The sequence below is a fragment of the Enterobacter sp. PL_is511 genome (assembly GCF_055816065.1).
Genome location: NZ_JBVPGP010000024.1, coordinates 1,475,773 through 1,587,592, shown reverse-complemented (window position 1 = coordinate 1,587,592; position 111,820 = coordinate 1,475,773). Strand labels below are relative to the sequence as shown.

The 111,820-nt window shown below is 54.3% G+C and carries 114 protein-coding genes and 1 pseudogene (2 of these 115 running past the window's edge); 51 read left to right on the top strand and 64 right to left on the bottom strand.

Annotation, left to right across the window (positions count from 1 at the left end; all coding sequences use genetic code 11):
- The 4 genes from AC0TN7_RS23190 to AC0TN7_RS23175 form a co-directional block, all read right to left on the bottom strand.
- Positions 1 to 132, bottom strand: partial view of a LysR family transcriptional regulator gene (locus AC0TN7_RS23190; protein WP_473702499.1) — the start only. The gene continues 780 nt to the left of window position 1, outside the view; 132 of the gene's 912 nt are visible here — the first part of the coding sequence; its start codon is at positions 130 to 132; its stop codon lies off the left edge, out of view.
- A gap of 4 nt (positions 133 to 136) precedes the next feature.
- The gene (locus tag AC0TN7_RS23185) at positions 137 to 1,123 is read right to left on the bottom strand and encodes an MBL fold metallo-hydrolase (RefSeq protein WP_417927420.1); all 987 of its coding nucleotides are present in this window, start codon (positions 1,121 to 1,123) and stop codon (positions 137 to 139) included.
- Between the two features lie 142 nt (positions 1,124 to 1,265).
- Positions 1,266 to 2,015: a 5'-nucleotidase, lipoprotein e(P4) family gene (locus AC0TN7_RS23180; RefSeq protein ID WP_473702532.1), complete on the bottom strand. Its 750-nt coding sequence runs from the start codon at positions 2,013 to 2,015 to the stop codon at positions 1,266 to 1,268.
- Between the two features lie 86 nt (positions 2,016 to 2,101).
- The gene (locus tag AC0TN7_RS23175; RefSeq protein ID WP_061715103.1) at positions 2,102 to 2,629 is read right to left on the bottom strand and encodes a GNAT family N-acetyltransferase; all 528 of its coding nucleotides are present in this window, start codon (positions 2,627 to 2,629) and stop codon (positions 2,102 to 2,104) included.
- Between the two features lie 132 nt (positions 2,630 to 2,761).
- On the opposite strand from AC0TN7_RS23175, the gene treZ reads away from it, so the two are divergent.
- From treZ to glgX, 3 genes are read left to right on the top strand one after another with little or no spacing between them, the layout of a single operon-like run.
- A complete protein-coding gene (gene treZ / locus AC0TN7_RS23170; RefSeq protein WP_473702498.1) occupies positions 2,762 to 4,549 on the top strand; it encodes a malto-oligosyltrehalose trehalohydrolase in 1,788 nt (595 codons plus the stop codon).
- Positions 4,546 to 7,014, top strand: coding sequence for a malto-oligosyltrehalose synthase (treY, locus tag AC0TN7_RS23165; protein WP_473702497.1), 2,469 nt, complete (start codon positions 4,546 to 4,548; stop codon positions 7,012 to 7,014). Before treZ ends, treY begins: the two co-directional genes overlap by 4 nt.
- 15 nt (positions 7,015 to 7,029) lie before the next feature.
- A complete protein-coding gene (gene glgX / locus AC0TN7_RS23160) occupies positions 7,030 to 9,105 on the top strand; it encodes a glycogen debranching protein GlgX (RefSeq protein ID WP_473702496.1) in 2,076 nt (691 codons plus the stop codon).
- Here the strand turns inward: glgX and AC0TN7_RS23155 are convergent, their stop codons facing one another.
- Positions 9,106 to 9,651 carry a winged helix DNA-binding protein gene (locus AC0TN7_RS23155; protein WP_417927415.1) on the bottom strand — a complete coding sequence of 182 codons (546 nt, stop codon included), beginning with the start codon at positions 9,649 to 9,651 and terminating at the stop codon, positions 9,106 to 9,108.
- A 200-nt stretch (positions 9,652 to 9,851) separates the two neighbouring features.
- On the opposite strand from AC0TN7_RS23155, the gene AC0TN7_RS23150 reads away from it, so the two are divergent.
- The 5 genes from AC0TN7_RS23150 (at position 9,852) to AC0TN7_RS23130 (ending at position 13,602) form a co-directional block, all read left to right on the top strand.
- Entirely contained in the window at positions 9,852 to 10,574 is a 723-nt protein-coding gene (locus AC0TN7_RS23150; protein ID WP_008501655.1) for a DUF969 domain-containing protein, read from the top strand.
- On the top strand, positions 10,571 to 11,557 hold the full coding sequence (locus AC0TN7_RS23145; RefSeq protein WP_063621664.1) for a DUF979 domain-containing protein: 987 nt from the start codon (positions 10,571 to 10,573) through the stop codon (positions 11,555 to 11,557). Before AC0TN7_RS23150 ends, AC0TN7_RS23145 begins: the two co-directional genes overlap by 4 nt.
- A gap of 9 nt (positions 11,558 to 11,566) precedes the next feature.
- On the top strand, positions 11,567 to 12,562 hold the full coding sequence (locus AC0TN7_RS23140) for a DUF2891 domain-containing protein (protein WP_473702495.1): 996 nt from the start codon (positions 11,567 to 11,569) through the stop codon (positions 12,560 to 12,562).
- A gap of 235 nt (positions 12,563 to 12,797) precedes the next feature.
- Entirely contained in the window at positions 12,798 to 13,190 is a 393-nt protein-coding gene (locus tag AC0TN7_RS23135) for a polymorphic toxin type 44 domain-containing protein (RefSeq protein WP_333041857.1), read from the top strand.
- Positions 13,168 to 13,602 (top strand): hypothetical protein, encoded by a 435-nt coding sequence (locus tag AC0TN7_RS23130; RefSeq protein WP_048958227.1) that lies wholly within the window; start codon positions 13,168 to 13,170, stop codon positions 13,600 to 13,602. The genes AC0TN7_RS23135 and AC0TN7_RS23130 overlap by 23 nt, the downstream gene beginning before the upstream one ends.
- 49 nt (positions 13,603 to 13,651) lie before the next feature.
- Here AC0TN7_RS23130 and AC0TN7_RS23125 read toward each other — a convergent pair whose 3' ends face one another.
- On the bottom strand, positions 13,652 to 15,067 hold the full coding sequence (locus AC0TN7_RS23125; protein WP_473702494.1) for an MFS transporter: 1,416 nt from the start codon (positions 15,065 to 15,067) through the stop codon (positions 13,652 to 13,654).
- Positions 15,068 to 15,184: 117 nt separating this feature from the next.
- Between AC0TN7_RS23125 and AC0TN7_RS23120 the strand changes: the two genes are divergently transcribed.
- On the top strand, positions 15,185 to 16,090 hold the full coding sequence (locus tag AC0TN7_RS23120) for a LysR family transcriptional regulator (protein WP_473702493.1): 906 nt from the start codon (positions 15,185 to 15,187) through the stop codon (positions 16,088 to 16,090).
- A gap of 3 nt (positions 16,091 to 16,093) precedes the next feature.
- Here AC0TN7_RS23120 and AC0TN7_RS23115 read toward each other — a convergent pair whose 3' ends face one another.
- Together AC0TN7_RS23115 and AC0TN7_RS23110 are read right to left on the bottom strand one after the other, a co-directional pair.
- A complete protein-coding gene (locus tag AC0TN7_RS23115; protein ID WP_267216453.1) occupies positions 16,094 to 17,548 on the bottom strand; it encodes a Cu(+)/Ag(+) sensor histidine kinase in 1,455 nt (484 codons plus the stop codon).
- A complete protein-coding gene (locus AC0TN7_RS23110; protein WP_473702492.1) occupies positions 17,538 to 18,221 on the bottom strand; it encodes a copper/silver response regulator transcription factor in 684 nt (227 codons plus the stop codon). Before AC0TN7_RS23110 ends, AC0TN7_RS23115 begins: the two co-directional genes overlap by 11 nt.
- 162 nt (positions 18,222 to 18,383) lie before the next feature.
- On the opposite strand from AC0TN7_RS23110, the gene AC0TN7_RS23105 reads away from it, so the two are divergent.
- From AC0TN7_RS23105 to silA, 4 genes are read left to right on the top strand one after another with little or no spacing between them, the layout of a single operon-like run.
- A complete protein-coding gene (locus tag AC0TN7_RS23105; protein ID WP_267216454.1) occupies positions 18,384 to 19,769 on the top strand; it encodes an efflux transporter outer membrane subunit in 1,386 nt (461 codons plus the stop codon).
- Between the two features lie 24 nt (positions 19,770 to 19,793).
- On the top strand, positions 19,794 to 20,135 hold the full coding sequence (cusF, locus tag AC0TN7_RS23100) for a cation efflux system protein CusF (RefSeq protein WP_473702491.1): 342 nt from the start codon (positions 19,794 to 19,796) through the stop codon (positions 20,133 to 20,135).
- Between the two features lie 11 nt (positions 20,136 to 20,146).
- Complete coding sequence (locus AC0TN7_RS23095; protein ID WP_473702490.1) at positions 20,147 to 21,397, top strand: efflux RND transporter periplasmic adaptor subunit; 1,251 nt, start codon at positions 20,147 to 20,149, stop codon at positions 21,395 to 21,397.
- Between the two features lie 10 nt (positions 21,398 to 21,407).
- Positions 21,408 to 24,548: a Cu(+)/Ag(+) efflux RND transporter permease subunit SilA gene (silA, locus tag AC0TN7_RS23090; protein ID WP_473702489.1), complete on the top strand. Its 3,141-nt coding sequence runs from the start codon at positions 21,408 to 21,410 to the stop codon at positions 24,546 to 24,548.
- 42 nt (positions 24,549 to 24,590) lie between these two features.
- Here the strand turns inward: silA and AC0TN7_RS23085 are convergent, their stop codons facing one another.
- On the bottom strand, positions 24,591 to 25,064 hold the full coding sequence (locus tag AC0TN7_RS23085) for a hypothetical protein (RefSeq protein ID WP_420278284.1): 474 nt from the start codon (positions 25,062 to 25,064) through the stop codon (positions 24,591 to 24,593).
- Between the two features lie 289 nt (positions 25,065 to 25,353).
- Here AC0TN7_RS23085 and AC0TN7_RS23080 point away from each other — a divergent pair, with 289 nt between their 5' ends.
- From AC0TN7_RS23080 to AC0TN7_RS23055, 6 genes and pseudogenes are all read left to right on the top strand, one after another.
- Positions 25,354 to 25,680, top strand: coding sequence for a Silver-binding protein (locus AC0TN7_RS23080; RefSeq protein WP_463726710.1), 327 nt, complete (start codon positions 25,354 to 25,356; stop codon positions 25,678 to 25,680).
- Between the two features lie 17 nt (positions 25,681 to 25,697).
- Positions 25,698 to 25,775: pseudogene (locus AC0TN7_RS23075) on the top strand (recombinase family protein); the annotation flags it as partial.
- A gap of 559 nt (positions 25,776 to 26,334) precedes the next feature.
- Entirely contained in the window at positions 26,335 to 26,604 is a 270-nt protein-coding gene (locus AC0TN7_RS23070; protein ID WP_417927405.1) for a hypothetical protein, read from the top strand.
- A 245-nt stretch (positions 26,605 to 26,849) separates the two neighbouring features.
- Positions 26,850 to 27,992 (top strand): HBL/NHE enterotoxin family protein, encoded by a 1,143-nt coding sequence (locus tag AC0TN7_RS23065; RefSeq protein ID WP_417927404.1) that lies wholly within the window; start codon positions 26,850 to 26,852, stop codon positions 27,990 to 27,992.
- 103 nt (positions 27,993 to 28,095) lie between these two features.
- Positions 28,096 to 28,983 (top strand): HBL/NHE enterotoxin family protein, encoded by an 888-nt coding sequence (locus AC0TN7_RS23060; protein WP_463726709.1) that lies wholly within the window; start codon positions 28,096 to 28,098, stop codon positions 28,981 to 28,983.
- Between the two features lie 35 nt (positions 28,984 to 29,018).
- On the top strand, positions 29,019 to 30,110 hold the full coding sequence (locus AC0TN7_RS23055) for an HBL/NHE enterotoxin family protein (protein ID WP_024908517.1): 1,092 nt from the start codon (positions 29,019 to 29,021) through the stop codon (positions 30,108 to 30,110).
- Between the two features lie 355 nt (positions 30,111 to 30,465).
- On the opposite strand, the gene AC0TN7_RS23050 is transcribed toward AC0TN7_RS23055, so the two are convergent.
- The 10 genes from AC0TN7_RS23050 to AC0TN7_RS23005 all read right to left on the bottom strand — a co-directional run bounded on the left by AC0TN7_RS23050 (position 30,466) and on the right by AC0TN7_RS23005 (position 37,992).
- A complete protein-coding gene (locus tag AC0TN7_RS23050) occupies positions 30,466 to 31,269 on the bottom strand; it encodes a carboxymuconolactone decarboxylase family protein (RefSeq protein ID WP_024908516.1) in 804 nt (267 codons plus the stop codon).
- Between the two features lie 15 nt (positions 31,270 to 31,284).
- Positions 31,285 to 31,980 carry a putative quinol monooxygenase gene (locus AC0TN7_RS23045; protein ID WP_061715284.1) on the bottom strand — a complete coding sequence of 232 codons (696 nt, stop codon included), beginning with the start codon at positions 31,978 to 31,980 and terminating at the stop codon, positions 31,285 to 31,287.
- A 49-nt stretch (positions 31,981 to 32,029) separates the two neighbouring features.
- Positions 32,030 to 32,626 carry an NAD(P)H-dependent oxidoreductase gene (locus tag AC0TN7_RS23040; protein WP_473702531.1) on the bottom strand — a complete coding sequence of 199 codons (597 nt, stop codon included), beginning with the start codon at positions 32,624 to 32,626 and terminating at the stop codon, positions 32,030 to 32,032.
- A gap of 37 nt (positions 32,627 to 32,663) precedes the next feature.
- Complete coding sequence (locus AC0TN7_RS23035; RefSeq protein ID WP_024908513.1) at positions 32,664 to 33,041, bottom strand: DUF1330 domain-containing protein; 378 nt, start codon at positions 33,039 to 33,041, stop codon at positions 32,664 to 32,666.
- A gap of 30 nt (positions 33,042 to 33,071) precedes the next feature.
- Positions 33,072 to 34,091, bottom strand: coding sequence for an aldo/keto reductase (locus AC0TN7_RS23030; RefSeq protein ID WP_061715120.1), 1,020 nt, complete (start codon positions 34,089 to 34,091; stop codon positions 33,072 to 33,074).
- Positions 34,092 to 34,093: 2 nt separating this feature from the next.
- Entirely contained in the window at positions 34,094 to 34,666 is a 573-nt protein-coding gene (locus AC0TN7_RS23025; RefSeq protein WP_061715121.1) for an NAD(P)H-dependent oxidoreductase, read from the bottom strand.
- A gap of 150 nt (positions 34,667 to 34,816) precedes the next feature.
- Positions 34,817 to 35,851 carry an amidohydrolase family protein gene (locus AC0TN7_RS23020; RefSeq protein ID WP_024908510.1) on the bottom strand — a complete coding sequence of 345 codons (1,035 nt, stop codon included), beginning with the start codon at positions 35,849 to 35,851 and terminating at the stop codon, positions 34,817 to 34,819.
- Positions 35,852 to 35,953: 102 nt separating this feature from the next.
- Complete coding sequence (locus tag AC0TN7_RS23015; protein ID WP_024908509.1) at positions 35,954 to 36,901, bottom strand: aldo/keto reductase; 948 nt, start codon at positions 36,899 to 36,901, stop codon at positions 35,954 to 35,956.
- An 84-nt stretch (positions 36,902 to 36,985) separates the two neighbouring features.
- Positions 36,986 to 37,675, bottom strand: coding sequence for a type 1 glutamine amidotransferase domain-containing protein (locus tag AC0TN7_RS23010; RefSeq protein WP_024908508.1), 690 nt, complete (start codon positions 37,673 to 37,675; stop codon positions 36,986 to 36,988).
- An 11-nt stretch (positions 37,676 to 37,686) separates the two neighbouring features.
- Positions 37,687 to 37,992 (bottom strand): hypothetical protein, encoded by a 306-nt coding sequence (locus tag AC0TN7_RS23005; protein WP_045910563.1) that lies wholly within the window; start codon positions 37,990 to 37,992, stop codon positions 37,687 to 37,689.
- 139 nt (positions 37,993 to 38,131) lie between these two features.
- Between AC0TN7_RS23005 and AC0TN7_RS23000 the strand changes: the two genes are divergently transcribed.
- Entirely contained in the window at positions 38,132 to 39,031 is a 900-nt protein-coding gene (locus tag AC0TN7_RS23000; RefSeq protein ID WP_024908506.1) for a LysR family transcriptional regulator, read from the top strand.
- Positions 39,032 to 39,067: 36 nt separating this feature from the next.
- Here AC0TN7_RS23000 and AC0TN7_RS22995 read toward each other — a convergent pair whose 3' ends face one another.
- Entirely contained in the window at positions 39,068 to 39,976 is a 909-nt protein-coding gene (locus AC0TN7_RS22995; protein WP_050870608.1) for a LysR family transcriptional regulator, read from the bottom strand.
- 212 nt (positions 39,977 to 40,188) lie between these two features.
- Here AC0TN7_RS22995 and AC0TN7_RS22990 point away from each other — a divergent pair, with 212 nt between their 5' ends.
- The 3 genes from AC0TN7_RS22990 to AC0TN7_RS22980 all read left to right on the top strand — a co-directional run bounded on the left by AC0TN7_RS22990 (position 40,189) and on the right by AC0TN7_RS22980 (position 43,413).
- Positions 40,189 to 41,175: an aldo/keto reductase gene (locus AC0TN7_RS22990; protein WP_024908504.1), complete on the top strand. Its 987-nt coding sequence runs from the start codon at positions 40,189 to 40,191 to the stop codon at positions 41,173 to 41,175.
- A gap of 46 nt (positions 41,176 to 41,221) precedes the next feature.
- Complete coding sequence (locus AC0TN7_RS22985) at positions 41,222 to 42,403, top strand: aldo/keto reductase (protein ID WP_024908503.1); 1,182 nt, start codon at positions 41,222 to 41,224, stop codon at positions 42,401 to 42,403.
- 65 nt (positions 42,404 to 42,468) lie between these two features.
- A complete protein-coding gene (locus AC0TN7_RS22980; protein ID WP_024908502.1) occupies positions 42,469 to 43,413 on the top strand; it encodes an SMP-30/gluconolactonase/LRE family protein in 945 nt (314 codons plus the stop codon).
- 51 nt (positions 43,414 to 43,464) lie between these two features.
- On the opposite strand, the gene AC0TN7_RS22975 is transcribed toward AC0TN7_RS22980, so the two are convergent.
- The 7 genes from AC0TN7_RS22975 to AC0TN7_RS22945 all read right to left on the bottom strand — a co-directional run bounded on the left by AC0TN7_RS22975 (position 43,465) and on the right by AC0TN7_RS22945 (position 48,872).
- The gene (locus AC0TN7_RS22975) at positions 43,465 to 44,502 is read right to left on the bottom strand and encodes an aldo/keto reductase (RefSeq protein WP_024908501.1); all 1,038 of its coding nucleotides are present in this window, start codon (positions 44,500 to 44,502) and stop codon (positions 43,465 to 43,467) included.
- 167 nt (positions 44,503 to 44,669) lie between these two features.
- Positions 44,670 to 44,876 (bottom strand): hypothetical protein, encoded by a 207-nt coding sequence (locus tag AC0TN7_RS22970; protein WP_024908500.1) that lies wholly within the window; start codon positions 44,874 to 44,876, stop codon positions 44,670 to 44,672.
- A gap of 21 nt (positions 44,877 to 44,897) precedes the next feature.
- The gene (locus tag AC0TN7_RS22965) at positions 44,898 to 45,857 is read right to left on the bottom strand and encodes a LacI family DNA-binding transcriptional regulator (RefSeq protein ID WP_024908499.1); all 960 of its coding nucleotides are present in this window, start codon (positions 45,855 to 45,857) and stop codon (positions 44,898 to 44,900) included.
- A 77-nt stretch (positions 45,858 to 45,934) separates the two neighbouring features.
- Positions 45,935 to 46,840: an ROK family protein gene (locus AC0TN7_RS22960; RefSeq protein WP_024908498.1), complete on the bottom strand. Its 906-nt coding sequence runs from the start codon at positions 46,838 to 46,840 to the stop codon at positions 45,935 to 45,937.
- Between the two features lie 43 nt (positions 46,841 to 46,883).
- A complete protein-coding gene (locus AC0TN7_RS22955) occupies positions 46,884 to 47,198 on the bottom strand; it encodes a PTS lactose/cellobiose transporter subunit IIA (protein ID WP_024908497.1) in 315 nt (104 codons plus the stop codon).
- Positions 47,199 to 47,223: 25 nt separating this feature from the next.
- A complete protein-coding gene (locus AC0TN7_RS22950; protein WP_024908496.1) occupies positions 47,224 to 48,546 on the bottom strand; it encodes a PTS sugar transporter subunit IIC in 1,323 nt (440 codons plus the stop codon).
- A gap of 14 nt (positions 48,547 to 48,560) precedes the next feature.
- A complete protein-coding gene (locus tag AC0TN7_RS22945) occupies positions 48,561 to 48,872 on the bottom strand; it encodes a PTS sugar transporter subunit IIB (RefSeq protein ID WP_015366647.1) in 312 nt (103 codons plus the stop codon).
- 169 nt (positions 48,873 to 49,041) lie between these two features.
- Between AC0TN7_RS22945 and AC0TN7_RS22940 the strand changes: the two genes are divergently transcribed.
- The 5 genes from AC0TN7_RS22940 to manA all read left to right on the top strand — a co-directional run bounded on the left by AC0TN7_RS22940 (position 49,042) and on the right by manA (position 56,699).
- Entirely contained in the window at positions 49,042 to 50,313 is a 1,272-nt protein-coding gene (locus AC0TN7_RS22940; protein WP_024908495.1) for a PTS sugar transporter subunit IIC, read from the top strand.
- A gap of 208 nt (positions 50,314 to 50,521) precedes the next feature.
- Positions 50,522 to 51,859 carry a maltoporin gene (locus AC0TN7_RS22935; protein ID WP_024908494.1) on the top strand — a complete coding sequence of 446 codons (1,338 nt, stop codon included), beginning with the start codon at positions 50,522 to 50,524 and terminating at the stop codon, positions 51,857 to 51,859.
- An 11-nt stretch (positions 51,860 to 51,870) separates the two neighbouring features.
- Positions 51,871 to 54,066, top strand: a complete 2,196-nt coding sequence (locus AC0TN7_RS22930; protein WP_024908493.1) for a CBM35 domain-containing protein — start codon at positions 51,871 to 51,873, stop codon at positions 54,064 to 54,066.
- 48 nt (positions 54,067 to 54,114) lie between these two features.
- The gene (locus tag AC0TN7_RS22925) at positions 54,115 to 55,533 is read left to right on the top strand and encodes a glycoside hydrolase family 1 protein (RefSeq protein WP_473702488.1); all 1,419 of its coding nucleotides are present in this window, start codon (positions 54,115 to 54,117) and stop codon (positions 55,531 to 55,533) included.
- The gene (gene manA / locus AC0TN7_RS22920; protein WP_228483847.1) at positions 55,533 to 56,699 is read left to right on the top strand and encodes a mannose-6-phosphate isomerase, class I; all 1,167 of its coding nucleotides are present in this window, start codon (positions 55,533 to 55,535) and stop codon (positions 56,697 to 56,699) included. The genes AC0TN7_RS22925 and manA overlap by 1 nt, the downstream gene beginning before the upstream one ends.
- A 296-nt stretch (positions 56,700 to 56,995) precedes the next feature.
- On the opposite strand, the gene AC0TN7_RS22915 is transcribed toward manA, so the two are convergent.
- Together AC0TN7_RS22915 and AC0TN7_RS22910 are read right to left on the bottom strand one after the other, a co-directional pair.
- Positions 56,996 to 57,349 carry a hypothetical protein gene (locus tag AC0TN7_RS22915; protein ID WP_473702487.1) on the bottom strand — a complete coding sequence of 118 codons (354 nt, stop codon included), beginning with the start codon at positions 57,347 to 57,349 and terminating at the stop codon, positions 56,996 to 56,998.
- Positions 57,350 to 58,372: 1,023 nt separating this feature from the next.
- Positions 58,373 to 59,284 (bottom strand): LysR family transcriptional regulator, encoded by a 912-nt coding sequence (locus tag AC0TN7_RS22910; RefSeq protein WP_048991626.1) that lies wholly within the window; start codon positions 59,282 to 59,284, stop codon positions 58,373 to 58,375.
- A gap of 94 nt (positions 59,285 to 59,378) precedes the next feature.
- On the opposite strand from AC0TN7_RS22910, the gene AC0TN7_RS22905 reads away from it, so the two are divergent.
- From AC0TN7_RS22905 to AC0TN7_RS22890, 4 genes are all read left to right on the top strand, one after another.
- Positions 59,379 to 60,341: an NAD-dependent epimerase/dehydratase family protein gene (locus AC0TN7_RS22905; protein ID WP_248164575.1), complete on the top strand. Its 963-nt coding sequence runs from the start codon at positions 59,379 to 59,381 to the stop codon at positions 60,339 to 60,341.
- 74 nt (positions 60,342 to 60,415) lie between these two features.
- Positions 60,416 to 60,859, top strand: coding sequence for a PACE efflux transporter (locus AC0TN7_RS22900; RefSeq protein ID WP_024908486.1), 444 nt, complete (start codon positions 60,416 to 60,418; stop codon positions 60,857 to 60,859).
- 94 nt (positions 60,860 to 60,953) lie between these two features.
- Positions 60,954 to 61,325, top strand: a complete 372-nt coding sequence (locus AC0TN7_RS22895; RefSeq protein WP_024908485.1) for a VOC family protein — start codon at positions 60,954 to 60,956, stop codon at positions 61,323 to 61,325.
- A 137-nt stretch (positions 61,326 to 61,462) separates the two neighbouring features.
- The gene (locus AC0TN7_RS22890) at positions 61,463 to 61,825 is read left to right on the top strand and encodes a TIR domain-containing protein (RefSeq protein WP_024908484.1); all 363 of its coding nucleotides are present in this window, start codon (positions 61,463 to 61,465) and stop codon (positions 61,823 to 61,825) included.
- A 38-nt stretch (positions 61,826 to 61,863) separates the two neighbouring features.
- Here AC0TN7_RS22890 and AC0TN7_RS22885 read toward each other — a convergent pair whose 3' ends face one another.
- Entirely contained in the window at positions 61,864 to 62,637 is a 774-nt protein-coding gene (locus tag AC0TN7_RS22885; protein ID WP_267215202.1) for a DeoR/GlpR family DNA-binding transcription regulator, read from the bottom strand.
- Between the two features lie 86 nt (positions 62,638 to 62,723).
- On the opposite strand from AC0TN7_RS22885, the gene AC0TN7_RS22880 reads away from it, so the two are divergent.
- Complete coding sequence (locus AC0TN7_RS22880) at positions 62,724 to 63,308, top strand: NUDIX hydrolase (RefSeq protein WP_024908482.1); 585 nt, start codon at positions 62,724 to 62,726, stop codon at positions 63,306 to 63,308.
- Positions 63,309 to 63,613: 305 nt separating this feature from the next.
- Positions 63,614 to 64,306, top strand: a complete 693-nt coding sequence (locus AC0TN7_RS22875; protein WP_024908481.1) for a helix-turn-helix transcriptional regulator — start codon at positions 63,614 to 63,616, stop codon at positions 64,304 to 64,306.
- A 14-nt stretch (positions 64,307 to 64,320) separates the two neighbouring features.
- Here the strand turns inward: AC0TN7_RS22875 and AC0TN7_RS22870 are convergent, their stop codons facing one another.
- Entirely contained in the window at positions 64,321 to 64,959 is a 639-nt protein-coding gene (locus AC0TN7_RS22870; RefSeq protein WP_048991632.1) for an acyl-homoserine-lactone synthase, read from the bottom strand.
- A gap of 440 nt (positions 64,960 to 65,399) precedes the next feature.
- Here AC0TN7_RS22870 and tam point away from each other — a divergent pair, with 440 nt between their 5' ends.
- Positions 65,400 to 66,158: a trans-aconitate 2-methyltransferase gene (gene tam / locus AC0TN7_RS22865; RefSeq protein ID WP_267215201.1), complete on the top strand. Its 759-nt coding sequence runs from the start codon at positions 65,400 to 65,402 to the stop codon at positions 66,156 to 66,158.
- A 5-nt stretch (positions 66,159 to 66,163) separates the two neighbouring features.
- On the opposite strand, the gene AC0TN7_RS22860 is transcribed toward tam, so the two are convergent.
- From AC0TN7_RS22860 to AC0TN7_RS22830, 7 genes are all read right to left on the bottom strand, one after another.
- Positions 66,164 to 67,354 carry a cytochrome c biogenesis protein/redoxin gene (locus AC0TN7_RS22860; protein ID WP_473702486.1) on the bottom strand — a complete coding sequence of 397 codons (1,191 nt, stop codon included), beginning with the start codon at positions 67,352 to 67,354 and terminating at the stop codon, positions 66,164 to 66,166.
- 134 nt (positions 67,355 to 67,488) lie between these two features.
- Complete coding sequence (locus AC0TN7_RS22855; protein WP_267216468.1) at positions 67,489 to 68,787, bottom strand: ATP-binding protein; 1,299 nt, start codon at positions 68,785 to 68,787, stop codon at positions 67,489 to 67,491.
- Positions 68,784 to 69,524: a response regulator gene (locus AC0TN7_RS22850; protein WP_032647230.1), complete on the bottom strand. Its 741-nt coding sequence runs from the start codon at positions 69,522 to 69,524 to the stop codon at positions 68,784 to 68,786. The genes AC0TN7_RS22855 and AC0TN7_RS22850 overlap by 4 nt, the downstream gene beginning before the upstream one ends.
- Positions 69,525 to 69,568: 44 nt before the next feature.
- A complete protein-coding gene (locus tag AC0TN7_RS22845; protein ID WP_417927394.1) occupies positions 69,569 to 70,564 on the bottom strand; it encodes an alpha/beta fold hydrolase in 996 nt (331 codons plus the stop codon).
- 145 nt (positions 70,565 to 70,709) lie between these two features.
- On the bottom strand, positions 70,710 to 71,150 hold the full coding sequence (locus AC0TN7_RS22840; protein WP_061715140.1) for a GNAT family N-acetyltransferase: 441 nt from the start codon (positions 71,148 to 71,150) through the stop codon (positions 70,710 to 70,712).
- Between the two features lie 12 nt (positions 71,151 to 71,162).
- Positions 71,163 to 71,633 (bottom strand): N-acetyltransferase family protein, encoded by a 471-nt coding sequence (locus tag AC0TN7_RS22835; RefSeq protein ID WP_463726699.1) that lies wholly within the window; start codon positions 71,631 to 71,633, stop codon positions 71,163 to 71,165.
- An 11-nt stretch (positions 71,634 to 71,644) separates the two neighbouring features.
- Positions 71,645 to 72,232: a hypothetical protein gene (locus tag AC0TN7_RS22830; protein WP_061715142.1), complete on the bottom strand. Its 588-nt coding sequence runs from the start codon at positions 72,230 to 72,232 to the stop codon at positions 71,645 to 71,647.
- A 134-nt stretch (positions 72,233 to 72,366) separates the two neighbouring features.
- Between AC0TN7_RS22830 and AC0TN7_RS22825 the strand changes: the two genes are divergently transcribed.
- Positions 72,367 to 72,915 carry a GNAT family N-acetyltransferase gene (locus tag AC0TN7_RS22825; protein WP_048991639.1) on the top strand — a complete coding sequence of 183 codons (549 nt, stop codon included), beginning with the start codon at positions 72,367 to 72,369 and terminating at the stop codon, positions 72,913 to 72,915.
- Here the strand turns inward: AC0TN7_RS22825 and AC0TN7_RS22820 are convergent.
- From AC0TN7_RS22820 to sad, 9 genes are all read right to left on the bottom strand, one after another.
- Entirely contained in the window at positions 72,903 to 73,817 is a 915-nt protein-coding gene (locus tag AC0TN7_RS22820) for a bestrophin family protein (protein WP_417927393.1), read from the bottom strand. The genes AC0TN7_RS22825 and AC0TN7_RS22820 overlap by 13 nt on opposite strands.
- A 199-nt stretch (positions 73,818 to 74,016) precedes the next feature.
- Positions 74,017 to 75,468 (bottom strand): tagaturonate reductase, encoded by a 1,452-nt coding sequence (locus AC0TN7_RS22815; RefSeq protein ID WP_417927392.1) that lies wholly within the window; start codon positions 75,466 to 75,468, stop codon positions 74,017 to 74,019.
- Positions 75,469 to 75,586: 118 nt separating this feature from the next.
- Positions 75,587 to 76,114: a GNAT family N-acetyltransferase gene (locus AC0TN7_RS22810; protein ID WP_048991642.1), complete on the bottom strand. Its 528-nt coding sequence runs from the start codon at positions 76,112 to 76,114 to the stop codon at positions 75,587 to 75,589.
- A gap of 82 nt (positions 76,115 to 76,196) precedes the next feature.
- Positions 76,197 to 77,162, bottom strand: coding sequence for a sensor domain-containing diguanylate cyclase (locus tag AC0TN7_RS22805; RefSeq protein WP_024908467.1), 966 nt, complete (start codon positions 77,160 to 77,162; stop codon positions 76,197 to 76,199).
- 119 nt (positions 77,163 to 77,281) lie between these two features.
- A complete protein-coding gene (locus tag AC0TN7_RS22800; RefSeq protein WP_417927389.1) occupies positions 77,282 to 78,721 on the bottom strand; it encodes a sensor domain-containing diguanylate cyclase in 1,440 nt (479 codons plus the stop codon).
- Between the two features lie 113 nt (positions 78,722 to 78,834).
- Entirely contained in the window at positions 78,835 to 79,191 is a 357-nt protein-coding gene (locus AC0TN7_RS22795) for a DUF4186 domain-containing protein (protein WP_024908465.1), read from the bottom strand.
- On the bottom strand, positions 79,191 to 80,117 hold the full coding sequence (gene glsB / locus AC0TN7_RS22790) for a glutaminase B (RefSeq protein ID WP_024908464.1): 927 nt from the start codon (positions 80,115 to 80,117) through the stop codon (positions 79,191 to 79,193). The genes AC0TN7_RS22795 and glsB overlap by 1 nt, the downstream gene beginning before the upstream one ends.
- Before the next feature lie 62 nt (positions 80,118 to 80,179).
- Positions 80,180 to 81,769 (bottom strand): methyl-accepting chemotaxis protein, encoded by a 1,590-nt coding sequence (locus tag AC0TN7_RS22785; RefSeq protein WP_463726697.1) that lies wholly within the window; start codon positions 81,767 to 81,769, stop codon positions 80,180 to 80,182.
- A gap of 111 nt (positions 81,770 to 81,880) precedes the next feature.
- Positions 81,881 to 83,269, bottom strand: coding sequence for a succinate-semialdehyde dehydrogenase (gene sad, locus AC0TN7_RS22780; protein ID WP_463726696.1), 1,389 nt, complete (start codon positions 83,267 to 83,269; stop codon positions 81,881 to 81,883).
- A gap of 98 nt (positions 83,270 to 83,367) precedes the next feature.
- Here sad and ptrR point away from each other — a divergent pair, with 98 nt between their 5' ends.
- Positions 83,368 to 84,246: a putrescine utilization regulator PtrR gene (gene ptrR / locus AC0TN7_RS22775; RefSeq protein ID WP_473702485.1), complete on the top strand. Its 879-nt coding sequence runs from the start codon at positions 83,368 to 83,370 to the stop codon at positions 84,244 to 84,246.
- Here ptrR and AC0TN7_RS22770 read toward each other — a convergent pair.
- The 4 genes from AC0TN7_RS22770 to dtnK form a co-directional block, all read right to left on the bottom strand.
- The gene (locus tag AC0TN7_RS22770; protein ID WP_417927386.1) at positions 84,200 to 84,682 is read right to left on the bottom strand and encodes a GNAT family N-acetyltransferase; all 483 of its coding nucleotides are present in this window, start codon (positions 84,680 to 84,682) and stop codon (positions 84,200 to 84,202) included. The two genes, ptrR and AC0TN7_RS22770, sit on opposite strands and share 47 nt — an antisense overlap.
- Before the next feature lie 80 nt (positions 84,683 to 84,762).
- Positions 84,763 to 85,524, bottom strand: a complete 762-nt coding sequence (locus AC0TN7_RS22765; RefSeq protein WP_024908459.1) for a DeoR/GlpR family DNA-binding transcription regulator — start codon at positions 85,522 to 85,524, stop codon at positions 84,763 to 84,765.
- Position 85,525: 1 nt separating this feature from the next.
- Entirely contained in the window at positions 85,526 to 86,512 is a 987-nt protein-coding gene (locus AC0TN7_RS22760; protein ID WP_024908458.1) for a D-threonate 4-phosphate dehydrogenase, read from the bottom strand.
- Positions 86,505 to 87,722: a D-threonate kinase gene (gene dtnK / locus AC0TN7_RS22755; protein WP_024908457.1), complete on the bottom strand. Its 1,218-nt coding sequence runs from the start codon at positions 87,720 to 87,722 to the stop codon at positions 86,505 to 86,507. Before dtnK ends, AC0TN7_RS22760 begins: the two co-directional genes overlap by 8 nt.
- 173 nt (positions 87,723 to 87,895) lie before the next feature.
- On the opposite strand from dtnK, the gene AC0TN7_RS22750 reads away from it, so the two are divergent.
- From AC0TN7_RS22750 to AC0TN7_RS22725, 6 genes are all read left to right on the top strand, one after another.
- The gene (locus tag AC0TN7_RS22750) at positions 87,896 to 89,038 is read left to right on the top strand and encodes an iron-containing alcohol dehydrogenase (protein WP_473702484.1); all 1,143 of its coding nucleotides are present in this window, start codon (positions 87,896 to 87,898) and stop codon (positions 89,036 to 89,038) included.
- Between the two features lie 17 nt (positions 89,039 to 89,055).
- Positions 89,056 to 89,940, top strand: coding sequence for a dihydrodipicolinate synthase family protein (locus AC0TN7_RS22745; RefSeq protein WP_473702483.1), 885 nt, complete (start codon positions 89,056 to 89,058; stop codon positions 89,938 to 89,940).
- A gap of 76 nt (positions 89,941 to 90,016) precedes the next feature.
- The gene (locus AC0TN7_RS22740; RefSeq protein ID WP_024908454.1) at positions 90,017 to 91,429 is read left to right on the top strand and encodes a sodium:solute symporter family protein; all 1,413 of its coding nucleotides are present in this window, start codon (positions 90,017 to 90,019) and stop codon (positions 91,427 to 91,429) included.
- A gap of 1 nt (position 91,430) precedes the next feature.
- Positions 91,431 to 92,594, top strand: coding sequence for a sialidase family protein (locus AC0TN7_RS22735; RefSeq protein WP_024908453.1), 1,164 nt, complete (start codon positions 91,431 to 91,433; stop codon positions 92,592 to 92,594).
- Positions 92,591 to 93,061: a NanQ anomerase/TabA/YiaL family protein gene (locus AC0TN7_RS22730; protein WP_024908452.1), complete on the top strand. Its 471-nt coding sequence runs from the start codon at positions 92,591 to 92,593 to the stop codon at positions 93,059 to 93,061. Before AC0TN7_RS22735 ends, AC0TN7_RS22730 begins: the two co-directional genes overlap by 4 nt.
- Before the next feature lies 1 nt (position 93,062).
- Entirely contained in the window at positions 93,063 to 93,740 is a 678-nt protein-coding gene (locus tag AC0TN7_RS22725) for an SDR family NAD(P)-dependent oxidoreductase (protein WP_023311779.1), read from the top strand.
- Here the strand turns inward: AC0TN7_RS22725 and AC0TN7_RS22720 are convergent.
- A complete protein-coding gene (locus AC0TN7_RS22720) occupies positions 93,737 to 94,528 on the bottom strand; it encodes a PhzF family phenazine biosynthesis protein (protein ID WP_024908451.1) in 792 nt (263 codons plus the stop codon). The genes AC0TN7_RS22725 and AC0TN7_RS22720 overlap by 4 nt on opposite strands.
- 27 nt (positions 94,529 to 94,555) lie before the next feature.
- Positions 94,556 to 95,344 (bottom strand): PhzF family phenazine biosynthesis protein, encoded by a 789-nt coding sequence (locus AC0TN7_RS22715; protein ID WP_024908450.1) that lies wholly within the window; start codon positions 95,342 to 95,344, stop codon positions 94,556 to 94,558.
- Between the two features lie 177 nt (positions 95,345 to 95,521).
- On the opposite strand from AC0TN7_RS22715, the gene AC0TN7_RS22710 reads away from it, so the two are divergent.
- Complete coding sequence (locus AC0TN7_RS22710) at positions 95,522 to 96,718, top strand: sugar transporter (RefSeq protein WP_473702482.1); 1,197 nt, start codon at positions 95,522 to 95,524, stop codon at positions 96,716 to 96,718.
- A gap of 87 nt (positions 96,719 to 96,805) precedes the next feature.
- Here AC0TN7_RS22710 and AC0TN7_RS22705 read toward each other — a convergent pair whose 3' ends face one another.
- Positions 96,806 to 97,471: a MarC family NAAT transporter gene (locus tag AC0TN7_RS22705; protein WP_024908448.1), complete on the bottom strand. Its 666-nt coding sequence runs from the start codon at positions 97,469 to 97,471 to the stop codon at positions 96,806 to 96,808.
- A gap of 255 nt (positions 97,472 to 97,726) precedes the next feature.
- On the opposite strand from AC0TN7_RS22705, the gene marR reads away from it, so the two are divergent.
- Genes marR through marB form a run of 3 tightly spaced genes read left to right on the top strand, consistent with a single transcriptional unit; the run spans position 97,727 to position 98,815 of the window.
- The gene (marR, locus tag AC0TN7_RS22700) at positions 97,727 to 98,161 is read left to right on the top strand and encodes a multiple antibiotic resistance transcriptional regulator MarR (protein ID WP_032647191.1); all 435 of its coding nucleotides are present in this window, start codon (positions 97,727 to 97,729) and stop codon (positions 98,159 to 98,161) included.
- Between the two features lie 21 nt (positions 98,162 to 98,182).
- Complete coding sequence (gene marA, locus AC0TN7_RS22695; RefSeq protein WP_008502237.1) at positions 98,183 to 98,563, top strand: MDR efflux pump AcrAB transcriptional activator MarA; 381 nt, start codon at positions 98,183 to 98,185, stop codon at positions 98,561 to 98,563.
- A gap of 33 nt (positions 98,564 to 98,596) precedes the next feature.
- Positions 98,597 to 98,815, top strand: a complete 219-nt coding sequence (gene marB, locus AC0TN7_RS22690; protein WP_023335698.1) for a multiple antibiotic resistance protein MarB — start codon at positions 98,597 to 98,599, stop codon at positions 98,813 to 98,815.
- 32 nt (positions 98,816 to 98,847) lie between these two features.
- Here marB and eamA read toward each other — a convergent pair whose 3' ends face one another.
- Entirely contained in the window at positions 98,848 to 99,753 is a 906-nt protein-coding gene (gene eamA / locus AC0TN7_RS22685; RefSeq protein ID WP_024908446.1) for an O-acetylserine/cysteine exporter, read from the bottom strand.
- 194 nt (positions 99,754 to 99,947) lie between these two features.
- Here eamA and ydeE point away from each other — a divergent pair, with 194 nt between their 5' ends.
- On the top strand, positions 99,948 to 101,141 hold the full coding sequence (gene ydeE / locus AC0TN7_RS22680; RefSeq protein ID WP_473702481.1) for an efflux MFS transporter YdeE: 1,194 nt from the start codon (positions 99,948 to 99,950) through the stop codon (positions 101,139 to 101,141).
- Between the two features lie 46 nt (positions 101,142 to 101,187).
- Here the strand turns inward: ydeE and zinT are convergent, their stop codons facing one another.
- The 8 genes from zinT to AC0TN7_RS22640 all read right to left on the bottom strand — a co-directional run bounded on the left by zinT (position 101,188) and on the right by AC0TN7_RS22640 (position 109,207).
- Positions 101,188 to 101,829 carry a metal-binding protein ZinT gene (zinT, locus tag AC0TN7_RS22675; RefSeq protein WP_148769204.1) on the bottom strand — a complete coding sequence of 214 codons (642 nt, stop codon included), beginning with the start codon at positions 101,827 to 101,829 and terminating at the stop codon, positions 101,188 to 101,190.
- A 52-nt stretch (positions 101,830 to 101,881) separates the two neighbouring features.
- Positions 101,882 to 102,580, bottom strand: coding sequence for an urea ABC transporter ATP-binding subunit UrtE (gene urtE / locus AC0TN7_RS22670; RefSeq protein WP_024908443.1), 699 nt, complete (start codon positions 102,578 to 102,580; stop codon positions 101,882 to 101,884).
- Positions 102,581 to 102,589: 9 nt separating this feature from the next.
- Positions 102,590 to 103,387 (bottom strand): urea ABC transporter ATP-binding protein UrtD, encoded by a 798-nt coding sequence (gene urtD, locus AC0TN7_RS22665; RefSeq protein ID WP_024908442.1) that lies wholly within the window; start codon positions 103,385 to 103,387, stop codon positions 102,590 to 102,592.
- A complete protein-coding gene (gene urtC / locus AC0TN7_RS22660) occupies positions 103,387 to 104,460 on the bottom strand; it encodes an urea ABC transporter permease subunit UrtC (RefSeq protein WP_064672494.1) in 1,074 nt (357 codons plus the stop codon). Before urtC ends, urtD begins: the two co-directional genes overlap by 1 nt.
- On the bottom strand, positions 104,460 to 106,034 hold the full coding sequence (gene urtB / locus AC0TN7_RS22655; protein WP_024908440.1) for an urea ABC transporter permease subunit UrtB: 1,575 nt from the start codon (positions 106,032 to 106,034) through the stop codon (positions 104,460 to 104,462). The genes urtC and urtB overlap by 1 nt, the downstream gene beginning before the upstream one ends.
- A 24-nt stretch (positions 106,035 to 106,058) precedes the next feature.
- The gene (gene urtA, locus AC0TN7_RS22650) at positions 106,059 to 107,330 is read right to left on the bottom strand and encodes an urea ABC transporter substrate-binding protein (RefSeq protein WP_008502246.1); all 1,272 of its coding nucleotides are present in this window, start codon (positions 107,328 to 107,330) and stop codon (positions 106,059 to 106,061) included.
- 203 nt (positions 107,331 to 107,533) lie between these two features.
- A complete protein-coding gene (locus AC0TN7_RS22645; RefSeq protein WP_157189171.1) occupies positions 107,534 to 108,637 on the bottom strand; it encodes a cobalamin-independent methionine synthase II family protein in 1,104 nt (367 codons plus the stop codon).
- 156 nt (positions 108,638 to 108,793) lie between these two features.
- Positions 108,794 to 109,207, bottom strand: a complete 414-nt coding sequence (locus AC0TN7_RS22640; RefSeq protein ID WP_061715159.1) for a rhodanese-like domain-containing protein — start codon at positions 109,205 to 109,207, stop codon at positions 108,794 to 108,796.
- Between the two features lie 73 nt (positions 109,208 to 109,280).
- Between AC0TN7_RS22640 and ftrA the strand changes: the two genes are divergently transcribed.
- Positions 109,281 to 110,288, top strand: a complete 1,008-nt coding sequence (gene ftrA, locus AC0TN7_RS22635; protein ID WP_248272041.1) for a transcriptional regulator FtrA — start codon at positions 109,281 to 109,283, stop codon at positions 110,286 to 110,288.
- A 33-nt stretch (positions 110,289 to 110,321) separates the two neighbouring features.
- Entirely contained in the window at positions 110,322 to 110,858 is a 537-nt protein-coding gene (locus AC0TN7_RS22630) for a dihydrofolate reductase family protein (RefSeq protein ID WP_208762865.1), read from the top strand.
- A 161-nt stretch (positions 110,859 to 111,019) separates the two neighbouring features.
- On the opposite strand, the gene AC0TN7_RS22625 is transcribed toward AC0TN7_RS22630, so the two are convergent.
- Positions 111,020 to 111,382 carry a hypothetical protein gene (locus AC0TN7_RS22625; protein WP_024908434.1) on the bottom strand — a complete coding sequence of 121 codons (363 nt, stop codon included), beginning with the start codon at positions 111,380 to 111,382 and terminating at the stop codon, positions 111,020 to 111,022.
- Between the two features lie 244 nt (positions 111,383 to 111,626).
- Between AC0TN7_RS22625 and AC0TN7_RS22620 the strand changes: the two genes are divergently transcribed.
- Positions 111,627 to 111,820, top strand: the 5' portion of a protein-coding gene (locus AC0TN7_RS22620; RefSeq protein ID WP_024908433.1) for a DUF2554 family protein. It continues 37 nt past the right edge of the window; the window shows 194 of its 231 coding nt (coding positions 1-194); the start codon lies at positions 111,627 to 111,629; the stop codon falls past the right edge of the window.

Below are 111,820 nucleotides of genomic sequence, written 5' to 3'. Positions count from 1 at the left end.
ACGCGCGAGACGGGCAGACAGCGCGGGCTGGCTGATGCCCAGCCGCGCGGCAGCATGGGTGATGTTCCTGTCCTGAAGCAGGGCGTCCAGCGTCAGGAGCAGGTCTATGTCCATGTCAGATATCCGCGTCATCGCTCTATTTCGCGCCGCTGGCGTCCCGGTTGGTATAGGTGACAGGGACCCAGGCATAGCCGCCGTTCTCGCCTTTCGTTACATAGCCGATGCCCGGGAAAGGCAGGTGCGGGGCGGCAATGAGATCTTTATTTTTCACAAAGTCAGCGAACGCATGCTCGCGAACGCTTGCCGCTTTGTTCTGATCTTCATCGTAGGTGATGGTCACCGCAGGCTGCGGGAACTGGACCGCCGCGGCGTGAATGATGTCGCCGACAAAGGTGATCTTCTCGCCTTTGCTTGTCAGCGTGTAGAAGGCTGAGCCCGGCGTATGGCCGGGATGAACCGTGCCGGTCAGCCCCGGGATAATCTCCGATGTGCCGCTAAACGGCACCACTTTCCCCGCGTCAAGATAGGGCTTTAAGGTCTTCTGCGCGACGTCAAAGTAGTTCTTGCCGTAGCCGGTTTTCTTCTGATTGTCGTCGTTAAAGAAAAAGTCGATATCCGGTTTACCAACAAAAACGCGCGCGTTGCTGAACACCACCTTGCCATCTTTCACCAGGCCACCGGCATGATCGGAGTGGGCGTGGGTTAGCAGGACTTCAGTAATGTCCTCGGGTTTAATCCCCTGCGTGGCGAGGCTCTCAATCAGACGGCCGCCGTTACCGGGGCCAAAGAGCTGGCCCGAGCCGGTATCCACCAGAATTTTATGTCCGGGCATCGCAATCAGGAACGCGTTGATGGAGACCTCAGGCGGGTTGGTCTGGAAATTTTTCGCGAGCAGCGCATCAATGTTTTGCGGCGTTGTCCTGCGCAGCAGTTTGTGCAGATCCTGCGCGACGGTTCCGTCGGTAAACGAGGTGACCAGAATGTCCCCAACCTGAATGCTGTACCCGCCCGCCGGTTGTTTAACGACGTGCTGGGGCGTCTCTGCCGAGGCCTGCAGCGCAGGGTAGAAAAGCAGTGAACTGGAAATCAGCGTGGAAAGAGCAAGTTTTTTCACGGTAAGCATACGAGTCTCCTTTGAAAGCACTCATCTTACTGCTTCGTAAAATTATAAGAACCTGCCCAGAAATGATAGGACCTATAAACGGGATGGATAGTCAACCGAAGGGCCGGTAAGGCGGGGGACGCCTTTTCCGGCCCGTAAGACCTTATTTTTTCAGCGGTGCGTTCCAGCTATCCAGCGTGGCTTTGGACCAGGCGCCATAAGCGGCATTAGGGAGCACAATCCAGTCGTTGCCGAAGTGTTCGGCGCTGGCCTCAACCAGCTCACGCTGCTGCTCGCTCGGCTTTTTGTTTTTAAACTGCACGGCGAAATCCGGCAGGCTGTCGCCGAACAGCATCACGATCTGCTGCTTTTTGAGGATGCTCTGGCGGCGCTCTTCCTTGCTGACCGTATCCAGCAGCACGCTTTCGTCAGACACCTGCGGCAGGCCGAGAGCGTTTAACGTCTTCAGCGTGTCGGCTTTATTTTCCTGCATACGATCCGAAACGTAGTAGATCCGGACCTTGCTCTGATTCACGTGGTCAAGAAACGCTTTCGCCCCTGGGATTAAGCCGGGTTTTCCCTGCTTCTCCCAGTCGCTCCAGGTGTCCCATTGTGTATAGTCGTGACACTGCTCCGCATCGCGCACCAGCAGAGGGGTGTTATCCAGCACCGTTTCGTCGAGGTCCATCACCACGGCGTAATTTTCGGGCGTTTTCAGATCCTTTAACCTCTCGTTGAAACGCTCGGTGGCAAACCGATAGGTTTGCAGCTGAAGGGCCATAATCTCTGCCGATTTCTGCTGATAGCGCAGCGCCATTTCGTACGCTTTCGGTTCACACAGGTCGCGCCCGGCAGCCGTCGCGGTTGCCGCTGCACTCATAACAGGTAATGCCAGCAGTAATGCCTTAGCCATTGAATTCACGCTTTTTTCCTCAACACCCTGGTTAAAATCCCGAAAGCGTAATGAAATTCAATGACAGAAATATGAAGGCTGCGTTGCTAGACCAGCATGTAATACCAGAATAGGGCGACCTCGTCTTTTTCCGGTAAGGCGTTGTAGAGATAACGGTCGTATCCGCCCAGGGTGAATCCGTAATGACGGTAAAACAGACAGGCAGAGACGTTCACGTTTTGTGTTTCAAGCCGTAATCCCGGCGCGTTTACGCTGCGGGCCCAGACGTGGGCGGCGGCCATCAATTTTTGTGCGGCGCCGGTTCTGCGTTTTGTACGCTCAACGGCGATATAATCCACTGAGATAAATTTATTCCAGCCAATTGAAGCGGTAATAAATCCGGCTATTTCACCGTCATCCGTTTCGGCGATAAGAAATATGGCGTCCGGATTAACGCAGTGATTTTCAAGGGTTTGGATGTCGAGCTCGTAGGTTTTAATCCAGGGCTCGGCAACGGCTTCGATATGCAAATCACAATGGATAAAGGGCTCTCGCGCAATGTGGCTAATGGTGAAAGAAAAGTCACAACATTCAAGACGGACGAGGTCCGTATTTAATCCTTTTCGAATCTGCATAATTTTCCCGGTAGTGAGTTATTTCATAAAGAATAGACGAAGCGGTTAAATCCGCTGGGCTAACACACTTTTAATCCTGAACTAAGCTTGTACTTCGTTCCGCGTAAAATGTGGGTCATTCGAGGACAATGAATGGAATTCAGGACATTTCAAAAGCGGTGGGGTGCTGAGTTTATTTCCGATGACGTTGTACGTTTTCGCGTCTGGGCAGAAGGACAGAAAGAACTTACGCTACGTCTGGCCGCCGCCGACGTGCCGATGACGGCAACGGGCGACGGCTGGTTCCAGACAGACGTCCCCGGCGTCACGCACGGTGCAGAATATCAGTTTGTTCTTCAGGACGGCATGGCGGTGCCCGATCCCGCCTCGCGGGCGCAAAAGGGCGACGTTAACGGCCCCTCGGTGGTGATCGATCCCCGACGCTACCAGCCGGTCAATCGCGACTGGGCAGGGCGTCCGTGGGAAGAGACGGTCATTTACGAACTGCACATGGGCACCTTTACCCCGGAGGGCACCTTCCGGGCGGCCATCGACAAGCTGCCGTATCTGGCAGAACTCGGGATTACCCAGCTTGAAGTGATGCCAGTCTCTCAGTTTGGCGGTTCCCGCGGCTGGGGGTACGACGGTGTGCTGCTATATGCCCCACACTCAGCCTACGGTACGCCGGAGGATTTCCACGCGTTTATCGACGCCGCGCACGGGCTGGGGCTTTCGGTGGTGCTGGATATCGTGCTTAACCACTTCGGCCCCGAGGGGAACTATCTGCCTTTGCTGTCGCCCGCGTTTTTCGATGCACAGCGGATGACGCCGTGGGGCAACGGCATCGCCTACGAGCGCGAGCCGGTGAGGCAGTACATGACCGACGCGCCGCTCTACTGGCTGACGGAATACCGTCTTGACGGCCTGCGGTTTGATGCCATAGACCAGATAAAAGACGGCTCCGACACGCATATTCTCGAGGAGATTGCCACCAGGATCCGCGAGGCCATTCCGCACCGTCACGTTCACCTGACCACGGAAGACAGCCGCAACGTGATTTTCCTGCATCCGCGTGATGAACAGGGCAACGCGCCGCTGTTTACCGGCGAGTGGAACGATGACTTCCACAACGCCGCCCACTTATTTGCCACCGGCGAGACGCACGCCTACTACCAGGACTTTGCCTTTGAGCCGGAGAAAAAGTTCGCCCGGGCGCTGGCGGAAGGCTTTGTCTACCAGGGCGAGGTATCACTGCAAACCGGCGAGTCTCGCGGGGTGGAATGCCGCACGCAGCCACCGCAGTTCTTCGTCGATTTTATCCAAAACCACGATCAGACCGGCAATCGCGCCCAGGGCGAGCGGCTTCTCTCCCTCGCGGGTGCCGACAAGACGCGGGTGCTGCTTGCCGCGCTGCTGCTCTCCCCGCATATCCCGCTGCTGTTTATGGGCGAGGAGTTTGGGGAAACGCATCCGTTCCTGTTCTTCACCGACTTTCACGGCGAACTGGCAAAGGCGGTGCGGGAAGGGCGCGCGAAAGAGTTTACCGGTCATGCCGGGCACGATGAAACCGTCCCGGACCCGAACGACGTGAACACGTTTATCCGCTCAAAGCTCGACTGGCATAAAGTCGCCACCGACGAGGGCAAGACGTGGCTGCGCTACACGCGCCACCTGCTGACGCTGCGCCATCGCTATATCGTTCCGCTTCTGCATCCGTGCGGCGCCGTTGAGGGCCATGTGCTCAAGACCGCGCCCGGCATGGTAGCGGTGTGCTGGCGCTTTCCGTCGGGGACGCTCTCTCTGGCGCTGAATATCGGCATTAAGCCCGTCGCGCTGCCCGCTATGGCGGGGGAGACGCGTTTTGCCTCGCCGGAGGTCACTGACGTTTTACCCCCGAACGGTATTGTCGTTCGCTTTGCTAATGGAGAAGCATCGTTATGATCCCTTCCGCCACGTACCGAATTCAGTTCCGTAACGGCATGACGTTCGACCGCGTTGTGGCGCTGGTGCCGTATCTGAAGGACCTCGGCATCAGCCACCTTTACGCATCGCCCGTGTTCACTGCCACGACGGGGTCCACCCACGGCTATGACGTAACCAACCCGAATGAAATCGACCCCGCCATCGGCGGGCGAGACGGGTTTGACCGCATGGCCGCCGCGCTTAAGCAGGCCGGTATGGGGTTGATTCTGGACATAGTCCCCAACCATATGTCCACCTCGCTGGAAAACCTCTGGTGGCGGGACGTGATTGAATATGGCCAGCAGAGCCGCTATTTCCGCTACTTCGATATCGACGGGTCGCGACCGCTAACGCTGCCGTTTCTTGGCGACACCTTTGAGGCGGAGCTGGAGAAGGGAGCTATCACGCTAAAACGTGACCCTGTCACGAAAAAGGCCGCGCTGGTCTACTACGACGCCGAGTATCCGCTCAACCCCGGCACGTACAGCGAGGAGAAGAGCATTGCCGAGCTGCACGACGCGCAAAGCTGGCGGCTGATGTCCTGGCGGGAAGCGCCGAAGCAGCTCTCGTGGCGGCGCTTCTTTGAGATCACCGGGCTGGTCGGCGTTCGGGTTGAAGATGATGCGGTCTTCGACGACACGCACCGGCTGATCCTTGAGCTGGTCCACGCGGGCGTGGTGGACGGCCTGCGCATTGACCATGTCGACGGCCTGGCGGATCCGCTGGGCTATCTGCAGCACCTGCGGCAGGCCACCGGGCCCGACTGCTACATTACGGTCGAAAAGATTCTCGCCAAAGGGGAACAGCTCCCCGCTGACTGGCCGGTATCCGGTACCACCGGCTACGAGTTTATCGCCTCGCTGGCGGAAGTGCTGGTCGACGACGATAGCCTGGGGCGTCTGGAGACCATCCACGACGAGACGCTGGGCATCACGGTCGATCGCCACGCGGAACTGCGCGATGCCAAAGGCCTGATGGCCGATCGTAATTTTGAGGGTGAATTCACCACGCTGCTGAACCTTGCTGAGGATCTGGCACGCCGCAATGAGGTTGCGCTGCCGCGCGAGGAAATCCGCCACGCGCTGCGCGAACTGCTTATTGCGTTTCCGGTCTACCGCACCTATGGCACTCGCGAGGGGTTAACCCAGACGGACGTGGCGCTGCTTAACCGCGTGGTTGCCAGCGTGGAGACGTCGGAAGCGGCGCTCAGCCTGATCGTGCGCATTCTTACCGGCGACCTGCCGGAAGCGTGCTGCGACACCGCCGCGCTGTTCAGGACCCGCTTCCAGCAGCTCACCGGGCCGCTGATGGCGAAATCCGTTGAAGACACGCTGTTCTTTCGCCACAACCTCGAGCTTGCGCTCAATGAAGTCGGTGCCGACCCGACCCCGCGCGCGTTTTCCTTATCCCGCTTCCACCAGGAGATGCGCATTCGTCTGGCCCGTCAGCCCGACGCGCTGCTGGGCACCTCCACGCACGATACCAAGCGCGGGGAAGATTCCCGGGCGCGCCTTTATACCCTGACGGAAGCCCCGGAACGCTGGGGAGAAAATCTGGCCCGCTGGCGGCAGATGAACCAGACCCAGGTGCGTTTTCTCAATGACGGTACCGCGCCAAACGCCGCCGATACGTGGATGATCTACCAGGCGCTGGCGGGCGTCTGGCCCGCCACGCTGTCACCGGACGACGCCGACGGGCTGAAATCACTGGAAGAACGTTTCCTTGGCTTCCTTGAGAAAGCGCTGCGCGAGGCGAAGCAGCGCACCGACTGGATCGACAGCAACGAGAGCTATGAGAGCGTGGTGTTGAGCTATGCACGGCACCTGCTTTCACCGGACAACACCCTGTTCCTGCACGATTTCAGCGAGGCGATGCAGCCCTTTATCCGCGCCGGGCTAATGAACAGCCTCAGCCAGACGGTGATCAAGCTCACGGCGCCCGGCGTGCCGGATATCTATCAGGGCAGCGAGGCGCTTAATTTTAGCCTTGTCGACCCGGATAACCGACGGGAGCCGGACTTTCCGGCCCTGGTGCAGCACCTCAGCGCGGCGGATGCCGGGGTGTTTGACAACCCGATATGCTGGCGTGACGGCAGGGTCAAACAGTTCGTTACCGCCACGCTGCTGCGGCTGCGACCGCACTACGACGCGCTTTTCCGCTATGGCGACTGGCTGCCGCTTAAGGTCACCGGCGATCGTGAGGAGAACCTGATTGTCTATGCGCGCGTTAAGGACGGCGAGGCGCTGATTGTTGCCGTGCCGCGTCTGGTTTTTGACGTCACCGATAATCATCAGCTGTGGGTCAATACCACGGTCGCGTTACCCGACGAACTGGCCGGGAAGCGCTATCGGGATCTGTTCAGCGGCGAAAGCCGCATGCTGCAAGAAACGCTGGATTTAACGTCAGAAAAGGGATGTGTACTGGTTCTGCTTACCTGCGAATAATCGTGGAGAACGAAAATGGCAAAGGATACAACGTTTGAAATTCGGGCCGGTCATGGCCAGCAGTTGGGTGCGAATTATGACGGGAAGGGCGTTAACTTCGCGCTGTTCTCCGCTCACGCTGAGCGGGTGGAACTCTGTCTGTTCGATCCGTCCGGGAAAACCGAAATCGCCCGGCTGACGCTCCCGGAGTATACCCATGAGGTCTGGCACGGCTATGTGCCCGACCTGAAGCCGGGGGCGCTGTATGGCTATCGCGTCTACGGCCCCTACGACCCTGAAAACGGTCATCGCTTCAACCCGCATAAGCTGCTTATCGACCCCTACGCCCGCGAACTGGTGGGTGACATCGACTGGAACGACGCCCATTTCGGCTATGAGCTGGGGCATGACGAGCTGGATTTGAGCTTTGACACGCGGGACAGCGCGCCGTTCACGCCGAAAGGCAGGGTCATCGACCCGAATGCCTTTGACTGGCAGGACAGCAACCGGCCGAACGTGCCCTGGCCGCATACCGTTGTTTATGAGAGCCATGTGAAAGGCTTTACCCAGATGAACCCGGCCATTCCGCCCGAGCTGCGCGGCACGTTTGAAGGGATGGGACACAAAGCCTCGGTCGACTATATCAAAAGCCTGGGCATTACCTCGGTGGAGCTGCTGCCGGTTCACTGGTTCCCGGACGATCAGCATCTTCTTGACCGTGGCCTGAAGAACTTCTGGGGCTATAACACGCTGGGCTTTTTTGCTCCGGCGTCGCGCTACTACGGCCCGGCGGGGATTCAGGGCTTTCGCGATATGGTGCGCGCCTATCATGACGCAGGCATCGAGGTGATTCTGGACGTGGTGTACAACCACACGGCGGAAGGGAACGAGCTTGGCCCGACGCTGTCGTTTAAGGGGATTGATAATTACAGCTATTACCGCACGCTCCCGGACCAGCACCGGTATTACATCAACGACACCGGGACGGGAAATACGGTCAACACCTCGCATCCGCGCGTGCTGCAGATGGTGATGGACTCCCTGCGCTACTGGGCGGAATCGATGCACATTGACGGTTTTCGTTTCGACCTGGGGACGATTCTGGGCCGCGAGCCCGAAGGGTTTGACCCGCGCGGCGGTTTCTTCGATGCCATGACTCAGGATCCGGTCTTATCCCGACTCAAGCTGATTGGTGAACCCTGGGATATCGGTCCCGGCGGCTATCAGGTGGGCGGATTCCCGCCGGGCTGGGGGGAGTGGAACGACAAATACCGCGACACCGTTCGCGAGTACTGGAAGGGGGACAACGTCTCCACGGACTTTGCCGCGCGGCTTCTTGGCTCCGGCGATCTGTACGATTTGCGTGGGCGTCGCCCGTGGGCCAGCGTCAACTTTATCACCGCCCACGACGGCTTTACGCTGAATGACCTGGTGTCGTACAACGAGAAGCATAATGCCGACAACGGCGAGGATAATAACGACGGGCATAACGATAACCGCTCGTACAACTACGGCGAGGAGGGGCCAACCGAAAATTCGGACATCATCGCCACCCGGGAGCGGCAGAAGCGTAATTTCCTGACCACGCTGCTGTTCTCCCACGGCACGCCGATGCTGCTGGCCGGGGACGAGTTTGGCCGCTCGCAAAAGGGCAACAATAACGGCTACTGTCAGGACAGTGAGATCTCATGGATCGACTGGAAAGGGCTGTCAGAAAATGACGCCGCGCTGCGCGAGTTCACCCGGCGGTTGATTGCCCTGCGCGCGCAGCAGCCGCTGCTGCGTCGTGAGAGCTGGCGCGACGGGCTGGAGATCCGCTGGTTCAATGCCGGAGGCGGTCCACAGCAGGCCGAGCAGTGGGATGAAGGCTCGACGCTTGGGGTCTCCATCAGCAGGCCGGATCTGCGGCAGGAGGACGGTATCTGGCACGACGTGCTGATGCTGTTCAACCCGTTTGAAGGCACCGTGCCGTTCCAGATCCCGCAGTTTGGCGAAGGGGGATGGGTGCTGGAGCTGTCTACGGCGGATGATGCTGCCACCGGGACAGCGATCACCGAAACCGTAGAATATGAACTGGCCGGTCGCAGCATTACGCTGTTCCGACGACCTTAATTACAGTGACGCCGCCGCCCGGGCGGCGGTGTCATACAGGGAGGAGATCGTGCGTAACAGCTGCGCGGTCTCGCCAATCGACTTCCCGGCAATGCCGCTCTCCGCGTGGATCGCAATCAGACACGCTTCCCGCACGTCCCGGTATTTCATGCACAGCGCTTTCCCTTCATCCGTGGTAGAGAAAAAAAGCTCTTTACCCGCTTTCTCGCTCGTCACGTAGCCTGCTTTGACCAGCTTTTTCAGGGCATAGGTCACCACGTGGGTATCTTCCACGTTGAGGACGAAGCAGATATCGGCCAGCTTTTTCTTGCGGTCGCGGTGGTTGACGTGATGCAGCAGCGAAACGTCAAAGGCGCCCATATCGGGCTCGCCGGCAGCCGTCATGCAGCGCACCATCCATTTGTTGAACGCGTTGCTGGTCATGATCAGCGCATATTCCAGCTCTGATAACTCCGCGCAGCGCTCGGATACCAGATGTCGGGAAGAGACGATCCGGCCATCGTTGATATCGTCGCGATCGGGTGAAGCACTCTTTTCTGAGGTCATAACGTTCCTTAGCCAGAAATGTAAACTCATCGATAAAATAAGAACATTTTATTGATAATTTGTTTACATGTTTTTGAGGTTCAGATATAGCTTTTTAGCGCAGGTTTTGCGAAGCCTGCCAACAAAACACAACATCGCTCGCCGCAAATTAAAAAAATAGCCGTCGGCGCGCAACGCTCACTTTCGATAGGGTAAACGTTATGGACGGTACTACGCTGTTGCCGCTGATCGGGATACCGATCGTGGTTATTGGTTTTGCACTGCGCTTCAACCCGCTGCTGGTGGTCGTGGTGGCGGGGCTGGCGACGGGTCTGCTGGTCGGCATGGATTTCGGCATGCTGCTGGAGACCTTTGGCGAGAAGTTCGTCAATAGCCGATCGCTGGCCACCTTCATCCTGATCCTGCCGGTGATTGGTCTGCTGGAATATTACGGGCTAAAAGAGCGCGCCCAGGCCTGGGTGGCGAAGATCGCCAGTGCCACCTCAGCGCGTATTCTGATGCTCTATTTTGTCGCGCGGGAAGGCACCGCCGCGCTGGGCCTGATGTCGCTGGGCGGTCACGCGCAGACGGTGCGCCCGCTGCTGGCGCCGATGGCCGAAGGGGCGGCGCTGAACGAATATGGCGAGCTGCCGCAGCACATTCGCGACAAAATCAAAGCCCATGCCGCCGCGTGCGACAACATCGCGGTTTTCTTTGGGGAAGATATCTTTATTGCCTTTGGGGCAGTGCTGCTGATCGACGCGTTCCTGAAAGAGAATGGTATTCAGGGCATTGAACCGCTGCATATCGGCCTCTGGGCCATTCCCACCGCCATTGCGGCATTGATTATTCATATGACGCGCCTGCTGCGCCTCGATGCAAGTATCCGTCGCGACGTGATGGCCTGGCGTGCAGAGCAGGGTACGCAGGAGGCCGCGCAATGATGACGCTTATCACCATCAACCGCGTGTACTACCTGATTGGCTTTGTCGTGATGCTGCTGGTTGTGATGACCCTGCGCGATCGCGCCAATCCGAAGCGCTTTACCACCGCGCTGTTCTGGTTCTTGTTTGGCGGGATCTTCCTGTTTGGCGATCTGATGGTTCAGGAACTCGGCAAATCGCTGGCGTACCGGATTATCGGCGGCGGCGTTATCGCCATCGCGCTGCTGGCGGGGTTTGGCCTCGTCGGGAAAGGGCACTATAAAATGTCCACCGAGGAGGAGCGCGTCGCGTCGTCAAACCGGCTTAAAAACTTGCTGTTCCTGCCCGCACTGATGATCCCAGTGGTGACGGTGCTGGGCACGTTATTCCTGAAGGGCGTTTCGGTCGGCGGCGTGTTTCTGCTCGATCAGAAGCAGCTCACCCTGGCGGCGCTGTGCGTGGCCTGCGTCGCGGCGATCCTCACCGGCTGGTGGCTGACCAAAGGCACACCGCTGCATGCCGTTCGTCAGTCCCGTCGTCTTGTCGATACCATCGGCTGGGCGGTGATCCTGCCGCAGATGCTGGCCATGCTCGGCGGCGTGTTCGTGGTGGCCAACACGGGCGACTCGGTACAAAAGGTGGTGAGCCTGTTTGTGAACCCGGATAGCCGCTTTATGCTGGTGGTGATTTACTGCGTGGGTATGGCGCTGTTTACCATGATTATGGGTAACGCCTTTGCGGCCTTCCCGGTATTAAGTGCCGGTATCGCCTTGCCGTTTTTGATCAACGTGCATCACGGCAACCCTGCGCCGCTGCTGGCGATTGGCATGTATGCAGGCTACTGCGGCACGCTGATGACGCCGATGGCCGCGAACTTCAATATCGTTCCCGCCGCGCTGCTGGAGCTGAAAGACAAATATCAGGTGATCAAGATCCAGATCCCGACCGCGTTAACCCTGCTGGTGGTGAACGTGTTCTTAATGTATTTCCTCGTGTTTCGCTAAGGAGCTGTCATGGAATTAACGCAACATCAGGCCGACGCGTTTGCCCGCATGCCTTTGACCTATTTGCGCCAGGAATACCCGAACCACATCATGCACCTGCTTAATGATGATGGTGACGTTCTGCCGCCTCGTGAACTGCATCCCATTTTCTACGGCTGTTTTGACTGGCACTCGGCGGTGCACGGTTACTGGCTGCTGCTGCGCTGCGTGCGCCTCTATCCAGAATTACCGTGTCGGGACGCGATCGTCGCGCTTTTTGACGAGCACATGACCGAAGAGAACGTGGTGAAGGAGCTGGCCTATTTTACCGCGCCGTTCCGCGCCTCGTTTGAGCGGCCGTATGGCTACGGCTGGCTGCTGGCGCTGGCCCAGGAGCTGAAGCAGTCGTCGCTGCCGCAGGCCGCGGGCTGGTACCAGACGCTGGCGCCGCTCACCCAGGATATTCGCAACCGGCTGGTGGATTACCTCGGTAAGCTCACCTATCCGATCCGCGTCGGGACGCACTACAACACCGCGTTTGCCCTCGCGCTGGCGCTCGATTACGGTCGCGCAGTCGGAGACAAGGCGCTTGAACAGGCGATTGTGGCAGCGGCGGAGCGGTTTTATCTCGCCGACACGCGCTATCCGGCTCATTATGAGCCCGGCGGAGACGAGTATATTTCCGGCGCGCTGACGGAGGCGCTGCTGATGAGCAAGGTGGCTGAAGACTTCCCGGCCTGGTTTGACGCGTTTCTGCCGGAGGTGGGCGCCGTTACGGCACTGATGAACCCGGCGGAAGTGAGCGATCGTACCGACCCGAAAATTGCCCATCTGGACGGGTTAAACCTCAGCCGCGCGTGGTGTATGAAGCACATTGCGAAAGCGCTTCCAGCCAGCCACCCGGCGCAACCGGCATTGCGCGAGGCGGTGACGAAACATCTGGCCGCAAGTGTCGGGCATGTGGTCGGCAGCCACTATAGCGGCGGGCACTGGCTGGCGAGCTTTGCGCTGCTGGCGCTGGAGTAAACAAACGCGCCGTCTTTCTTGCCGGGTGGCGCTGCGCTTACCCGGCCTACATTGTGCAACGCTTGCCTGTAGGCCTAGCCGGGCGCAGCCTACATTTCTTTGATTTTTAATGCGATTAATACCTTAGTCGGATATTTTCCCGTCATTTCTCTGGAAACAGATATCTTTTTTACCATCACAAAAGTGTACGATACGCGGCCACATACCCAATACCCACAGTGGATGGATGGTTAATATGGCTGTTATACCTTTGTTGCCTAAAGAAGGAATCGCACTTGTGTTGGCAAACATGAGGATTGCAAGAGCGCATGGTATGAGTAGAAACATGGCTATCCCTACGACCTATCTTTGGTTTTATCAAAAAGTAAGAAATAAGGGGCCGTGGGATTACAAGCAAGGACACCCGGAGTTAGCAAATTTTGGGAACTTCAATTATGGTTCGGCTGGCTATGCTGCCGGGATACCATCAGAAACGCTATTGATGGGTGCTGGATGGGCGCAGGAAAGAGCTAAAACCTCCAAAAAGAAATGGGGGTACTGGTATCAAAAACCGCCTTATGGGGATGATCCTCACGATCAGTTTTGGATAAGGCAAGGTATAGAATATGCAAAGAAATACGGTTATTAAACGGCTTCATTGCTTACTCACAACGATTCTATTGCTCGTTGTTTGTGGGTTTCTGACATATCAATACTATTTTAACGCACCTTCTCACGATAGTTTTGTCAGCAAACAGAAACTCTCTGATTCCGTCACACTGTACATAACTAAGTATGATGATGGAGGCGCTACGGTGTCGGATGTTTACCGCTTCTATTTAGATAAAGACAACAGCGGGAACATTATGAAAGCCCTTGAAGATCGATCACCATTCCTTGAAGCCAATACAAGTAATGTTACTGCTTCAGCTTATGGGAACACGGTAAATGTAAAAATCACCGGCAAGGTTTATTCATTCACTAATTCTGATCTGTTCTATGCAGATGGTGTAGCGATCATGCCTGTAATTAACCTCATAGCCAATGGAATAAGAGATTAATTAACATATATGCGTAAAAACGAGCAGCGCCTCTCGGCGCTGCAATAGTTTACGCTGATGCCCGAACCGCAGGGCGCAGCCTGCTCAGGCTAAATAAGACCGATCCCGTTGAGGCAATCACCGCAATCCACAGCGCCAGATGCACGGCCCGGTCATCAAGCGTTTGATGATCTGACCCTGTAGTGACAGCCAGCAGCACCCCCACCACGGCGGCGCCGAGACACTGGCCGAATGTCCTCACAATCGACAACACGCCGGAGGCATAGCTGGCATATTCCCGCGCGACGTTAGAGAGCATTTCCCGGTTATTGGGGCTCTGGAAGCAGCCAAATCCAATACCGCATACCAGACTGCGCAGGCAGATATTCCACACGGAAGGATTCTCCGGCAACGTGGCCAGCAGGACCAACCCACCCACAAAAATCACCAGCCCGAGGGTCGAGATCAGTGGCGCGGAGATCGTATCCGCCCAGCGACCCGCGTGCGGCGCGATCAGCACGATGCCAATCGGCCACGGGGTGAACAGCAGCGCCGACACCACCGGGCTGTAGCCATACACGCTCTGAAACAGGAACGGCAGCGCGACAAACGTGATCCCCTGGCTCACAAACGACGCCAGCGAGGTCAGCGCGGCGAGGGTGAAGCGCCCGTTTCTGAACATCACCGGCGGCAGTAGCGGATGTTGTGCATGCCGAATCCGCCAGGTAAAGGCTAAGGCGCCGACCAGCGCGAGAACGCCCCAGCAGACGGCCTCCTGGTTAATGTGTTGCGTCACGTGCTGAAGGCTGTCGGCCAGCATGATCGCTGAACCTAACAGCACGGCGGAGAGCACGGCGCCCGGCGCATCAAAGGGAGTGCGGTCAGCGGCCGATTCCCGCGGCAAGGCCCGCCATGCCAGCAGCAGGGCGATGCTGCCTGGAATAAGGTTAATGGCGAACAGCCACTGCCAGCTCAGGGCGTCCAGTATTGTTCCGCCGAGCACCGGGGCGATCGCCGTGCTGGAGGCGATAAGCAGGGCGTGCAGCCCCAGAATGCGGCCCAGCAACCGGCCCGGAAAAACGGAGCGCAGGATAGCCGGAGCAATACTCAGGGTCGCCGCGCCGCCGATGCCCTGCAGAATTCGCATCCCGGTTAACATTTCCGGCGTTGTTGCCATCGCGCAGCCGAGCGAGGTGAGCGTAAAGGTGGCAAGCCCGCTCAGAAAGACCGGGCGATAGCCCACGCGGGCTGCCAGCGCCGCGAAGATGGCCAACGTCATCGCCGCTGACAGCAGATAACCGTTGGCGAACCAGACCGCAACGTTCGCGGGGACCTGCATCGCTCTTGCCATGGAGGGGAGCGCGATGTTGATCATGGTACCGTCAAAAACGCCCATCAGCGTGGTGGTCATAACGGCGGCCATCACCCTGGCACGTTCATGTCCGGGTAAACCTTCATCGCCGGGCTGGTTTGAAAAGAGCGTCATCGTCGTTACTCCGAATAAGAATCGTGATGACGAAACTATAATCATGCGGTATACAGGGCGGAAGACGCAGCATTTGCACTTAATCATTGCACATGACGCCATATCTGAGGAGCTATCGTGTCCGATCCTGATTTTAACCTTCTGGTTGCGCTCGACGTTTTGCTGGCAGAAGCCAGCGTGGCGGGCGCGGCGCGACGTTTGAGCCTGAGCACCTCCGCCATGAGCCGCACCCTGAGCCGGCTGCGGGAGGTGACCGGCGATCCGATCCTGGTGCGGGCTGGTCGTCACATGGTGCTGACGCCCTGGGCCGAAGCTACCCGGGACCGCGCCAGAAGCGCCGTGCACGAGGCGAGGGCGGTGCTGCAACCCTCCACCGACGCGCTGAAGGTGGAAAGCCTCGAACGGCTGTTCACCATCCGGGCCAACGACGGTTTTGTGGTGGCGTTTGGGCCTCTGCTCATTGCTGCGGTGGCGAGCGTCGCGCCCGGGGTGTGCATCCGCTTCTCACCGAAACCGGAAAAAACGTCGCGCTACTTGCGTGAGGGACTTGTCGATCTGGAGATCGGCGTGCAGGGTAACATGGGGCCTGAAATACGGCTGCAAAGGCTCTTTCAGGATCGGTTTGTTGGCGCGGTGCGTAAGGGGCATCCGCTGTCAGAGCAGCCGGAGGTCAGCCTGAGTGACTATGTTTCCTGGGGCCATGTGGTAGCCTCACCGGACGGATCGCTGCACGGGTTTGTCGATGAGGCGCTGGCGGATCGCGGGATGAAGCGCAAGGTCGCCAGCGTGGTGCCCGGCTTTCCGACGGCGTTATCCGTGGCGCTGGCCTCCGATCTGATTGCCATGGTGCCGGCGTTATACCTGCTCAATCAGGCGATGACCGAGCGCGTGCACGTCTTTGAACTGCCCTTTAAGACCCGGACCATAACGGTTTCACAGATGTGGCATCCGCGCATGGAGAGGGACCCGGCGCACCGGTGGCTCAGGGAAAAGGTCCTTGAGGTGTGCCGTGCTGTTTGCTGACGCTCAGAGCACTTTCCCCGGCACGGTGAGGATGAAGCGCGTCGACACCGCATCCGATTCCACGCGGACTTTTCCCTGATGTGCGGTAACAATGGACTTCACGATAGCAAGCCCAATTCCGCTGCCTTCGCCTTTACGCTGCCTGGACGGATCGACGCGATAAAAACGGTCAAACAGCTTCGGCAGATGCGCCGGCGGGATCGGCGTGCCGGGGTTTTCTGTCACCAGCTCAACGTCGTTATCCTGTTTTCGCAGTGTGACCGTCACCGTTTTGCCCGCTGGCGTATAGCGCAGGGCGTTGGATAACAGATTATTTATGGCCCTTCTGAACATCTGCGGATCGCCTTCTATCAGGCAGGGCATCCCGTTAAACTTCAGCGCGATGTGACGTTCTTCCGCCCAGGCTTCGAAGAAATCAAACACTTTCATGACCTCGGCGCTTAAATCAAACATCACCCGGTCAGGGATGAGCTGATTGTTATCCGCCTGCGCCAGGAAAAGCATGTCGCTGACCATGCGGGTCATCCGGTTGTACTCTTCCAGGCTGGAGTACAACACATCCTCCAGCTCCTTCGGAGTGCGGTTCTGACTCAGCGCGATTTCCGTTTGCGTCACCAGGTTGGTGATGGGGGTTCTGATTTCGTGCGCGATGTCGGCGGAAAAGTTAGCCTGACGGGTAAAGACATCTTCAATCTTTTCGATCATCTGGTTGAAGGAGATGACCAGCTGCTCCAGCTCAACGGGTACGCGGGACGGCTCCAGTCGTGCATCCAGATTTTCAGAGGTGATGTTTTTTATGACGTTGCTGACGTTACGCAGAGGCAAATGTCCCTGGCGCACCGCGATGCGAATGACAAGGATAATCAGCAGGCTGATAACCGCTGCAATCGCCAGGAGATTCTTTTTCAGCGCTTCAAGATAGTGGAGATGAAAATTAATGGAGAGCCCAATCAGCATGACGTAGTCCTGGGTTTTTCCCTGCAGCGTCGCCGTGCCTGAAGAGGCGATAATCCGGTAGGTTTCCATTTTCATGTCGGACCCGGCGTGCATGGGGTTGGCCGGGTCTTCTACCGTCCAGAGAAACACATCCTGTGCGCGACGGTGTTCGCTAAAGTTCGCCGTGTTCATTGCCGGGCGCAAAGCCGCCCCTTGCGCCGAGCTGAACAGGGTATTGCCCTGCGGATCCAGAAGCAGGACGGCCACGTTGCGGTAGCTGGCGATCGACTCTTTAATCTTGCTGATTTTCTTTTGATCGGGATCGGCCGGTGATTGCAGTATGCGGTGCATCGCAGTGCTGATTTGCTGCAGATCGCTGATATCCTGCTCGGCGAAATGCTTTTCAACGGAATGGAGCATAAACCAGGTAAAGGCGAAAAAGGCCAGTATAGTGGAGAGACTGATAAGAAAGGTCAGCCGCAGGGCAAGAGAAAAGGGGCGCCGGGGAAGCTTAACGTGCATCCGGCACCTCCAGCATATAGCCCACGCCGCGCACCGTCTGGATCAGCTTCGGTTCAAAATCGTTATCGATTTTCGCGCGCAGCCGCTTTACCGCCACGTCAATCGCGTTTGTGTCGCTGTCAAAATTCATGTCCCACACCTGGGAGGCAATCAGGGAGCGGGGAAGCACTTCCCCCTGATGGCGCATGAAAAACTCCAGCAGGCTGAACTCTTTGCTGGTTAACAGGATGCGACTTCCGGCCCGGCTGACCTTTCTCGACACGAGGTCAACCGTCAGGTCAGCCACCTGAAGCTGGCTTTCCGCGATCACCGTATTTCCGCGTCTTAACAGCGTCCTTACCCTGGCGAGCAGCTCGGCAAAGGCGAAAGGCTTAATCAGATAATCATCCGCGCCCAGCTCCAGCCCTTTAACCCGATGTTCAATCGTACCGAGAGCCGTAAGTAACAGAATGGGCATCCCTTTGCCGGCAGAGCGGAGCATACGGACAATGTCCCAGCCGTTCACATCGGGCAGCATGATATCCAGAATCAGCAGATCGTATTCAGCGGTCATGGCGAGATGGTAGCCGTTCAGGCCATTATCCGCGTGGTCCACAACAAATCCGGCTTCAGTCAGCCCCTTACACAGGTACTCACCGGTTATCATTTCGTCTTCGACGATCAGTATTTTCATCGTGCTCCCCAGAATGGCTGCTGATGACATTCTATGGCGCCCGCGACCGTTCACAATGACTTACGTTAAAAATGACAACATTGTCATTATCCTGTCACCCGTCAAACAGGATGTGTTCCGTAGAGTAGCCCTAAAAATACTCTGGACTTCATTTGAACCGTTATGTTCCTGATAAAACGACTTAGCATCAGTACGGTATTTATCCTGGCAGGCTGCGTCTCGCTGGCTCCCGACTATCAGCGCCCGGCGTCACCGGTACCTCAGCAATTTTCACTCTCGCGCAACGGCCTGACGCCCGCGGTGGCGGGTTATCAGGACACCGGCTGGCGCACCTTTTTTGCCGACCCGCAGGTAGCGGGGCTGATTACGGAAGCCCTGAATAACAATCGCGATGTAAAAATGGCCGCCCTGAAGGTTGAAGAGGCGCGGGCGCAGTTCAACGTGACGGATGCAGACCGTTATCCTCAGCTGAATGCCTCTTCGGGTATCACGTACAGCGGCGGGCTTAAAAGTGACAAACCCACCACGCAGCAGTACGACGCGGGCCTTGCGCTTAGCTATGAACTCGACTTCTTCGGCAAGCTGAGGAACATGAGCGAGGCTGACCGACAAAACTATTTCGCCAGCGAAGAGGCCCGGCGCGCGGTGCATATCCTGCTCGTCTCTAACGTTTCTCAAAGCTATTTCAACCAGCAGCTGGCGTATAAACAGCTGCGTATTGCGCGGGAAACGCTGACAAATTACCAGCAGTCTTATGCGTTCGTTGAGCAGCAGCTGGTGACGGGCAGTACGAACGTCCTGGCGCTGGAGCAGGCCCGGGGACAGATCGAAAGCACGCAGGCAGATATTGCCAAACGAGAGGGAGAGCTGGCGCAGGCCAATAATGCCCTGCAGCTGGTCCTCGGCACGTATCGCGCGCTCCCGGGCGACAGCGGCATGAATGCCGGCGATGTCGCGCCGGTAAAACTGCCTCCCCATCTTTCCTCAGCGATACTGTTACAGCGCCCGGATATTATGGAGGCGGAGTACCAGCTTAAAGCGGCCGATGCGAATATCGGCGCCGCGCGTGCCGCCTTTTTCCCGTCCATATCACTAACCAGCGGGCTTTCCACAGGTAGTACGGAATTATCCAGCCTGTTCACGTCAGGGAGCGGGATGTGGAATTTTATTCCTAAAATCGAAATTCCCATTTTCAATGCGGGCAGGAATAAGGCCAACCTGAAGCTGGCTGAAATTCGTCAGCAGCAGTCGGTTGTTAATTACGAACAAAAAATTCAGTCCGCCTTCAAACAGGTTGCCGACGCGCTCGCGCTGCGGGACAGCATTAACCAGCAGCTTGCTGCGCAACAGCGGTATCTTGATTCGCTACGCATCACCCTGCAGCGGGCCAGAGGGTTATATTCCAGCGGGGCGGTCAGCTATATCGAAGTGCTTGATGCGGAACGTTCTCTTTTCTCCACGCAGCAAAATATTCTCGACCTTATTTATGCCCGGCAGGTTAATGAAATTAATCTTTTCACCGCGCTTGGCGGCGGTTGGGTCGAATAACTGTACTTAAAGAGGAAACTAAAAATGCGTAATTCACTTAAAGCCGTGGTATTCGGTGTGATCGCCGTGACGTTTTCTGCCGGCCTTCAGGCTGAGGTTCATCAGCACGAGGCGATGAGCGCCGCCCGTGAAGGGGCCGCAGAGCAGGTTATTACCGGGACCGGTATCGTGAAAGACATTGATCTCACCAATAAAAAAGTCACGATTTCTCATGAGGCCATCCCGGCGATTGGCTGGCCCGCGATGACCATGCGTTTCACCTTTATTGAGGCCGATGAGAGCATCAACGCCTTAAAGGTCGGCAGTCACGTTGATTTTTCATTTGTTCAGCAGGGCAATATCTCTTTACTGAAGAGCATTAAATAGCGAGAAACGGCATGGCCTCATTAAAAATAAAATACGCTGCCATGATAGTCAGCAGCCTTATTGCCGGAGGGCTGATATCCGTGACTGCATGGCAGACACTTTATTCATCTGAAAAAACAGCAAATAGCGTTGCGGAAAGAAAGGTCCTTTTCTGGTATGACCCGATGAAGCCTGACGTGAAATTCGACAAGCCCGGTAAATCACCGTTTATGGATATGGATCTGGTCCCGAAATATGCGGACGAAAATGACGATAAAAGCGGTGGCGGTATCCGTATCGATCCGACGCAGGTCCAGAATTTAGGATTAAAAACGCAAAAAGTGACGCGCGGAACGCTGAATTATGCCCAGACGATCCCGGCCAACGTCAGCTATAACGACTATCAGTTTGTCATTGTGCAGGCGCGCGCGGAAGGGTTCGTTGAGAAAGTCTACCCGCTGACGATCGGCGATAAGGTGAAAAAAGGAACGCCGCTGATTGATATTACCATTCCTGACTGGGTCGAAGCGCAGAGCGAGTTCCTGCTGCTCTCCGGCACCGGTGGAACGCCCACGCAGATTAAAGGGGTTCTGGAACGGCTTAGGCTGGCGGGTATGCCGGATGAGGATATTCAGCGGCTGCGTGCGACCCGCACTATCCAGACCCGGTTTACCATCAAGGCACCTATCGACGGGGTGATCACGGCCTTTGACCTGCGTACCGGGATGAATATTTCCAAAGATAAGGTGGTGGCGCAAATTCAGGGAATGGATCCGGTCTGGATCGGCGCGGCAGTACCTGAATCCATCGCTTATCTGCTGAAAGATACCTCGCAGTTTGCTGTTTCCATACCGGCTTATCCGGATAAATCCTTCCCGGTTGAAAAGTGGAGTCTTCTGCCGAGCGTGGATCAAACCACCCGTACGCTGCAGGTGCGCCTGCAGGTCTCCAATAAGGATGAACTGCTGAAACCGGGCATGAATGCGTACCTGAAGCTAAATACCCAAAGCCAGGAAATGCTGCTGATCCCCTCCCAGGCCGTAATCGATACCGGCAAAGAACAGCGCGTTATTACCGTTGATGCGGACGGGAATTTTGTGCCGAAAAGGATCCACGTTCTGCATGAAGCTCAGCAGCAGTCCGGCATTGGTAGCGGACTGGAAGAGGGAGAGTCGGTAGTGGTCAGCGGTCTGTTCCTGATTGACTCGGAGGCAAATATTACCGGCGCGCTGGAGCGCATGCGTCACGCTGAAACGGCTGACGGCGCGCATTCTGGCCATTAAGGAGACGATGATGATTGAATGGATTATCCGGCGGTCAGTCGCCAACCGTTTCCTGGTCATGATGGGGGCGCTCTTCCTCAGCGTTTGGGGGACATGGACCATCATCAACACCCCGGTCGATGCCTTGCCCGATCTGTCTGACGTTCAGGTTATTATCAAAACCAGCTATCCCGGCCAGGCTCCGCAGATTGTTGAAAACCAGGTGACCTATCCACTCACCACCACCATGCTGTCGGTTCCCGGCGCAAAGACCGTGCGCGGTTTTTCGCAGTTTGGTGATTCGTATGTCTATGTCATTTTTGAAGACGGTACCGATTTGTACTGGGCCCGTTCGCGCGTGCTGGAGTATCTGAACCAGGTTCAGGGCAAACTGCCTGCCGGTGTGAGCTCAGAGATAGGCCCTGATGCCACGGGCGTGGGCTGGATATTTGAGTATGCGCTGGTGGATCGCAGCGGAAAACACGATCTCGCCGAGTTACGCTCGTTGCAGGACTGGTTCCTGAAATTTGAACTGAAAACGATCCCGAACGTGGCTGAAGTGGCCTCCGTCGGCGGCGTGGTGAAGCAGTATCAGATCCAGGTCAATCCGTTAAAACTGGCTCAGTACGGCATTAGTCTGCCGGAGGTTAAGCAGGCCCTTGAGTCGTCTAACCAGGAGGCAGGGGGATCGTCAGTTGAAATGGCGGAAGCGGAGTATATGGTCCGGGCCAGCGGCTATCTGCAGACGATGGACGATTTCAATAACATTGTCCTGAAAACCGGCGATAACGGGATACCGATTTACCTTCGTGATGTTGCTCGCGTACAAACAGGGCCGGAAATGCGCCGCGGTATTGCCGAGCTGAACGGGCAGGGTGAAGTGGCGGGCGGCGTGGTGATCCTGCGTTCGGGTAAAAACGCGCGCGAGGTCATTACGGCGGTGAAAGATAAGCTGGAGACGCTGAAGGCCAGCCTGCCGGAAGGTGTTGAGATTGTGACTACCTACGATCGCAGCCAGCTCATCGATCGGGCAATCGACAACCTGAGTTCCAAGCTGCTCGAAGAGTTTATCGTGGTGGCCATCGTCTGCGCCCTGTTCCTGTGGCACGTTCGCTCGGCGCTGGTGGCGATTATCTCTCTGCCGCTTGGCCTGTGTATTGCCTTTATCGTCATGCATTTCCAGGGACTGAACGCCAATATCATGTCGCTGGGAGGCATTGCCATTGCCGTCGGCGCGATGGTGGATGCCGCTATCGTCATGATTGAAAACGCGCACAAACGGCTGGAAGAGTGGGATCACCTGCATCCGGGAGAGCAGATTGATAACGCCACGCGCTGGAAGGTGATCACCAACGCCTCTGTCGAGGTTGGCCCCGCGCTGTTTATCAGCCTGCTGATCATCACCTTGTCCTTCATTCCTATCTTTACCCTTGAGGGTCAGGAAGGGCGGCTGTTTGGTCCGCTGGCCTTCACGAAAACGTACGCCATGGCGGGCGCGGCCGCGCTGGCCATCATTGTTATCCCCATCCTGATGGGATTCTGGATCCGGGGTAAAATCCCCGCAGAGACCAGTAACCCATTGAACAGGCTACTGATTAAAGCCTATCATCCTCTACTGATTCGTGTGCTCCACTGGCCTAAAACAACGCTGCTGGCTGCGGCCTTATCCATCTTCACGGTGATCTGGCCCCTGAGCCAGGTGGGCGGCGAGTTCTTGCCAAAGATAAATGAAGGTGACCTGCTGTATATGCCGTCAACATTGCCGGGCGTCTCTCCGGCTGAAGCTGCCGCGCTGTTACAGACCACGGACAAACTCATCAAAACCGTGCCTGAAGTGGCCTCGGTGTTTGGCAAAACCGGCAAGGCCGAAACGGCAACGGATTCCGCGCCGCTCGAAATGGTGGAAACCACCATTCAGCTCAAGCCTGAGGATCAGTGGCGGCCCGGCATGACGATTGACAAGATCGTTGACGAGCTAGACAAGACCGTTCGTTTGCCTGGCCTGGCGAACCTCTGGGTTCCGCCCATTCGTAACCGGATAGACATGCTTTCGACCGGGATCAAAAGCCCCATCGGTATCAAAGTGTCAGGTACCGTTCTGTCGGATATTGACGCCACGGCGCAGAGCATTGAGGCGGTAGCCAAAACGGTGCCGGGCGTGGTGTCTGCCCTGGCTGAACGTCTGGAGGGCGGGCGCTACATTGATGTCGATATCAACCGGGAAAAAGCCTCCCGCTACGGGATGACGGTGGGTGATGTGCAGCTCTTTGTCTCCTCGGCCATCGGCGGGGCGACGGTGGGTGAAACGGTGGAAGGCGTCGCCCGATACCCGATTAATATTCGCTATCCTCAGGACTACCGAAACAGCCCGAGCGCGTTGAAGCAGATGCCTGTCCTCACGCCGATGAAACAGCAGATCACGCTGGGCGATGTGGCGGATATCAACGTGGTTTCCGGCCCCACGATGCTAAAAACGGAGAATGCCCGACCTGCGAGCTGGATTTATATCGATGCCCGCGGCAGGGATATGGTGTCGGTGGTGAACGACATTAAAACGGCTATCAGTCAGAACGTAAAGCTGAGACCGGGTACCAGCGTCTCATTCTCCGGACAGTTTGAACTGCTCGAACACGCCAACAAGAAACTGAAGCTGATGGTGCCGATGACGGTGATGATCATCTTCATTCTGCTGTATCTGGCGTTCCGTCGCGTGGATGAAGCGTTGCTGATCCTGATGAGCTTGCCGTTCGCCCTGGTCGGCGGGATATGGTTCCTCTACTGGCAGGGTTTTCATATGTCAGTTGCAACCGGCACCGGGTTTATCGCCCTGGCCGGGGTAGCGGCAGAATTTGGGGTGGTCATGCTGATGTATTTGCGTCATGCCATTGAAGCGCACCCGGCGTTATCCCATCGGGAAACGTTCACCGAACAGGGACTAGATGACGCTCTTTATCATGGCGCGGTGCTGCGCGTGCGGCCAAAGGCGATGACCGTCGCGGTGATTATTGCCGGTCTGCTGCCCATTCTGTGGGGTACCGGTGCCGGGTCAGAAGTCATGAGCCGGATAGCGGCGCCCATGATTGGCGGGATGATCACGGCTCCGCTGCTATCGCTGTTTATTATTCCTGCGGCGTATAAGTTAATTTGGTTGCGCAGGCATAAAAAGCCATAAAAAAAACCGCCAGCGATGGCGGGTTTTTTACGGGATGAACGCTTAGCGCGCTGTTTTAGCACGCGTCTGGCTGAGAAGCTTGCGCCAGGCACGATTATGTAGAGTAAACAGCAGCATCTTATAGAAGGCGGTGGAAAGGATACAGCTGCCGCTAAGCAGTAGCATGACGGTACTCACTAGCGCCGCGGTCAGACTGACGCCCGGAGCAGCGCTACCGCTCAGCGCGACCAGCAGATAGGCTGCCGTTAATACCAGGCTTATCACCGCCAGCGTAAGGTGTAACCTCACGGCGCGCATGCTGCCTTTGCCAATCATAAACATCGTCACGCCGTTAAGGCCAGCGAACAGAAGGGCGATCAGGACAACCCAGACGAATACGTGTCCCGCTGGCTGGTCGAGTTCGGCGAGTACGCCATACCCCAGCCACAGCTGAGGAATAGCGAAACTGACAATCACCCCGAGAGTACTGATTGCCGCGGGAATCCCCATGGTGTGTAGGCCTACAGGTTTGCCCATTTCTTCAGCCAACTGAGTCTTTAGCTGTTGCAGCTGTGTCGGGGAGGCATTGCTTATGCTGGTAGCCACCTCGTTACAGTGTTGCAGGCGACGGGATAAATTTCTAATTATTTGAATAATCAACGTTTTGTATCTCTCATTCCTTGAGTGCCGGAATAGGATAGGGAATAAGCTCATAGAGTGACAGAAATGTCACTCGCCAGTCATGCGATAAACAGTAGCCGGTTTTTATAATTCATTATAAAGAAGGCCTCCAACTGTTGGGCGCTTTAACTTCGGAGATACCGTTATGAAAAAGACCCTTTTATCTGTTATTGCCCTCCTGGCGGTTTCTGCATCCAGCTGGGCGGCAGAGACAAACAGCAACAAACAGGCAGCACTGCCCCATGACATGATGCAAAGCAACACATCGGATTCGAGCCAGAGCATGGCGGAAATGCATAAGGAGATGATCAAAACCCGTCCATGCGGTACTAACGAAGCAGCGACGTCGTTTTCCGCGATGAATGAACACGAGAAAGCGGCGATTGCACACGAGACGGCGAATAACGGCCAGTCTTCGGTCAGCCATCAGCAGCAGGCGCAACAACATCGTCGCCAGATGACAGAGAATTAATCCGCTGCGAAGCCTCTCGAGGCCGTAAACCCTCCATCGATCCTGCTGAAGTGTACCGTCTGCATGTGGTCGCGAAAATGGGCGGCACGGCAATTTGAAAACCCGCAGGTAACTTTGCGGGTTTTTTATTTCAGCCGAAAAAAGGCCTACAAATCAAAATTTAAAATATTTATACAATTAAGCTTTGATTAATAAATAAACTAACCATTAACAATTGCTTAATTGTTAATTTAAAACAAAAGCGATTTTTCTTTGCCTTTTTCTGGGGGAGGGGGTGTTTATTCTGATAATAATTAATCACTTGAGGCATTGCTCTGGATTAAGATGAAAAAGCCATCATTGCTACCTTGCTTATGTTATAAAGTAGCACATTACACCATGTAAACCATGGTGCAGTAAAATGAAATTCCGTATTATTAAAGTCAGTTGCGGGAAATGATTGTACCACTAATATTTAAGAACGTTCTGATTGCCAGTTATTGCACTGGTTAAAATATAAAATATATCACAAGCAGCTTCTGCCAGATTGAAGTTGGTGGTTTTTTTCTTTACAAATATGTATGGAAATAAATGGATTCCAGAAACCATTTCAAAATAGATGGGGCGAACTCCGAAAAGCCAAATGAGTAGGATGACTAACATCGAGGCAATATCATGTCGAATCAAGAGACTATTGTTGGTGGCTGGACGGCTTATCATACGTTGACCGAAAAAGATTGGCAGGTATTTAAAGAAGCCATGGCGGGATTTGTTGGTGTAACGTATGAGCCGCAGGCCGTCTCAACGCAGTTAGTGGCCGGGACAAATTATCGCTTCAAGTGCCTTGCTTCAATTCCGCCTGCTTTAGTGGTGTGGGAGTCTATTGTTGAAATCCTCCAGCCTTTGCAGGGGGCTCCGCATATTGTCGGGATCACCCGAATCTGAACTTTCAATCAATACTGTGTCAATGCGTGATTTAGGAAAACATTCCAGGCTTTGACGGTCTTTTCGTAAATAAGTGCTTTTTATTAACTTGGCTTTGCTTTAATCCACTTATTGAAAGAAGTTGTGAGCTTAAAACACGATTTCCTTGGTATGAAATGACCTGATTAGCCACGGTCAATATGTTTTATATTTAACTGAGTTCTAAGAGTTCACTCCGATCTTAGTAACAGAAAGGGTATTTAATAATGCTAAATCATATTCTACAGGCCGGCACTAATCCGTCGATTAACAGTAATAACATGAAAGCGAGTGCTGATGCCTCAACCACGGCAGCTGTGATTATTCAAAACTATGTAGGCACCATTTTAACACAGGCCGATCTCTCTCTGCCTGATATATTACCCGATCTACCGGAACATCAGGCAAAGGCCAGAGACCATGCCACATCCTGGCGTGATGCCATACAGCCGCAAATGATCTCAACCAATACGGATATTGTGAGCTTCTCTAACAATTTTGATTCCTATTATGATCCTTTGGTTAAGCTGGCGGTAAAAATACAGCAAAACCCTTCGGACACAGCATCAATTAATACTTTTAAACTGGGTGTTCAGCAACTTCAGGCGTTGGTCGCTCAAAAACAAACCGCTACGCATACCGTGGTTAATTCAGTGGGGGGGTTCCAGACCACGCTTGCCGAAGATGCCCGCAATTTCGCCAGTGATTTTTCGACGGCAGAGGCGGCATTAGCCGGTAAAGACGGGCAAATTGCCGCACTGGGGAAACAAATCGACGCTATTAATTCCGCCATGAGTAAAGACTTGACTATGATTGCAGCGGGTTCAACCGCCGCAGTGGTAGGGGGATTAATGATTGCCGTGGGGGCACTGGCGGAAATTGCGACCGCAGGCGTCAGTACCGCACTGATTGTCGGTGGATTGGTGGTCGTTGGAGCCGGTGCTGGTGTTGCCATTGCTGGGGGAGTTGACTATGCCAAGCAAACCAGCGCGCTCAGCACGGCCATTACGACCAGAACAAAACTACAACAACAGTATTCTGCCACCAAAAACGTGAATACGATTGTTCAGAATCTTTCAGGCCAGGCATCTGCTGCGGTTCAGGCCGCGGGTTCTTTACTGACAGGTTGGCAGACGCTAGAACAGGACTTTATTGTCTTCCAGTCGGCGCTGACCAGCGCGACCCCCGATTTAGGTTATTTCCTGATCGCGCAACTCAATGCGGCGAAAGCGGACTGGGATGACGTTGGCAATCATGCCCGTAAACTCCTGGATTATGGTTCTTTACCGGTCAGCAACGCATCGGTTACCAGCGGTGGGATCCTGTTACCTAATCCAACGGCGACGTTTGCACGGCTGGCTGCTGCATAGCGTTCATCAATCAGGCCCGTGAGGGTCTGATTGTTTTAACAGAAAACCGGACGCATCGTTTCACGATGATGCCAATAAAAGACCCATGTCTAAGGTTCAGAGTATGCCAGCATTAAAAGTCAGCTTTACTCAGGCATTAGCGGCTCAACAAAATGTGCGTCAACAGATGAAGCAGGTCGCACAACAATTAGAACAGCTTCCGCCCATTAACGAACCGCAGATCTCCGACCTGAATGAAAATATTGTCTCCGTCCACAATCATGCGAATTATTATCTGTCTGACATTGTGGTGAAAATGGATTCGTTGTATTCCGACGTTATCAGGTTTGGAGACGCGCTGGATTCTACGGTTGCTAACATCCGTTCTGAATTAAATGGTCCTGACGGACAGGAGTATCTCGCAAAAGCTCAGGGGCAGATTAAGCAATTACTCTCCGACAGCGCGCCGCTATCCGCCTCTCTGAATAATTTCAATGAAGTTGTTATTTCCTTTAATAATAACATTACGTCGGACTCAAGGAACTTGCTAGCCGATCAGCAAAAGGCGCAACAGTTATTAGCTGCCGATCGGGCAAGATTAGAGGCTCTTAACGCTCAGCTGAATGCGCTGAATGCTGAGCTTGAAAGTAAAAAGAGGATGGAAATTATCATCGGCATTTTTACTCTTGGGATTGGCGCCGCCATTATGGAATTAACAGGCTATGTGCAAAGCACAGAGCGGGCGATTGGCCAGGCGCAACAGGAAACGGAGAGGCTTTATCAGGAAATAGGACAGCTCGGCGCCACCAGTGATGCACTGAACGCATTGACCAAAGGAACCGCTATTTTGTGTGGCCTGACACAATCTCTTCAATATGGTTGGCAAACCGTGACGGCCGAGCTGTCGGAGGTCACCCAACAACAGGTGACTGCGGATTTTCTTATCGTCTCGGTTAATACCGTGCAGGCGAACTGGCAGGAAGTGATGCGCACCGTTGAGCAATTGCAGTAAGGCAAAAACCAATTAACGACTTTGAGGTTTTCATTATGATCATGCAAGCCATTGCAGCTGTGAAAAATGATACTGAATCATCATCAACCAATACCTTAATGACAGGTATTCAGGGCATTGGTGCTTCATCGATTGCTCAACAGACTTATGCGAGCACTGTATTATGTCAACCCAACATTCATTTAGATATTTTACCTGATCTTCCTGCACAGCAGGCTATTGCGCGCGATCAGGCGCAGGAATGGTTGTCCTCGATTAATCCGGCGGCCATTTCTTCTCTGGTGAATGTGCGTAATTTTTCGAATCAGGTGGGGGCTTATGTCGATGCACTTCTTCCGGCGGCACAAAAATATGACATGGGGGATAAAAGCCAGCTTCCTTATATCCAGCAGGGCATCCAGCAGCTGCTTTTTCTTGCTCAGAAAAACGTCACTTCCACGGGGGTGTTTGTCGATAACGTCCAGGTTTATGTGAATGGGATCAACAGCAGTCAGAGCACATTTAAAGAGGCTAAAGAAACCGTGCAGACGCAAATTACCGGTGATAAAGGGGAAATATCGGCACTTCGGCAGAAGCTAAACGATCTGAATAAACAGATGGATGCAGATATTGTGCAGATTTCGGCGGGAGCGGTGAGCGACATTATAGGGATCGGCATGATTGTCATTGCGGCCACAACAATTATCGAAACCGGTGGGGCAACGCAAACGCTTCTGGCTGCAGGTATTACCCTGGTCGCGGGCGGAACGCTGGCGATGACCATAAGCTCTGCCGATATCGTCAAAGCGCAAAAAGAGTACAGCACAACGTTGACCAATCTCGTCGGGCTTGAATTGGAAGTGGCTGTTTTTGACACGGTTTATAACCAGTTGACGGCCAGTGAAAGACTTTCTCAGTCTGCCATTGATGCCGCTAAGCTGCTGGTCAACGGATGGCAGACCGTTGCTGATAGCTACCAGCAAACGCTGGCCGACCTGCAGCAGAGTTCAAAAGGGTATCTGGCACTGAGGCTGAGCGCGATGAAACGCCAGTGGCAACAGCTAGGCGAGCAGGCGGGAAGCGTGATGCAGTTAGGGCCGCTGCCTTTTAATACTGTTCCCGCAAATGAACTGAAGTCGAGTGCATGACAGGCGAAGAGCTGCCCGGCAACCGCCGGGCAGAAAAGCCTTTTAGAACAGGTATAGCGTCAGCACCGTTGGTTGAAGGTGGGTGGTACAAAACAGCATAAGTTAATAATCAACTTAATTTAACTATTCTGGGTTTGAGGAATATACATAATTTACGACAGCACCAGAAACAGTATAACAAACTGTTTTAAATGGATATTAATCAAATGGCGATTCAAACTCACAGTTATGAACTCAGTTTTGGTTCATAACTGTGTTAAACGCTGTCCATAAATCACTCGATGTCACGTCAGTTGGTTCATGAACTGTTCGTTCTAATTTTGTGATGTGCGTCAGGTTTTAGTGTTCAGTAATGTTACCTTTTACTCGATGATCGATTGTTTAGCACCTCTCCCACAACCGGAGCAGCGGTAAATGCGTTTGGCCAGCCAGCATAGAAGGCGGCCTGGGTAACGATCTCACCAGCTTCCTCAACAGAAAGTCCATTATCCATTGCTCTATTGAGGTGATAGCCAATCTGCGCGCTCTGTCCGGATGCGATTAACGCGCTGACCGTAATCAGGCTTCTGTCGCGGGGTTTCAGCGCGGGTCTTTGCCAGAGATCCAGGAACAGTGGATCTGCAGTGAATTTAACCAGGCCCGGAGATATTGGGCCAACATTTTTTTCCACTGTCTCTGAACGCTGCTTTTCTGCTTCCTGATTGAGAGGAAGCAGGTCCGGAGAAGCTTCAGGAAGTGCATCTGCCGTGACGCCACGAGTTTCAAATACTGCTTTGGTCACGCTGACGGCTGACATTGCATTTGGCCAACCTGAGTAGAACGCCAGATGGGTAATGATTTCTGACAATTCCGCTGGCGTAACGCCATTATCAAGGGCAATGTCTATATAGTGCTTAAGGTCGCCAGGCTGGTTTCTGGCAATTAGCATGGAGACGGTCACCATACTACGATCCCTAGGCGAGAGGGCATCGCGTGTCCACAGATCTTCAGTAATAGCTTCTCGACCAAAGCGCGCAAGAGCCGGTGAGACAGAACGAATATCAGCTTCAGAAATCGCTGAAGGTTCAATTTTCATCATAGTTTTACCTCTTGTTTCCTCAGCATTAGCAAAATCAGAAATAACAAGCGACATGGCCGCCGCTGCAATTACGCTTTTCATGTCAATCCTCACTGGTCAACGGTGCGGATCCTGTTTGATTCCGCCTTTGTTACGAAGAAATACCGGTTTTACCGGGATAGCGTCCTTACTGACGCTCATATGCGCCGTTTGCCTGAGATAGTCACGGAAGTGTGGCGTTTGTCGGTGCAGTTGATACGCTTCCTCACTGGCGTAAATCTCATAGAAATACCAGCGGTTCGGAGTCTGTGAGTCTGTAGCGGCATACATAGCTAGCACGCCTTTCTCTACTTTGAGCGACTCAGCCATTTCAGGCAGGACGATGTTTTTAAATTCGGTCTGAAATTCAGGCTTTACCTCGACGATCACCAGATTATTAATGGTTCGCTCATTCGGTATGATGTGTTTGTCCCCCAGAAATTGGGGCTCCAGAGTGATTTTATTTTTCCGATCGATAATGTCAGGTGCCCGGGCAGCGAATGCCTTGTATGGTTCGGCATTCAGATGTTTGCGGTAAGCACTCTCGTTTTCATAGAGTTCGACCATGAATGCCTGACCTGGATTGTCGCTGCGTTGCAGGGCATACATCGCCAGCGTACCTGCTTCATGATCAACCGAAGCGGAAATCGTCTGCCTGGCCACGTCTGCAAAGTCGTTGTCCCGATCGGGCCTGACGCCGAGCTCGAAGATATTCATCACTGGCTTATTCGGCGCGTCCGGTTTTGTTGCAAAGACAGGGCTGCTTATTAGCATGCAAATTAAAAGAATAAGGCTCTTTTTCACGATGATCCTTTTATTGAAATTACTGTTTAAGACGTTCTATAAGTTGGTGTTGGTAAGAAGGTAACCGATCGCTGCTGGCGCTCTCAAAGACGAGGGGAGGAAGCCACGTCATACCTGCGTGCAGGGCGCTTGCCTTCATCGGTAAAAACACATCCGCAAGCGATACCCCGATCTTGCCGTCCGGCCCGTAAGTGGAGCTGCCCCCCGCAGCCGTACTGACAACAAGCATCTCCTTTCCCTGCCACAGACCGGGTCCGACACTTCCCCAGGTTTCATTCAGCCAGGCCTTCATCATCGGCGTAATATTGAACCAGTGTGTCGGGAAGATAAAAACGACACGGCTGTGCTCACGCATCATTTTTCGCTCTGCATCGCCGTTAATCTGACGTGTGTCATAACCATACAAGGTCTCAAGGTTGCGAACCGTCACGCCTTCCAGACTCTCAGCGGCTTCCTGCAACCCTTTTGTCAGAACTGAGCGTTCTGGATAAGGGTGAGAGACGATAGCGAGCGTTTTAATGTCGGTCTTTTCACGACTATGTGCATGCCTGACGGGCATGAGGAAGATAAATGCAAACAAAAACAATGCTGCTGCTCTGCGCTGACGTAACCACATCATAAAACCTCCTTTGTCTTAATAAGGTAGTAAAGCTCTATGGTGTAACAGGAGCCAGTTCCGGCAATCCTTCTACGATATAGGTTCGCGAATTACCGGCACGGTGTCGGATAGGAATGATCTTCTGGTACGCGGCCGAGTTATACCAGTCCTGGGCTTTTTTGAGACTCTCAAACTTAATAACAACCAGTCGGCCCTGTGCTCCGAACCCTTCTTTAATATCGGGTTCACCTCCTCTGACGATGAAGCGTCCACCAAAGGGCCTGAAAGTTGACTCAACCTGAGCGCTGTACGGTTTTATCGCTTCACGGTCGGTCGCCTGAAACTCTGCGATATAATAAGCAGGCGTTGCCGCCAGTGCTGAAGATAGCCCAGAGAGCGCGAACAGAAAGGCTACCGCTGTCTTAAAAGTCATCCTTCCTCCTTTCATGAAAGTGAATAAGGACTACCGCGTCCAGACCTGCTTAACGTCTTTCGTTTGCGGCGTGTTTTGCGCCATGATCCCCGTCAGAACATGCGGCTGGTAGGTTTCTTCCAGAAACCGGATTTCCTCCGGGCTCAGTTGAAGATTTACTGCGTTTACCGCGCCATCGACGTGATCTTTTTTTGTGGCCCCTACGACAGGTGACGCGACTTTTGTCAGCAGCCAGGCGAGTGAGATTTCCGTCATGGACACCTGATGTCGTTCGGCAAGCTCGGCGACGCGCTCGATAATGATCCGATCCTGTTCAGCCGTGCTGTCATATTTTCCGCGGGCATAGGCATCCTCGGTGGCTCGCCGCGTGTGGCCTTCTTTCCGGGCGAGACGGCCGCTGGCGAGCGCGCTATAGGGCGTCATTGCGATATCATCTTCAGCGCACAGACCGAAGAGCTCTCGTTCATCTTCACGCATAATCAGGTTGTAGTGGCTTTGCACAGAGACAAAAGGCGTCAGCCCTTCACGTTCGGCAAGGGCGTTCGCCTTCGCCAGCTGCCAGGCATAGCAGTTTGAAATACCAATAGCGCGCACCTTGCCAGCAGTAACGGCGGCATGCAGCGCTTCAAGCACCTCGATAACGGGCGTGTTGTAATCCCAGATGTGGTAGATGTAGAGGTCTATGTAGTCCATCCCCAGATTCTGCAGGCTCTGGTCAAGCGAGCGGGCTATCGCCTGCTTTGCGCTGATACCTTCGGAAATTTGCGCGGGTGTTCGCGGCAGAAACTTGGTGGCCAGCACGACGTCATCGCGTTTCGCCATCTCCCGTAGCGCCCGGCCAACGTACCGCTCGCTGGAGCCGTTCTGATAGGCGATAGCGGTATCGTAAAAATTGATACCCTTTTCGAGACCGTAGCGGATAATGTCGCGGCTTGCTGTTTCGTCCAGCGTCCAGCTATGCTGGCCCGTTAACGGGTCGCCAAACCCCATACACCCCATGCAGATGCGGGAGACAAGTAAGTCACTTTTACCGAGCCGGGTATACTGCATCGTTATTCTCCCTCTGGATTATTCACGACGGTATTGAGCAGGTCGACAAGCCTTGAAGCGTGCTCCCGGGCAAGCGTTTTTTGCTGCGCGATTTTGTCGGCATCCCGGTCGGCGTAGCTAATACCGCAGGTATAAACCGGCGCCAGCAGCTCAAGATTGCACAGCCTTGCCGTGGTCTCGAACGGAATAAGATACTCTTCAATGGCATGGCCAAAGAAACCGTCAGCGGTATAGAGAGCCTGTGGCGCCCCTGTAGTGAAGGAGAGGATCAGCTTTTTACCGCCCAGTTTCGCCGTTGAGCCATGCGCGAAACCGTGGACAAAGACCTCGTCCAGCCATTGTTTCATTAACCCGGGCAGCCCATACCAGGAAAAAGGAAACTGCCAGACAATCACATCGGCCCTGAGCAGGCTTTCCTGCTCCGCAGCGATATTGAATTTGCCGTCCGGATAGAGCCAGTCCAGACGACGAATTTCAGCATCGGGAAGGGCGGTCGCCACTTCATCAAGGATCGTGGCATTGGCGACGGAATGGGTAAGCTCAGGATGGCCTGAAACAATAAGGATATTTTTCATTTCAATGAGTTAAATATATTTGGTGAATGTTTAACCCAGTATAGAGTGACACCATTATTTTTTTTAGAGCAGTAAAGACTCATTCACTTTTAGACAAAAACTAATAATGGTCGACTGTTCTCATTGTACCGGTCATCACGAACCCGTGAACTACGCCGTGATGCCCAGTAAACGTTCTGCATTGCGAAATGCGATGGCCTCTTTTTCAGCCTTGTTGACGGGCAGACTGTCGATAAAGGTTTTTACACCGTCCAGGGTCTGATAGGGATAATCGACGGAGAACAGGATCCTTTCTGCCCCCATTAACGCGTAGATAAACTGGAAGTGCGGCAGCGACAGCATACCTGACGGGGTAACGTAAACGTGCTCCTGGAAGGTTCTCGTTAGCGTGCGTGACAGACCCGTTGCAGCCAGTGGAAGGCTGTCATCAAGACGCTGCAGCCAGAAGGGCAGCATCTCCCCCCAGTGGCCACTGATTACCTGCAAGTGGGGATATTTATCAAATACGCCCGATAACATCAGCCGTAACAAATGGATCCCGGCTTCGTGATGCCAGCCCCAGCCAAACATAGAGAGCCGGGCGTTGACCTCTGCGCTGAAGCCCGTGAAGTAGGCCTGTTGCACGCTTTTAAACGGTAATCCGGGATGAAGATAGAGTGGCACATTCAGTTTATTAAAGCGGGAAAGCAGGGAGTCATAGTCAGGATTATCGAGAAAGCATGAAGAGGGTCGGCCATTCAGAAGTGCCCCCTTAAACCCCAGTTCTTCAACTGCGCGGACAAGCTCTTTTTCAGCCTCTTCCGGCTGTGCCCAGGGAAGAGTGGCAAATGCCGCGAAGCGATCCGGATGATTTCTTACCGCCCCGGCAAGGCGGTCGTTTGCCGCCGTATTTAATGTTACCGCTTCATCCTTAGGTGCCAGCTGGGGGAATCCGCCCACAGAAAGGATCTGAAGGGTAATTCCAGCCTCATCCATATCCCTGAGGCGGCGGCTTCCCAAATCAGCGCCTTTCGCGTTTATCAGCGCATTCTTTTCTATCTGCGGCCGGCTTCGGTCAGGATTATGACCATCAGCGACGGTTTTCCCCCAGTCGCCAAGGAAAGGCGCCTGCTCAAGCGCAACAGGCATACACGCTCGCCCTAACTCGCTGTCGAGATAATGTTCTTCAAGGCAAATGATTTTCATATTCTCACCCTTCATACAAAGCAGTAAAAGTGATACAGATTAGGATCGCCCGGAACTGTCCATACGTGAATGTGATTCATGACAGTCTGTTCCGGATGGGCTTTACACCATCGGTTTTTCCCAGGCGCCTCGTGTATCCACTCTGGTCTCTGCGGCGAGTTGTTCCAGCAGGATGATTTCCTCATCGCGTAACTGGATGTCTGAGGCGCAGGCGGCGTCCAGCACGTGATGGGCTTTAGTCGCACCAACGAGGGGAAGGGTACCTTTTGCAATAGCCCATGCGATGGCTATCTGTGCAACGCTGGCATTCCTTTCGGCTCCCATTTTTTTCATGGCGGCGGTTAATCTTTCAATCTGCGGCAGTACAGCGTTATAACTTTCGGCCCGGCCACTCCCGGCAGGCATGGGATGATTTGAATCATAACGACCACTGAGCGCGCCTTGCTCCAGGACCATGTAAGCAAAGAACGTGATGTTATTTTTTCGGCAATAATCAAGGATCCCGGCCTCTTCAGAAGCGCGATAGAGCAGGCTGTAGTGATTTTGTACTGCACTGAGAGAATAACCGGAAGCGTTAAGGATTTCGTTGGCGCGTCTGATTTGTGCCAGATTGTGGTTGGAAACACCTACGCGTTTGACCTTACCGCTTTGTAAAAGTGGGATCAGTCCTGGCGTCCATTTCTCAACGTCGAGGGGATTATGGATCCAGTAGATATCAATCGCGTCCACACCCAGACGTCCAAGGCTGGCCTCAAGCATATCGCTGACAGGCTGCGCTGACTGTTCGTTCGCAATCTGCGGTGTGAATTTGGTGGATAAAATCATATCCTCGCGGGGGAACTGACGGACTAATGCTCCCAGTGCGGCCTCGGAACTCCCCATGCCATATACTGCTGCGGTATCCCAGAGATTGAGGCCCTTACTCATGGCCGTGGTGAACACGTCTGCCATCTGAGTATCAGAAAGATGATTGCCGAAGACGGTGTCGCCACCGGCGAAACCTGTGCCCCAGGACCATGTGCCCAGCGCGACGGAAGGTAGTGTTTTCATATTCAGCTCCTGTAAAAAGGCCGGAACATTGCTGACGTAAACCGGCCAAAGAGGGTGAGTAACGGTGAAAAAGAGATGAATGGATTAAGCTGACTGGCGGAGGGCATTTAACAGCGCCACACCGACACCGTGTGCTGAAGCGGGATTCTGCCCCGTGATAAGGCGACCGTCAGTAACCACATTTTCAGACCAGTTCGGGGCTTCATGATGAAGCGCGCCATGCTCGCGAAGTGCAGTCTCAAGCAGGTAGGGAACCACATCTGTGGTGTGAACTTCTTCCTCTTCCTTGTTGGTAAAGGCCGCCACGTTTTTGCCTTTCACCAGGTATTCGCCGCTGCTGAGCTTTGCGTCAACCAGTGCCGCAGGTCCGTGGCAGACGGCTGAGACAATCCCATCACTTTCATATACTTCGCGGATAATACGCTGGGCATCCTGGCTGTCGCGGAAATCCCACATGGTTCCATGGCCGCCCGCAAAGAAAACGGCGCTGTAATCGGTACCGTTCAGCTCGGATAACGCTGGTGTTGTTGCCAGGCGCTGCTGAAAATCGGTTTCGTTCCAGTACCAGGCGTTGACAGGATCACTGAGGTCAAATCCATCCACCGGCGGCTGTCCCCCGCGAATGCTGGCTATCATCGTTTTTAGTCCGGCATCTTCCAGTACTTTCAGCGGATGCGTCAGCTCGGCCAGGAAAAAACCGGTTGGTACACCGGATGCGCCTTTAATCGGATGACTGGAAACGACACACAGCACGGGTTTATCTGCAGGTTTCATATCGGGCCTCACTATTTATTTTTAAATTCAGCGGCAAAGAGATTTTCCCAGTTAATAAAGGAGCCAAGCGGAATGCACTCAAAGCTTAATAAGCCAGCTTTTGCCAGCGGGAATTCGGCCATTACGTTCATCGCTTCATCGACAGAGTCACATTCAAGAAAAATAGCGACGCCAGGTCTGTCCTGACGGAAGTAGATGTCGCGGATGAAGCCGGATTTATACAATCCCCAGGCGTGTAGCGCTTCAGCGTTAAGGTGTGGAGCATATTTTTCCAGCGATGCTCCAGGTGCGGGGATATCCAGACATAAAATTCGCATCATAGTCTCCTGAACTCAGGTCGTTGTAGAAAGAGATAAAAGTATAAGAGGCGAATTTCACGAAGATTAGAGGAGCATTGACTTAAGCATCTTTAGACTGTACTTAATAATCAGGCGGAGATTGCTTTAGGAACACATTATGAATAACGCCCTGTATAACCAGATACGCATCTTTCAGAGCATTGCACGTGAGGGCAATATTTCGGCAGCCGCAAGAAAACTGGAAATTACGCCTCCCTCCGTCAGCAATGCGCTTAAGCTGCTGGAAGATCATATTGGCCATCCGCTTTTTGTGCGTACGACCCGCCGTATTGAGCTGACGGAAACCGGGCAGCTGTTGCTGGAACAGACCGCTGCGGCGGTGGAGTCGCTGGAACATTCGCTTGAAAGCATTCGCGACCAGAATCAGGAGCCCTCTGGTATCGTGCGAATCACGCTCTCGCGTTTTGCCTATCTGTTAATTCTTAAGCCTGCAATGGCGAAATTCTGTCAGCAATATCCGGGTATACAGCTTGAAATTTCGGTTTACGACGGTACCGTGAATGTTATCGAAGAGCGTTTTGATCTTGGGATCCGTTTTGGCGATATCCTCGAAGGTGGGGTGGTGGCGCGGCCGTTAATGAAACCCTTTCGTGAAGGGTTATATGCATCCTCAGCTTATATCAGCGAGCATGGAATGCCCGAGGTGCCGGCTGACCTCAGTCAACACAAGCTCATTGGCTACCGTTTTATTACTAACAACCGCATCCTTCCGTTGATTCTGAACGATCGCGGAGAGCAGTTGACGGTTGAGATGCCGGGGCAGTTAATCAGCAACGATATTGACGTTATGGCAGACGGGATCCGTAACGGCCTGGGAATCGGACGTTTGTTTGAACCCATCTTGCAGTTACAGCCGGACAGGGAGCGCTTTATACCCGTGATGGAGAGCCACTGGAAAACCTACCCGCCAGTGTATCTCTATTACCCCAAAAACGCGGGCAAAACGAAAAGAGTGAAGGCCCTGATTGATTTTCTGATATCCGCTACGGGACGATAAAGACGATAACGCCTCGTTCAGTATGGAGGCGCTATTTCACAACCCCAGCGGCCTGGCCTCCTGTATGAACTCAATCAGAAGGCGAAGCCCGGTCGGCAATTGCCGGCGGCTTGAATAATAGATATGAAAACCTTCCTCCAGCGGGGACCATTCCGTAAGCACCAGGCGGAGCCGTCCATCTTTCACATAGGGGGCAACAAGAGGCTCCGGAAAATACATCAGGCCGGCTCCACCTAAGACGGCCACAAGGCCCGTTTCAGCCTGATTGACCGTCACAGAGCCTGGCACAGTGATTTGGTACGTTTCGCCGTCTCGCTCAAGTTCCCAGCGATAAATCCGATCGTCGCCGAGACGATTGCTTATACAGCGATGGTGCAATAAATCATCCGGATGTTCAGGCGTTCCGTAGCGTTCCAGGTAACCGGGGGATGCCGCGATAACCCAGCGAATATCGGCAGATAAACGTCGGGCAACCATGTCTTCCGGAACGGTGCCACCATAGCGGATACCTGCATCGAAGCCCGCATCAGTGACGTCAACCATACGGTTGCTGGCCACAATATCGATTTCAATATCGGGGTAGCGATCCATAAACGCGGGCATGACCGGCGCAAGCAAAAGATTGGCCGCTTCAACGGCAGCATTGATGCGGATACGTCCGGTAGGGGTATTACGATACCGGTTAAGCGATTCAAGCGCGCCTCCTATCTTGTCGAAAGGCTGAAGGACAGACTGAACCAGTTCTTCACCTGCAGCCGTAGGGGTAACGCTCTTGGTCGTGCGATTAAGGAGGCGAACCCCGAGCCGGGTTTCCAGTCCCTTCAGGGCATGACTAAGCGCTGATGCACTGACACCTAATTCAATCGCCGCACGGCTGAAACTGCGATGACGTGCAATAGCCATGAAATAAATGAGATCGGCGACATCAGCTCTGCTTATTTGCATACAGAATCGTTTTCCTTGTGCGTTAAGGCCCGAATGCGTTGATACGGAAATGATATACACCATAGACCGATTAGCGCTAATCCGTTGCTGAATTTATTTCACAAGTCCATCCACTCATCGCCTCTCACTGAACACGTTGTGCTTCGTTATTCTTGAAAATTATGCGCTCTGGCCGTCGGTCAGGGCGGAACATTCACCTAACGGAGCCGTGTATGAACTATACGCATCTTGGCCGCACCGGCCTGAAAGTCAGCCGCCTTTGTCTCGGAACCATGAATTTTGGTGACGTCACCGACGAGAAAACCAGCGCCCGCATTCTGGATGAAGCGCTTGAGGCGGGTATCAATTTCATTGATACAGCAGACGTGTATGGCACCGAGCAATCACCCGATATCCAGCAAGGGTCGGGGCTGTCTGAAGAGATTATTGGTCGCTGGCTCCAGCAGGGTGGCCGCCGTAACCGTATCGTTCTGGCGACGAAAGCCTATCAGCCTATGGGACCGGGTCCGAACGATCGCCGTCTTTCTGCTTACCATATTCGCAAGGCCTGCGAGGATAGTTTGCGACGGCTTAAGACCGACCATATTGACGTCTATCAGATGCATCACATCGATCGTTATACACCATGGGAAGAGGTCTGGCAGGCCATGGAGCTCCTTGTTCAGCAGGGAAAAGTGCTTTATATCGGTAGCAGCAATTTCGCAGGCTGGGACATTGCGACTGCGCAGTCAGTGGCCACGGCCCGTCATTCCCTGGGCCTGGTTGCTGAGCAAAGTCTCTACAATCTGACTGCCCGAACTGTTGAGCTGGAGGTCATTCCCGCATGCCGTCATTTTGGCCTGGGACTGATTCCCTGGAGCCCGCTTGCCGGAGGGTTGCTTGGCGGCGTACTGAAAAAGATGGCAAGCGGGCGCCGTGCGAGGCCCGCGTTTGCCCGTTTAATCGAACAGTATCGTCCGCAGCTGGAAGCCTACGAAGGATTATGTGAGGACCTCGGCGAAACCCCTTCCGATGTGGCGCTTGCGTGGCTCCTGCAGAATCCTGTCGTTACTGCTCCACTTATCGGGCCTCGTACGGCGGAACAACTCCGGGAGGCGCTTCACGCAACGACAATCACGCTATCAGACGACACCATGAGCTGTCTCGACGAAATCTGGCCCGGACCCGGGGGAGAAGCGCCCCAGGCTTATGCCTGGTAATGACCAAATTAATGAATCCTTTCTACGCTATAGGGAGTTCCAGTTTATGAGCAAGATGATGCATGACCAGCATTCTGCTTCCGTACCCGCTTCCCGGGAACGTCGCAATTTTCTGATCGCCGGCGCCGGTCTGGCGTTGGCCGCTACTACCCTTGGCAGGAGCGGAGCAGTGATGGCGAACCCGGCTGGTCAGGACACGTCGAGCGCCTCTTCGGATGCTGTTCCCGTCCAGAAGGAGACCTTAACCACACGTAAACTCGGCTCGCTGGAGGTTTCAAGCATGGGACTCGGGTGTCTGCCTATGGTGGGGTATTACGGCGGTGGTCCGCGCGATCGTAAAGCCATGGTTTCGCTCATCCGGGCCGCCTTCGAACAAGGCATCACGTTCTTTGATACTGCCGAGGTGTATGGCCCCCATCTCAGTGAAGAATTTGTCGGGGAAGCACTGGCCCCTGTTCGCGATCGTGTGGTGATTGCCACTAAGTTCGGTTTCGGCGTGGAGGAGGGGAAGCCAACCTCCCTTAACAGCCATCCTGACCATATCCGCCGCGCCGTAGAGGGCTCGCTGAAGCGTCTGAAAACGGACCACATCGATCTGCTTTATCAGCATCGCCCCGATCCGAATGTGCCGATTGAGGATGTGGCGGAAACCGTGAAGGCGTTGATCCAGGAGGGTAAAGTGAAACACTGGGGATTGTCGGAAGCGAGTGCCAGGACAATCCGCCGCGCACATGCGGTACTCCCTGTGACTGCAGTACAGAGTGAGTATGCCATGTGGTGGCGTGAACCGGAGACGCGGATATTTCCAACGCTCGAAGAGCTGGGTATCGGCTTTGTACCATACTGCCCGACCGCCCGGAGTTTCCTTGCCGGGGCAGTCAATCCAAGCCAGCGGTTCGACAGCACAGATCGGCGGCATAACCTGCCACGCTTCCAGCCCGATGCCCTGGCCAAAAACATGGTACTGCTTGAATTTGCGCAATCGTGGGCCCGCCGCAAAAACACCACTCCGGTTCAGTTCGCGCTGGCCTGGGTGATGGCTCAGCGGCCATGGATAGTCCCCATCCCGGGTACGACGCAATATCCGCACCTGATAGAAAATAGCGGTGCACCGCAAGTCCGGTTGACGGACAGAGAGCTACGCGAAATCGATGCGGCGCTTGCCAAAATCCCATTGCAGGGCGGTCGCGCCGATCCGTTTACCGAAAGTCAGTTTGATAAAAATTAATACCTGCTGTTACAGGGAGACTGCAGGTAAAGTCTCCCTCAGTGCTATTGCCGGGGATAAACCACATGAATGGACTAAATCATAACGCGCTTACGCGCAGTGCCGTCCCCATACCGCCCTGCGAGCGTTCTCTTCAGACCGTGGAGGCCCAGCCGTACTTCAGCGTTTCAGAGGCGTCTCTCGTGCTCGAAGGGGCGGTGTTCGATCGGAACAATAACCTGCTGTTTGTTGATGCGGCGACGGGGCGCGTGTTTAAGCTCACCCCGGAGCGGCAGCTTTCCATTGTCCTTAAGGATAATACACTCGGTGCTTCCGGCCTGGCTGTACACAAAGATGGACGGATCTTTATCGCGTCGGTGGGCGATATGCAGCGAGGTTCAGTCCGGGCTATCGAACCCGACGGCACCGGTGAGCAGATGGTTGTTGCTCCTGATGCTGGATTTCTTGTCAACGACCTGGTCTTTGATAATCAGGGCGGATTTTATTTTACTGACAGCCGGGGAAATTCAGCCGATCCACAGGGTGGGGTGTTCTACGTTAGTCCCAACGTCGGGTCAATTCATACCATCCTGCCTGGACTCGCGGTCGGGAACGGCATAGCGATTGACTCCGCCGGCTCTCAGATATGGGCCACAGAACACGCTAAAAACAGGCTTCATCGCGTAAGATTGTCAGACGCCACCACGATTGCCCCCTTTGGTTCGGTTGTTACCTATCAGTTCACCGGGCCGGCTCCAGATGGGGCCCGTGTCGACAGCGAAGGCAATGTATATGTGGCCATCTCAGGCCAGGGGCGCGTCATGGTCTTCAACCGCAACGGACTGCCGATTGGGCAAATTGTGCTGCCTGACCGCGCCAAAGGTCGTAACCTTAAATCGACAAGCCTGGCTATCCGACCCGGACATCACGAGTTGTTCATTGTCACCAACAGCGGGGCCGAACCTGGTGGAGCGATGATTTTTCGATCGGGCGCATTCGCGCCGGCACCGCTTCCCTTTTCACATCAATGACCGGGCATGAGTGGCCTGGGGGACCCGGCAACGCCGGGCCAGGGTAGGGCATTAACAGTCCTGTATTGCTGAAGGCGGCGTGAGTGAAGGTGGCGTATCCGGAAGTGGGGGAATGATCCCGTCGACGGGATGCGGCAGATAGTGTGCCTCGAGTTCCATGATTTCGGCATCGCTAAGTGAAAAGTCCAGTGCGCTGATAGCCGTGGAAAGATGTTCTGGTTTCGTCGCGCCGATGATCGGGGCTGTGATGACCGTTTTTGATAGCAACCAGGCAATTGCAACATGGGCTCTTGGCACATGGTGCTTTTCAGCAATGCTGGCAACAACATCAATAACGGGCTTATCCAGAAGGGCTGCGTTCTCATACATTTTTAACGCAAAGGCATCGTTTTGCGTTCGTCGGGACGTGACACTCCAGTCGCGCGTGAGCCTGCCGCGTGCCATCGGACTCCAGGGGATCACACCCACGCCCTGGTCTTCACACAGGGGCAGCATCTCGCGCTCTTCTTCCCGGTAAAGCAGGTTGTATTGCGGTTGCATCGTAATAAATCGGGTCCAGCCGTTACGCTCTGCCGTATGCTGCATTTTTGCAAAGCGCCAGGCTTCCATAGATGATGCGCCGATGTAACGTACTTTTCCTGATTTAACGAGGTCATGCAGAGCCTCCATGGTCTCTTCAACAGGCGTGGAGTGGTCAAAGCGGTGAATCTGAAAGAGATCCACGTAATCCATGCCTAAGCGCATCAGGCTATCGTCAATAGACTGAAAAATGGCTTTGCGGGAAAGAAACCCGGTATTGGGTGAGTTGCGCCACGGAAAGAAGGTCTTTGTCGCCACAACAATCTCATCGCGTCTGGCCATTTCTCTCAGCGCTTTTCCAGTGATCTCTTCAGAACTTCCGCCCGAGTAGATATTCGCGGTATCAAAAAAATTAATGCCCGCTTCAAGCGCCTGACGAATGAGCGGGCGTGACGCCTTTTCATCTAGGGACCAGGGTTGAGGCAAACGTTCAGGTTCGCCATAGCTCATACAACCGAGACAAAGACGGGAGACTTGCAAACCGCTACGACCCAGATTCACATACTTCATTCTGTGTTCCTTCTTTTATTGCCAGCAATTCTGTATGTGACAGGGTATTGCACTGACATGAAGGGAACCAGCATGCGCCATCGAATGGTGTTATGAGTTTTTTTCACAGATGGGCGTAATCGTCAGTAGATTTTACATACAAGGACAGCGCCCACACACTGACATCATTAATTATTATTGGGTGAGGTTTTCAGGCACGGCTGACCAACAGGAATAACAATTTTTTCACGGTGTTCCCCGCGTTCATAAACACAGATTGTACCTTCATCTGTATTGACCTGTTCCTTGAGCGGGAGCTCTGGTTCCTGCGCAAAAATGCGAAAAGATGCGACCAAAATCAATGCCAGAGAACACAAAAGCTGGACTGCATTCATATCTTCACTCCTGAAAAATATTTAACTCATTTCCAGCACCGACTGGCGAGGCGTAAGCTTACCAATTATCGGTGGCAGTTCCGTTTCGCGAAGCGGACGACCCTCAACGATGCTTTTAATGCGCTGTACGCACTGGTGCAGGAGGGGTTCCATTGGCCAGGAAATGCAGGTCAGTTGCGGGTATAACTGCGTGGCCAACGGTGAATCCTCAAGACTGAGGAGGGATACCTCCTGAGGCACGGCAATATTAAATTCTCGGAACAGGCGCATGGCCTCTGCAGCATAAGCATCACGCTTAACTACGATGGAAGAGAACTTGCTCAGACTATTAATAAGCGTCAACAGCGCGCGTTCGACATTCTCATTGGCTGTTAATACCAACTGGCGATTAAACGGAAATGAGTAGTTCTGCAACACGTTGCGATAACCTTCAACAATTCGCTTGCTTGCGTCATCCGTCTCGTTATCGATAACCAGCGCGATGTTGCGATGGCCTTTACCTATCATGTAGCGGCAGGCGCTCTCCGTAGCAAATGCGAAATCGTAGCCCTGACTTTTCGCATCCACCACGGGTCGGTCGAAAGAAATCACATTATCGCCACTGCCCGGTACAACTGGTCCGAACACCACAACGGCGGCGCATTGCCGTTGTAAATCATCTACCGAAGCTGCATGTTCGACGTCATTATCCACATACTCGACGATCAGCGTTTTGTTCAGCACTTTCATTGCGCGCGCAAGCGCGGGAAGAATTCGCGCGCCACTGCTTTCATCACGTGAGGAAAGCACCACACCGATATGGCTTGATGACTGACTCGCCAGGTTTTGCGCGGCAAAGCTGGGGCGGTAGTTGAGTTCTTCAACGGCCCGTAATACCGCCTCACGGCTCTCTTCGCGAACACCTCGGGTTCCCGTCAGCACGCGGGAAACAGTTGCTCTGGAAACATTTGCTAATCGAGATACATCATCAATCGTAGGCATGGCGTTTTCTGCGTGGTGAGTTTTTATCATCTTAACATAACCCTCCCGAAGAATCGTCCCGTCGCCGGTCATGACACTCATGCTTCGTTCGCGCTCAGCCGGGGAAGCCAGGCTGCGCCACGTACGCCACTGGCGTCGCCAAAGCGCGCCGGAACAATGCGCGTATGGCAGGTTTCAGAAAAGAGATAAGGAAGAATCGCGACAGGCAGGTCATCATAGATTCTGCTGACATTCGACAATCCTCCTCCTAACACAATGACCTGGGGATCCAGAATATTGATGACTGACGCCAGGCTACGGGCAAATGCATCAATAAAATGCCGCCAGTGTTCGCGTGCCTTCGGTTCTCCCTGTTCTGCAGAGCAGATAATTTCCTGAGAGGTCAGGTTTCCCGGGAAACGACGGGCAAAACCGGTACCGGAAATAAAGGATTCAATACAGTTGTGCTTGCCGCAGTAGCAGGGCTGAGCGGGGCCGTCAATAGCTGGTGCGTACCCCGGAAGCGGGTTGTGCCCCCATTCGCCGGCAATGGCGTTTGGACCTTGTAACAAATGCCGGCGCACGGCGATCCCGCCGCCACACCCCGTACCGATAATCACACCAAATACGGTGTCAGCCTTTGCACCAGCGCCATCTACCGCTTCAGAGAGAGTAAAACAATCAGCGTCATTGGCAATCCACACTGGCTGCTGGATACGTGAGGCAAGATCGGCTTTGAGATCGTGGCCATTAAGAACCAGGCAATTGCAATTTTTGATGAGCCCCGTTTGCGGGTCAATTGCGCCAGGCAGACCGACCCCTACGGTGAAGGGTTCCGGGCTAGCCGCGCGGGCATCATCAATAAGGCTCACCAGATGCAGCATAAATTCAGCGTAACTTTCTTTCTGAGTCGGCTGGCGCTTACGCCAGAGATAATCGCCTTGAGCTGAAAGCAATACAGCTTCCATTTTTGTGCCACCGATATCCAGTCCAAGATAATGCATACAATCCTCTGTCATAAGAGAGGCCGCGGCCTCTCTGCTGTCGTTATGCCTGGTGCGGGCGTGTACGGTAAATGTGAATAAGTTCGGTTACCAGCTCCTTGGCCAGAATGGAGGTCATCAGGTGGTCCTGCGCATGCACCATCACCAGCGTCATTTTGGTTTTCCCTTCGCCTTCATCAGCTTCAATGAGCTGGGTTTGAACAAGGTGCGCTTCGCGGGCAAAATGAGTCGCCTCTTTCATTAGTTGATCTGCGGCTTCAAAATCACCTTGCTTTGCGCAGCCGAGGGCTTCATAACAAAGGCTGCGCGACTGACCCGCGTTAATGATGATGCCCATAACTTGTTCTTCTAATTCCATGTTTTTTTTCCTCTATGTTCTACTTTCAGGCGGATTGAGCCGCATCTTCTGCATGTTCAACCGCGTTTTCATGCTCTTGTTCCAGAAGCTGTTTTTCGTAGGCCTTCAGGAAGGGGAAGTACATGACGGCAGATGTCACCATGCATATCAGGCACAGGATCACAGGGCTGAAGCTCCAGTTGGCTGCCCATGATGCGCCAATGGGTGCAGGTGTTGTCCATGGCGTCATCGATACCACACGGCTGACTAAATCGAGATCCAGTGCAAACCATGCAAAGGTGGCATTGACCATCGGGACCAGCACAAACGGCAGGAAAAACAGAGGATTCATAATGATGGGCGCACCAAACAGAATGGGTTCGTTAATGTTAAACACCCCTGGTACCACGCCCATTCGCCCAATAGTCCGCAAATGGATGGCTTTGCTGCGCAGCAAAAGGAAGGCCAGCGGCAGCGTCGAGCCAACACCACCAATTAGCAGGTAATGGTCCCAGAAACCCTGAACGTAAATATGCGGGATAGCTTCACCCGCGGCGATTGCCGCCTGGTTTACGGACAGGTTTGCCATCCAGAAAGGGTTCATAATACCGGTGACGATCAGCGCACCATGGATACCTGCAAACCAGAGCACCTGGCACACAAGCACCGAGAGGAGCACTGCGGGGAGCGTATCTGACGCGGCAACCAGCGGTTTCACCAGCGACATAATCGCTTCGGGAATGATCATCCCCAGTTGCGCTTCAATAAACAGGTTCAGCGGATGCAGCGTGATGACGATTGCCAGTACCGGGATGAGGATCTCAAACGAGCGCGCTACGCCGGTTGGGACCTCCGGCGGCAGGCGGATGGTAATATTATGTCGCTTCAGGAAGGCGTAAAGTTCCGTGGAGTAAATAGCCACCAGAATGGCTGTAAAGATCCCCTGACCGGAGAAGTAGGCCGTTGAAATCTGCCCGTCCTTCAATGGCGCAGCGACAAGCAAAAAGGCCATTAATGAAAGCATCCCGGCGGTAAGTGCGTCGAGATCGTGGTGTTTGGCCAGACTTGCGGCAATCCCGACGGAAATAAAGATTGTCATAATTCCCATGCTGAAGTTAAAGGGCAGCATGAGGGCTTCACGATGCTCAAGCGAGAATTGCAGCCATGCCCGGGCGAAGCCCCAGGACGTGTCGGGCGAGAAGGGGGGGAAGATAAACACCAGCATAAAAGAACCCACGATCATGAACGGCAGAGCGGTAATGAAGCCGTCGCGAATGGAGGTGACATATTTTTGCTGGCCGACGGCGCCCGCCATCGGAGTAATTTTCTTTTCGATAATCTGAATTAGTTTTGCGTACAGAGAGCTCATAGGTTTTCCCTTCGTTATTTGTTATCTATCAGGGAGAGGGCGAAATCGAGAACGGCACCCCCTTTTTGCATGCCGTAATCCATCATGTTGATTGGCTCAACGCGGATCCCGTATTTATCGGCTTGTTTCTGAAGATCGCTTTGCATGTACTTCACCTGTGGTCCAAGCAATACCACCTGGTAGTGACCAACCTGCTCGGCAAATTCGGCAACGCCATACGCTTTGATTTCTGCTTCCAGGCCACGCTTGTGCGCTTCATCGACCATTTTTTTCACCAGCAGGCTGGTAGACATTCCGGCAGAACAACACAACATGATTTTTTTCATAACGTCTCCTTTGAATTTATGGCTGGAATATAGTCACCACGGAACAAAACGGAAAGCGCTTTCCGTTTATGGATAAGGTAATTGTGACCACGATCACTTGAGAGCACCTTTCACTTTGTATGAATGTGCGCGATCATCCCTGCTATTCACGAACTACTAAGGTCGAGTTATGAACATTCATTTGATGAATGTTGCTGTGGATTTGATAGAGCAACGCCTCACACCAGTAGCGAATATAATCACTAAGAATCAACACATTACAGCGATGCGGGACGGTTTTACTCTTGCGATGCCTTTTGTCATCGTGGGAAGTCTGATGGTGCCAATGCTGTTTCCACCGTTCGCCATTTCAAGCGCCTCGAGATTGGGATCTTTTTATCTGCTGCTGCGTCCGATGCTGTTACCAACCTTTGAACTGACGCTCGGCCTGGTGGCGCTGATTGTTGCATTCGGTGCAAGTGCCAGCCTTGCCAAGCAATATCAATTACCGGAACGGCTGTGCGGGCTCACCGGATGTCTCGCCTTTCTGCTGTTTATCGGCTTTCGGGATAATGGTGCGACGAATGTGTTTCTGGGAGGGATGGGGCTCTTTACTGCCCTCATTTCAAGCGCATATTCGATTGAAATAATAAGGCTTTTTTATAAGAGAGGATGGTGTATTCGTTTGCCGGAGGAGGTGCCGGTGATGACACGAAATGGCTTCCAGCTGCTGATGCCGCTGCTGGTGATTATGCTCTCCATCAGCGTGATGAATGCCGTGATGCTGCACACGACCGGACAAATTTTGCCGCAACTGATTGGGGAAGCATTACGTCCACTTATCGTGGCGTCGGATACTCTTACGGCGGTGCTTATCTCCTTGTTTCTGTGTAATCTTTTATGGTTTGTTGGTATACACGGTGCCCTGATCATAACGGGTATCATGAACCCGTTCTGGCTCACCTATCTGTTTGAAAATCAGCGAGCCCTGGCTGCTGGGGAGGCTGTGCTACCCCATATTTATCTCCAGGGGTTCTGGGATTTTTATCTGTTGATTGGCGGTATCGGCTCAACGTTGCCACTGGTGTTTATGGCAATGCGAAGCCGCTCAAGGCAGTTGAAGAGTGTGGGAAAGATTGGTCTTTTGCCTTCTCTGTTCAACATTAATGAGCCAATATTGTTTGGCTTCCCCGTCATCATGAACCCGGTTTTTTTACTGCCCTTTGTTTTTGTTCCGTTGATAAATGCCTGTATAGCCTGGTATTTGACGCAAATGGGTATCCTCGACAGGGCCGTTGCAATGCTGCCATGGTCAATGCCCTCACCGCTGGGTGCAGCATGGTCGGCCAACGGTAGCTGGAAGAATATGTGTATGTGCCTGTTTGCCTTTTTCAACGCATGGATGCTTTATCGTCCATTCTTTAAGGTTCACGAACGCCAGCTGATGCAGCTGGAAAAATAACGCTCCTCTTTCTGTTTCTGCCCATTTCTCGTGGGCAGAAGCTTAATTCGTGACCTTAATCACAAAAATATTCTCAAATATCTCAAATTTGTGATTCAATCCGGCAAAGACGGAAAGCGCTTTCCGTTAATGGATGTACATTTCCATTTTTGATCCTTACATTTCCCCTGCACGTTTAACCGTGAAAATAAAAATTCAAAGGGAACCTATGCAAACGTTAATTAAATCAATACCTCTGTCCTTGATTACCCTCACTGTCATCAGCGGCTATGCCAGCGCCGATGAGAAATATGATTTTGCACTCCACGGCTATTTGCGCTCAGGGATCCTCGCCAACAGTGACGGAAACCGGGTGGATTCAGTGGGACTGATGCCCGACGGGAAATGGCGTCTGGGGAACGAAGAAGATACCAAGATTGAGCTTATCCCGACGGTCACGCTGAAATCAGACACAGGCGCAGTCGCCCGTGTTCAGGCCAACCTGACGCATCAAACAAAATGTACCGCAGACTGGAACTGTACCGACGATGACGGTAAAGAAACCCAGTTCCGTGAAGGTTTTGCTGAGTTATCAAATCTCGATTTTGCGCCGGATATGACTTTCTGGGCGGGTAAACGTTACAGCAGCTCCAATCTTTCCAGCCACCAGTTCGACTGGGAGTATATTCAGTACAACGGAACGGGGGGCGGGTTTGATAACCTGGATTTAGGCTTTGCGCGCTTTGACGCCGGCGTTTATGCGTTTTCAACAACGGATGAAGCCAAAGCCTATCCCGTGGCTCTGGGGGATCAGGGATACCCTGACGATTACTCGCTTAACCTCTGGTTTAAAAAAATCGGCGGCACCGGGCTGGATGTTGAGCTTATTGGCCACCATATGAACCGCAACGAAAACCATCCCACTTCTGCTGAAAAAGGTTATGGCGTGACGGCGCTGTATAACGTCGACAGTTTTTATGGGCTGACAGGTGGCTATTCCCGCATTGTTTTCCAGTACGGCAAAGGGCTCGCTGCCGCTGACTCGCTGGGTAAAAACGGCTGGGGTTGGGCAAACTTAGATGACACCCAGTCCTGGCGCGTGATTTTGGATGGTATGGCCAGCCTGGGCGAAGTAGAAGTTTCGACCTTTGCGTTTTATCAGAAAGACAAAAACTACCGTTGGTGGACCAGCGATGATGACGGCTGGGGACGCTCCATGTGGGTCGCGGGTATCCGGCCGTATCATCAGATAACGAAGAATTTCGCCATGCAATATGAAGTGGGTTACGAATATCTGGATGATAAAAACTACATGGGGGTAAACGGCAAAGGGAAGGGTGGCCTGACCAAAGTGACCATTGCGCCGACGCTCACCTTTGATTCCGGATTCTGGAGTCGTCCACAGCTGCGCTTCTTTGCCACGTACGCAAAATGGGATAAAGGCGTCTCGGATGCGATGGACAGAAATTACGACTGGAGCACCGGTACCCTTAGCCCGGGGGGATACTCTCGCAGCGGGGATACCGATACGCTGAATTTTGGTGTACAGGCTGAAGTCTGGTTCTGAGGAGATAAGAGATGGCTTTCCCGATTCGAAAACTTCTGATCGTCTCCTTACTGTCCGCGCTGGGAAGCGCGGGTGCGCTGGCGGCGGAACAATCCCATTTTGAACATTTTATTACTCGTGATGGTGCTGCGTTAAAAGACGGCGATCGGCTCTTTCGCTTTGCCGGGATCCACGCTCCGGAGCTGCATCGTATAGAGGATGACGCAAGAGGGACCTGCAAAGCGGATCCGCGCGGGTGGGGGCAATATTTCAAATGGCCTACTGCTGAAGAGCAAGAAAACTGGATTAAAGCCCTGGTACAAACGGGTGCTAAAGCACAGCGCGTGTATGTGCTATCCGTTCAGCAGGAAAACGACGCGGCCTGCGGACGTGAAACGCATATCCTGTCACCGGAAACGCCTGACGGCATGCCGCGGTTGAATGAAGCGGCAATGAAAGTTTATGACAACATGATTGCTGAAGCGGATAAGCAGGGGCTTCGCCTGATTCTACCGTTTATCGATCACTGGTGGTGGTGGGGTGGGAGAGAACAGCTTGCCGCATTTTATCATGAAAAACCTGAGGATTTTTATCGGACGGACAGTAAAACCTTCCAGGCTTATCTGGACGTGATTCGTCAGGTAATAACCCGGACTAACACCATTACGGGACGCCACTACTACGATGAAAAGGCGATTATGGCGTGGGAAACGGGTAATGAACTGGAGGACACTAACGCCGATTTTCTTCATCAGACATCAGCCTGGATCCGTAAATGGGCACCCCATCAGCTTATCGTCGATGGGACTTATAAAAAGGTGAATGATTTTGCGCTCAGCGATCCGAACGTCGACATCATCAGCAATCACTATTACACCAATGCCAATAACAATCATCCCGAGCAGGTGCGTAAAGATCTTGCGGCGATAGGCGGCAAAAAAGTGTATCTGGTCGGCGAATTCGGTCTGCTCGATCAAAAAGACCTGAACGCTATCATGCAGTCCATTGTCCATTCCGAGGTCAATGGTGCTCAGGCTGCAGGTGGCTTTATCTGGGGTTTTCGCGGTCATCGGCATGATGGCGGTTTTTACTGGCACAAAGAGTATACCGGGCACTATAGCTACCATCTGCCTGGCTTCCCGGATGAGGGGAAAGCGAACCAGGAGATGGAGGTTGTCAATCTGGTACGAACCGCCGCGGCACAAATGGCTGGTCTGAGCAAGGCGCCAGCTCTGCCGGTACCGGAAGCACCGAGGTTGCGCGAGAGCGATTCCCCCTTTGCCATTAACTGGATGGGGTCACCCGTTGGGCGTTATTACGACGTAGAAAGAGCGGCACAGCCACAGGGGCCATGGACACGCGTAGGAAAGGACATCTCCGACGGCAAAAATGAATGGAACCCGTCAAAAATGAGTCTTTTCCGCGATGACTATCGCAGCCTGACGCTCGGCCAGACTTACTACTATCGGGTAATCGCTAAGAATGAAAGTGGTCAGTCAGCACCTTCAAACGTAATTCGCCTGAAGCATATGCAGAAAAACCTTCCACCGGTTATCACTCTGCAGGACATGCTTTCCACCACTGTCGATAAAGGCGTTCAACTCAATGCGGCCTGGCAGGATGACAATCTGCCTGACACGAAAGTCAGCGTAGCGTGGAGTCATAACGGTAAGAATAACGTGCACTTCTGTGACAGCAGCAAAGAGGAAACCCGAGTCTGGTTCTCTGCGCCGGGTGACTATGCATTGACCTTTACTGTTGATGACGGGTTGCTGGAAAGCAGCAAAACGATAAATGTCAGCGTGAAGCCCGCTGTGAGGCCTGTACCGGCAGATTATTGCCGCTTTGGCAGCGGGACTCTTGATGTTAGCAAGGGAACACTTACCTCAACTAAAAGTGAAAAAGAGACCTTAGCCATCGGAGAAGACGGTTTTCTCGGTCCTTTCGCTCATGACGGAGACAGCGTGAGCTGGCAGGTTAACGCTCCCTGGGACGGTAAATTCGCCCTACATGTGAAATTTAACGGCAAATGGGGAAGCAAGAAAAACTCGGTCATCGTGAACGATGGGACGCCAGTCAGCATTGAGTTTCCGCAAACGGATGAGAAGGGCCAGACCATAGTCGTTCCTGTTTCGCTCAGAGAGGGGGCAAATACCATCAGTTTTGGAAAGTTCGCCGGCGACTGGGGATATATGTTCATCCAATCAATTGAAGTTACTGCAGAGTAGTTATTTGGCTGCCCTTCTGGGGCAGCTTTTTATCATTCAGGAGGCATTATGAATCGGTATCAATTTCCGGAAGATTTTTTTTGGGGCGCAGCGGCGTCGGGTCCTCAGACGGAAGGCATAGCGCATAAGCCGCACCGTTCTATCTGGGATAGCTGGTATGCAGAACAGCCCAACCGCTTTTTCCAGCAGATTGGTCCGCAGAAAGTATGTGAAACCTACAGCAAATATAAAGAGGACGTTGCGCTGATGAAGCAAACGGGATTTAACTCGTTTCGTACATCCATTCAGTGGTCACGGTTGATTGATGATTATGAAACTGGCGCCCCAAACGCAGAAGCCGTCCGGTTTTACAACAACTACTTAGATGAGATGATCGCCAGCGGCATTGAGCCAATGATTAATCTTTATCATTTCGATATGCCGGAGATTTTGCAAAAGCAGTATGGCGGTTTTGAATCACCCCATGTGACGGATCTTTTCGCACGGTTTGCCCGCACGGCATTTGAGCTATTTGGTCATAAGGTCAAATACTGGATCACCTTTAATGAGCCGATAGTACCTGTTGAAGGCGGCTATCTTTATGATTTCCATTATCCTTGTAAAAAAGATGGCAAGCTGGCGGCGCAGGTTGCATTTAACATTATGCTGGCGCATGCAAAAGCGGTGCACATATACCGAGAACTTGACCTGCCTGGCGAAATTGGCGTGGTGCTTAACCTGACCCCCTCGTACACCCGAAACAACAGCGACGAGGATAAAAAAGCAGCGTGGTATGCCGACCTGTTCTTTAATCGCAGTTTCCTTGATCCGCTGGTGAAGCATGAATTCCCGAAGGAATTATGTGAAGTACTCGCAGCCCATGATTGCTTGCCAGAAATAAAGAAAGCTGATGTCGATCTGATAACGCGTTCGAGGGTAGATTTCCTGGGGGTTAACTACTATGTTCCGCGTCGGGTTAAAGCGCGCGAATGCCCCTATGAGCTTGATTACTTCACGCCAGAGTATTACTTCGAGAACTACAGCGATCCCGAAGGGCGCTTCAATCCGTATCGCGATAATAACGAGATTTACCCCGAAGCGATTTACGATATTGCCTGCAACATCCGCGATAATTACGACAATATGAAATGGTATCTGGCTGAAATCGGTATCGCCATGGATATCCAGTCAGAAGGTCCGGTGCTGGCTGATGGGTTTATTGATGACACTTTCCGCATCGAATTAATGGAAGAACACCTCCAACAGCTCCATCGCGCCATCAGCGAGGGGGCGAACTGCTTTGGCGTACACCAGTGGACATTTATTGATAACTGGTCTTGGATAAATAGCTTTAAACGTCGTTACGGTTTCTGGCGACTGGATCTGGAAACCGGAGAGCGACAGATAAAGCGCAACGCTATTTGGTTCGCTCAACTTGCTGCCTCTAACGGATTTACGCCCGGGGCATTTATAAAGGGCAACAAATAATGGCCTCGTTCTATCGCATGAGAAATGGCGTAAAAAATTATGCCTGGGGCAGCCGGACGGCTCTGAATACGCTGTTTGGCGTGCCGAATCCGGATGAGCAGCCTCAGGCTGAAATCTGGATGGGGGCGCATCCGGCAGGGTGTTCTGAAATTGAAGTTGGCGCGAACACGGTTTCATTACAGGACGCGATCGCAAAATCCCCCGGCACCGTTTTAGGGGAACGGACGATGGAAAAATTTTCAGGACTTCCGTTCTTACTGAAGATACTGTCTGCAGAAAGCGCGCTTTCGCTCCAGGTCCATCCCGATAAACGCCAGGCGGTAGAGGGCTACGCCAGGCAGGGAAATCGAGCTGGGGAAGATTATAACGACGCAAATCATAAACCCGAGTTGGTCTATGCAATCACGCCTTTTATGGCGATGAACGGTTTTCGTCCCTATCAGGAGATTGTGAATCATTTTCTGCGTCTCAGCTCGCCTGAACTCATGCCTGCGCTGATTGATTTTCGCCATAACCTTAATAATGAGGGGCTTAAAAACTTTTTTGTCGGCCTGATGCAGCTTGCACCACAGGAGAAACACACTGTTCTGCGGCAGTTGGATGAGAGCCTTCAGGCTGGGGCCTTTGTCCATTTACAGGAATTCCTCATCCGCTTGCAGCGGGACTATCCGGGGGATATCGGCGTCCTCGCACCGTTGTTTTTACACTGCATAACGCTTGAGCCTGGCGAAGCGATGTTTTTGCGGGCCGGTACCCTGCACGCCTACGTTTACGGAACCGCCGTAGAAGTGATGGCGTGCTCTGATAACGTTTTGCGCGCAGGATTAACACCGAAAAAAATAAATTTATCTGAATTAGTTAACTGTACGGCTTTTAGTGAGACTCATGAACATAACTTAAAGCTTGTTCCTGATATTGCTGGAAATGAAAGCCATTATCATGTTCCCGTAGAGGATTTCCGTTTCTCTGTAATAGAAAACTGCCAGCAACACAGAATTGAAGTCTTTAGCGCGCAAATTTTACTAGTGCTTGAAGGCTACACTACGTTGCGCGATACATACGGTGAAGAGATGACGTTCTGCGTCGGTCAGTCGGTATTTATACCGGCTCAGACAGAAGCTTATTTTTTGACACAAAGCGGACAGTGCTGCCTGGTTCAGTGCTGACTAGTTCATGTTTAACAGCATGATTTTATATTAGAAGAGGAAAATAGTCCGCACGGCATAGACTGAGCGGGCTATTTATTTTATTCCTGACCCTTGCGACTTTGTAACCGGCACAACTTTCCCAGTCATAGTTTTCATTTATTTTTACATCTTTAAGCAACTGCGCGTCATTGAATTCTAGAGCTTGAAGGCGGGTTTCAGAGAACATTACTTCGCTGAAGTTATGTTCCAGCCTTGCACGGCAAGAGCAGCATCAATGTAGTTGCGACTAAAGGTCAACGCCACGATGGCATGCTTTAAGCATGCTTTTGCTTATAAAATGTTCGAATTGCATCGTAAGTTAATGGAGTTAACCTACCTGAGCCTTTAATAAAAACAAATTCATGGTCATCAATTTTTTTCTCTTCAAATAATGGGGACCGATATTGCTCCATATAAATGGTAAACATAATGAAGTCATCTTCGGTCAGTTCGATTTGTCGCTGTGAATGCTCAGTCTTGAGTGAAGGTTGTTGTTTCCTTGGATCAACTACATCATCTGGTAGATTTTGTACAATCAGGATGAAACGAATGTTACCTCGTGAGTCTGGAAGGGTTGACCCCACGCAATCCTTCAACAACAATTGAACTTCACCAACAACGTAAGCCATAGTTAAACATTAACCGGTGGATAAGGTAGTTACGGTATTGTTGAAATCCTGAATCGAATGGATTTTGGGGATTAACCACAGCCGTGAATAATTCGCCGGTCTCGATATCTGAAAATTCAGGAGTGGAGGGGATTAACATGTTCGTTAGTTCGACACTTTGCTGACTGGTGATACTTTTGTATCGGTGTGCGGGTTCGTTCCTGGATACTTCAACTCTGTTGAAGACCTTAATTCTGTCAGCGAGATCTCTGTGGTTCGCCTGGTTAATCTGGTGAGCTTCAACAGGTGACATATCCTGGTATGCCAGATTCATATATCGATAGTTGAGATACTTAAGGAATCGGCCAACGTTTCTGACGTGGTTACCATAGGTGGACTTGTTGGTTCTGGAGAGTGCAGAATGTAAAAACCCGGTAGAGATTATGTCGGTCTGTCACTCAGGTGCTGCTTCCCGAGCAGGTAAGTAAAGAAGCCATCAAGCTCCCTGATAAAACAGGAGATATTGTAGACAGACCGATAGAAATCGTAGTCAAATGTTCGTTTGTGCTTCTTAAAGTAATAGACGTAAAAGAAGCGCAGCGAACACAGAATGTTTTCTTGAGTCCCCAGATGTTTCTTGCTCAGTTCATTCATTCCATAAATTGTGGCGAACATGACCGGTAGGGTAGTCACATCATCAACTATGAGATGAGTTCTCTGGTTGTTCCTCGATAAATGTAAGATGGAATATGCCATGAACTTAGCGGATGCCCCGTAATTTTTGCGTTATGAAGTCATCGTAAGTCCACAACTAAACTTTGGCAACTGACTGATTCATCGGTAAGTTCCTGAAAGAGAGGAACTCATGAACCTAAGAACAAACCCACCATATTTAACATAATATACATTATGCGCACCTATATGGAATCAGGGAAAATCTGGCATTTTGCGGACATCGTTGGCCTGGCTTCTGAAAGCGTCTTCGCCGGCTATCTCACAGCGCGTCCAGCGCATGCCGGCTTAACGGTACTGTTCTTCCCAGGTTTACTTACCGTTTTTCCTGTTGATATAAGCCTGTAAACCCTCTGCAAGAAAATCAAACACCGTTTTACAGGCCTGGCTGTGGCGTAAATCTTCATGCATCACCAGCCAGGTGTCGAGATGAAATGCAAAGAAATCAGGCATTATCCTCTGTAACGGCGGAGAAAAATCGGCCAGATGCACCTGGCACATACCGATACCTGCTCCGGCACGTATGAGGTTTAATTGTGCAATATCGCTGTCGGTTCGCACGGTAAACAGCTCGCGGTTTAGCTGTGGGTACTGTTTAAGTGCTTGTAAAATAAAGGGCGTCATATTATCGAAACCCACAAGCGTATGGGTGAATAACGCATCAATACTTTCCGGTGCTCCATGTCGTGACACATAGGCTGGCGCGGCATGCAGACCTATTTCAATCCTGCCCATCCGACGAGCAATCAGTTGCTCCTGCACCGGTGTGGTCATTCGCACAGCAATATCCGCTTCCCGGTTCAGTAAATCCTGAACGCGATTAGACAGAACCAGTTCAACGGTTATTTGCGGGTATGCCTCCTTTATTTGTGCAATCACTGGAGGCAGAACCTCAGTGCCGATGATTTCACTGGCGGCAACGCGCACCACGCCTCGTAATCCGGCTGCGCCGGAGCTGAAGCTGGCAGCCGACCGCTCAATCATCATGGCCGTATTTTCCATCGCTTGTGCATGGCCCTTCAGCTCGACGGCTGCGTCCGTGGCCTGCAATCCTGTCTGTGAACGTGTAAATAAAACAAGGCCGAGGGCCGATTCCAGTGCTGCAATATGACGTCCGGCGGTTGGCTGGGTAATGGCAAGCCTGCGTGCGGCCCCTGACAGAGACCCTTCCCTCATCACGGCCAAAAATGTGCGATACCATTCCCACGGGATATTTAGCTTCATACAAAAATGCATACCTGCTGGCTTATATTATGCAATTACATTTAGCCCGTGCGGTCATTAAGATGTCAAGCAGATATCCAATAAGGGTCAGACGATGAAAAGCATAAATAAGGTACTAATACTGGGCGCAACGGGTGGGATCGGTGGCGAAATAGCCCGTAAATTGATCCGGGACGAATGGGATGTGCGTGCATTGCGCCGCTGCACTCCGCAAAATGCCGATCGCAACAATAGCATTTCGTGGATAAGCGGAGATGCACTGAATGCTGAACAGGTTGAGGCGGCGGCGTCAGAATGCAGCGTGATTGTCCATGCCGTTAACCCGCCGGGTTATCGAAACTGGGAACAGCTCGTTTTGCCCATGCTGCATAACACCATCAGCGCAGCGGAGAAAAACGGCGCATTAATCGTTCTGCCGGGCACGATTTATAACTACGGTCCGGATGCTTTTCCCCTCTTACGCGAGGATTCCCCTCAGAATCCGGTTACCCGAAAAGGCGCCATACGCGTGCAAATGGAGCAGCAACTCGCAGCCTATGCACAGCGTGGCGGAAAGGTGCTGATTTTGCGGGCTGGAGACTTTTTTGGTCCCCATGCTGGCAACAACTGGTTTTCACAGGGACTGGTCAAACCGGGGCATCCACCGCGGGTCATTAAAAACCCCGGCAAAACCGGCGCAGGCCACCAGTGGGCTTATCTGCCGGATGTCGCCGAAACGCTCGCAGCACTGTTGGCGCGTCGGGATGAGCTCGAACCGTTTGCCAGTTTCCATATGCGCGGGCATTGGGATCCTGATGGGACAGCGATGACCGCCGCCATAAAGCACGTCGCGGAGCGTGCCGGTATTACGGCGAAGGTGAAGTCGTTTCCCTGGTGGCTTATCTCTGCGATGAGTCCCTTTAACGCTACGCTGCATGAAATGCGGGAGATGCGCTATCTTTGGGAGCAGACAATAGAGATGGATAATTCAAAACTGATTGCCTTTTTAGGTCACGAACCGCAGACCCCTCTTAATGAGGCCGTACATTCCACATTAGTTGGTTTGGGCTGTATTTAACATAACCTGCTGTTTAGAAAGAGTTGAAAGATGTCTGATATACTTAAGCTTTTGAAAAACGCAGCCCTAATCAAATGGAAATTGAATTAAATAAAAGTGTTAAAGAGAGAATCTTCCATGCTGTCATTTTTGAGGTGACGGCCAACGTTATTATCGCCCTGTCACTTGCCTGGCTGATGAATGTGTCTGTACTTCAGTCAGGCACGTTGTCCGTCATATCCGCACTTACCGCAACGGTCTGGAATTTTATTTTTAATAAGCTCTTTGATTCCCTGCAGAAAAAATACCAGTTTGAAAGAACATTTCTCATTCGTGCGATCCATGCGGTAGGTTTTGAAGCGGGACTCATCATAACCTTAATGCCTGTCGCGATGATTATGCTGAATCTTACAATGACTGAGGCATTTTTTGTTGAGATTGGTCTTGTACTGTTTTTCCTGCCATACACGATGCTGTTTAACTGGCTTTACGACTATCTGCGCTGGACGTTTGTTGGACGTAAACGGTCTGTTATGTAGCGAGATATCAGTCACATTGACACGCCTTTGATCATCTTCGACTCCACTCACCTCCTATACTCTTCATTTCTCTATCTCTTTTCAGGAGTCGATAATGTTTGATCATGTGAAATTCGGCGTCAGCGATTATGAAAAAAGTAAAACCTTCTTCCTCGAGGCGCTTCGCCCGCTTGGTGTAGAACTCATCGATGAAGGCACGCCGGAGTATGGTGTAGAAATGAGTTCCGGCGATGTTTCACTTTGCCTTTTCCATACAAATGACAAACCCGCGCCTCTGCATCTGGCGTTTGTGGCCAATACGCGTCAGCAGGTTGATGATTTTTACCATGCTGCACTGCGCGCCGGCGGACGTGATAACGGCGGGCCGGGGTTGAGGTCATACGGTGAAAATTACTATGCCGCGTTTGTCATCTCGCCTGATGGTCATAATATCGAGGCGGTGTGCCATGCGCCGCAAAGTCTGTAGCGTCAGATGTCATTAAATATCTGTCATGCGTCTATTTGCACGCTTATGCACGAAAGTGCTTCATTAAGCCACATTAATCCCGTAAGGTATGGGCTGTAATCGTGCAACTTCATGCAATAACACTGACAGAGGTATTTATGACACAACAGTTGATTCTAATTGCCGGCCCCTACCGCAGCGGAACCGACGGCGTTCAGGCGCGCATTGATGAGAATCTGGCGCGTCTCGAAAGCGCAGCATTAGCCGTTTACCAGCGTGGTCACATTCCGATCATAGGTGAATGGCTTGCTTTGCCGTTGGCAAAGGCCGCGGGCTCGAAAACCGTTGGTGATGAAATCAGCGAAGCGATGCTCTACCCCGTTGCTCACCGGCTCATAGCTAAATGCGATGCAATTTATCGTATCGCCGGTGCATCTAAAGGTGCCGATATGGACATTGAGGTCGCCAGAAAATACGGCCTCAGGGTTTATACCGCGCTTGAGGACATTCCTGAGGCTTAAGGAAAACCGACAGCCAGGCTATGCTCTCAGGCTGGCTGTCAGACAGTATCACGATCTGAGGTTAACACGACGGATACCCCCTTTTCTGATACTGCGCGGATCCAGTCCTTAGCGGTATTGTCTTCCACGACGATGGTATTCACCGATGACACATCACCAATCACAAACGAAGACGCTGTGTTGATCTTTTCCGGAGAAGCCAGAACAACAGTCTCCGCGGCTCTGCCGGAAAATGCACGTTTGATGCACGCCTCTTCGAAATCACCGGTCGTTAATCCAGCTTCAGGATGGATCCCGGTCACGCCCATAAAGAACAGGTCTGCATGAATATTTTCGATGCCTTCGATGGCCGCAGCGCCGACCGCAACGATAGAGTGTTTATACAAGCGACCGCCGATCAGAATCACCTCAATGGACGGATGATCGACAAGCCCCAGGGCAATGCTCGGGCTGTGCGTCACCACAGTGATACGAAGCTCGGGAGGGAGAAACGTAATCAGCTCCGACGTTGTCGTACCACCATCGACGATCACCACCTGGCCTGATGAAATCAGCTGCGCGCCTTTGCGGGCCACTCTTTTTTTCGCATCCATTTTCACGGATTGCCGTTCAGCAAACGGAGCAATTGCGGAAGATGACGGCAGCGCGCCACCGTGAACCCGCTGCAAGCGCCCTTCTGCCGCCAGCTCGCGCAGATCGCGCCGGATGGTGTCTTCAGAGACGTCAAAGAGAATGCTGAGCGCTTTTGACTGGACCTGACCTTCGGCGCCGAGCTTTTCGAGGATCAATTGTTTTCGTTGACTGGTGAGCATCATGAATTCCTGAAATTGCATGTTTTATCTTGTAAATGCACGATAATGCTGTTTATGATAATTACTCTACGTAAGGAGGAACAAACGTGCAATCGAAACGTGCAGATGTGCGCATCATTAACAGTGAAACACTGTCAGATAACTGGTACGTCCTTAAAAAATATACCTTCGACCTGCAGCGACGTGATGGCGAATGGCAGCGGCAGCAGCGGGAAGTCTATGACCGTGGCAACGGCGCGACGATTTTGCTCTACAACCGTGATAAAAAGACGGTGATCCTGACTCGCCAGTTCCGCTTCCCCGTCTTTATCAACGGCCATGAGGACAATCTCATTGAAGCCGCTGCAGGGTTGCTGGACAACATGGATCCCGAGAGCCGCATCAAAGCAGAAGCGGAAGAAGAGACCGGATTTCACGTTTCACGCGTGCAGAAAATTTTCGAAGCCTATATGAGCCCGGGCTCCGTTACGGAAAAGCTCTATTTTTACCTTGCCGAGTACCAGCCGAGAGACAGAACCGGCGCTGGCGGTGGGATCAAGGCGGAAGGAGAAGATATCGACGTGCTGGAAATGACGCTTGAAGAGGCATTACGCGGCATTGAGACGGGAAAAATCGTCGACGGGAAAACCATCATGCTGCTTTATCATGTGGCCCTTAAAGGTATTCTTTAACCTACTGGTTTGAATCCTGATTTGAAGGCGCATGAGTTGGTGCGCTTGTCCGTTACGCGGATGGAATGCGGGAAACCTCCTAAATTTTGCAGCCTACTATATTTAGTGAACGATTTCGAAATTCGATAAAATCATAAACATTTCCCTGAGTCATCTGCATTTACCATTCAAAAATGCCAAACGTTCACAAGGCTGCCTGCAGAGGTAGCCTGTCTTATCTGTTGATTGGATTAAAATGCGACTCGCTACAGATAACGAAGCATATTATACTTGCTCCTCCACTCGAACAGGAGGCAGCAACTCACGTGAAGGATACATATTACAACGACATAACGATCAATACGCTAATTCAGAGTGAGCTGGACGCGTTTTTTGAGGACTTCAAAGGGATCGTCTTTGCCTACGCTATTATGAACAAGAAAGATCCTTCACAGATGAGGATACTCAATAACAGTCCTGAGTGGTTTAATATCTACCTTGAAAGAAAATATCAGTTCATTGACCCTGTCATTATTCGGGCTTTGCGCTGTGTTGAAGACTTTTTCTGGGAAAGCGATGTCGTCCTGTCGGATGGTTATAACCTGACACGCATTTTCGACGAAAGCGTTCAGTATGATATATACCAGGGGCAGACTTTTCCTCTACATGACTATCTGAATAATCTTGTTGTCTTATCCGTCATCAGTCCTAAGCATTCTGGTATTGACATAGAAAAATATCGGCCGCAATTTCTACGCTTCCTTGTTCAGTTACATCAGAAGACACTCAATCTGTATAGTCAGCATCAGCAGAAAAAGAATGTGTTCTTGTCGCCACGTGAGCGACAAATCCTCAAATGGGTCAGCGCCGGAAAAACCTATGCAGAAATTTCTGTTATTTTATCTATTGCTGAACGCACCGTTAAATTCCATATGGGCAATATAATGAAAAAACTCGGTGTGAATAATGCCAGACATGCAATAAAGCTTGGAACAGAACTCCGGTTACTGGACGACTGACCCTCAGACACTGGTTATAGATAGCGTAAATGCCCGAGCATTTCGCGAAGCCAGTGGCTGGATTTGTCTTTACTAATAATATCTTCAATAACGCGGGTGCTGGCAGGCATATAAATATAGTAAATAACCTCCCCTTTTTCAGAAACACCGCGCTGAATAACTTCAACTTTCCAGTTCGCATGGCGAAATATGGCATACATACCGCGACTGGCTACTGCGTACATTCCGTGGTATTTATTCTTTATGCAATAAATATTCATTGCAAGAAACAATGCTTTACTGGCGGGCACGCCCTGCAAACTTGCAGAGTCTCGTGTTTCTTTATCTAAAAATAAACGACTCACTTCACAGCAGGGAACATCGGCTGGAAAAACAATGGGATTATCGAAATAATTATGAAAGATTTCGCTTATCATTGTCGGCTGCGTTGAGTTAATAAATCGCGCGCCGCATAACAGCTGTCCATCATACATACCCAGTAAGTATGTCGTGTTATGGGAATCAAATTGATCCTTTTCCATCCCTTCGACGCATTCCACTTTCCAGTCGAGTCGGTCCCGAAAGGTTTTTCTTCTGAGTCGGTAGAGTTCGTGCGCTAGTGCTGGAGGTAAATCATCGTAGTCGTGTAAAAAAAATTCAATGACAGAAATCATGCTCTTGTTCCTGATAATAACACCTGAAACTATCATCACCTGTCTTTTAGGACAGCTTTCATTGTGCCGCATATTCCCTATACTTAAAAAGTACCTGACCACGAAGTTCTCGCAAAACTAAGCGGTCAGGAGGTCAAAGACCTACGAAACACCAGGGATATACCCATCGATGATTATCTAATATTTAAAGTTTCGGGTACAGAGCATAAGAAGCACTTTGCCGATAAAATAATAAAAAACAATAATCATAAAGTAATTACAATAAAAACATTGCCCCTTAATCTTTTAAGGGGTAATATTTCCGATTGCTTATTTTTCCCACCTTCCCCTTCATTTTACAGAATCTGCTGACTTCATCTGCCCAAAACCATCGTCGGTACCGCTTTACAGGCATCTGCCTGTGCTATTCTTGCTGAATCATGTAAGACGGAGAATTGATGATGGCCGACTGGAACCCTTCTCTTTACCTGCAATTTGGCGCAGAAAGAACGCGTCCAGCAGCCGAGTTGCTCGCCAGAATTCCTCTTGATGAAGCCGCTACTATCGCCGATCTGGGCTGCGGTCCAGGTAACAGCACGGCGCTGTTAAAGCATCGCTGGCCTTCTGCTCACATCACCGGCGTCGATAACTCCCCTGCCATGCTCGGGGAAGCACGCGCTGCCTTACCTGACTGCCACTTTGTTGAGGCCGATATCCGTCAGTACAACCCTGGCCAGCCGCTGAGCCTGATTTATGCTAACGCGTCGCTGCAATGGGTTCCGGACCATTACGATCTCCTGCCTCATCTTGTCTCCCTGCTTAAGTTAAATGGCGTGCTGGCGATCCAGATGCCCGATAACTGGCTGGAACCCACCCATGTGGCGATGCGTGAAGTGGCGCTGGAGCAAGACTACCCGGACCGTGGCCGCGAACCTCTGCCGGGTATACATGCTTATTACGATATTCTGTCGGAGGCTGGCTGTGACGTGGATATCTGGCGAACGACCTATTATCACAAAATGAGCTCTCATCAGGCCATTATTGACTGGGTAAGCGCCACCGGCCTGCGCCCCTGGCTCCAGGAACTGAACGAGAGCGAGCAGAAACGTTTCCTGAAACGCTACCATGAACTGCTGGAAGAGCAGTATCCGCTCCAGGAAAACGGGCAGATACTACTGGCTTTTCCTCGGTTGTTTATCGTGGCTCAACGCCAGCCCTGATCCGATTATAGGCGGGCTTCTTTGAGCAACTGCTGGATAACCTTTTCCTGCTGCGCATAATCACCCTCGCCAAAGGCGGTATAGCGCAGCTGCCCTTTGGCATCAAAGTAGTAATGCGCTGGCCAGTACTGGTTGCCGAACGCATTCCAGATTTGATAGTTGTTATCCGTCACAACCCGATACGGCAACTGCCATTTCGTTACTGCCTTTTGTACCGACGAAAGCGGTTTTTCCCAGGGGTATTCTGGGGTGTGAACCCCAATCACCACCAGGCCCTGCGACTGATACTTCGTGGCCCAGTCTCGCACATGCGGGAGCGTGTGCTGGCAGTTAACGCAATCCCACGTCCAGAAATCAATCAGAACAACCTTCCCTCGTAATGCTTCAGACGTGACAGGGTCACCGTTAATCCACCCTGTTCCCCCGCTTAACGAAGGCAGCTGGCTGCTGGGCTCAGCGATCGCCACCGGCTGGAGCTTCACCGGCGCGGTTGTGGGTTTTGCCAGATTTAAGAGCGCGGTCTCAAGACGGTCTGCGACGCCGTTAGCCCCTTTCAGCAGCGAGGTCATCCCCGTCGCGTTCAGGACGACTGCCGCTAACATTGCAACTCCTGCCCCCTGACGGAGCTTCGCCATCAGCGCAGACTTTGCCCTTAACGGTGTCATCAGCGTGCGGCTGCCGATAACGAGCAGGCCCAGCATCAGCGCGCATCCGCTGCCATAGGCAGCGAGCAGTGCGCCCGTGGCGATGGCCGAGTGGCCCGCGATATTAATGCTGAAAATAGCGCCCAGGATGGGGCCCGCGCAGGGAGACCAGAGTAGCCCGACCGCAAGCCCGGCCAGAAAAGCCGATGCCATTCCGCGCGTTTGCCCGCTTCGGGTGTTGAGAACATTTCCCGCGCTGACGGCCGGTCCCGCGATACGCTGGGCGAAAGACGGAAAAATTAAGGCCAGCGCGGCTATGGCCAGAATGACGAGCGCGATCCAACGCCCAACAATGGTTGCCGCTGTTATCCACTCGCTGGCGACGGTGATGACCATCGCAACCAGGGTGAACATCACGACCATCCCGGCGAGCAGGGCCAGAATATGTCGTCGTTGCCCCTGGAAACCGGCGAACAGGAGTGGAATAACCGGGAGCGTACATGGGCTGAGCAGGCTTATCAGCCCGCCCAGAAAAGCGATTACCAGAAACATAATGACCTCACATTACACGTCCTGCGACACTGCAGTGAGGCTATTTCATCGTGCGGATATGTTCAGGATATGTGTAAAAACGCTGGTTTTGTCTGGCTCTGTATCCCCACGCCGGGAGATACAGAGCGGTACAATTAACGGCGCGGTAGCGTAATGGAGACGTCCAGTCCGCCACCGGCGCGGTTCGCCAGCCTGAGTTTTCCTTCCAGCTGTGCGGTCAGCTGCGCGGCAATCGCCAGGCCGAGTCCTGTCCCGCCGGTATCGCGATTACGCGAGGTTTCAACCCGATAAAACGGCTGCAGAACCGCCTCCAGCTCGGCTTCGGGTATTCCCGGTCCGTTGTCCACAATATGAATCACCACCTCTTCGGCAGACGAATCATCAATGGCAATGACAGCACAGTCACCGAACTTCAGGGCATTATCCAACAGGTTAGACATCACTCTACGAAGCGCCTGCGGACGCGTGACGATCGGCAAACGGACTTCGTTTGCCTGAAACTGCACGTTTTTACCAATGTCCTGATAATCGCTGGCGATGCTGTTGACCCAGGCGTTCAATTCCAGCTTCAGCGACGTCTCTTCCAGTGATTCTGATGACCGGGCATACGCAATGCCCTCCCGCACCAGACGCGACATGTTATCAAGGTCGTTTAAGAGCTTGTCCCGCAGTTCAGGCTGCTCCGTCATTTCTACACGAAGCTTCATGCGGGTAATGGGCGTCTGGAGATCGTGAGAAATAGAGGCCAGGATCTGTGCGCGCTCCCTGAGATAAGACTGAATGCGCGCCTGCATGGCGTTGAAGGCATGGGCTGCGCGCTGCAGCTCCAGCGGCCCTTTCTCCGTCATTGGCGTGCTGGCCGCCGGATCAAGTGAATCCACCGCGCGGGTAAATTGTGAAAAAGGCCGAACCACCTGCCGCACGGCGATCCAGGAGCAGGCCGCCAGGAGCAGCAGCTGTAGGATGAGCACAACGGGTAACCAGCTGGCGACGGGCGGCATGCGCGGGATGAGGTCAATGGTCAGCGGCGAGCCGTCACGTAACGTGAGATGCGCCTGGATATGTGAAATGGCGCCGGGAACGGCGGTGAAGCTGAGAGGATATTGTGCCGCGAGCGTCGCTTTTAAGGTTCGGATAGCATCCTGCGAACGCTTATCCGTCGGCGCTGCGCCGGGTTCCCCTGTGCCCAGAATATAGCGATAGTTACCGCGTTCAAGCCGCGGCAGCCAGGCGGCGCGTTCGCTGGCCGGTAAGCGGTCTAAAATGGCGACGCTGGTTGCGACGTCGTTTTCCAGATTACCGAGCATCACCGTGCGGGCGCTGTGCATGCGTTCAATCATGACCAGCGTCAGGCTCAGGGCGTTAGCCAGCAGCAAACCGGGCAGCACGACGATCAGCAAACGAGCCAGCAGCGAGCGTGGCCAGAGCGTCATTCGTTAACCTCTTTGATGGTCACCGGCATCGTAAAGACGTAGCCTTCGCTGCGCACGGTTTTGATATAGGCGGGCGTGCGGGCATCTTCATTGAGACGCTGGCGAACCCGGCTAACCAGCAGGTCGACAGAACGTTCAAACAGCTCGGCGTCTCGCCCCTGCGTCAGGTTAAGCAGCTGATCGCGGGTCAGTACCCTCTGAGGATGGTCAAGGAAAACGCGCAGCAGACGATACTCCGCCCCGCTGAGCGCCACAATCACCCCTTCCGGGTCGATTAAGTGGCGGGCGACGGTATCGAGCTGCCATTCACCGAACATCACCAGCCGCCCTGCTTCTGTCACCTGTAGATTGGGCGGCATCGTGCGAAAACGCCGTAAAATCGCTTTAATGCGTGCCAGAAGCTCACGCGCTACAAACGGCTTCACCACGTAGTCATCCGCACCCATCTCCAGACCCAGGATCCTGTCCGTCTCCTCATTGCGGGCCGTCAGCATCAGGATGGGCAGATCTTTATGTTTGCCGCTGCGTAGCTGCCGGCATAGCGTGAGACCGTCATCGCCGGGCATCATAACGTCCAGCACCACCAGGTCGATATGCTGTTTGTCCAGTACGCTACGCATCTCTTTGCCGTTGGCCGCGCCCGTCGCGCGATAGCCAGACTTACCGAGATAATCGACAATCAGTTCACGAATATCCCTGTCGTCATCGACGACAAGGATGTGGTCAATATGTTCCACCGAACTCTCCAGACCGAAGGGTAACGTACTGAAAATAGCACATTTCACAGCTTATCCGCGTCGATAACTGCCTTGACGAAGTCCTGCGGATCTTCCTGAGGCGGGTTGTGCCCCACGGTTGCGCCGAAGGTGCGGTGCTCATATTTGCCGGTAAATTTAGCTGCATAGGTCTGCGGTGCCGGATGCGGCGCGCCGTTGTTGCCGCCTTCGATGGTGATCGTTGGTACGGTGATATTCGGCAGCGTGGCCAGTTTTTGCTCGTAGCGGTCGTATTTACGCTCGCCTTTTTCCAGCCCTAAACGCCAGCGATAATTACTGAGCGTCACCGCGACGTGGTCCGGGTTATCGAGGGATTTGGCGCTGGCGTTAAAGACCGCATCGCTAAATTTCCAGTCAGGTGAGGCCTGAGACCAGATTAAACGGGCGAAGTCATGCGTGTTTTTGGCATAGCCTTCAGCACCACGCGCGGTAGAGAAATAGAACTGATACCACCACTGCTGCTCCGCTTTTGGCGGCAGCGGCTGTTTGCCAATCTGTTGGCTGCTGATGAGATACCCGCTCACTGAAACGAGTGACTTCACGCGCTCGGGCCACAGCGCCGCAACGATATCCGCCGTCCGGGCGCCCCAGTCATATCCTGCAAACACCGCCTGCCGGATATTCAGGGCATCCATCAGGTTGACGATGTCTTTCGCCATCGCCGAAGGCTGGCCGTTGCGCGGCGTTTTTGCTGACAGGAAACGCGTGGTGCCGTAACCGCGCAGAGACGGCACAATGACCCGGTACCCTTTTGCCGCCAGTGCGGGTGCAACCTCGGCATAGCTGTGAATATCGTAGGGCCAGCCGTGCAGTAAAATAACCGGCTGACCGTCTTTCGGGCCAATGTCGACATAGCCGACATTCAGATCGCCGGCATTGATTTGCTGAGGATGATCAAAGGCTGCGGCGACGTTTGTGCCGGTGACTTCGGCCTGACAGGACATCACGGTGCCAAGTGAAACGGTCAGTGCAAGAGTTGAGTACGCGAGTTTGCTAAACATGTTGGTATCTCCGGTTGAGTACAATTCACGGGGATATAACAACACTGCAATGTATAGCGGATATGTGCGAAAGCGGGTTTATTGCAAGCCTGTGTATGTATCCGGGACGCTGATACAGTGTGATACAAACACAGGCGTTGTCGCCTTAAAGGGAGAGTCGGTAGCGGACGTAATCGTCAGCTTCGCCATATTTGTCATAGAGTTTACGCGCCGGGTTGTTCTCCCGGGTGACCCAGTACAGTTTCGACCACCCTTCGCGCTTGCCTTCCTCAATCAGAGCATCAATAAGCGCCTTACCTGCACCCGCTCCGCGTTCGTCGGCATCAACAAACAGATCTTCCAGGTAGCAGATGGGGGCCGTTGACCAGGTACCTTCATGCAGAATGCACATCGCGAAACCGATGACCTTTTCGTCCTTCTCCACTACCCGGCAGAACATCTGGGAATGCGCTGATAGCGCCCTTTTCCACGTCGCTGCGGTGACGGATTCCTCGAGGTAGCAATCATAAAAATGGGTGTAACCATCCCACAGCGGTCGCCATTGGGAATAATCGTCTGCGCGTAGAGGTCTTACCGTGACAGCCATGTGTTCCTCACATTACAAATTGATCGCCATTTCGAAACAGCGTAAATCGACACCCGCCATACGCGAGTGATGATAGCTTTCGCTCAGCGTAACAAACCCCAGCTTCTGATAAAACGACTGGGCGTTAGGCGTCGCATCGAGCGTCAGGCGGGTTATCCCCCGGCTGCGGGCTTCATGTTTGAGCGCCTCAATAATCCGGGTCGCCATGCCTTTACCGAAGGCTGCAGGCAAGGTGAAAATCGCCTCCAGGCAATGGGTATCCAGATCGAGATAGCCGGTTGCCGCAACATCGCCCTTTTCATCTTCAACCACATAAAAAGGGTATTCAATGATCATCTTCCGAAAGCGTTCGGGCATGAGATCTGGCGTCCAGCGCGCAATGACCTCTGCGTCGTAACTGGTTTTACAGCCGTGACGAATCGCCTGATTGCGAATATTCCAGAGCGTTTCGGCTTCCTGCGGCCTGGCTTTTCGTAATGTCATAACCTCCTCCTTTAACGGCTTTTTAGCCGCATTCCCCGTGCCGACCTGGCAAGACGCTGAGTACGACAATAGAGCGTAAACAGCACAAAGCCGCTGCTGTTCATCACCACCCGACAAAGTAATAGTGCGAATGATGCGATGACCAGCGGCCAAAGACCTCCGTCATGCGAAAGCAGGAAATGTAAAACCTGAACGAGGGTCGTTATCAGCAGGATGATGAACAACGCCATAAAGCCCGACAATCCCGACGTCTTACCACGTGCCAGGAGTACGCTTGTCACAATGAGCGCGCCTGTCATCGTCAATGATGGTAAGAAAAAGCTCAATGCATGATGCAAAGGTGACAAACCCTGCAACGTGCTGAGAAAAGGCAAAAGGTTTAACGCAAACGCCACTAAAAACAGAGGTAACAGCATAGCTACCGGATAAGGATTTTGACGCGGAAGCTCGCTGAGTGGACGCGAAAAATACCGTTCCAGCTCGGGCGTGGAATGATTCAAGAGACGGATATCACGATGAGCAATAGCCTCCTCTATCTCTTTGCCATGCTGCAGGAGATCCTGGAAAACCCGTCCGGTTAAAAGAGACAAAAAGCTCATCAAAATTTCGCCATTAAAGAAATGATGCCCATTTCTGGTAGGGAATGAACCCAGCACGCCTCAACTAAATGTGATAGAGATGAAAATACCAGAACGCAAACAAAAGCATAACGCCTAAAAAGGGAGATCCGCGGATGACCATACCGACGCTCATGACAGAACGCTTACTGCTAAAACCGCTGGTTGCCGAAGATGCGGCTCAGATACAAAAGCTTTATCCGCGCTGGGAGATTGTCCGCTATATGGTCTCTTCCGTGCCATGGCCCTACCCGGATAACGGCGCGGAAAACTATGTCAATAACGTGGCGCTGCCGGATGTGGCGAAAGGGATTGCCTGGTTCTGGAGCATCCGACGACGTGAGGTGCCGGATGAATTGATGGGCATTATTTGCCTGTACGACGTCGAGGATAACAACCGCGGGTTCTGGCTCGCGCCGGAGTTTCAGGGCCAGGGATACATGCGCGAGGCCAGCATTGCCGCGACGGATTACTGGTTCAATACGCTAAACAAACCTGTATTACGCGCCCCGAAGGCCGCTGCCAACAGCCGCTCCCGGCGTATTTCGGACAGTAGCGGCATGCGGCTTATCAGGACGGAGAAGAAAGCCTACGTTAGCGGGATGCTGGACTCCGAGCTGTGGGAGATCACCCGCGACGAGTGGAACGCCCGTCAGGTGAGCTGATAGTGCTTATCCGGCATCAGCCTTTCCGGAATCTTCTCTTCATCGTTCATCTGCAGCAGATCGCGTTCCATCATGTTGCAGATGGCGTCCAGCGGTAGATCGTTATTCTCAGTGCCGAACGGGTCTTCCAGCTCTTCCGCCAGGGTGTCCAGCGAGATAAAGGTGTATGAAATCAGCGCCGAGACAAAGGGCGTCATGTAGTGCAGATCCACAACCAGCGCGAACGGCAGCATGATGCAGAACAGGTACACCGTGCGGTGCAAAATCAGCGTATAGGCAAACGGTACCGGCGTGGTCGCAATGCGTTCACAGCCGGACAGGACGATGGACATATCGTTCAGACGATTGTTCAGGCTGTGAAACAGAATGTCTGAGAGTTGCCCGTTACGCCGCCGCACGGCCAGCCACTCCCCCATGATCAGTAAAATACGGTTCGCCGGTGAGTTGGCTTTCATCACCTGACGTAAATCATCCGGAGCAAGATAGCGAGAGAGTTGCTCGGCGTTCAGCTCCCGGCGCAGGGTCATGCGCAGGCAGTTAGCAAAAGCAATCTGCAGACGGACAAACTCGCCCAGATGCTTATCGTCAGGCAAGGTGTTTTTTACCTCGCGAAACAGCGAGCGCGCCGCTATCATCAACTGCCCCCAGAGCAGGCGAGCCTCAACGTAGCGTGAATAACAGGCGTTGTTTCTGAAACCGAGAAAGATTGCGATCGCCACGCCGAGAATGCTGAATGGCGCCAAGGTAAATTTGATGCCCAGTGAGGTATACCACGGCAGCATCAGGATAACGGCAATAGAAAGCAGGAAGTTGAGCAGCAGTCGGGTATAGATCTTAGGCAGTACCGAACCGTGCCAGACAAAAATCAGTTGTAGCCAGTGCTGTTTAGGACGAACGATCATAGTGAGTTTCAGGAAAGAAAAGAGCGAGGCTATTAAACGTGATCCCCGTCACCGTTGCAAGTTTGTTAACTGGACATTGCATTTTCTCCCCTGATTAGCGAAATCCGCACAGTGCTGCATGTGTTTTTTAAAAACAAAGCACATAGTATGTTGTAACTAAAATGAAGTATGTTTAAACCCGGCCGCAGCCGGGTGAACGTTAGCAAAGCGGTTTAACCGCAGCGCGCATTCCCTTAAGCAGAATGGCATCAAGGTCCAGCGTGACCTGGTCGACAAGACCGCTTACTTGCGTCAAGTCCTGTTCCCAGTGTTCGCGTGCGCTGAGCACCGACTGCACCAGCTCACGGGTGCTCAACTGCCGATCGCGGTGCTGCGCCCAGAGCTGCTGATAACGTTCCAGCCAGCACGCATCATCCTGCACCGGATAGCTCTCCCCGTTACGCTCTGCGCGGTAGAACGCGATTAACGAGGCTAAGGCAAACGTCAGACGTGCCGGTAATTGCCCTGTTGCCTTCTGCCCTGCCAGTAGCTGTGGCAGGATGCGGGTGCGGTATTTGGTCATGCCGTTGAGCGCAATGGAAAGCAGCTGGTGTCGGATATAGGGATTGCGGAAACGCCCTGTTACCGCACTGGCGAAAGATTCCAGCTCGTCCCGCGGCAAATCGAGGACCGGAATGATCTCCTGATAAATCGCTTTTTCGACGAACGCGCAGATCTCTGCATCATTCATCGCCTCGCCCACCGTATCCAGCCCGGCCTGGAATGCCACCGGCACCAGCGCCGTATGCGCCCCGTTCAGGATGGCGACTTTGCGCTCTTTGTAGGGTCTGATGTCGTCGACAATCAGCACATTTAACGGGTACTTATCCAGACGGAGTTCCTGAGCAAGGGATGCCGGCCCCTGGATAACGAACAGATAGAAATGTTCAGCCGTGTCAAGGAACCCATCGTGATACCCCAGCTCAGCTTCAAGCGCAGCCGCTTCGTCGCGCGGGTAACCGGTCACGATACGGTCAACCAGCGTCGAGCAGAAGCTGTTGGCGTCGTTTAGCCACCGGATAAAGGCCGCAGGCAGCGACCACTCCTGGGCATAGCGCAGGACGAGTTCACGCAGTGCATCACCGTTGTAGTCAATCAGTTCGCACGGAATGATAATCCAGCCTTTATCCGGTGCACCGTTGAAATGGCTAAAGCGCTCAAACAGCAGTCGCGTCAGCTTCGCCGGGTAGCTCACCGCAGGGGCATCGTCGAATCTGTCACCCGCGTGGTAGCTAATACCCGCTTCGGTGGTGTTCGAGAAAACAAAGCGCATATCCGGGTTGTGTGCCAGTTTCAGAAACGCGTCATAATCGTCGTAGACGCTGATTTCACGGTTAACCGAGCGGATAAGACGGCTCTCACTCACCGCGTCACCCTGCTCGTTCAGGCCGCGAATGATAGTGGTATACAAACCATCCTGAGTGCTGAGCGACGGCGGGAAGTCGCTTTGAATAGGACGGACGATAACCACACCGGCATTAAGATCGGTATGTTCATTTAACAGGTCAATTTGCCAGTCGACGAACGCACGCAGGAAGTTGCCTTCACCAAACTGAATGATGCGTTCTGGATATTGAGCACCGGGAAAATCACGACGGTTGAGCGTGTTCACAAGGGGGTTCCTTTTATGATTAGTCATACAGCCTGATAATATTGGTACGATAACTTATCAAAACTTAACGACCGGGAACCCTGTTTTGATCAATACGTCGCGTAGTTGTACAAAATAATCATAAGAACTTATAAAACACAGACGTGGCCGTCATGGCGCCGTCCGGCATAAGGGCATAGCGCGGGATCTCCCCCACCTTCTGCCATCCGGCGCGCTGGTAGAACGTCTCGGCCCCGCTGCCGGTGGAGGTATCGAGCACCAGCACCGAAATCTCTCTGGCCCGAGCCTCAGCTTCAAGCGCTTCCATCAATGCCATCGCGGCACCTTTCCGGCGCGCTTTCTCGTGAACCAGCAGCTTCGCCACATCGGCGCGATGCGGCTGGTTTTCCGGCTGGTCTGTGATTAACTGCACCGTTCCGATGACGCCGTCCTGCGGGTCGACACAGGCCAGCACGAGGCGCTCATTGCGCCCTGCGCTTTCAGCAATTCCGCGCCAGAAAGAGCGGGCCCTCTCCAGGCTAAAGGGAAGCATAAAGCTGACGGATGCCCCGCCGTTCACACAGTTTTCGAGGATCCCGGCCAGCGCATCAAGGTGGGTGAGAATTTCGTCTCGGGTGAGGTTTTTGATTTGCAGTGAGGTATTCATTGTTTTTCCTTACGTTGAATACCATCACTGTGCATTTAACATCTTCTTAACGCAAACGGATCGGACATAGGCTTTTGTTATGTCACCGGGCGCGCTGGCGCTGCTGCTTCATGGCATACATCTTTTCATCGGCATCTTTTAACCACTGCTGCAGGTCGTTGTCGTTATGATCGAATTCACTTAGCCCCCATGAGAAGTGAAGCGACCAGGGGTGTAACCTGCGGGCGTTATAGTTTTCTACCTGCTCGGCGAGATACTGCATGGCAATCCAGGCGCCCTGCTCATCCGTATCCGCGAACAGCACGGCGAACTCGTCCCCGCCAAAACGAACCAGCAGATCCGCTTCGCGGAAAGAGGCACGCATCAGTTGCGCCATGGCATTCAGCGCCTTATCCCCCTCTTCATGCCCGAAGCGATCGTTAATTTCCTTAAAGCGATCCAAATCCAGCCAGCCGAGCGTCAGCGGCTCTGCCCGGCGCCGGGCAACGGAAAGCGTGAAGCGCACGAGTTGATTAAAGCCCCGACGGTTGAATAGCCCGGTTAATTCATCCGTGGTCGCCGCGCTGATGGCAGCAAATTCATCTTCCGCCAGCGCGCCAAGATCTCCCAGGACGGCGAGGTCGGCGGCAGAAAACTCCCGGGGAGCATAATCAATCAGGCACAGCGAGCCAACGCTTGCGCCGTCACGCAGGCGCAGCGGGAAGCCGGCGTAAAACCGCACGCGAGGTTCACCGGCCACCAGCGGGTTATCCGCAAAACGATCGTCCTGAAGCATATCCCCTACCACCAGCGGCGCTTCGGTAAGGATCGTATGCCCACAAAATGAGATGTTACGCGGAACGGAGCCGGGTGCCTGACCATCAGCGGACTTAACGATTAGCGAATGCTCATCAATGAGATTGACCATCGCCAGCGGCACCTGGAAGAAGCGTTTTGCCAGACGCGTTAACCGGTCAAACGCCGGGGAACTGTCGATCTCAAGCAGACCGGATTCTCGTAGCGAGTTGAGTCTGTCTGTTTCATTTTCAGGGGTTGCAGGTGCTTTCATAATGTCTCCTGACGTAAAGCGTTACTAAAAGCGTAGCTTAAACAGAGGCATTGTCAGCGTTCTGACAGCCTGTTAAGTCGCTTACTATTCACGTCAATGCCTTATGACGATTAACGCAGCTATGTTTCACTCCCGGTGGGCGCGGCAATTTGCTCGTCCGCCACCCGGGCGCTGGTACGGTTTCGACCCGCTTTTTTTGAACGATAGAGATGATCGTCCGCTTCGGCCATGAGCTTGTTGAAGACTTCGGTCAACTGCCATGACTCAGCCTTTCCACTGCCGAGGCCAATACTGACCGTCAGAAAGAGCGTCTGGTGACGCCATGTAAAAGGATGGCTGGCAACGGTGGAACGGATACGCTCAGCCAGTTCAAAACCGTGCTGCGCGTCGCCTGAATGAACCACCACAGCGAACTCTTCCCCGCCCATGCGCGCCACCATACCGTCTTCGCCGACGACCTGCTGAACCTGTCGGGCAAACGACGCCAGCACGCGATCTCCACACTCGTGGCCGTAGTTATCATTAATGCTTTTGAAATAATCAATGTCCAGCAGCATGACGGTCAAAAAACGGGTATGCCGGTACGTCTCTTCATGCTTTAACGCCTCATAAAGCCCGGAACGCGAGTAGACGTGTGTTAAAAAGTCATAATCCGCCCTCAGTGAAACCTGGCGGATCAGGGAATTAATCGCCGCCATGCTGACGGAGACCATCACCGGGCAGATCGCCATCGTGGCGATACCCAGCCGGGCTGAAAACATCATTGGCGTCGTAAACGGCGTCGCCACGGCAATGTTAATAATCGAGTTGGCGACCAAAATGATTTCAGTGGCACCCGTGATAAACGTCAGCAGACAGGTCGCAGGCAATGAGTAACGAACCGCACACCAGATAAGCGCTGGCAGAGGAAACGAGAGGCTCCCCGCTCCGCCAATCACCACCGACGCGACCACCGAGACGATCAGCGCCATCACCGGCAGCAGCTGCTCCAGACGTAACCTGAGATCACGCCCGGGCATACGTAACGTGAGCATACAGGGCACAACAAGCACGCCGGTTGAGAACTGCTCGCTAAACCAGTCGGCAAACAGCGGCCAGAAGGTGTGACTGTCAATCCCGACCGACCCCGCCGCGCCGAGTAAGGCACAAAGCAGCGCGGCAATCAGACAGTAGTTAAACAGGCGTAGCGCGTTAAGCGGATCGGGGGTTTTCTTCATCAGCCGCTTGTCGCGCTGAACCAGTACGGCGACGACAACAATAAAGATCATGTTAGACAGGTTGATTACCACTGAGGCTATACCCCAGTTGGTCGTCACCGCGTCGTACAACAGCATCGCGACATAGCATACCGCATAGTAATGCAGGCGATTCAGGTAGACATAGCGGGCGAAGATCCCTGCCATGACGCCATTCAGCGGCCAGAACAGCGACAGGGCCTCAACGAGCCGTAATTCCGCGCCCACAAAATAGAACAAGGTGGTGAGGATGAAGATCGTCGATGCATTTCGCAGCGGCGTGTCAGGCTGGAACGGCCTGAAAGCGGTAAGAGCAGAACGCATTAAATATCATTCCATATGAAAGCTTATGGCAATTATTGCGGTCGTCAGCATGATCGGGACTAACTTAGGATGCATCTATAACACAAATACCACTGGAGCATAACTCGTCAAATTTAGGCGTTCATCTGCAGCACCAGCCAGTGGTGGATAACGCTGACGATATAATTTTTTTGCGGCGCGGTGAGCGTTACACCCTGTGGAATGTTATGCCATTTTGCCAGGCAGCCCCGACAACAGGTGGCGGTGGCATGCTGGGCGATAAACACCGGGTGACCGCGCATAGGCGTCTGTTTACCGTCATTTGCGGGTTGTGCAGGCGCAAGGCGCTTTTCGACAAAATCCGCGGCATGCTGGTCAATGGTTTCGGGGCCTTTGTCCCAGCAGTACTGTCGTTCTTTATCGCCTAACCGAAAGCGCGAGCGAAATGTCGATCGCGCCAGACGGGAAAAGAGAGGATCCAGATCGGGCATCAGTATACTGAACGTCCCAGACGCTGGGTCAGTTTCTCCAGAACCGCCACGCCGGCAAGCGAATTTCCCGTTTCATCCAGCTCCGGGCTCCAGACGGCTATCGCCATTTCATGCGGCACAATCGCCACGACCCCGCCGCCAACGCCCGATTTAGCCGGAAGCCCAACGCGCCAGGCAAACTCGCCGGCGTTTTGATACATCCCGCTGGTGGCCATTAGCGCGTTAACCTGACGAGCCTGAAGCGGCGAAACGACTTCCTGATCGAGATGCGGCGCGTGCCCCTGGTGCGCAAGGAACAGAAACGTCTGAGCCAGCTCAACGCAGCTCATCTTCAGGGCGCAGTAATGGAAGTAGTTTTGCAGCACTGTCGCCACGTCGTTGTGGAAATTACCGAAGGATTTCATCAGCCAGGCGATGGCCGCGTTACGGGCAGAGTGTTCAAACTCCGAGCGTGCCACAACCGTATCATAGGTAATATCATCAACGCCCGAGAGCTGACGCACAATCTCAAGCATTCGCTGACGTGGTGCGCTGAGGCGGCTTTGCAGCATATCGCAGACCACCAGCGCCCCGGCGTTGATAAAGGGATTTCGCGGTTTACCCTGTTCTATCTCGAGCTGAAGCAGCGAGTTAAAAGGCTGGCCGGACGGATCTTTGCCCACCCGCTGCCAGATCTCGTCTTCTTCATACTGGCGCATCGCCGCAACCAGACTGAGCACTTTCGAAATGGACTGAATGGAAAAACGTTCTGTTGCATCCCCTGCCTGGTATCGCTGTCCGTCGATAGTACAGATAGCAATGCCCAGCTTATTCCCGCTGACCGAGGCAAGGGCCGGAATATAGTCGGCAACCTTCCCCTTTCCAATTAACGGACGAACCTGCGCCAGAATCTCGTCCAACATCTCATTATGGATGACCGCAGCCACACTTTGCTCCTTGCCCTCAGGCTAAAACGGGCTGCGAGTATAACAGAGGCTTATGTATTGCGTCAGGCGCTAAGACGAAAACGCGAAACGGCCTGCAATAAAAGATCGGATTGCTTTTGCAGTCGCTCAGAGGCATCCGAGGCGTCAGATACCAGCAGGTCCGTCTGACGGGAGACCTGGTTCAGCGCCTGAAGCTGGCGGGTCATCTGGTGAATACTCTCTCCCTGGCTGAGGGTGGCGGTGGAGATCTCATTCAGCAAACTGCTTAAATTGCCCACCAGACCGGTGACCTGCTGCAGATTCTCTTCCATCAGGGTGACGGCACGGGAACCGTCTTCAATGCCCTGAACCGAGCGGTTGATCAGCTCCTGAATGGTCTGCGTCGAGTGGCTGCTCTTTCTGGCCAGCAATCCAACCTCCCGGGCGACGACGGCAAAACCGCGCCCCTGGTTTCCGGCATGGGCCGCCTCGATGGCCGCATTCAGCGCCAGGATGTTGGTCTGAAACGCCACGCTGTCGATCATCGCCACGATCCCGCGCATCTCGGACGATCGGTCGACGATCGCCTGCATGGACGCGTTTACCGTCGACATCATCTGGTCTCCCCCCGCGGCGGCCTGACGCGCTTCATCCGCCCGCGAGCTGGCGAGTCTGGCATAGCCGGTATTCCCTTCCACATGGTTTTCCAGCGCCGCGATATGCGCCGTCACATCCTCAAGCTCTTTCGCCTGGCGTGCCGACTGCTGATACAGCTTCTGGTTACCCTGTGCCAGGGAGCCAATGTTCTCCACCATGGTAGCCGTGGCATGGCTGACCTGCGTGACCAGCTGCTGCAGACCGTGCTGCATCGTGGCAATACTGTCGCTAAGCTGCCCTATCTCCCGGTTGAAGCGCATGACGTCCGGCGGCGTGCCGGAGAGATCCCCTGCCGCCAGCCGGTTGATATGCGCAATCAACCGACGCAGCGGCGTAATCACCCATCTGGACATGCCGAACCAGACGACAGCGGCGATAGCGAGCAACAGCACCGGCGCAAACAGGAACAACGTTTGCAATCCTGAGAGCTGCGCCATGAGGCTCTGACGCCCCTGCATGGCCTGCTTCTCGCTTGCCTGCTGATAGCGCGCATAGTTGTCGTTAAAATCCGTCTGAAACGCCTGCGCCGGGACGGCAAAAAAAGCGTCGATGGTGTTGTCTTTTACCAGACCTTCAGCCTGCTCTTTAATCGCACCGTAGAAAAGCTGATAGCTGTTCACCAGCGCGTCATCTTTCGGCGGATTCAGCGCCAGCCAGGCCTTCCACGCCTGCTGAGAAACCGTCAGCGCCTTTTGCGCATCGTCCATCAGGCTATGCCAGCTTCCGTCGGATCCGGTCTCTTTATCCTGCATAAACCAGACGCCGGACCGGTTAAGCAGATCGCTTGCCGCCAGTAGGGAAACACGGGCCAGATCCAGCTTGCTCTGCTGCTGCCAGGCCAGCAGGTTTTGCTGCTCGTTGCGCTGGGCGTTGTTCAGGGAGGCGTTAAGCAGGAGTGACGAGGAGAGCTGCAGCGCGGAGAAAAGGCCAATGATGCAAAAGATGCCCGTCAACAGGCCAAAGTGACGAGGGGTGAGACGCTGCGCAATACGGCGGAAAATTTGCGTTAGGTTCATAATTAGCTTCATTTACAAGGCGTTAGACGCGTGCGAGTCTACGAAATGAAAATGACAGAACCATGGCAGAATAATGACAACGGCCCTCACGACGAGGGCCGAAATTAAGGATTACACGCGATCCTTCCACACCGTCTGCACGTTACAGAACTCGTGCAAGCCAAAGTGGGAAAGCTCGCGGCCGAAACCGCTTTTCTTCACGCCACCAAAAGCCACGCGCGCATCGCTGGCGCTAAAGCCGTTGATAAACACGCCACCGCACTCCAGCTCGCGGGAGAATTTATCCGCAAGCGCTGCGTCAGCGGTAAAGACGGTGGCGGACAGGCCAAAGTCGCTGTCGTTGGCAAGCATCAAGGCATGCTCCGCGTCTTTCGCGACGGTAATGGCCGCGACCGGACCAAACAGCTCCTGGCGGAACGCCGTCATCGACGGGGTGACATTCGCCAGCACGGTTGGCGCATAGTAATTCCCCTCGCCGCTGATTTTCTCACCGCCCAGCAGCAGCGTTGCCCCTTCTGCCAGCGTCGCCTGTACCTGCTGATGCAGTTCATCGCGCAGATCGAAACGCGCCATCGGGCCCAGGTAGTTTTCTTCCTGGTCCGGAGCGCCCAGCTTCAGGGCCGCAACCGCATCGACAAAGCGTTGGGTAAAGGTGTCCGCAATACCCTCTTCCACAATGAAGCGTTTTGCCGCCGCGCACACCTGCCCGGTATTCTGGTAGCGACCCGCTACCGCCGCCTTCACGGCGAGATCCAGGTCGGCATCGTTGAGAACGATGAACGGGTCTGAGCCGCCCAGTTCAAGAACGCATTTTTTCAGCGCGGCTCCTGCCTGAGCACCAATGGCTGCCCCGGCACGCACGCTGCCGGTGACGGTCACCGCCGCAATACGACGATCGTTAATCGCCTGGCTTACGCCGTCATTGGTGGCGTTCACCCAGCCGAACACGCCTTCAGGGAAACCCGCATCCGCAAAGATCTGCCCAATAAGATCCGCAGAGCCGAGCACGTTGGGCGCATGTTTGAGCAGATAGCTGTTACCGGCCAGCAGAATTGGCACCGCGCCGCGCAGCACTTGCCAGAGCGGGAAGTTCCACGGCATCACCGCGAGAATCGGCCCCAGCGGACGGTATTCAATGACCGCGTTCTGGTTTTCCACCAGCGTCGGCTCCGCACGCAGCATTGCCGGGCCGTGCTCGGCATACCAGTCACACAGACCGGCGGACTTTGCCACTTCCGCTCGCGCCTGCAGGATGGGCTTGCCCATTTCACGGGAGATAATCTGCGCCATCTCTTCCGCGCGGTTTCGCAGCGCGGCGCCGAGATCCCGCAGCTTCTGCGCCCGGTGGGACACGCTTTCGCGTCGCCACTGGCGATAGCCCGCGTCGGACTGAGAAATCGCGCGTTCAACCTCTTCCGGCGTCTCCCAGGGATACGCAGCGAGGGTTTCACCCGTTGCCGGGTTAACAGAGAGGGCATGTGTAGCAGATGAATATTTCATGATGTTCTCCACGCATTTCGGTTGATTGATTGTGGCTCACTCTGCTATTTCTTAAAAATGAATAATACTAACCACCTTATTCACGAAACGAGAATGCCATGGACTTAACCCAGCTTGAAATGTTTAACGCCGTCGCGCTGACGGGCAGCATCACCCAGGCGGCGCAGAAGGTGCATCGCGTGCCGTCTAACCTGACGACCCGCATCCGCCAGCTGGAAGCCGATCTGGGCGTTGAGCTGTTTATTCGTGAGAACCAGCGTTTGCGCTTATCCCCGGCTGGCCATAACTTCCTGCGCTACAGCAGGCAGATCCTCGCCCTGGTGGATGAAGCGCGCATGGTTGTCGCGGGGGATGAGCCGCAGGGGTTATTTGCCCTCGGCGCGCTGGAAAGCACCGCCGCCGTGCGCATTCCTGAAACGCTGGCGCAGTTTAACCAGCGCTATCCGCGTATTCAGTTTGCCCTTTCTACCGGGCCTTCCGGGACGATGATTGATGGCGTACTGGAGGGAACCCTAAGCGCCGCCTTCGTCGACGGTCCGCTTTCGCACCCGGAGCTGGAAGGCATGCCGGTCTACCGGGAAGAGATGATGCTGGTCACGCCTGCCGGGCATGTTGAGGTGACGCGCGCCGCGCAGGTCAGCGGCAGCGACGTCTATGCCTTTCGCGCCAACTGCTCGTATCGCCGACACCTGGAGAGCTGGTTTCACGCTGACCGCGCCACGCCCGGCCGCATTCATGAGATGGAGTCCTATCACGGCATGCTCGCCTGCGTCATTGCGGGCGCGGGCATCGCACTGATGCCGCGCTCGATGCTGGAGAGTATGCCTGGGCATCAACAGGTGGAAGCCTGGCCGCTGGCGGAAAACTGGCGCTGGCTCACCACCTGGCTGGTGTGGCGACGCGGGGCGATGACCCGCCAGCTGGAAGCTTTTATAGCGCTGCTAAGCGAACGTCTTCAACCAGCGCCTTCTCCATAAACAGGCTGAGCGGGTCGTCAACGTACGGGGCAAACGCCGGACGCAAATCGTATCCGCACTGTTCATAAAGACGCACCGCGGCATGCTGTTTGATGCCCGTCTCCAGCCTTACGGTATGACAATGACGGCTCAGGGCCTCATCTTCCAGGGCGGCCAGCAGCGTCTCTCCCAGATGCTGCCCGCGATGAGCCGGATCGATATAGACCCGCTTCATCTCCCCCGTTCCGTCACCGTTGAGCACGATAGCGCCACAGCCCACGGCGTGAAGCTGCTGGTCGCGAATGATCATCAGGATCAGCGAGGCTTCCGGCAGCGCAGCCAGATCGAGCAGATGGTTGCTTTCTGCGGGATAGAGTTCGCTCTGATAGCGGTCAAGCGCCGCGATCAGGCTAAGAATGTCCGGATGACGTGCAGATTCAGAGGTAATGGAATACATGGCAGGCTCCTTGCTTTTTTATGAGGCTAAATTTCAACATAGCGCAGGCCTGCCTGGGTGCTACATAGTATTAACTTATGTCATGACGCCAGCGTCAACTGGACATCTAACGCCCTCAACCCGGCCTGTGTCGCTTCGTCCAGCCTGCTGTCCGTGACGATATCCGTCAGGGTATTAAGATGCGCCACGTTAAACAACGACCAGGCTCCGTACTTGGTACTGTCCGCCAGCAGCACGCGACGTTTTGCATTGGCAATCAGATCCCGCTTTAAGGCAGCCTTCTCTTCCGTTGGTGAGGTAATGCCGCGGGTGATATCCCATCCGTTACAGCTAACGAAAGCCACGTCTGGCCACACGTTCTGCAGCAAGCGACGCCCGTGCTCACCGATGCAGGACTGACTTGAATCATCAATACGCCCGCCAATTATCGTCACTTCAATCTGACGGAATTCCGAGAGAAACAGCGCGATGTGCAAGTCGCTGGTGATGACGCGAAGCGGCAGATGCGTAAGTTGGCGAGCGAGTTCAATCATCGTGGTGCCAGCATCAAGAACAATGGCGTCGCCCGCTTTAACAAAGCTTGCCGCCGCGCTGGCGATGGCGTGTTTTTCTGCCAGACTGCGCTGCATTTTTTCATGCGTTGTGGGCTGGGAAGGAATAAACCGGTTAAGGGTAACGCCGCCATGGGTACGGCTAATGACACCTTCCTGATCGAGCTTTATCAAATCCCTGCGGATCGTCGCCGGAGAGGCATCGGTAATTGCCACCAGCTGATCCACCGTCACCAGATTGTGCCCTTTCAGGTAATCCATTATCTGCTCTAACCGGTTATATCCCTTCATATCATTCCCGTGTAATTTGCATAGCCAACTGGATAGACACCGTCATGCTCTCAGACTTCGCTTTGCCGGTCCAGGCAATATCGAATGCGGTACCGTGGTCCGCAGAGGTACGGATAAACGGCAAGCCGGCGGTGATATTCACCCCGTCATAAAAGCCGAGTAATTTTAGCGGAATATGCCCTTGATCGTGATACATCGCAACGACCATGTCATACATACCTTCGTGGCATTGCATAAATACCGTATCCGGTGGACACGGTCCGGTGACGTTTAACCCCTGCGCTTTCATCGCGTCGACAGCCGGGCCGACAATCTTGATCTCTTCATCGCCAAACAGGCCGTTTTCACCCGCATGCGGGTTAACGCCGGCAACCGCAATGCGCGGTTGTTGAAAGCCGACGCGTTTCAGGAATCTATCCGCAATCCCAATCACGGTTTTTACCCGATCCTGATTGAGCGTATCAAGGAATTTGCGCAACGCAATGTGGGTCGTGATGTGAATCACCTTCAGTTTGTCCGTATACAGCACCATGGCGTAATCTTTGCTGTCGGTCAGATGCGCCAGCAGCTCGGTATGACCCGGATAGAGATGCCCGGCCAGGTGCAGCGCCTCTTTATTCAGGGGAGCCGTTGCAATCGCCTTCACCTCACCCGCCATCGCCAGTTCGGTAGCACGCTTCACGCAGCGATAAGCCAGATCCCCGGCCTCAGCCTGAACGATACCCGGCTTCAGTGCATCAGGATCGGCCAGCGGTTCATCAAGCACGTTAATCACGCCAGCGGCAAAGCGCGCGCCGCTGACCGCGTCGATAGTGCGGATATCCGCCTGCCCGGTGATTCCTTTCTCAAGCACCCGCTGCAGCGTTCTGGCGCAGCCCACAACCACCACAGGTGCCCCTGACAACTCACCCTCGGTGAGGGATTTGATGATGATTTCCGGGCCAATGCCAGCCGGGTCACCCATGGTTACAGCAATAATTTTAGTCACTCAGTCTCTCCTCGATAAAATGCAACACCTCAAGCAGCGTCTCTTCGTTTCCGAAGCCCCCTGCTTTGGTCATTACCGGCTGCTGCCAGCCACAACCCAGAAATTTTCCGGCTGGCACGCACTGTGCGACGCACCCGGTAATCTCAAACCCCCGAGCATCCAGTGCCCTCGCGACAGCCATCGCCACGTCGCCACCGGAGACGTACAGCGCGTCAGGCGTCTGCGCCGCCAGCACCTGTCGGGTCAGTTCGCCTAAAAACGTACAAATTTTTTCGCCCAGGCCTGCGCGGGTGACGCGATACTGCTGGCAGAGTTGCTCGACCTGATGCCGGGCCTCGTGGCCCGCACAGGTATGCACAATGCAGTGATGGCCAGACTGAAGTACCTGCGCAATCTGTTCGAGATACCCGGACGTGTCTCCGCGCAGCGCGTCATTCACATCAATGAGTACCGACGAGACGTCCGCCTGGCTTACCGCCAGTGCAATCTGTCGTTGCGCGATCTCACTCATCGAGCCGACGACGGCCAGCAGTTGTTTACGCCGAACCGGGGCCAGATGACGGGCCAGCGCATCGCATAGTCCGGCAGAGCCCACCAGCAGCGGCCTCTGTGAGCAGGCCAACGCGGCATCGATAATGGCGTCCATCTCCTCATCGGTGTGCGCATCCACGATGAGCCATTCCGTTCCTCGGGCAAGTTCGGCAGTGAGCGTTTTCACGGTCACGCTTTTAGCGCTCACCCCGGTAAACAGGTCAGCAATAGCGGCAGACGGGACAGGCGTTTTGGGATCGCTGGCAAATTCGGTTTCATTCACCGGAACGCCGTTTACCAGACACCTGCCGTACCGCGTGATCCGCCCTGCTGACGGGTATGCCGGCGCCACGATCACCTGCCGCCTGCCGCTTAATGCCTTAAGAACCTGAGATTCGGCTCCTGCATTGCCACGCAACGTGGAATCCATCTTTTTAATGAGCCAGCGGGCATCCGCGATTTCAGCCCCGAGTGCGGCCACCCTTTCGGCCGCCTCCGATGCCTTCAGCGCCCGGGAATCGGTGTTAACGATCAGCACATCGCTCGCCTGGGTAAACGGTGTATGAAACGCCACGCTGACTTTTTTGCCACACAGCGCCAGGCTGACACCGGCATCATTTGCGCCGGTAAAGTCATCGGCGACGACCACGACCTCTCTGTTCACATTGCTCACTTTCATCCCCACTTCGGGTTAGCCTTTCCCGTTAATGATTATATTCAATCATGATTGATTATATGTGAGCAAGATCAAGTTAATCAGTTTGCGAATAAATTATAAATTTAGCCACACGATGACCATGAAGCGTCTTGCTTGAGCGAAATCAATCATGGATACAGAGACAGGAGAAAAGCGTGGTTACGATCAACAGCACCCTGATTAGCGGGGCGAATGCCATCGCCGCCATCAGGCCATTACTTACTGATAAAACGCAGATCCTGCTGGTGACGGACGGCAATATTGCGCGTCTGGAGGCAGCAAAGCAGATCCGCGCGATCCTCGAAGAGGACCAGCGCGGCGTCACGATTATCGACAATGTCCCGCCTGAACCCACCCATCACGACGTTAACCAACTGCTCTCGACGTTAAAGGGAACGTTTGGGCTGGTCGTCGGGCTCGGCGGCGGTAGCGTACTGGATGTAGCCAAATTGCTTTCAGTACTTTGTCACCCGCTTTCTCCGGGGCTGGACAACCTGCTCGCGGGCATAAAACCGGTGGCACGCATCGCGTCACTGCTGATCCCGGCCACTGCAGGAACCGGATCGGAAGCGACGCCGAATGCCATTCTGGCCATACCGGAGCAAAGCACGAAAGTGGGCATCATCTCCCCCGTCCTGCTGCCCGATTACGTCGCCCTGCTGCCGGAGCTGACGACCAGCATGCCCGCACACATTGCCTCATCCACCGGGATTGATGCCCTGTGCCATCTGATTGAGTGTTTCACCTCAACGGTCGCTAATCCGGTTAGCGATAACGCCGCGCTGATGGGCCTGTCTAAGCTGCTCAACAACATTGAAACGGCCTGCGCCGAACCGGGCAATCTGCTGGCGAAGCTGGAGATGCTGTGGGCGTCTTACTACGGCGGGGTCGCCATTGCACATGCTGGCACGCACCTGGTTCACGCCCTGTCCTACCCGCTCGGCGGCAAATATCACCTGCCTCACGGGGTGGCCAACGCGATTCTGCTGGCGCCCTGCATGCGCGTGGTTCGTCCCCACTGCGTGACGAAATTTGCGCAAGTCTGGGATTTGGTGCCCGGCGCGGATACGTCGCTGTCAGACGAAGAAAAATCCCACGCGCTGGTGGAGTACTTTGCCGCGCTGGTCCGCAGACTCAGCATGCCGGATAACCTGGAGACACTGGGCGTACCCCGTGAAGATATCGCCTCCCTCAGTGATGCGGCCCTTAACGTTAAGCGGCTCATGAACAATGCACCCTGTCAGGTTAATCACGACGAGGTGCAGGCGATTTACCGGACACTGTTTCCCCAACATTAATAGCCAAGGAGTGTGTAATGCGTAACAACATCAGGGGCGTGCTAACGGCCGTTGTAACCCCCTTTGACACGGAAGGCGCGCTGAACCTGTCGGGCCTGAAACGACAGGTCGATCGTCAACTCAGTGCTGGCAACGGCATCTTCTGCGGCGGCACAAACGGCGAGTTCTTCGTGCTTAACGAAGAAGAAAAAATCGCCGTCACCCGCACCTGCGTGGAAACGGTGGCCGGCCGCGCACCGGTCGTGGCGCACATTGGGGAAATTTCGACCCGCGAAACCATCCGTCTGGGGAGACAGATCGCCTCGCTGGGTGTCGATGCCGTTTCCGTCATTACCCCTTACTTCGTTCCTCTGAAACAGTCTGAACTCGTCGCGCACTACACCGCTATCGCCGACGCGCTAGCCGTACCGGTATTTCTGTACAACATTCCAGCGCGTACCGGCAATACCATTGAACCCGCTACCGCACGCGCGCTGGCCGAACATCCCAACATCGTCGGTATTAAAGACAGTGCCGGGAGCTATGAAAGCCTGCGCGGATTCCTTAATGCGGTGAGGGACATGGACGGATTCGACGTGCTCAACGGCCCAGATTCGCTTATCCACCAGGGCTTCATCGACGGATGTTCGGCCTGCATCTCCGGGCTGGCAAACGTGGCGCCGACGGCCATCAACGCCATCTGGTCACGCTTTAACGCGGGTGACATTGAAGGTTCCCGCCTTGCGCAGGAGAGCGTCACCCGACTGCGCACCGACCTGTACAACGTGGCGTTTTCCCCTGCCGCAGTCAAAAAAGCGCTCCAGATCATGGGGGAAGACGTCGGTGAGAGCCGATATGCCGTGGCGTTTAGCGAGCAGCAGTGCCTGGAGATACGCCGGATAGTGACAACGTCACTTAACTAAACGGTGTTGGTTTCGTCAATAAGAATACCGGGTACCTGAGGTGCCCAGGATTCACTCGCCCTGAAGAGAGGCAAAGATGAATAATTTTACCGCTGAAGATACCCTCATCATTGTGGGCATTGTTATTGCCTACATCCTTTTCACCACCTGGCTGACCTTCCGGATCCGCAGTAAAAACTCCGGCGATTTTATGGAAGGCTCCCGCGCGATGCCGGCGTTTATTGTCGGGATCCTGCTGATGTCCGAGTATATCGGCGCCAAATCCACCATCGGCACCGCGCAGGCGGCGTTTGAAGACGGCTTTGCCGCGTCATGGTCGGTCATCGGCGCCGCAATTGGCTTCCCGCTCTTTGGCCTGTTGCTGGTAAAACGCATCTACAACACTGGGAAAATCACCATCTCGGGTGCAATTGCTGAAAAATACGGTAACAGCACCAAAAACATTATCTCTGTCATCATGATCTACGCCCTGCTGCTGGTTAACGTGGGGAATTACGTCAGCGGCGCAGCGGCTATTTCCACCGTACTGAAAGTCAACCTGCCCGTTGCCGCCTTCATTACGGCCATCGTCAGTACCTTCTACTTCGCCTTTGGCGGCATGAAGGGGGTAGCCTGGGTGACCGTACTGCACAGCGCGCTGAAATACTTCGGTATCCTGGCTATCATGGGTTTTGCGCTCTCCAAAACCGGCGGCTTTACGCCAATGATCGAAAACATGCCGGCCTTCTACTGGACCTGGGACGGTAACATCGGTGCGTCGACCATTTTCGCGTGGCTCATCGGCACCATCGGCTCTATCTTCTGTACCCAGTTTGTAATCCAGGCAATCTCCTCCACCAAAGACGTGAAATCGGCCAAACGCTCTACCTGGGTCGCCTTCTTCTTCTGCCTGCCGATTGCGCTGGCCATTGCGGTGATTGGGGTGGCGGCAAAATACCTGCACCCGGAAATTAACAGCCTGTATGCAATGCCGATTTTCCTGCAGGACATGAACCCGTGGCTGGCCGGCCTGGTCACCACCTCTCTGGTGGCGTCTATTTTCGTCAGCGTCAGTACCGTGGCGCTGGCTATCGCCTCCCTGGTGGTAAAAGACTTTTACGTGCCGATGCGCAACCCAACGCCCGATCAGGAGTTTAAGGCCACCCGCTGGATCTCCCTGCTGATTGGTTTCCTGCCGCTGATTTTTGTTCTGCTGGTACCTGAAGTCCTGAAGCTCTCGTTCTTTACCCGCGCCATTCGCCTGTCGATTTCCGTGGTGGCCGTTATTGCGTTTTACGCGCCGTTCTTCCGCAGCACCCGCGGTGCCAATGCGGGCCTGATTGGCGCCTGCGTCGTCACCTCCGTCTGGTATCTGCTGGGCGACCCTTTCGGCATCAACAATATGTACATTGCCTTGCTGACCCCTGCCGTCATCATGGCGATCGATCGCCTCATTCCGGGAAAAGCGCAGGATAAAGCGCCAACCCCCGCTCAAAATAATGGAGTCTGATATGTCTGTAACCGTAACCCGCGACGGGATTGTTCGACCACAACAGGATGCGCACGTGCAAACCGCCATGCTGCCCTCCTCTTGCCCACAAAACCACGCGGCGAATCTGCTGCCGCTGCCGGATGGCTCGCTGATGTGCGTCTGGTTTGGCGGCACTCAGGAAGGCATTGCCGATATCTCCGTGTGGGGGTCACGCCTGGCACCGGGCAGCCAGCAGTGGAGTGATGCGGTAAAACTGTCGGACGATGCCACGCGTTCCGAACAGAACCCGGTTCTGTTCCTGGCCCCGGACAACGTCCTGTGGCTGCTGTGGACCGCGCAGATCTCAGGTAATCAGGATACGGCTATCGTTCGCTATCGCCAGTCCCGGGATCTTGGGAAAACCTGGGGGGAGATCGCTACCCTGCTCGATAAACCGGGCACGTTTATCCGCCAGCCGATTGTCGTGGTGGATAACGGTAACTGGCTGCTCCCGGTGTTTTATTGCCGTACCCAACCAGGTGAGAAATGGGTCGGAAACGACGATATCAGCGCGGTAAAAATATCCGGGGACGGCGGCAAAACGTGGCGCGATGTTGAGGTACCGGAAAGCCTCGGCTGCGTACATATGAATATTACCCGCCTGCTCAACGGCACACTGGTCGCCCTGTTCCGCAGCCGCTGGGCAGACAATATCTATTACAGCCAGTCAACGGATAACGGCGAAAGCTGGTCCGTACCGGAGCCCACGGAGCTCCCTAATAATAACTCCTCTATCCAGGTGACCACGCTTGCGGGCGGTGAACTCGCGCTGGTCTTTAACCCCATGAGCGCCGCCGGGGCGCGGGAACGTCGCGCCTCGTTATACGATGAAATTGACGATGGTGATGACCGCAAGGAGCCGGTTGTTACCCACGGTCGGACGGCCTTCTGGGGCGCACCGCGGGCGCCGATGACCGTCGCCATTTCGCCTGACGGCGGAAAAACCTGGCCGTGGCAGCGTCATCTGGACGAGGGGGATGGTTACTGCATGACCAACAACTCTCTGGAAAAGCTGAACCGCGAATTCTCCTATCCCAGCATCAAACAGGGGTCCGATGGCGCGCTTCATATCGCGTACACCTACTTCCGCCAGGCCATCAAATATGTGCGGGTGACCCCGGAATGGGTTAAGGAGTCCATATGATTATCGGTCATCTCAACGCCCTGCCGCTGGCAGGGCTTCCGTCGGCGTTGTACGCCCTGCTATCCCGTCCGGACTGCACGCTGCAGGCGCTCAGCGAACGCGATGACGGGCGCTGGCAGCCGGAAAATGCAACCTGGTTTTGCCAGATTGGTCCGGCGCAGACGCAGCCACGTGCAGATCGGCATACGGAGTACCATCGCCAGTGGGCCGATATTCAGGTTGTGCTGGCAGGAGAAGAACATATTTATGCTGGTGCACGCCCCACTGGCAAGCCGGAGGACGAAGAGCGTAAGCCGGATCTCTTTATTACTTCACCTGCTGAACACAGCGTCAGGATCCGTCTTGCCGCAGGAGACTTTGCGGTCTTTTGTCCTGGAGAACCCCACCAGGCGCTGTGCGCCGCAGAGGCGCCGCTGAGCGTTCGCAAAGCGGTGTTTAAAATTCCCCGAGCGATGCTGGAGGTCTGACATGCGTCACGCCGTCGTCACCGGGGCCAGCTCCGGAATTGGTGAAGCCATCGTCAAGCGTTTACTGGCGGAAGGCTGGCAGGTCACCGGGCTCAGCCGCCGGGCAGTGATGCTGAATGCCCCTGGCTTCACGGGCCTGCGCGTGGATATCAGCGATCCTGCTGCGCTGTGCAGCGCCCTGCAAACCATCGCGACGCCCCAGGCGGTGATCCATGCTGCAGGGATGATGGCCGCTGCGCCCCTGGGCCAGCTCGAAAGCGATGTGAGCACCTCACTGTGGCAACTCCACGTCCGGGCCTGTGAGGCGTTGTTTAACCATTTTGCGCCCACAATGGCCGCAGGTGGACGGTTTGTGGCGATTGGCAGCAGAACCTCTCGCGGTGCAGCAGGACGATCGCAGTACGTTTCCACCAAAGCAGCAATGGTAGGTATGGTCAGAAGCTGGGCGGCGGAGCTGGCCCCGCGCGGGATCACCGCTAACGTGGTCGCGCCAGGGGCTACCCAAACGCCGATGCTCAGCGCACCGGGGAGAGAAACCTCGCCGCCGAAGTGTCCGCCAATCGGACGTCTGATCGCCCCAGAGGAGGTGGCGGGACTGGTGAATTTCTTACTTAGCAATGAAGCCGCCGCTATCACCGGTCAGGAGATGGTGATATGCGGCGGCGCCTCACTCGGCTAGCGCAGGAAAACACGCCCTTTAAGATATAGGGTGGCCTGACCGCCGATCAGCACGCGGTCGCCCTTCAATTCGCAGCGCAGATCCCCGCCACGGTGTGACACCTGGCGGGCATTGAGTGACGTTTTACCCAGCTTTTCGCTCCAGTAAGGGATCAGCATGCTGTGGGCAGATCCGGTAACCGGATCTTCGGGCACCCCTTCGCCCGGGCAGAAAAAGCGGCTGACGAAGTCATATTTATCGCCCGGCGCCGTCACGCAGATCATTTTATCCAGCGGGAGCATTGCCCCAATATCCGGCGTTAACGCTTCTACCTGCTGCTGGCTCTCCAGCACCACCAGGTAATCACGTCCAACTCGCACCTCTTTTGCCTCTGTGATGCCCAGGCCGCTAAACAACAGCGCAGGTGGGTTCTCGACCACCTCCGTTGACCACGCGGGGAAGTTCAGCGTCAGCCAGTCGCCGCTGCGTTTAACCGTCAGCTCGCCCACGAAGCGCGTGGTGAAGGTGATTTCAGTGTGCGGATAGTCAAGGTATTCGAAAATAACGTGCGAGGCGGCAAGCGTGGCATGGCCGCACAGGTTAATTTCATCCAGCGTGGTAAACCAGCGCAGCTCAAACCCACCGTCGGTACGGACGAAAAAGGCGGTCTCAGACTGGTTATGCTGCTGCGCCATTTTGAGCAGCGTCTCGTCCGGCAGCCACTCTTCCAGAGGACATACCGCTGCGGCGTTGCCACCAAAGGTTTTGTCGCTGAAGGCATCCACCAGATAAAAATCAATTTCCTGCATTGTCTCTTCCTCTCTTGTTATGGCTATTTAGCGCAGAAAAACTGTGCCTTTCAGATAAAGTGTGGCCTGTCCGCTCATCAGCACCCGCGAGCCTTTCAGCTCACAGCGCACATCGCCACCACGCGCTGAAACCTGACGGGCAAACATCGTCGTTTTGCCCAGCTTTTCGCTCCAGTACGGGATCAGCATCGTGTGCGCGGAGCCGGTGACCGGGTCCTCCGGGACGGAAACGCCCGGTGAGAAAAAGCGGCTGACAAAATCGTATTCCCCCTCACCTCGCGCCGTCACGCTCACCTTATGCTCGCCCGGCGTCATCGCCGAAAAGTGTGGCGCGAGGGCCTCGACCTGCTGGCGATTTTCAAGAACGATGACCCATGCGCGCCCTTTCCGGGCTTCAACGTAGCGGCTAATACCCAGCGCCGAGAGCATCTCAGGCGGGGGCGTCTCTTCATGGGTTGGACATGCCGGGAAGTCCAGCGTCATCCACTCCCCCTCCCGGCTGACCGTCAGGCGGCCAGAGGCGGTTTCAAAGTGGATCCGCGAATCCGGGTAATCCAGCTCGGTAAACAGCACGTGCGCGGCGGCCAGCGTAGCGTGGCCGCAGAGATTGACTTCGGTGAGCGTGGTAAACCAGCGGAGCTCAATGCCCCCTTTACTGCAGACGAAAAAAGCCGTTTCCGACTGATTATGCTGCTGCGCCATTTTCAGTAAGGTCTCATCGGGCAACCACGCTTTCAGCGGGCAAACGGCTGCCGGGTTGCCGCCGAACGAGGTATCGCTGAACGCATCTACCAGATAAAAATCAATCTCCTGCATTGTCTTACCGCCTGTTTTTATTATGTTGTTCTTTTATATTCAATGAAAACAGCGTTCCCGGCTACCGCTTTTATAAGGTAAATATTGAGATCTGCATCACATAATGGTTGAGTTTTCGCCGTTTGACGTTTTAAGATCGTCTCCTCTTCTTTTCAGCAACGAATCTCCGACATCCCTATGACAACGAACACAGTTTCCCGCAGGGTTGCGTGGCTACGCGTGGTCACGCTGGCCATTGCCGCGTTTATTTTTAATACCACAGAATTTGTTCCGGTTGGGCTGTTGTCTGACATCGCTGAAAGTTTCCAGATGGAAACGGCTCAGGTGGGCATTATGTTGACCATCTACGCCTGGGTAGTGGCGCTGATGTCCCTGCCGTTTATGCTGCTGACCAGCCAGATGGAGCGGCGCAGGCTGCTGATCGGTCTGTTTGTCTTGTTCATTGCGAGCCACGTGCTGTCATTTATTGCGTGGAATTTTACGGTGCTGGTCATGAGCCGCATCGGCATCGCCTTTGCCCATGCGGTGTTCTGGTCGATCACCGCGTCGCTGGCGATTCGCCTGGCGCCGGCAGGGAAACGCGCGCAGGCGCTGAGCCTGATTGCTACCGGTACCGCACTGGCGATGGTGCTGGGTCTGCCGATTGGCCGCATCGTGGGGCAATACTTCGGCTGGCGTACGACCTTCTTCGCCATCGGTATGGGTGCGCTGGTTACGCTGGTATGTCTGATTAAACTGCTGCCCGCGCTGCCGAGCGAACATTCCGGCTCGCTGAAAAGCCTGCCGCTGCTGATGCGTCGCCCGGCGCTGCTGAGTATCTACCTGCTGACCGTCATTGTGGTGACGGCCCATTACACGGCGTATAGCTACATTGAACCGTTTGTGCAGGTGGTGGCGGGCTTTAGCGCCAACTTTGCCACCGTCTTACTGTTGATCCTCGGCGGCGCGGGCATTATTGGCAGCGTGCTGTTTGGCAAGCTGGGTAACCGGCACGCCTCCTTACTGGTGAGCAGCGCCATCGGCCTGCTGCTGGCCTGCCTGCTGCTGCTGATGCCCGCCGCGGGCAGTGAAAGCCATCTGGCGATCCTCAGCCTGTTCTGGGGCGTAGCGATCATGATTATTGGTCTGGGCATGCAGGTGAAAGTGCTGGCCCTGGCGCCGGATGCAACGGACGTTGCCATGTCGCTGTTCTCCGGGATTTTCAATCTGGGGATTGGCGCGGGCGCGCTGGTGGGAAATCAGGTCATACTGCACGTGTCGATGTCGGCGATTGGCTATCTGGGGGCTATTCCGGCCCTGGTGGCGCTTGTCTGGTCGGTGCTCATATTCCGTAAATGGCCGGTGGCGCTGGAGGAACAGGGGCAGCACGGGTGAGGGGTGTTGGTGCCGGGTGGCGGCTTCGCCTTACCCGGCCTACAAAACCCGTAGGCCCGTGCAAGCGAAGCGCCGCCGGGCAAGACATCAATGATAGGTCTTAATAATTTCCAGCACGCCGTTAATAATAAACTGCACGCCCATACAGACCAGTAAGAAGCCCATCAGGCGGGAAATCGCCTCGATACCGCCCTTGCCTACCCAGCGCATAATGGCGCCAGAGCTGCGCAGCGACACCCACACGATAAGACCGATAATCGCAAAAATCAGCGGTGGCGCTACCGTCAGCACCCAGTCCGGGAAGGTTGCGCTGTCACGCACCGTCGACGCGGAGCTGATGATCATCGCTATGGTACCCGGCCCCGCCGTGCTCGGCATGGCTATCGGCACAAAGGCGATATTGGCACTCGGTTCGGTTTCCAGCTCTTCCGATTTGCTGGCCGCTTCCGGCGACTCATGCGCTTTTTGCGCCGGGAACAGCATGCGGAAACCAATAAAGGCCACAATCAGCCCCCCGGCGATACGCAGGCCCGGGATGGAAATCCCGAAGGTATTCATCACCACCTGTCCGGCGTAATAAGCCACCATCATGATGGCAAACACATACACCGAGGCCATCATCGACTGATGGTTGCGCTCGGCACTATTCATATTCCCTGCCAGCCCGAGGAACAGCGCCACCGTCGTTAACGGGTTAGCCAACGGCAGCAAGACCACCAGCCCAAGGCTGATTGCTTTAATTAAATCCAACATAGTGCGTTGTTGTCCTTATCCATATTTAACACAGCAATTATAGGGTGAAAGTGTGACATTCAGCCATGGGTGCAACGTAACGATTATTTCCCTTCTGAAAAGATAACTGTCAGTTATCTATCTGATTTGAAAGACCTCAAAATAAGTTCATGAAACGTTTTAGCAATTCGTGGCATCGGCTGACTCATTCAGTTGACTTATACTTGCCTGAGCAATAATATCTGCCGTGACTAATTACTTGCCAGGGCAACCATTGTGAAAAGCACCAGTGATATCTTTAACGACGTTGTTCCGCTGGGTCGTCTTATTCATATGGTCAATCAGAAAAAAGATCGCCTGCTCAATGACTACCTGTCACCGCTGGATATCACCGCAACACAGTTCAAAGTGCTGTGTTCCATTCGCTGCGAAGTGTGTATCACGCCGGTTGAGCTGAAAAAGGTGCTCTCTGTCGATCTGGGCGCGTTAACCCGCATGCTCGATCGTCTCGTCTGCAAAGGATGGATAGAACGAAGCCCTAACCCGAATGACAAACGCGGCGTACTGGTGAAGCTAACCAGCGATGGCGCGGACATGTGCGAGCAATGTCATCAATTAGTAGGACAAACACTGCATCAGGAACTAACAAAAAACTTAACGGCAGATGAAGTGGCAACCCTTGAGCTTTTGCTGAAGAAAATCCTGCCGTAAACAGAAAAAAGAGGTATGACGATGTCCAGACGCAATACTGACGCTATTACCATTCATAGCATTTTGGACTGGATCGAAGATAACCTGGAATCGCCGCTCTCCCTTGAAAAAGTGTCAGAGCGTTCGGGTTACTCCAAATGGCACCTGCAACGGATGTTCAAAAAAGAGACCGGTCATTCATTAGGTCAATATATTCGCAGCCGCAAGCTGACGGAAATTGCCCAGAAACTGAAAGAAAGCAATGAGCCGATCCTTTATCTGGCGGAGCGTTACGGATTTGAATCGCAGCAAACCCTGACGCGTACGTTCAAGAACTATTTTGACGTGCCGCCTCATAAGTACCGAATCACCAGCGTGCCGGGCGAATCCCGATACCTGTATCCGTTAAAACACTGTAGTTAATCATCGCCTGTAACAGACGTAACCGAGGAAATCATGAAAGTTATCGCCTCCGCCGCCCTCGCCTTGCTGGTGCTGTTCTCCAGCCAGACCTTCGCGGAGCAAACCCCTCGTGCAACGCAGCAAAATAATCCTGATACGATGATTTTGCCGTCAGCACATGACCAGTCGCCTTATGATTTCAACCACATGGGTGCTGGTAGCGACAAATCCGACGAATTAGGCGTGCCTTATTATAATCAGCACGGCCTCTGATTCGTTTTTGCCCCGCAGACGCGGGGCTTTTTTTATGCCTTTTCGCTTACCCGCGTCGCCCGACGAACCCGCAGGCCAAATACGTTAATATACAGTCCGGCCATGATCAGCACGGCGCCCAACAGCTGCAGCGCGCTCAGCGTTTCATCCAGCAGTATCGCCGCACTGGCAAGTCCTACCACCGGCACCAGCAGAGATAACGGCGCGACGCGCCAGGTCTCATACCGCCCCAGCAGCGATCCCCAGATCCCGTAGCCCACAATGGTGGCGACAAAGGCCAGATAGACGAGAGACAGGATCGTGGTCATATCGATGTCGACCAGACTGTTCAGCATCACCGCCGGACCGTCCAGAATACTCGACGCCAGCAGAAACGGGATCACCGGGATCAGTGCGCTCCACACCACCAGCGACATCACCGCCGGGCGCGCCTCGTGCTGCATAATCAGCTTGTTGAAGATATTCCCGCAGGCCCAGCTCAGCCCTGCCGCCAGCGTCAACATAAACCCGAGCAGCGCCACATGCTGACCATTCAGGCTGGCCTCGATCAGCACCAGCACGCCGAACACCGCCAGGGTGATCCCCGCCAGCTGTTTGCCCTGCAGACGCTCGCCAAACACGAACGCCCCGAGAATAATGGTAAAGAACGCCTGCGCCTGTAACACCAGCGAGGCAAGACCCGCCGGCATACCGAACTTGATGGCGCAGAAGAGAAACGCGAACTGGCCAAAGCTAATGGTCAGACCGTAGCCCAGCAGCAGTTTCAACGGGATCTTCGGGCGGGCGACAAAGAAGATGGCCGGAAAAGCGACCAGCATAAAGCGTAAACCGGCCAGCATCAGCGGCGGCATGTTGTGCAGCCCCAGCTTAATGACCACAAAATTGAGCCCCCATACTACGACCACCAGCAATGCCAGCAGCCCGTCTTTCCGCGTCATATCCAGCCCCTGAATTATTAATAATTTGTTAACACTTCAAGTTAACAGAAAAAAGTACGTCACGAGAAGATCATTATTTCTGGCAGGCAGCTGAAGCACTTAGGGATAAATCAGGTGCTATACAAGCCCCTTATGTCATGGTAATCCTGTTAACACACATCTAATAAAAGCATAAGCAACTGTCGGGCAGGAATATGAAACCATCTCTCAGGCGCTCAACCGCAGCGCTGCTGGCATCGTCATTGTTGTTAACCATCGGTAGAGGGGCAACGCTGCCGTTCATGACCATCTATCTCACGCGCGTCTACAGCATGAGCGTCGAGAATATTGGTTATGCCCTGACCGTGGCGCTGACCATTGGCGTGGTATTCAGCCTGGGATTTGGCATTCTGGCCGATAAGTTTGATAAAAAACGCTACATGCTGATCGCGATTGTGGCGTTTATCGCCGGCTTTGTCGCGATCCCGCTGGTCGATAACGTCACGCTGGTGGTGCTGTTCTTTGCGCTGATCAACTGCGCCTATTCCGTCTTTTCGACGGTGCTGAAGGCCTGGTTCTCCGACGTGCTCACCGCGAGCCAGAAAGCGCGCGTCTTCTCGCTGAACTACAGCTTCCTGAACATTGGCTGGACGATCGGACCGCCAATTGGCACCCTGCTGGTGATGTACAGCCTGCAACTGCCGTTCTGGCTGGCGGCCTTCTGCGCCGCGCTGCCGCTGGGCTTTATCCATTTTTTTGTGCAAAAAAGCGTGGCGCTGGATACTACCGAGGAGAAGACGCCCTGGCAGCCGTCGGTATTGCTGAAAGACCGCGCGCTGTTCTGGTACACGCTGTCTGGCCTGCTGGCGTCCTACGTGGGCGGGTCGTTCGCGAGCTGTATTTCGCAATACGTTCTGGCCGCGCATGCGGACAGTGATTTCGCCGAAAAGGTGGTGGCTGTCGTACTGCCCGTCAACGCCGCCGTGGTGGTGACGCTGCAATATGCGCTGGGCCGCAAAATCTCAGCCAGCAATATCCGCCCGCTGATGACCCTCGCCACCCTGTTTTTTATCGTGGGGCTGGGCGGCTTTATGCTCTCCGGGGAAAACCTGGTTTACTGGGGCATCGCTGCCGCCATTTTCACGCTGGGTGAGATTATCTATGCGCCGGGCGAATACATGCTGATCGACAACATTGCGCCACCGGGAATGAAGGCGAGCTATTTCTCCGCGCAGGCGCTGGGCTGGCTCGGCGCGGCGGCAAACCCGATGATCACCGGTATCATCCTGACCAACCTGCCGCACTGGTCCTTGTTTGTGATCATGATGGTCGCCATTGTTGTCGCATGGCTGATGATTTTGCGCGGGATGAGCGTGAAGGCGTGGTGCGAGTCGGCCAAAGCGGCGTAGCAAATGCAGGCCGGGTAAGACGCAGCCGCCACCCGGCAATAAAGCATCAGTGGTGCAACATCTCCTCCACCACCTGCTCTTTATACATCTCGTTCGGGTAATAGGTCGGCCAGTTATCCATCTCTTTTAGCAGCGCCTCGTGGGAGGTGTTGCCCATGAAAATATGGAAGTGCGAAGAGGCCTTCGGTCCGATGGTATGGTCGCTGAACTGCACGAACTTCGGCGCCTTGCTGCTGGCGTCCTTACACTCAAACAGATAGCGAACGCCTTTCTTACCTGACGCGTAGGTCAGAATTTTGTAGCCGCTGTAATCATAATGACAGCGGCTGACCGCTTTACCCTGATGGAACTCCATCACGTTATTTTCGATGCCGATGGCATCCACGTCCGTCGCATAACCCGTTCGGTAGTAGGCTTTCACCTCGTCAAAGGTTTTACTTTTGTCTTTCTGCGCTTTCTGTTTAAACACCGGATCGAGCGAACCATCAAGCAGGAACGGATAGACCGACTGCCAGGTCCCGTCCCAGTCAGACAGCGTTCTGTCCTTCACGTCTTTATCCTCAAACACACCGTTCGCCGCTTTCTGTTCCGCTTCAGTCATCTGATGGCCGTGCGAGTGAGCAAACAGCTGGCCGCTGACCAGCAGCGCCCCCAGAGTCATAGCAAATTTTCCAATATGTGCAGTCAACATAACACCCTCATTCCGTTTGATAAGAACGAGGATGTTATATTATAACATTTCAGATCGCAACCAGGCCGCGCACGCCCTCCTGCTCCATGTTCTCACCCCGTCCGCGCTGAATAATGGTGCCGCGCGACATTAGCAGATAGCTGTCTGCCAGCTCGGCGGCAAAGTCGTAAAATTGCTCAACCAGCAGGATCGCCATATCCCCCCGGTCAGCCAGGGTGCGGATCACCTGACCAATCTCTTTAATCACCGACGGCTGTATGCCTTCGGTCGGCTCATCCAGAATCAGCAGCTGCGGGCGGCTCGCCAGCGCGCGCCCAATCGCCAGCTGCTGCTGTTGCCCGCCGGAGAGATCGCCCCCGCGACGATGCTTCATCTCTTTAAGCACCGGGAACAGCTGCCAGATCTCTTCCGGCACCTGCTTCGCCTCACGGGCGGAAAATCGCGACAGCCCCAGCAGAAGGTTCTCTTCCACGGTCAGGCGCGAGAAAATCTCGCGCCCCTGCGGAACATACGCCACGCCAGTCTGCACCCGCTGATGCGGCCTGCTGTGGGTAATCTTTTTACCCTGCCAGATGACCTCCCCGGTTTTCGCCGGGATCAGCCCCATCAGACACTTCAGCAGCGTGGTTTTCCCCACGCCGTTGCGACCCAGCAGGCAGGTGACTTCGCCAGTGTTAGCCTCAAAGCTCACGCCGCGCAGGATATGGCTGCCGCCGTAATACTGATTCAGTTCGTTGACCTGTAACATTCCCTCTCCTTAACGTCCCAGATAGACCTCAATCACCTGCTCGTTGGCCTGAACTTCGCGAAGCGACCCTTCCGCCAGCACCCGCCCCTGATGCAGCACGGTCACATGGTCGGCGATGGTTTCAACAAAGCCCATATCGTGCTCCACCACCATCAGGGAGTGTTTGCCCGCCAGCGTTTTGAACAGCTCTGCGGTGTATTCCGTTTCCGCGTCGGTCATCCCGGCGGCGGGTTCATCCAGCAGCAGCAGATGCGGGTCTTGCACCAGCAGCATACCGATTTCCAGAAACTGCTTTTGTCCGTGGGAAAGCAGCCCGGCGCGGCGGTCGCGCTCGCTGCTAAGGCGCAGTAAAACCAGCATCTCGTCAATGCGGTCGCGCTGCGCACCGTTGAGTTTTGCCTGCAGGCTCGCCCAGACGGACTTATCGGTTTTCATGGCGATCTCCAGGTTTTCCCACACCGTCAGCGCTTCAAAAACGGTGGGTTTCTGGAATTTACGCCCGATCCCCTGGCGGGCAATGGCCGCAGGCTCCAGCGCGGTCAGATCGATGGACTGGTCGTAAATCGCCCTGCCGCTCTTTGGCCGCGTTTTACCGGTGATAACGTCCATCAGCGTGGTTTTACCGGCTCCGTTGGGGCCAATCACGCAGCGCAGCTCGCCCACGCCGATATTCAGCGAGAGATCGGTCAGGGCCTGAAAGCCATCAAAATTGACGTTAATGGCCTCAAGCTGCAGCACCGGGTCGGTCTGCTCGCGGTAACGATCGCCGGGCAACTGGCGGGTAAATAACCCTTCGGCTGGCTGCATTATTTATCTCCCTTTCGAAACAGACCATAGACGCCGCGCGGTAAAAACAGCGTGACGGCGATAAAAATCAACCCCAGAAACAGCTGCCAGTATTCCGGCATCGCGACGGTGAAGAAACTTTTCGCCCCGTTCACCAGCGCCGCGCCAATCACCGGTCCCACCAGCGTGCCACGCCCGCCCAGCGCCACCCAGATGGCCGCTTCTATTGAGTTCGTTGGTGACATTTCACCGGGGTTGATAATGCCCACCTGCGGCACGTACAGCGCCCCCGCCAGGCCGCACAGCACTGCAGAGAGCGTCCAGACCAGCAGCTTGAACCCGCGCGGATCGTAGCCGCAAAACGTCAGCCGATTTTCGGCATCGCGAACGGCGGTCAGGATGCGGCCAAACTTGCTCTTCGCCAGCGCAAACCCTGTGCCCAGGGCCAGGAGCAGCAACAGCACTGTGGCCAGAAACAGCGCGATACGGGTGGTCGTTTCCGTCACCGAAAACCCGAGCAGCGTGGTGAAGCCGGTAAAGCCGTTATTGCCGCCAAAGCCGGTTTCGTTGCGAAAGAACAGCAGCATCCCGGCATAGGTCAGCGCCTGGGTCATAATCGAGAAGTAGACCCCTTTGATCTTTGAGCGGAAGGCAAACCAGCCAAACACCAGCGCCAGCAGTCCCGGCACCATCACAATCAGCACCAGCGCCCAGGCAAAATGCTGGGTTCCCCACCAGAACCACGGCAGCTCGCTCCAGGAGAGAAACGACATAAACGCGGGCAGGCCGTCACCCGCGGCCTGGCGCATCAGGTACATGCCCATCGCGTAGCCGCCCAGCGCGAAGAAGATCCCGTGCCCAAGCGACAGCATCCCGGCATATCCCCACACCAGATCCAGCGCCACCGCAACGATGGCGTAGCAGAGGATCTTGCCAATCAGGGTCAGCATCCAGGTCGACAGCGCCAGCGGATGCGTCGCAGGCAGTAAGGCGAAAAACGGCAATATCAGCAGACACACCACCAGCAGGCTGCCTGCAAGTTGCGTTGTGCGTGGCGCTTTGCGCGCCAGCGTTAAGGTCAGCGGCTGGCTCATCAGTCAATCACCCTCCCTTTCAGCGCAAACAGCCCCTGGGGGCGTTTCTGAATAAACAGCACGATCGCCACCAGAATCACGATTTTGCCCAGCACCGCCCCCATCTGCGGTTCAAGGATTTTATTAAAGATCCCCAGACCAAACGCCGCGGCCACGCTGCCTGCCAGCTGGCCTACGCCTCCAAGCACCACCACAAGGAAGGAGTCGATGATATAGCCCTGTCCCAGCTCCGGCCCGACGTTACCCAGCTGCGATAGCGCCACGCCGCCTAACCCCGCAATCCCTGAGCCAAGCCCGAACGCCAGCATATCGACGCGCCCTGTTGGTACCCCGCAGCAGGCGGCCATGCTGCGGTTTTGCGTCACCGCCCGCACGTTGAGCCCCAGACGGGTTTTATTCAGAATGAGCCAGGTGAAGAACAGCACCAGCAGCACGAAGCCCAGCACCACAATGCGGTTCCACGGCAGCGTCAGGTTGGCAAAAACCTGCACCCCGCCGGAGAGCCATGCCGGGTTCGCCACCTCGAGGTTCTGGGCGCCAAAGGTCATGCGCACCAACTGGATAAGCATCAGGCTGATGCCCCACGTCGCCAGCAGCGTTTCCAGCGGACGACCGTACAAATGACGAATCACGGTGCGCTCCAGCACCATTCCAATGCCCGCCGTCAGGCAGAACGCGACCGGCAGCGCGATAACGGGATAGAGCGCCAGCCACTGGGGCGCAAGCCCGGCCATCGCCTGCTGCACCATCCACGTGGCATACGCGCCCAGCATCAGCATTTCGCCGTGCGCCATATTGATGACCCCCAGCAGGCCGTAGGTGATGGCAAGCCCCAGCGCCGCCAGCAGCAGCACCGACCCCAGAGAAAGCCCCATAAACGCCTGGCCCAGCAGATCGCCCCACATCAGCCGATGCTGGATCTGGCTAAGACTCTCCTGCGCGGCAGCGCGAACCCCGGCATCCGGCTCTGTCTGTGCCTGGGTAAACGGGGTAAGTCTGGACTCCACGTCCGGATCGTCAGACTGCCCTAATAATTCAACAGCCTTGCGGCGCACCTCGGCCAGCGGGCTGGCTAGCTGGAGATTTGCCACCGCCAGCAGCAGCGCCTGACGCGCCACCGCGTCCGTTTCTTCGTTTACCCGCTTTTCCAGAAAAGCGAGCATCCCGGGCTGGGCATCCCGCTGAAGCTGACGTGCCGCCGATCGCCTTTCGGTGACGCTGTCACTCACCAGCTGATGCGTCGCGATGGCCGTGGCGGCCAGTACGCGCAGCCGGTTGGTCAGACGAACGGCTTTAGTTGGCCCTTCGGCCGCCTTTGCGTCACCGAGCGAGATCATTTGACCATTGCGCTGCGCAAAGGCGTGCTTTTGGGTGTCGGTATACAAATTTTCCTTTTGCAGCGCCTGCAGCAGCGGCAGCCTAACCGCGTCCGGCGCGGCAGCCCACTGCGTCAACAAATCCGCCTGCTGGCTGCGGCTGGCGGCAACAAAACGATCGGCATCCGATGCCTGCACCATCCCTGGCAGCAGTCCGGAAAGCCATACAAGAGCAATGAACAGGCGCATGGCGTTCATGACGTTTCTCCCTGCGGTGATGGCTTAGTTGCTGGCGGTTTTCATCGGCTGGTCGGGCTTTTTGTCATTCCCGGCGATGAACGGGCTCCACGGCTGGGCGCGTACCGGCTGTTCCGTCTGCCACACCACGTTGAACTGACCGTTGCCTTCGATTTCACCGATCATGACCGGCTTATGCAGATGGTGGTTGGTGGCATCCATGGTGAGCGTAAAGCCTGACGGCGCCTTAAAGGACTGACCGGCCATCGCCGCACGCACTTTATCCACGTCGGTAGTGCCCGCTTTTTCCACCGCCTGCGCCCACATATGAATCCCCACGTAAGTCGCTTCCATCGGGTCGTTGGTCACCACGGTGTCGGCGTTCGGCAGCTTATGCGCTTTGGCATAGGCTTTGTAATCCGCCACGAAGGCCTGGTTTGTCGGATTATCCACGGATTCAAAGTAGTTCCATGCCGCCAGGTTCCCCACCAGCGGTTTGGTGTCGATCCCGCGCAGCTCTTCTTCACCCACGGAGAACGCCACCACCGGCACGTCCGTCGCCTTCAGTCCCTGGTTAGCCAGCTCTTTGTAGAACGGCACGTTGGAGTCGCCGTTGATGGTCGACACCACGGCGGTTTTGCCGCCCGCAGAGAATTTTTTGATATTGGCGACGATGGTCTGGTAGTCGCTATGACCAAACGGGGTGTAAACCTCTTCGATGTCCTTATCCTCCACCCCTTTCGAATGCAGGAACGCGCGCAGGATCTTGTTGGTGGTGCGCGGATAGACGTAATCGGTTCCCAGCAGGAAGAAGCGTTTCGCCGCGCCGCCGTCTTCGCTCATCAGGTATTCCACCGCCGGGATCGCCTGCTGGTTCGGCGCCGCGCCGGTATAGAAGACGTTTGGCGACATCTCTTCGCCTTCATACTGCACCGGATAGAACAGCAGGCCGTTCAGCTCCTCAAAGACCGGCAGTACGGATTTGCGCGAAACAGACGTCCAGCAGCCGAATACCACAGCCACTTTATCCTGACTCAACAGCTGGCGCGCTTTCTCGGCAAACAGCGGCCAGTTTGAGGCCGGGTCCACCACCACCGGCTCCAGTTTCTTACCCAGCACGCCGCCTTTGGCGTTGATTTCATCAATCGTCATCAGGGCGACATCCTTCAGCGGAGTCTCGGAGATGGCCATCGTGCCGGAAAGAGAATGCATGATCCCCACTTTGATGGTATCGGCCGCCTGCGCGCCAAAACTCATGCCCATCGCCACGACGGACGCGGATAACGCAAAGGCTTTTAATAAGGTACGACGCTGCATATTTTCACTCCTGAAAAAGAACGCTGTGCGAAAACGTCCGTTACGGCGTGGACGCGGAAATAAAAGTGTCAGCGAAGCAGGAGCAAAAAGGATGCCAGAATGGAGATAGCGCTATTTCTGGGAGGGGAACGCCGGATGTAAAGAGAACGTCTCAGAATGGCACAGCGCTGCACTTTTATAATGCAGCGCTGAGGAGGACGATTTTACCAGACTTCGCTGGCGATCTGCGTGACCAGACGGACTTTGTCCCACTGCTGGGTTTCGCTCAGGCTGTTACCCTCTTCGGTAGAGGCAAAGCCGCACTGCGGGCTGAGGCAGATCTGCTCTTTCGCCACGTATTTCGCCGCCTCTTCCAGACGAGCTTTAATTCCCTCCGGGTTTTCCAGCTCGCCGTTTTTCGTGGTAATCAGACCCAGCACCACCTGCTGCTTGCCCGGTCGAACAAAGCGTAATGGCGCGAAATCCCCGCTGCGGTCGTTATCATATTCAAGGAAGAACGCGTCAACGTTGACCGTCCCGAACAGCACTTCCGCCACCGGCTCATAGCCGCCTTCGGAGATCCAGGTGGAACGGAAGTTACCGCGACAGACGTGCAGCCCGATGGTCAGATCGTCCGGCTTGCCTTCCAGCGCCTTGTTCAGAACGCGGGCATAGATGCGCGCCAGCTCATCGGCATCATCGCCGCGCTCGCGGATCTGACGGCGCTGATCGTCCGAACAGAGATAGGCCCAGACGGTGTCATCCAGCTGCAGATAACGGCAGCCCGCGTCATAGAAAGCGCGAATGGCATCACGCCAGGTGGTGGCCAAATCGTCGAAATAGACGTTCAGGTCCGGATACACTGTCGCATCAATGTCTTTGCGACCGCCGCGGAAATGGAGCACGCTCGGGCTGGGAATGGTCATTTTCGGCTGGGCGTTCCCGCTGATGCTTTTCAGATAGCGAAAATCTTCGAGCATTGGATGGTCACCGAAACCCAGCTTGCCGGTGACGCGCACACCGTGGGCTTTGGTTTGCACCCCGTTAAACTGGATGCCCTGCTGTGAATCGTAACGTTCAACGCCCTGCAGTCCGTCGAAGAAGTCGAAGTGCCACCAGGCACGACGAAACTCGCCGTCGGTGACCACGTGTAGGCCGCACGCACACTGCTGCTCAACGACGTGGCGAATGGCCTCATCCTCTACCGCGCGAAGCTGTCCGGCATCGATTTCGCCGCTGGCGAACTTCAGGCGCGCCTGTTTGATGGCATCCGGGCGTAAAAAACTGCCGACTACATCGGCGCGGTACGGGGCGTGGTGTCGTTGCATGGAAATCTCCTCAGTCTGCCGACGGTAATTGCCAGCAGTGATAATTCATTATTTGAAGTTTTAGACTTCTGGATGTCTAAATGTCCAAAAACAATGTCATACCTCACCGGCGTCGGCAAACGAGAAAATTTCACGGGCATTGAAAAAAATTCATCTTCACAGCGCGGCGGCGGTTTCGCTGCTGGCAAAGGCGAACTTTTCATCTTCCCAGCCGGCGATCCCCCCGAGCATGATTTTGACCGGCAGCCCGAGGCGCGCCAGCTTGAGCGCGGCTCTGTCCGCGCCGTTACAGTGCGGCCCTGCGCAGTAGACAACGAACAGCGTGCCTTCAGGCCATTGAGCCATGCGCTCAGCGGTAATCTGGCTCCGCGGCAGATGCAATGCGCCAGGTACGTGACGACGGGCAAACTGCTCCGGGCTCCCCACCACATGCAGCAAAACAAAGTCCTGCTCATTATTGGCGATGGCATGATGCACATCGGCACAGTCGGTTTCGACGCTCAGGCGACGCAGAAAATGGGTAACAGCTTCCTGCGGCTCGGCAGCCGGAAATTCAGTAACATAGCTCATGATCCTTCCTCATCTTTGGCGTTTGTGTTAACACTACTCTATCCACAAATTCAGCCCGTGAATGCGCTCGCTTATGCCAGAAAACAGCAAAAAGATGACAAACTTAAGACAACTTGCCCGCCCGAAGGTGGTCGTGCTGGCGTATGACGGTCTGTGTACCTTTGAGTTTGGGGTGGCGGTGGAAATCTTCGGCCTGCCTCGCCCCGAGCTGGGCGACGAATGGTATCGTTTTGCCGTGGCGGGCGTGGACAGCGGTGAACTTCGGGCGACGGGCGGGATCCGCATCATTACCGATGGCGATATCTCCCTGCTTGAGTCTGCCGATCTGATTGTGGTTCCGGGCTGGCGGGGGCTGGACTCACCGGTTCCGGATGCGCTCTGCGGCGCATTGCGTCAGGCCAGTGTGCGCGGGTGTCAGCTACTCTCCATCTGTTCGGGTGTGTTTGTCCTGGCCGCTACGGGGCTGTTGAATGGACGTAAAGCCACGACGCACTGGCGCTACATTGATACGCTAAAAACCCGTTACCCTGACATCGACGTGGTTGAGGATGTGCTCTACCAGGATGAGGGCGATATACTGACCTCTGCGGGCAGCGCGGCGGGGATCGATCTCTGCCTGCACGTTGTGCGTCGGGATTATGGCATGGAAACCGCCAACAGCGTGGCGCGTCGGCTGGTCATTCCCCCTCACAGGGATGGATCTCAGCCGCAGCAGCTGAGCCGCCCGGTGGCGCAGCTGCGGGAGAGTCAACGTCTCGGCCAGCTGTTTGATTTTCTGCACACGCATCTTATCGACGCGCATAGCGTCGACTCGCTGGCGCGTCGGGTCGGAATGAGCCAGCGCACCTTTCTTCGCCGCTTCGAGGCGGCAACGGGAATGACGCCCGCACGCTGGTTGATCAATGAGCGCCTGCTGCGAGCGAAAGATTATCTGGAAAGCAGCCGGTTAAGCATCGACAGCATCGCGGAACAGACCGGATTTGGTCAGGCGTCGACATTACGTCATCATTTTCGCCAGCAGTTCGCGCTCTCCCCGGCTCAGTATCGCAAACAATTTTCACGTACTGGTACCGCCCGCTGAGGCGTTAGTTTTATGGTTAATACGGAGCACCTGATGGTCACCACACACGTTTTCATCGCGGTCAGTCTTGATGGCTACATCGCCCGACAGAATGACGATATCGAGTGGCTGCTGCAGCGCGATGACCCGACTGAGGATCATGGCTATGCGGCGTTCATCGCGGACAAAGAGTGGATCGTGATGGGCCGGGGGAGCTATGAGAAGGTGCTGACTTTTGACACATGGCCGTATGATCGGCCCGTGCTGGTGCTTTCCCGACAGCTGGCCGATACGCCCGTGCCCGACGCATTGAGGGGTAAAGTACAGTTTTCCGGCCGCACGCCAAAGGAGGTGCTCGACGATCTGGCGATGCAGAACGTCCATCGCGTCTATCTCGATGGTGGACAGGTGATCCAGTCGTTCCTGCGCGAAGGACTGGTAGCGGATATGGTGATCACGACCGTTCCTGTTCTGCTCGGATCGGGAAAGTCGCTGTTCGGCGCCCTGTCCGGAGATATCGATTTGACGCTGGTATCAAGCCGCAGCTTCCCTTCTGGCCTGGTGCAGTCACATTATCGACTGAAGCCATAAAACCACGGTAAACACTGAGCAAAAAAAACCGCCAAAAATGGCGGTAAATGCTTGCATGGATAGATTTGTATTTTGGTCTCTACGTCCCGACACTCCATGGCCGGGCTGCGGATCCCATACAACCTAACACCCGTTGTCTTAACGAAGGTTAAACAGTCTTATTAACCTGCATGGGTATTGATCTGCAAATAACGCATAAGCCCCTGTTCAGCGCTCTGTTTTGCGTCATCGTTAATGGCTTCAAGATAAAAGGAGCGTGCGACACCATAAGGTGCTTTTTCAGAGGGATACACCGCGAACTGGAATGTTTTTCCTCTTGCCTGATGAGTGCAATCTAATTCCCAACGCTGATCGTTCACTTTTTTGCTGGTGCAGGCAACGCCACCATAGTCGCTGGTTAAATAGGAACCCACGCGAATTTCTGCAGATTGAATATATTCTGGTTCGTCATTACCTGCATAACGAACCCCTGCAACGGCTACAACAGCCGCCGCCAGAAGCGCAAGCGCTACTATTTTTTTCATTTATAAATGACCTGTTCCTTAGCCCAAGATAACTATTATATAAGATTAATCCTTAATGCAAACATCCAATTGTGGTCCAGAAATGGAGCTTTACAAAGATTAGGATGACTTTTAGGAAATATCCTAACCACTATTCCGAACCCACATTATTTGACATTTTCTTTTCGCTAATTTTAATTTTTAAATAATAACACCAGGAAATAATCGACATGATTATCCGGCATTGTTTTTCAGCGGAGAATCCATGATTAAAAAAGGGTTATCTTTCATAATGCTTATTTGTGCGCTGTTTTCAGGCCAGCTTATGGCCGGGCACAAAGGACATGAATATTTATGGGTAAAGAACGTGGCGCATCAGCTTCGTCATGAAGCCGACAGCGATGAGTTGCGAAGCGCTGCGGAAGAGTCGGCGGAGGGTTTGCGCGAACACCACCTGTG

Excerpts from the sequence above, each read along its gene's own strand:
- AC0TN7_RS22840 (WP_061715140.1), bottom strand. The coding sequence starts at position 71,150 with ATGGCTGTCACGGTAAGACCTCTACGCGCAGACGATTATTCCCAATGG.
- treZ (WP_473702498.1), top strand. The coding sequence starts at position 2,762 with ATGGAATTCAGGACATTTCAAAAGCGGTGGGGTGCTGAGTTTATTTCC.
- AC0TN7_RS23025 (WP_061715121.1), bottom strand. The coding sequence starts at position 34,666 with ATGAAAAATATCCTTATTGTTTCAGGCCATCCTGAGCTTACCCATTCC.
- AC0TN7_RS22715 (WP_024908450.1), bottom strand. The coding sequence starts at position 95,344 with ATGCAGGAGATTGATTTTTATCTGGTAGATGCGTTCAGCGATACCTCG.
- AC0TN7_RS23000 (WP_024908506.1), top strand. The coding sequence starts at position 38,132 with ATGAATAACGCCCTGTATAACCAGATACGCATCTTTCAGAGCATTGCA.
- AC0TN7_RS23180 (WP_473702532.1), bottom strand. The coding sequence starts at position 2,015 with ATGGCTAAGGCATTACTGCTGGCATTACCTGTTATGAGTGCAGCGGCA.
- manA (WP_228483847.1), top strand. The coding sequence starts at position 55,533 with ATGGCCTCGTTCTATCGCATGAGAAATGGCGTAAAAAATTATGCCTGG.
- AC0TN7_RS23145 (WP_063621664.1), top strand. The coding sequence starts at position 10,571 with ATGATGACGCTTATCACCATCAACCGCGTGTACTACCTGATTGGCTTT.
- AC0TN7_RS22705 (WP_024908448.1), bottom strand. The coding sequence starts at position 97,471 with ATGTTGGATTTAATTAAAGCAATCAGCCTTGGGCTGGTGGTCTTGCTG.
- marB (WP_023335698.1), top strand. The coding sequence starts at position 98,597 with ATGAAAGTTATCGCCTCCGCCGCCCTCGCCTTGCTGGTGCTGTTCTCC.
- AC0TN7_RS22990 (WP_024908504.1), top strand. The coding sequence starts at position 40,189 with ATGAACTATACGCATCTTGGCCGCACCGGCCTGAAAGTCAGCCGCCTT.
- AC0TN7_RS23035 (WP_024908513.1), bottom strand. The coding sequence starts at position 33,041 with ATGACTTTTAAGACAGCGGTAGCCTTTCTGTTCGCGCTCTCTGGGCTA.
- AC0TN7_RS23065 (WP_417927404.1), top strand. The coding sequence starts at position 26,850 with ATGCTAAATCATATTCTACAGGCCGGCACTAATCCGTCGATTAACAGT.
- ptrR (WP_473702485.1), top strand. The coding sequence starts at position 83,368 with ATGGACTTAACCCAGCTTGAAATGTTTAACGCCGTCGCGCTGACGGGC.
- AC0TN7_RS23010 (WP_024908508.1), bottom strand. The coding sequence starts at position 37,675 with ATGAAACCTGCAGATAAACCCGTGCTGTGTGTCGTTTCCAGTCATCCG.
- AC0TN7_RS23030 (WP_061715120.1), bottom strand. The coding sequence starts at position 34,091 with ATGCAGTATACCCGGCTCGGTAAAAGTGACTTACTTGTCTCCCGCATC.
- eamA (WP_024908446.1), bottom strand. The coding sequence starts at position 99,753 with ATGACGCGGAAAGACGGGCTGCTGGCATTGCTGGTGGTCGTAGTATGG.
- AC0TN7_RS22825 (WP_048991639.1), top strand. The coding sequence starts at position 72,367 with ATGACCATACCGACGCTCATGACAGAACGCTTACTGCTAAAACCGCTG.
- AC0TN7_RS22930 (WP_024908493.1), top strand. The coding sequence starts at position 51,871 with ATGGCTTTCCCGATTCGAAAACTTCTGATCGTCTCCTTACTGTCCGCG.
- AC0TN7_RS23185 (WP_417927420.1), bottom strand. The coding sequence starts at position 1,123 with ATGCTTACCGTGAAAAAACTTGCTCTTTCCACGCTGATTTCCAGTTCA.
- urtC (WP_064672494.1), bottom strand. The coding sequence starts at position 104,460 with ATGAGCCAGCCGCTGACCTTAACGCTGGCGCGCAAAGCGCCACGCACA.
- urtE (WP_024908443.1), bottom strand. The coding sequence starts at position 102,580 with ATGTTACAGGTCAACGAACTGAATCAGTATTACGGCGGCAGCCATATC.
- AC0TN7_RS23045 (WP_061715284.1), bottom strand. The coding sequence starts at position 31,980 with ATGCTAATAAGCAGCCCTGTCTTTGCAACAAAACCGGACGCGCCGAAT.
- AC0TN7_RS22975 (WP_024908501.1), bottom strand. The coding sequence starts at position 44,502 with ATGAAGTATGTGAATCTGGGTCGTAGCGGTTTGCAAGTCTCCCGTCTT.
- AC0TN7_RS22845 (WP_417927394.1), bottom strand. The coding sequence starts at position 70,564 with ATGTTTAGCAAACTCGCGTACTCAACTCTTGCACTGACCGTTTCACTT.
- AC0TN7_RS22830 (WP_061715142.1), bottom strand. The coding sequence starts at position 72,232 with ATGAGCTTTTTGTCTCTTTTAACCGGACGGGTTTTCCAGGATCTCCTG.
- AC0TN7_RS23085 (WP_420278284.1), bottom strand. The coding sequence starts at position 25,064 with ATGGGCAAACCTGTAGGCCTACACACCATGGGGATTCCCGCGGCAATC.
- AC0TN7_RS23110 (WP_473702492.1), bottom strand. The coding sequence starts at position 18,221 with ATGAAAATACTGATCGTCGAAGACGAAATGATAACCGGTGAGTACCTG.
- AC0TN7_RS23135 (WP_333041857.1), top strand. The coding sequence starts at position 12,798 with ATGGCTGTTATACCTTTGTTGCCTAAAGAAGGAATCGCACTTGTGTTG.
- glgX (WP_473702496.1), top strand. The coding sequence starts at position 7,030 with ATGGCAAAGGATACAACGTTTGAAATTCGGGCCGGTCATGGCCAGCAG.
- AC0TN7_RS22900 (WP_024908486.1), top strand. The coding sequence starts at position 60,416 with ATGGAAATTGAATTAAATAAAAGTGTTAAAGAGAGAATCTTCCATGCT.
- sad (WP_463726696.1), bottom strand. The coding sequence starts at position 83,269 with ATGAAATATTCATCTGCTACACATGCCCTCTCTGTTAACCCGGCAACG.
- AC0TN7_RS22770 (WP_417927386.1), bottom strand. The coding sequence starts at position 84,682 with ATGTATTCCATTACCTCTGAATCTGCACGTCATCCGGACATTCTTAGC.
- AC0TN7_RS23095 (WP_473702490.1), top strand. The coding sequence starts at position 20,147 with ATGGCCTCATTAAAAATAAAATACGCTGCCATGATAGTCAGCAGCCTT.
- marA (WP_008502237.1), top strand. The coding sequence starts at position 98,183 with ATGTCCAGACGCAATACTGACGCTATTACCATTCATAGCATTTTGGAC.
- AC0TN7_RS22905 (WP_248164575.1), top strand. The coding sequence starts at position 59,379 with ATGAAAAGCATAAATAAGGTACTAATACTGGGCGCAACGGGTGGGATC.
- AC0TN7_RS22645 (WP_157189171.1), bottom strand. The coding sequence starts at position 108,637 with ATGCAACGACACCACGCCCCGTACCGCGCCGATGTAGTCGGCAGTTTT.
- AC0TN7_RS23125 (WP_473702494.1), bottom strand. The coding sequence starts at position 15,067 with ATGACGCTCTTTTCAAACCAGCCCGGCGATGAAGGTTTACCCGGACAT.
- silA (WP_473702489.1), top strand. The coding sequence starts at position 21,408 with ATGATTGAATGGATTATCCGGCGGTCAGTCGCCAACCGTTTCCTGGTC.
- AC0TN7_RS23015 (WP_024908509.1), bottom strand. The coding sequence starts at position 36,901 with ATGAAAACACTACCTTCCGTCGCGCTGGGCACATGGTCCTGGGGCACA.
- AC0TN7_RS22980 (WP_024908502.1), top strand. The coding sequence starts at position 42,469 with ATGAATGGACTAAATCATAACGCGCTTACGCGCAGTGCCGTCCCCATA.
- AC0TN7_RS22735 (WP_024908453.1), top strand. The coding sequence starts at position 91,431 with ATGTCTGTAACCGTAACCCGCGACGGGATTGTTCGACCACAACAGGAT.
- dtnK (WP_024908457.1), bottom strand. The coding sequence starts at position 87,722 with ATGAAAGTGAGCAATGTGAACAGAGAGGTCGTGGTCGTCGCCGATGAC.
- AC0TN7_RS22910 (WP_048991626.1), bottom strand. The coding sequence starts at position 59,284 with ATGAAGCTAAATATCCCGTGGGAATGGTATCGCACATTTTTGGCCGTG.
- AC0TN7_RS22895 (WP_024908485.1), top strand. The coding sequence starts at position 60,954 with ATGTTTGATCATGTGAAATTCGGCGTCAGCGATTATGAAAAAAGTAAA.
- AC0TN7_RS22915 (WP_473702487.1), bottom strand. The coding sequence starts at position 57,349 with ATGGCTTACGTTGTTGGTGAAGTTCAATTGTTGTTGAAGGATTGCGTG.
- urtD (WP_024908442.1), bottom strand. The coding sequence starts at position 103,387 with ATGCAGCCAGCCGAAGGGTTATTTACCCGCCAGTTGCCCGGCGATCGT.
- AC0TN7_RS22855 (WP_267216468.1), bottom strand. The coding sequence starts at position 68,787 with ATGACGCTCTGGCCACGCTCGCTGCTGGCTCGTTTGCTGATCGTCGTG.
- AC0TN7_RS23005 (WP_045910563.1), bottom strand. The coding sequence starts at position 37,992 with ATGCGAATTTTATGTCTGGATATCCCCGCACCTGGAGCATCGCTGGAA.
- AC0TN7_RS23155 (WP_417927415.1), bottom strand. The coding sequence starts at position 9,651 with ATGACCTCAGAAAAGAGTGCTTCACCCGATCGCGACGATATCAACGAT.
- AC0TN7_RS23080 (WP_463726710.1), top strand. The coding sequence starts at position 25,354 with ATGAAAAAGACCCTTTTATCTGTTATTGCCCTCCTGGCGGTTTCTGCA.
- AC0TN7_RS23140 (WP_473702495.1), top strand. The coding sequence starts at position 11,567 with ATGGAATTAACGCAACATCAGGCCGACGCGTTTGCCCGCATGCCTTTG.
- AC0TN7_RS22965 (WP_024908499.1), bottom strand. The coding sequence starts at position 45,857 with ATGCCTACGATTGATGATGTATCTCGATTAGCAAATGTTTCCAGAGCA.
- AC0TN7_RS22925 (WP_473702488.1), top strand. The coding sequence starts at position 54,115 with ATGAATCGGTATCAATTTCCGGAAGATTTTTTTTGGGGCGCAGCGGCG.
- tam (WP_267215201.1), top strand. The coding sequence starts at position 65,400 with ATGGCCGACTGGAACCCTTCTCTTTACCTGCAATTTGGCGCAGAAAGA.
- AC0TN7_RS22740 (WP_024908454.1), top strand. The coding sequence starts at position 90,017 with ATGAATAATTTTACCGCTGAAGATACCCTCATCATTGTGGGCATTGTT.
- AC0TN7_RS23050 (WP_024908516.1), bottom strand. The coding sequence starts at position 31,269 with ATGAAAAGCGTAATTGCAGCGGCGGCCATGTCGCTTGTTATTTCTGAT.
- AC0TN7_RS23020 (WP_024908510.1), bottom strand. The coding sequence starts at position 35,851 with ATGAAAATCATTTGCCTTGAAGAACATTATCTCGACAGCGAGTTAGGG.
- AC0TN7_RS22870 (WP_048991632.1), bottom strand. The coding sequence starts at position 64,959 with ATGATTTCTGTCATTGAATTTTTTTTACACGACTACGATGATTTACCT.
- ydeE (WP_473702481.1), top strand. The coding sequence starts at position 99,948 with ATGAAACCATCTCTCAGGCGCTCAACCGCAGCGCTGCTGGCATCGTCA.
- AC0TN7_RS22835 (WP_463726699.1), bottom strand. The coding sequence starts at position 71,633 with ATGACATTACGAAAAGCCAGGCCGCAGGAAGCCGAAACGCTCTGGAAT.
- AC0TN7_RS22710 (WP_473702482.1), top strand. The coding sequence starts at position 95,522 with ATGACAACGAACACAGTTTCCCGCAGGGTTGCGTGGCTACGCGTGGTC.
- AC0TN7_RS22730 (WP_024908452.1), top strand. The coding sequence starts at position 92,591 with ATGATTATCGGTCATCTCAACGCCCTGCCGCTGGCAGGGCTTCCGTCG.
- AC0TN7_RS22745 (WP_473702483.1), top strand. The coding sequence starts at position 89,056 with ATGCGTAACAACATCAGGGGCGTGCTAACGGCCGTTGTAACCCCCTTT.
- AC0TN7_RS22805 (WP_024908467.1), bottom strand. The coding sequence starts at position 77,162 with ATGAAAGCACCTGCAACCCCTGAAAATGAAACAGACAGACTCAACTCG.
- AC0TN7_RS22970 (WP_024908500.1), bottom strand. The coding sequence starts at position 44,876 with ATGAATGCAGTCCAGCTTTTGTGTTCTCTGGCATTGATTTTGGTCGCA.
- AC0TN7_RS22950 (WP_024908496.1), bottom strand. The coding sequence starts at position 48,546 with ATGAGCTCTCTGTACGCAAAACTAATTCAGATTATCGAAAAGAAAATT.
- AC0TN7_RS23060 (WP_463726709.1), top strand. The coding sequence starts at position 28,096 with ATGCCAGCATTAAAAGTCAGCTTTACTCAGGCATTAGCGGCTCAACAA.
- AC0TN7_RS22800 (WP_417927389.1), bottom strand. The coding sequence starts at position 78,721 with ATGCGTTCTGCTCTTACCGCTTTCAGGCCGTTCCAGCCTGACACGCCG.
- AC0TN7_RS22945 (WP_015366647.1), bottom strand. The coding sequence starts at position 48,872 with ATGAAAAAAATCATGTTGTGTTGTTCTGCCGGAATGTCTACCAGCCTG.
- AC0TN7_RS22955 (WP_024908497.1), bottom strand. The coding sequence starts at position 47,198 with ATGGAATTAGAAGAACAAGTTATGGGCATCATCATTAACGCGGGTCAG.
- AC0TN7_RS22860 (WP_473702486.1), bottom strand. The coding sequence starts at position 67,354 with ATGTTTCTGGTAATCGCTTTTCTGGGCGGGCTGATAAGCCTGCTCAGC.
- AC0TN7_RS22935 (WP_024908494.1), top strand. The coding sequence starts at position 50,522 with ATGCAAACGTTAATTAAATCAATACCTCTGTCCTTGATTACCCTCACT.
- AC0TN7_RS23115 (WP_267216453.1), bottom strand. The coding sequence starts at position 17,548 with ATGCACGTTAAGCTTCCCCGGCGCCCCTTTTCTCTTGCCCTGCGGCTG.
- AC0TN7_RS22940 (WP_024908495.1), top strand. The coding sequence starts at position 49,042 with ATGAACATTCATTTGATGAATGTTGCTGTGGATTTGATAGAGCAACGC.
- AC0TN7_RS23175 (WP_061715103.1), bottom strand. The coding sequence starts at position 2,629 with ATGCAGATTCGAAAAGGATTAAATACGGACCTCGTCCGTCTTGAATGT.
- urtB (WP_024908440.1), bottom strand. The coding sequence starts at position 106,034 with ATGAACGCCATGCGCCTGTTCATTGCTCTTGTATGGCTTTCCGGACTG.
- AC0TN7_RS22820 (WP_417927393.1), bottom strand. The coding sequence starts at position 73,817 with ATGATCGTTCGTCCTAAACAGCACTGGCTACAACTGATTTTTGTCTGG.
- treY (WP_473702497.1), top strand. The coding sequence starts at position 4,546 with ATGATCCCTTCCGCCACGTACCGAATTCAGTTCCGTAACGGCATGACG.
- AC0TN7_RS22630 (WP_208762865.1), top strand. The coding sequence starts at position 110,322 with ATGGTCACCACACACGTTTTCATCGCGGTCAGTCTTGATGGCTACATC.
- AC0TN7_RS22890 (WP_024908484.1), top strand. The coding sequence starts at position 61,463 with ATGACACAACAGTTGATTCTAATTGCCGGCCCCTACCGCAGCGGAACC.
- AC0TN7_RS22625 (WP_024908434.1), bottom strand. The coding sequence starts at position 111,382 with ATGAAAAAAATAGTAGCGCTTGCGCTTCTGGCGGCGGCTGTTGTAGCC.
- AC0TN7_RS22640 (WP_061715159.1), bottom strand. The coding sequence starts at position 109,207 with ATGAGCTATGTTACTGAATTTCCGGCTGCCGAGCCGCAGGAAGCTGTT.
- AC0TN7_RS22985 (WP_024908503.1), top strand. The coding sequence starts at position 41,222 with ATGAGCAAGATGATGCATGACCAGCATTCTGCTTCCGTACCCGCTTCC.
- AC0TN7_RS22765 (WP_024908459.1), bottom strand. The coding sequence starts at position 85,524 with ATGAAGGGATATAACCGGTTAGAGCAGATAATGGATTACCTGAAAGGG.
- AC0TN7_RS22785 (WP_463726697.1), bottom strand. The coding sequence starts at position 81,769 with ATGAACCTAACGCAAATTTTCCGCCGTATTGCGCAGCGTCTCACCCCT.
- AC0TN7_RS22960 (WP_024908498.1), bottom strand. The coding sequence starts at position 46,840 with ATGCATTATCTTGGACTGGATATCGGTGGCACAAAAATGGAAGCTGTA.
- AC0TN7_RS23130 (WP_048958227.1), top strand. The coding sequence starts at position 13,168 with ATGCAAAGAAATACGGTTATTAAACGGCTTCATTGCTTACTCACAACG.
- AC0TN7_RS23040 (WP_473702531.1), bottom strand. The coding sequence starts at position 32,626 with ATGTGGTTACGTCAGCGCAGAGCAGCAGCATTGTTTTTGTTTGCATTT.
- AC0TN7_RS23055 (WP_024908517.1), top strand. The coding sequence starts at position 29,019 with ATGATCATGCAAGCCATTGCAGCTGTGAAAAATGATACTGAATCATCA.
- AC0TN7_RS22810 (WP_048991642.1), bottom strand. The coding sequence starts at position 76,114 with ATGAATACCTCACTGCAAATCAAAAACCTCACCCGAGACGAAATTCTC.
- AC0TN7_RS22885 (WP_267215202.1), bottom strand. The coding sequence starts at position 62,637 with ATGCTCACCAGTCAACGAAAACAATTGATCCTCGAAAAGCTCGGCGCC.
- AC0TN7_RS22720 (WP_024908451.1), bottom strand. The coding sequence starts at position 94,528 with ATGCAGGAAATTGATTTTTATCTGGTGGATGCCTTCAGCGACAAAACC.
- ftrA (WP_248272041.1), top strand. The coding sequence starts at position 109,281 with ATGCCAGAAAACAGCAAAAAGATGACAAACTTAAGACAACTTGCCCGC.
- AC0TN7_RS23150 (WP_008501655.1), top strand. The coding sequence starts at position 9,852 with ATGGACGGTACTACGCTGTTGCCGCTGATCGGGATACCGATCGTGGTT.
- AC0TN7_RS22795 (WP_024908465.1), bottom strand. The coding sequence starts at position 79,191 with ATGCCCGATCTGGATCCTCTCTTTTCCCGTCTGGCGCGATCGACATTT.
- AC0TN7_RS22995 (WP_050870608.1), bottom strand. The coding sequence starts at position 39,976 with ATGCAAATAAGCAGAGCTGATGTCGCCGATCTCATTTATTTCATGGCT.
- AC0TN7_RS23070 (WP_417927405.1), top strand. The coding sequence starts at position 26,335 with ATGTCGAATCAAGAGACTATTGTTGGTGGCTGGACGGCTTATCATACG.
- AC0TN7_RS23105 (WP_267216454.1), top strand. The coding sequence starts at position 18,384 with ATGTTCCTGATAAAACGACTTAGCATCAGTACGGTATTTATCCTGGCA.
- AC0TN7_RS22725 (WP_023311779.1), top strand. The coding sequence starts at position 93,063 with ATGCGTCACGCCGTCGTCACCGGGGCCAGCTCCGGAATTGGTGAAGCC.
- urtA (WP_008502246.1), bottom strand. The coding sequence starts at position 107,330 with ATGCAGCGTCGTACCTTATTAAAAGCCTTTGCGTTATCCGCGTCCGTC.
- cusF (WP_473702491.1), top strand. The coding sequence starts at position 19,794 with ATGCGTAATTCACTTAAAGCCGTGGTATTCGGTGTGATCGCCGTGACG.